We start from the raw sequence: 115,343 nt of genomic DNA, 5'->3' as shown, positions 1-115,343 counted from the left end.
CTGCTGCGTCGCGCGGACGCGCTGGCGGCGCGCTTGTTGACGAACGGATTGACGCCGGAGACGCGTGTCGGGGTGTGGTTGCCGCGCTCGACGAACGTGTTCGTCGCGATGGTCGCGGTGCTACGCGCAGGCGGTGCCTATGTTCCGCTTGACGTGGAACATCCCGCCGAGCGCGTGGCCGAGTTGTGCGCCGATGCGGGCATTGCGCTGGTGATCACGGACGGGGACGGGCTGACACGTGTGCCGCCGGGCGTGACAGCGCTGGACATTGCCGCGGCCGATTCACCCGCTACGACGGTAGCGCTGCCTGCACTGCATTCCGCGCAACTGGCCTATGTGATCTTCACGTCCGGCTCGACGGGGCGGCCGAAGGGCGTCGCCGTCTCGCACGGCCCGATTGCGATGCATTGCCGTGCCATCGCCGGGCTGTTCGGCATGACGCCGGGCTTCCGCGAACTGCATGTGGCGTCGCTCTCGTTCGACGGTGCGCATGAGCGCTGGCTGACGCTGCTGTCGCAGGGCGCGTGCGTGGTGCTGCGCGGCCCGCGTCAATGGACGCCGGAGGAAATCTGCGAGCAGATCGTGCACCGTCGCGTGACCAACGCCGGGCTGCCGACGGCGCTATTGCGTCACGTGGCGCAATGGGTGGAAGCGCACCCGGACGCCGTGCCGCCTGGACTTATCTACTCGTGCGGTGGCGAAGCGTTGTCCCGCGACACGCTGGCGCTCGTCATGCGCACGCTGCAACCGGCGCGGCTGCTCAACGGTTACGGGCCGACGGAGACGGTCGTGACGCCCGTGAACTGGACGGTCCATGCAGGCATGCAGAGCCCGACGCCGTACTCGCCTATCGGCTCGCTCGTGGGCGAGCGTCGCGCGTATGTGCTCGACAAGCGTCTGCAACCGGTGCCGGTCGGCGTGGCGGGTGAGCTGTATCTCGGCGGTGAGGGCGTGGCGCGCGGGTATCTGTCGCGTCCCGGCCAGAGCGCCGAGCGGTTCGTGCCCGACCCGTGGGGCGCGCCGGGCACGCGCATGTATCGCACCGGCGACCGTGTCCGTTGGCTGGACGACGGCACGCTGGAGTACCTCGGCCGTCGCGATCAGCAACTCAAGGTGCGCGGTTTTCGCATCGAACCGGGCGAAGTCGAAGCGCAATTACTGGCCGAGGGGGGCGTGCGCGAAGCTGTCGTCGGCACGGCGCAGGGACCGGCGGGGGTGCAACTCGTGGCGCACGTGAGCGCGACGCCGCCGGACGGCGTCGACGTGGCGAGCTTCGGCGAGCAGTTGCGACAAGCGCTCGCCGCGCGTCTGCCCGCGTATCTGGTGCCTGCACAGATTCTGGTGCTCGACGCGCTACCCAAGCTCGTCAACGGCAAGCTCGACCGCAAGCGTCTACCGGAGCCGGTGTGGCAGAGCGCGAGCGCGGAAGCGCCACGAGTGGGGGCCGAAGCGGATCTCGCAGCCATCTGGACGCAATTGCTCGGGGCGGCGCAAGTCGGCCGGGGCGACAACTTCTTCTCGCTCGGAGGCGACTCGATCATCGCGCTGCAACTGGTGAGCCGGGCGCGCGAGGCGGGCTGGCGCATCACGGTGCGCGACGTGTTCCGCCATCAGGCGCTCTCGGAACTGGCCGCTGTGGCAACGCCCGCGCAAACGATTGCAGGTGCCGTCGAGCAGACTGCCGCTGACGAAGCGCGCGAGATTCCCTTGCTGCCGATCCAGTCATGGTTCTTCGGCGAACCGATCCCTCAGCGCGACCATTGGAATCAGTGGGTGCAGGTGGAGGTACGCGACGCAGGACGTCCGCTCGATGGCGGCTCACTGCGCGAGGCGTTGCAGGCCGTCGCTGCGCATCACGAAGCCCTGCAAATGCGCTACGTCCAAAGCGGCAACGGCTGGCAACAACGGCGCGCTTCTTCCGACGCATCGCTCGTCGCACTGGATGTCGTGGACGCCGCCGATGAAGCGAAAGCGCTTGCCGCTGCCGAGCGTGCACAGCGCGGTCTGTCGCTGGCAAACGGTCCGTTGCTGCGCGCGGTGCTTGTCAACCTGACGGGGGGACGTCAGCGTCTGCTGCTCGTCTGCCATCACATTGCAGTGGATGGCGTGTCGTGGCGCGTGTTGCTGGGCGATTTGCAGCGAGCGCTAGCACAGCGTGAAGCGGGGCAACCCGTCGCGCTGGCGGACAACGGCACGTCGTACGGCGCTTGGGCGACCTACTGGCGTGATTGGGCGTCTTCGTCCGAGGCTGAGCAGGAAGCGAATTTCTGGACGAACGCACTGCAAGGCGCACACAACACGCTGCCCGTCGACGCCACGCCCGCAGAGGGCGACCGTCAGGCAGATGCAGCGGAAGTCACCGTGGCGCTCGACGTGTCCGCCACCCGCCGGTTGCTGGAGGCTGCGAACGATCGCGCGCGTATCCACGAACTGCTCGTTGCCGCACTGGCGCACGCCGTCGGCGAGTGGACCGGAGCAGGGCGCGTGGCCTTGTGCGTCGAAGGTCATGGCCGCGACGATGTGCCGGGCACAGAGGTCTTCGATCTGACCCGCACGCTTGGCTGGTTCACGTCGGTCTATCCGCTGGCAGTCGACGTCTCGGCATCGCCGCGCGACACGCTGTTCGCGCTCAAGCGGATGTGGCGGGCTGTGCCACGCGCCGGACTGGGATTCGGTGCGTTGCGGTATCACGGCAGCGCCGCAGTGCGCGAAGCGATGGCCGCGTTGCCGCAGGGACGCATCACGTTCAACTACCTCGGCCGCATAGACGCAGGCTTTGGCGAAGGGAGGTTCGCGCCGAGCGATGCGCCCGCAGGGGCTGCCCGCGACGCCTGCGCACCGCTGGGCAACTGGCTGTCCGTCGACGGGGCGATTGCCGACGGCTGTCTGCGTCTTTACTGGCGCTTCTCGCGTAAGCGCTTCCACGAGGCGACGATTGCCGCTGTGGCTGCGCGCATGCAAGCGGCGCTGGGCACGCTCGTCACGGCCAGTGCCGACGCACAGGTCACGAGCGCGGCCGACTTCCCGCTGGCGGACCTCACCGAAGCTGCGCTGGCTGCGTTGCCGGTGCCCGCCGCCGATATCGAGGACGCCTATCCGCTGTCCCCCATGCAGCAGGGGATGGTGTTTCATGCGCGTCTTGCGCCGGACAGCGCGTCGTATATCAACCAGCTTCAGATCCGTCTCGAAGGGTTACAGGCCGACGCCTTTGCCGCCGCATGGCAGGCCGCCGTCAAACGTCACGCGATCCTGCGCACGAGCTTCGTGTGGCGAGACGGCGCGGCGCCGCTGCAACTCGTACATCGCGAGGTGCCGCAAGCGCTGCGTCTGCTCGACTGGCGCGAACGTGTGGCCCAGCAGGGCGCGGGTGTGCTGACGGAATTGGCGCAGCAGGAACGCGCACAGGGTTTCGACCTTGCGGTCGCGCCGTTGCAGCGTGTGGCGCTCGTGCGTGTGGACGACGACGCGTGGCAACTGATCTGGACGCTGCATCACGTGTTGCTCGACGGCTGGAGCAGCGCACAATTGATTGGCGAGATCCTTCAGGCGTATCTGTCCGGAACGCCTGAGGTGACGGGCACTGCGCCGCGCTTTCGCGACTACATCGCGTGGCTTGAGGAACACGCGCCGCAGGACGGCGAATCGTTCTGGCGCGAGCGGCTGGCCGCCTTCGAATCGCCCACGCAATTGCACGAGACGGTGCTGCGCACGACGGCCCCGACGCAAGGCCACGGTGAGCGCACCTTCCGGGTCGATGCGACGAGCGCACAGGCCTGGCAGCGCGCCGCGCGCAGTCGCCGCCTGACCGTCAACACGCTGGTGCAAGGCGCGTGGACACTGCTGCTCCAGCGCTACACGGGCAAGCGCGACGTGTGCTTCGGCGTGACTGTCTCCGGTCGTCCGGCGGAGCTGCCGGGGGCCGAACGCATGATGGGGCTCTTCATCAACACGCTGCCCGTGGTGCAGGGGCCGTCGCCCTCCGAAGGACTCGACGACTGGCTACACCGTTTGCAGGAAGACAACCTGGCGCTGCGCGAAGCCGAGAGCACGCCGCTCTACGACATTCAGCGCTGGGTCGGCTGGCCGGGGCAGGCGTTGTTCGACTCGCTGATCGTCTTCGAGAACTATCCGGTGGATCGCGCGTTGCGGGCACAAGGCGCGCAGGCGCTGCGCTTCGGCGACATCGTGAACGTGGAGACCACGCACTACCCGCTCACGATCGGCATCGCGTCGGGCGAGACCATCGACGTGCGCATGAGCTACGACCGTCAGCATTTCGACGACGGAGCGGTGGAGCGTTTGTGGACGCAATTGCACGACCTGCTGGGGCAGTTGTGCGCGCCGCAGACGTCGAATGTGCTGCATGCTGTACGGGTTGCGGACGTCGTGATGCACGACACCGACGCCGCATGGCCGACGCAGCGCGGACCACGTCGGACATTCGATGTCACGACGACCGTCGACCGGACGATTGCCGCTTTCGCGACCTCGCAACCGAATGCCATCGCCGTCACCGATGGCGAGCACTCGCTCACCTATGCGGAACTCGACGCGCAGGCGAACCGTGTGGCGCACGCGCTGCTGCGCCGGGGTGTGGCGGCTGAGGACCGTGTCGGTATTGCGTTGACGCGTCGCGTCGAACTGATCGTCGCGATTCTCGGCGTGCTCAAGGCGGGCGCGGCCTACGTGCCGCTCGACCCCGCATATCCGGACGAACGCCTCGGCTACGTGGTGCAGGACGCCGACATCAAGGTCGTGGTGACGGACGCCGCGCTCGGCGCACCTGTGTGGCTACCGAAGGGCAGCGTGAGCATCGATGCACTGTCGCGCGACGCGACGCTGCCGACCACTTCGCCCGAAGTGCGTATTCACGTCGACGAACTGGCGTACGTGATTTACACGTCCGGCTCGACGGGCAGGCCGAAGGGGGTGCAGGTCGCGCATCGTCAGTTGATGCGTCTGCTGCACTCGACGCAGGACTGGTTCGGTTTCGGTCCGGATGACGTCTGGACGATGTTCCACTCGTATGCGTTCGACGTGTCGGTGTGGGAGATCTTCGGCGCGTTGTCGCATGGCGGACGACTGGTCGTCGTGCCGTACTACACGAGCCGCGAACCGCAGGCCCTGTGGACGATGATCGAGCAGCAACGCGTGACGGTGCTGTGTCAGACACCGTCCGCGTTCTATCAGGTGCTCGCGGCTCTGCCGCCGGACGCTTCACAGACCACGCTGCGCCACATCGTGCTGGCGGGCGAAGCGCTTACACCGCGCCGACTCGCGCCGTGGTGGTCGCACTTCGGCACGCAAACCCGCGTCATCAACATGTACGGGCCAACGGAGACGACCGTCTATGTGAGCTATGGCGTCGTGACACCGGAGGCGGCCGAGGCGGGCGTCGGTCAGTCGCCGATTGGCGAGGCGCTGCCGGATATCGGCTGGCGCGTGCTCGACGCGTCGCTTGCGGAAGTGCCGATGGGGGTGCCGGGCGATCTGTACGTCGGTGGCGACGGGTTGGCGCGCGGCTATCTGGGACGTGCGGCGTTGAGCGCCGAGCGCTTCGTCCCCGATCCGTGGGGGCCTGCCGGTGCACGCATGTATCAGACGGGCGACCGCGTGCGACGTCTGCCGGACGGCACGCTCGATTACCTCGGGCGCGGCGATCAGCAGGTCAAGCTGCGGGGCTTCCGCATCGAGCCGGGCGAGATCGAGGCGCAGTTGCTGGCGCACGCGGAGGTCAGCGATGCCACCGTGCTGGTGCGAGGCGAGGGCGCCGACGAACAACTGGTGGCGTACGTCGTCGCCAGTGCCGAGGACGAGGGGCTTTGGGAACGCCTGCGCGAGCATCTCGCCACGCGCGTGCCGGTGTTCATGCTGCCGGGCCAGTGGCTGCGTCTGGACGCGTTGCCGCTCACCCCGAACGGCAAGCTCGATCGTCGTGCTCTGCCTGTACCGCAAGCGGCTGCCGCGCGGTTTGTTCCGCCGGAGGATGGAGTGGAATCGGACGTCGCGCAGGTCTGGCAGGCAGTACTCGGCGTCGAGCGCGTGGGGCGTCACGACAACTTCTTCGCACTGGGCGGCCACTCGCTGCTGGCCACGCAGATGGTGGCGCGCTTGCAAGCGTCGTCGGCGCGTCCGGTGGCGTTGCGTCAGTTGTTCGAGACGCCGGTGCTGTCGGACTTCTGCGCCGCGTGGGCGGCTGCCGCGCCAGCAGCGCTCGATGCGCAGACGCGCAACGCACTGGACGATCTGCTCGGCGATCTGGAGGCCGATGCGGCTTGATGTGCTACGGCCTCGCGTCGCGCATGATCGCTTGCCGAGTCATGCGCAACGCGAGGCCATCTCCATTCGATTTCTGGTGGTTCGATAGAAGGATTTCGCGATGTCTCTCGCCAATTCGGCCAACGTGGCCCATGTTCCCAAGGCTGACGACTCGGCATTGATGCGACGTTTCCTCGCCTTGCCGGGCGACAAGCGTCGCGTGTTTCAGTCGCGCGCCCGTGAGCAGGGCGTCGATCTGGCCAGTCTGCCGATCCCCGGTGGGCTGCGTGACGGGGCCGATGCGCCGCTGTCGTATGCTCAGCAACGCCTGTGGGTCGTCGAGCAACTGCATCCGGGCACGGGCGCGTACAACATTCCGGCCGCTGTGCGGCTGAAAGGGACGCTGAACGTTGTAGCGCTGTCGCAGGCGTTCGCGGGCATCGTCGCGCGGCATGAAGCGCTGCGCACCAGCTTTCACGAAGGGCCGAACGGGGCCGTGCAACGTGTACATGACGATGTGCCGTTCTCCATCGACTACGAAGACTGGCAAAGCGATGACACGACCGTTGCCGATCGAGACGCGCGCGTGCAAGCATGCGCGCGTGACGAAGCAGTCCGTCCTTTCGCGCTGGACGCTGCGCCGTTGATGCGGGCACGACTGATTCGTGTAGCGGCCGATGAACACGTATTGCTGCTCACGCTGCATCACATCGTGGCGGACGCATGGTCGATGACGCGTCTGGTCGAGGAATGCACGCGTGGCTACGCCCAATTCGTCGGGACCGGCGGAGCGGGGACTCACGTCGCGCCGCTGCCTGTGTTGCCGGTGCAGTACGCCGACTACGCCATCTGGCAACGTGGCTGGCTCGAAGCCGGTGAACTGGAGCGTCAACTAGCCTACTGGCGTGCGCAGCTTGGCGAAGACCATCCCATATTGCCGTTACCGACGGACCGTCCACGTCCGGCAGCGCCGAGCGGACGCGGCACGACATATGTCATGGAAGCCGACGCACCGCTCACCGCACGGCTGCGTGAGTTGGCGCGTACTCACGACACCACGCTCTACACCGTGTTGCTGGCGGCGTATGGCGTGTGGCTGGGACGCATTGCCGGTGTTCGCAGCGTCTGCGTTGGCGTGCCGGTCGCGGGGCGCGCGAAGCTGGAAACGGAGCCGCTGATCGGCTTCTTCGTCAACACGCAGGTGATGCGTGTGCCGCTCGATCCGACAACATCGTTCGGCGGTCTTGTCGCGACGATGCGCGCGCGGGCCATCGAAGCGCAAGCGCATGCCGACGTGCCGTTCGACAAGCTTGTCGAAGCGTTGCAACCGGCACGCGATGCGTCCGTCAACGCGCTGTTTCAGGCGAAGTTCAATCACGAGATTGCACGCGACGCCGTGCCGGAGATGGCCGGTCTTCGGATCGAGCCGGTGGTCGTTGCCGGACAAAGCTCGCACTTCGATCTCTCGCTCGATACGCTGGAGCGCGGCGACACGTTGCAGATCGCGCTGACGTACGCCACGGACCTGTTCGACGCCACGACCGTCGAGCCGTTAGCGCGTGCGTTCCACCGTCTGCTAACGCAACTGACGCAAGCCCCGGGCGACCCGCTCGCCGATATCGCGCTGAGCACCGACGTGCCCGTCACGACCGACGGCGAGCGGCGCCTGTGGGACACGCGCGACTGGATGGAGACATGGGCGTCGCGCGTCGCTCAGCAGGGCGATGTGCTGGCCGTCGAAGGCGGGGACGGTGCGTGGTCGCGTCGCACGCTCGACGCGCATGCCAATCGCGTGGCGCACGCGCTCGCGACGCAGGGCGTCGGTGCGGAGGATCGCATTGCATTGCTGATGCCGCGCAGCGTCGGTTGGGTCGCCGCGATGCTCGGTGTGTGGAAGCTAGGGGCGGCCTACGTGCCGCTGGACCCGACGCAGCCGTCCGCACGTCTCGCACAACTGATCGCAGCGAGCGGTGCAAAGGCACTGATCGTGGCGCCGGATGTCGCATCGGTCCCTCAGGTCGACGGCTGCCAGACGCTGGCCATCGTCGATGTGCTGGCGGGAGACGAGGTGCGTTTCGTCAGTCGCAGCGTGCATCCGGCGCAGGCGGCTTACGTCATCTACACGTCGGGGTCCACCGGACAGCCGAAGGGTGTCGTTGTGAGCCGGGGTGCGTTGCATAACTATGTACAGGGCGTGACCTCCAGACTGCACGATCTCCCGGAAGACGCCGGGATGGCGATGGTCTCGACCGTCGCGGCCGACCTCGGGCACACGGTGCTGTTCGGCGCGCTCGCGATGGGACGCCCGCTGCATCTCATGCCGCAGGAAGATGCTTTCGACGCGGGACGCTTCGCCGAGTGGATGCGTGCACGCCGCATCGGGGCGACGAAGATCGTGCCGAGCCATCTGAAGGGGCTGATGCTGGCCGCAGGACCGGACGTGCTTCCGAACGACTGGCTGATCGTGGGCGGGGAAGCGGCGGATTCCGAGTTGCTGACGTTGCTTCACACCCATCGTCCGTCGCTACGTGTGCTCAATCACTACGGACCGACCGAAACGACCGTGGGCGTGCTCACTCACCGTGCGGCATCCAATGATGCGCTGTTGCCTGTCGGCCTGCCGTTGCCGAACGTGAGTGCCTACGTACTCGACGACGATCTCAACGCGGTGCCGCCGGGCGTAAGCGGCGAGTTATATATCGGCGGTGTCGCGCTCGCACGTGGCTATCTCGGCGAGCCAGGCAAGACAGCCGAGCGCTTCGTGCCGGATCCGTGGCGTCCGGGCGCCCGGATGTATCGCACGGGCGATCGGGTGAAGCGACGTGCAGACGGTGAAATCGTCTATCTCGGACGCGCCGACGATCAGGTGAAGATTCGCGGCTATCGCGTGGAGCCGGGCGAGGTGGCCCATGCGCTGCGCGCGCTGGACGGTGTGCAGGACGCCATCGTCCTCGTGGAGCGCGACGCGCGCGGGCAATCGCAATTGCTCGGCGGCTACACGGGGGAGCTGACCGAGACCGACGCGAAGGCAGCGCTCACCTCGGCGTTGCCGTCGGCCTGGGTGCCGTCGCGGATCGTGCGTCTGACGGCACTACCGCTTACGGCGAACGGCAAGGTGGATCGTCGCGCGTTGCTGGCGGCGATGTCGACCGACACGTCCGACGGGGACGCGAAGGCGCAGGCGGCGCCGTCAGGCGAGATCGGCGCGCTCGAAGCACGCATCGCGGAAGTCTGGAAGGCGGTCCTCAAGACGGAGCAGGTGGGCCGCGACGCGAACTTCTTCGAGATCGGTGGCGATTCGATTCTGGCGTTGCAGGTGATTGCGCGGCTCAAACGCGGGACGCCGCCGCTCAAGGTCAGCCTGCGCGAACTGATGCAGCACGGCACGGTGGCACGCCTTGCCGCCGCACTTGCCCCTTCGCAGGCGGCGCCATCGGCCGGTGGCGACCTGCTGGTGCGGTTGAACGCCAGCAAGTCATCGGCGCCTGCGCTGTTTTGCGTTCACCCGGCGGTGGGCACTGTCTTCGACTACCGTCCGCTTGCGCAGGCACTGGCCGACGAACGTCCGGTGATCGGCATTCAGTCGCGCATGTTGATCGATCCGGCGTGGTCGGATAGGTCGCTTGACGAAATGGCAGGGCGATATGTCGACGCCGTGCGCATCGCTCAGCCGAACGGGCCGTATCACTTGCTCGGCTGGTCGCTCGGTGGGCCGATTGCGATGGCGATGGCCGAGCGTCTGCGTGCCAGCGGCCAGACGGTGGCGTTCCTCGGACTGGCGGATACGTTCGTACCGGCGCAGCAGGACGATGCGCCACCCGTCGCATCGTCGCGCGACTGGACGGGCGATCTGCTTGACTATCTCGTCACGATTCTGCCGCAGGTCGGCGCGGGGAAACTACGCGCGTCGCTCGCACCGCACGCCGGGAAGCCGTTGGATGAGGGCGTATTGGCGGCTGCTGTCGATGCCGCGTTGACGATGCACGGGCAGGGCGGTGCGCCGGTGACCGCTGAGGGTGATTACGCGTCGCTCGGTCGCGATGAACTCGCGCACATGTTCCGGGTGACGGCGCACTTGCGTGCCTTGGCGGACGTTCATCGTCTGCGTCCGTCCGTGGTGCCCGTGCATGCATGGTGGGTCGAGCGGCGTGCGACGGACGACCGTGAGCGGTTGTCGCGCGCGATGGGCGCAGCGCCGGTGTACGAGGGCACGGTCGCGTCGAGTCACATGCAACTGCCTCGCACGAAGGCGTGGATCGACGATGTCGCACGGGCTGTTCGAGACGTGAGCGAAGTGAGCACTACCGGGGTGAGCGTCGCCGCGTGACATTGCGGCGACCGAGGTTGCGTTCGAAACAAAAAAGCGAGGCCAGTTCATTGGCCTCGCTTTTTTTACGACCTTTCAGACGTCCAATGACTTACCAGCTGTACTTGGCCGTGCCGAGAATCGTGCGACGTGCACCATAGGCGCACTGTGAGGTCGTCACACACACGACGTAGGTCTTGTCGAAGATATTGCTGCCGTCGAGCTGGAAGCGCCAGTGCTTGTCCAACTGGTAGTGCAGGCCCAGGTCGACCAGCGTGCGCGACGGCGCTTGTCCGGCTGTATTGGTCGCGTCGATGAAGGTCGGTCCGACGTAACGAATGCCGCCGTTAAAGCCGAAGCCCTTGAGCACACCGGCGTGGAACGTGTAGTCGGCCCACAGGGCGGCGGCCGTGCGCGGTTGCTGCGGCGGTACTTTGCCCAGCAGCGTCGGGTCGGTCGTCTTCGAGTTGGTGATGTTCGTGTTCGTGTACGAGCCGATCACCTTCAGGTTGTCGGTGACTTCGCCGACCGCTTCGAGTTCGAAGCCCTTCGAGTGCTGCTCGCCCGTCGTGATCGAGAACGCCGTGTTGGCCGGATCGGGCGTGAGCACGTTCGTCATGCGGATGTCGAACAACGACAGCGTGACGAAGCTGTTGTAGCCCTTCGGCTGGTACTTCACACCGACTTCATACTGCTTGCCCTTCGACGGGTTGAACTGGTTGCCAAAGCGGTCCACACCGACGTTCGGCTGGAACGATTCGGAGTAGCTGAAGTACGGTGCCAGCCCCATGTCGAACAGATACGTCAGGCCAGCACGATAGGTCGCCTGCTGGTCTGCCTGATTCGACGAGCGGTTCGTCAGCCGGTTGTAGACGTTCTGTGCCACCCAGTCCTGACGTACGCCCAGCGTGAGCAACCACTTCTCGTACTTGATCTGGTCCTGGAAGTAGAGGCCGCCTTGCGTGAAGCGAGAATCGGAATCCGCTGCCTGACGCGTCAGACCGAACACGGCCGCGCCGTAGTTGGGGGAGAAGATGTCGAGCTGGTTCGCCGCGCTCGCCACACCCTGACGCATGCTGCGATGCTCGTTGTAGTAGTAATAGTCGAAGCCGAAAAGCGCCACGTGCGAGAGCGGACCCGTGGTGAATTTCGTCTGCAACTGGTTATCGATGGTGAGCACATCCGTCTGACGATAGTCGGCAAACGGCAACCGGTTGATCAGTCGCGTGCTGCCCGGCGCGAAGCCCAGACCGTAAGCGTTCGTGTCGACTTTGTAGTCGAAGTACGAATAGCGTGCAGCCTGCTTGAACGACACCTGATCGTTGAAGCGGTGTTCGAGCTGATAACCGGCGAACACCTGCTCGCGCTTGATGTTGTCGTAGTTCGGGTCGCCCACGAAGCGGCCGACCGGAATCTGACCGTTCGGGTTCGGGAGCACCGTGCCGGACGCGGGCAGGAACTGGCCGAAGCCGAGCTTATCGCGCTGGTAGCTGGCCTCGAACGTGATCGTGGTCTTGTCCGTGGCCTTCCACGTGAGCGACGGCGCGATGTAGATGCGGTCGTTCGGGGTGTAGTCGACCTGCGTGTTGCTGTCGCGGAACAGGCCGACGAGGCGGTAGAGCACGCGGCCGTCGGCGTCGAGCGGGCCGCTGAAGTCGAAGGCCGCCTGCTTGTTCTTGAACGAACCGGCCGAGAGCTGAATTTCGTGAAGCGGGGTCTCCAGCGGCTTCTTCGTCACCATGTTGATCAGGCCGCCGGGCGTGTTCTGCCCGTAAAGCACCGACGACGGTCCGCGCAGGATTTCGATGCGCTCGAGGCCGTACGGATCGAGCTGGAATTCTGTCGCCGATTGCAGACGCGTGCCGTCCATGAACAGGCCCAGCGTGGACGCCGAGAAGCCCCGAATGTTGATCCAGTCGAAGCGCGTCTCGAAGCCTGCGTTGTCCGGCAGCACACCGGCGCTATATCGCATGGCCTGACTGACCGACTGCGCGCCCAGATCCTGAATCATCTCCTTCGGAATGACCGACACCGACTGCGGATTCTCGATGAGCGGGGTATCCGTCTTGGTACCCGTGGTACTGCGCTTGGCGACGATGCCATCGACCGGCCCTGCGCCGTTCTCCGGGGCGCGCTCGGCGCTGACCTGCGTGGGCGAGAGCGCGACGTCGCCCTGCTGGACGGTGGTCTGCGCCCACGCACCGTGGGAGAGGGCCAGCGGCGCGAAGGCAAGGCTTGCGGCCAGCGCGATGTGACGGTGGATTGGGTGGATCGGGCGATGGATCGATTGCAGGCGACTGGCCCCCCGGCCACGTGCGCTCCCGTAGTGCTTCATCTAAGACTCCTAGGTTTTTATCGAAGACTGAGGCGACGTGCGCACTCGAATCCCCGGGCGACGGCACCTATCGAGTAGTGGACGAACCAACTGGTCGGATATTTAGGGGGGCATCATCGGCCTCTCGTATAGGCGGCCTCATTGCGACAGATGCAGCACGCTGACGGTGGCCGCCGCAACGTCGGCCTCGGTGAACGGTGCGGCCTGCCAGCGCTTGTCGGCCCACGCTTGCAGGGCAGTCGCGTTGCGCGGATCGTCGCGGTCGTCCGAGGGGCCGGAGGCGTCGAGGGTGGCGGCGGCGACGCGTCGCGCCGGATCGTCCGGGAACGAGACGACCTGGAGATACGTATCGCCGCGCGGTGCCGTGTCCATGCCGTAGCGGTCGGTGCCCATGCGGGCGTCGGCGCACATGATCGAGAAGTAGCCCGCGATGTCGCAGCCGCCCGACAGGCCGATGCGACGTCCGCCGCGCGTGGCGAAGAGCGCTTCGTCGCGTCGGCTGCCGAGCGCCAGTCCCATACGTTGCATCTCCAGCACGGCCGCGCCCAGCACTTGCGCGAGCGACGCGCTGTCTGCGGAGAGTCCGGCGGGCGACGCGACAGGGTGCGCTGCATCGAACGGTTCGGCAAACGCCCGGCGGCCGGTGGCGTCGACGCCTGCGAGCCGGATCCAGACGGCATCCCACAAGTTCGCGCCCCGGGCACTGCGCTCGCCCGTGCCGTCCCACGCGTCCAGCACGCGACAGGCGGGCGCGAGATCGACGGTCTGCGGCGACTTCAGCGGTTTGCCGTCGATGGGGTCTTGGGTGATAAGCACGTCGAAGCGTTTGTCTTTAAGTTCGACCGCTGACGGGCAAACCCGCGCGAGGAGCGACTTGCGAGTGAGGTCGGCGGACAGGGGGGCGGCGCGCAGCACGGACTCACGTACGGCCTGCGTCGTGACCGGACCTGCGGCGCGCAAGGCGGCGATGCGTTGCAGGCCCGCGCGGCTGCGCAGCGAAAGCGGCGCGTTGCTTTGGCCGAGCACACTGCTGAGACGGGCGAGGGGCGCATGCGGCGCGGCCAGCCACGCGCTGTCGTTCATGTTGGCGACGACCGTGTCGCTCATGATGTCCGGCATCTCCCGGCGGCCCAGCGTGCCGGGCAACGGGCTGTCTGGCGCGGTTTGCCATGCACAGGCGCTGCGGCTGCCGTCGAGGACGGGCAGGCCCGGCGCGGCCTTCGCGAAGGCCAGTCCTGCGGGCTTTGCTGTGCAAGCGGCCGACAACGTGTCCGGCACGCCTGGCACCGGGCCGATGTCGCCGAACCACACGCGCGGGTCGCGTCGACCAATGGCCACGGTGTTGACCCACGGATTGGCCGCATCGGTGCGCATGCCGGACGCGAACGCATCGAGCGAGTCGGCCTGTGCCATGCGCAGGTAGTGGTCGAGCAAGCCGAAGTTGTTCGCGTTGGCATCGCGCAGGACCAGTGCCTGACGCGTCGTCCAGCCGAGCGCCGGGGACATGGCCGAGAGATTGACGACCGGCCCGTCCGCCGTGCGATACAGCGTTCGTGAGACGGTCGACGTCTTGCCCTGCGCATCGCGCACGGGGACAGTCACGGACACGCGCTGCATGGCTTCGGTTCGGCCGTCGATCCGGTAGCGGGTCGGGTCGGACGGATCGAGCGTGAGGGCCATGAGGCCGAAGCGTCGCGCACTCGAGACCGTATGCGTCCACGCGACGTTCTGCGTGAAGCCGATCATGACGAACGGCGCGCCGAGCATGCCGACGCCGGAGACGTCGAGCTGGCCGGGGATCGTGAGGTGCGCAGGGTACAGCCGGTCGGGGCCCTCCCAGTACCAGTGCGGGCTGCCGTACAGGATCGGCTGACCGTCGGCGCTCAGCGACGCCCCGAAGGCAAACGCGTTGCTGCCGACGCCCGCATCGTTGATCGATGCCAACGACGTCGGGGGCACTCCGGCGGGCAACGATGTTGCGATCGTGCGCACCGGGCGTGATCGTCCATTGATCGCCGCACTGGCCGAAGGCGGCCGGGCCGTCGCGATGGCGGTGATCTGCGTGGCGGCGCTCGCGGCGAGGGTGGCGGCGTAGAGACGGCGGTAGACGTCGTCCTCCGTCACGGTGCCTAGCTGGCGCATCCAGTCGGCGTTACGGCACGCGGTGTGCTGCGCGGCGTCTGTGCCCGCTCGCACGTCTTGCAGATAGCGCGTCACACCAGCTGCGAAGCCCTGCGCCAGCTCACGTCCGCGCGGCGACTGGGCGGCGCGATACCGGTCGAGGGTGGCGGCATCGAACGTCAGACGAAAGAAGACGTCCGCATCGAGGTTGTTCGGCTGGCCGAAAGTGGCGCGCCGGGCAACCCGACCGTCCGCTCCGAAGGCCAGCGAGCGCTCGCCACGAAAGGTCACGATGCTCTCGGCGAGTGTGCAGAGATTGTCCTGCGCCTGCGCGTAACCGAAGCCATAACCGAGGCCGCCCCAGTTGTCCGCGCGAACATGGGCGGTGCCGTCGGTCGTGCGACGCACATCGGCGTTGTAATGAGCGGAAATGGACGGGGCGTGGGATTCCGGTTTTTTTGTCGTTTCGGCGGCCTGATGCGTCGGGGGCGTGGGTGACGTGCATGCTGCAAGGCACAGGGCGACGGTGGCCAGTCCGGTACGCAGGGCGCTGGGCGATATCGGTGGGGAAGGCAGATCAGTTAAGGCGGGACGGGCAGGGCGGGCAAGAATCAGGCGCGACGGCTGGGGCGATCGGGACATGGGTAAATATGCCGGTTGGTGATACGTCTTTTGAGCGACGAACCACCACTTCCGGAGTTTAGGCGGCGCGCGCTCACGCCGACCGTCGAGACGACTGGTGCCCGATACCCGTACTTCCACCGGTCCAGCAGCCGCCAGACCGGCATTGAACATGACCGAATCTCTGACGCCTGCCGCAGGCGCGTCGTTGCGCGCGGAAGGCCTTAATGTTGCTGTGGGGGCCCGCAACGTCCTCACTCAGGTCGACGTGACCTTCGCCGCAGGCCGTGTGAGCGCGCTGTGCGGCCCAAACGGCTGCGGCAAGAGCACACTGCTGCGCACGCTGGGCGGCCTGCTCAAACCTGTGTCGGGCCGCGTATGGCTCGACGACACGCCACTTGACTCGCTGCGTGCGCGCGAGCGCGCGCGTCGCATCGCGCTGCTCGCTCAGACCCCCGGTATGCCGTTCGGCATGACCGTCGCCGAACTCGTCGCTTGCGGCCGCTACAGCCACACCGGCATGGGCGGACGCCTCGGGGAGCGCGACAACCTCGCCATCGAGCGCGCCCTGCATCTCATGGAACTGGAAACGCTGTGCACGCGCGACGTCACGGCATTGTCCGGCGGCGAGCGTCAGCGCGCGTTCATCGCGATGGCGCTGGCGCAGGAAGGCAACGTGCTGTTGCTCGACGAGCCGACGACGTATCTCGACGTGCGCCACCAGATCGACATCCTTGCGCGTATTCGCGAACTCAATCGCGAGACGGGGATGACGGTCGTGTGGGTGCTGCACGACCTGAATCAGGCCGCCGCCTTCTCGGACGCCATGCTGCTCATGCGTGACGGCAAGCTGGTCTTTTCGGGCACGCCCGACGAGACGATGGACCCGGACCGTCTGATGGCAGTGTTCGCCACGCCGATGCAACGCATCGACTTTCAGGGCTTGCCGATGTGCTTGCCGGTGCTGGGCGGGCAGGGGGGACGTAGTGACGTTCGCGAGCGGGCGGAGATCGGTGGTCCGAGTGTCCCGAATGGATTGAATGGCGGTCGACATGGCGGCTGAGCGTACGGTGGGGACCTTGCCCCTCGCGCGACGCCTCACGGTGCCCGCGCACGCCGCGCCGCGTCAGTACGCGCGCCGCACACGTGCGTTATTGGGCGGATGGCTGGCCCTTGCGCTCGCCATCGTCGTCCACGCGCTGGCGAACGACGCGTGGCCGGGGGCGGGCACGGTCGCACAGGCGATGCAAGGCGGGCCGAGCGGCATGAATAGCGACGCCACGCTCGGCTGGTTGCTGTTTGTGGACGCATGGATGCCGCAGATTCGTGCGGGCCTTGCCGCCGGGGCATGCCTTGGACTGGCCGGTGCGTTGCTCCAGACCATCACGCAGAATCCGCTCGCATCCGGCGAATTGCTCGGGGTGTCGGCGGGCGCGCAGATGGGGTTGATCGTCGCGTTGCTCGTGCCCGGCCTCGCCGTCCTGCCGATGATGCTGGCGGGCGGTGTGCTGGCGGCGCTGTTCACGTTCGCGCTCGCGGGCGGCACGCGCACGACACCGCTGCGTCTCACATTGGCCGGGGCGGCAAATGCGCTCGCGCTCTCGGCGTTATGCATGGTCGCGCTGACGCTCTACACCCGTGCGGCCGTGGGCGTCGTGCAGTGGAGCACGGGGTCGTTGCAGCAGTTCGGCAAACGCGGGGCGGAAGAAGCGATGTGGTTGCTGCTCCCGGCGGGCGTGGCCCTGCTGGCGTTGCTGCATCCGCTCGGACTGGCGCGGTTTGGCGAAGCGCAGGCGTCGGCGTTGGGGCAGCGAGTCGGCGCGGTGCGTGTCGGGACGATTTTGCTCGCTGCCGTGCTGTCCGCGATTGCCATTGCGCTGGCAGGGCCGGTCGGCTTCGTCGGGCTGGCCGCACCGAATCTGGTGCGTCTGATGGGGGTTCACCGGCCCGCATGGCTGATTCCGCTCTCGGCGTTGTGGGGCGGCGCAATGCTCATCTTCACCGATGCCATTGCGCGCGCGCTGGTGACGTTCGGTGCGCTGCCGGTCGGCGTGATGAGCGCCGTCATCGGTGCGCCCGTGCTGTTGCTGTTGCTTCGCTACGGCCTGCCCGCGAGCACTGCGGAAATGACCGCCCCGATGGCGGCTGGTCATCGTGCGTCGAACCGGCGACCGATGGCCGTGATCGCGGTGCTGGTGGTCGTCGCGCTGATCGCCGTTACCGGACTGACGCTGACGATGGGTGTGCTGTCGTGGCCGTCGGCATGGCAGTGGCGCGATGTGTTCGATCCGCACACGGCGGCAGGCATGCTGGTGGACCTTCGTCTGCCGCGCAGTCTGATCGCGATGGGCGCTGGCGCATTGCTGGCGGGCAGCGGCGTGTTACTTCAGGGGGCTTGCCGGAATCCGCTGGCCGGGCCGGAACTGCTGGGCGTGAATCAGGCGGCAGGGCTGGCGGTGCTTGCGCTGCTACTGGTGTCACCCGATGCGGCCGCACGCTGGTCGATGCCCGCTGCGTGGGCGGCCAGCGCCGGGGTGCTGGCGATTGTGCTCGGCGTGAACGCGCGCTGGGGCCTGGCGCCGATGCGGGTGATCCTGACAGGCATGGCGCTGGCCGGTCTGCTCGCGGCGCTGGCGAACCTGCTGGTGCTGCAATTCCACGTGCATGCCACGCAGGCGCTGGTATGGCTCGTCGGCAGCAGTTACGGGCAATCGTGGCACGGCGTTCGGGCGTTGCTGCCCTGGCTGGCAATCTGTCTGCCGCTCGCGGTGTACGCCGGGCGATGGCTCGACCTGCTGAGTCTCGGTGACGAGACGGCCGAGGCGCTGGGCGTGCCGGTCGTGCGTGCCCGTCTCGGATTGCTGGTGCTCGCGAGCGCGATGGCTGCGGCGGCGGTGGCGACTGTCGGTCCGGTGGCTTACGTCGGATTGATCGTCCCGAATGCGCTGAGATCGCTGCCGCTGACCGGCACCCGCGACCGTATCGTCACGGCCGCGCTGGCGGGGGCGTTGCTGCTCGGCGTGGCCGACTTGTTCGGCCGGACGTTGTTCGCCCCGCTCGATTTGCCGCTGGGCATCGTCACCGCTGCCGTCGGCACGCCGCTCTTCCTATGGCTGCTCTCCCGTACTTTCCTGAGGTCGCATGCGCATGCTGGTTAAATCCTTTGGGGGCGTGCCTGTGCGAATCTCACGTCGTCGCTGCCTGAAATACCTTGCCGCTGGCGCGGCGGCGATCACGGGCGTGGCGGCGCTCGACGCACACGCGCAGAACTATCGCGGCCTGTTCAATCGCGCGTCGCCCGTCTTGCCGACGAACGCCCGCCGGGTCGTCTCGCTGGAGTTTCTGTTCACCGAGTCGCTGTTGGCGCTCGACGTCACGCCGGTCGGGGTGGCCGATCCCCGTGGCTACACGCAGTGGGTTAAATATCGCGCAGACCGGCTGGGCGCGGACAGCTCCGTGGGCACGCGCGAGCAACCGAATCTCGAAGCGATTGCGGCGTTGCGTCCCGATCTGATCATCGCGTACGCCTATCGGCATGAGCGGTTGTTCGACGCATTGGCGCGTGTCGCACCGACCGTCGTCTTTAACGTCCAGCCCGCCGAGGGCGAGGGCGACGCGCTCGACCGCATGCTGGCCATTTTCCGATCCCTTGGCGCCATGACGGGGCGCGCCGATGCGGCGGCGCAAATCATCGCCGCTAGCCAGGCGCGCATTGCCGAGGCGCGCACGAGTGCGCTGCGCGACGGTTTTCGCGATGCGCCGATTGCGCTGCTCAACGCCAACGCGGGCGGCGGCAATTTCTGGGCTTACGACAACAAGGACATGATCGGCGCGCTGATCGGGCATCTGGGTGCGCGCAACGCGCTCGGGTGGCTCGACGAGCGTCAGTCGATGGTCAATCTGTCGCTGGGCGATCTGGCGCGGCATCCCGAATGGTCGCTGATCGTCGTCGACAACGGCGCCGCACCTGCGTATCAACTGCCGGTCTGGCGGGCGTTGCCTGCCGTGCGCGACGGACGTGTTGCGTTTCTGCCGCCGTCGTGGGGGTTTGGCGGACCGGTGTCGCTCGATCGGATTACCGGTCTCGTGGGCACGGCGTTCGCATCGATGGCGCCTGCCATGCGCGCGAGGGCTGCGTCTGGCGTATGAATGGCGTCTGAATTCTGACGGATGCCGTGGCGGCGTCCGGCTTGGCTGAGAGGAGATCGAATCGTGTCAATTGCAATGACTGCCCCTGTTGAATCGTCCGCTGCGCATGACGGGCGTTCTGCACCTCATGATCCCTACGGCGTCACGCTGGCCGACGGCCATCGGTATCACGCGAGCGGGCCGGACGATGGCGTCGCCCGCGCCGGTCAGGACCTCACGCTCTGGTGCGATGCGCGTGCCGTTGCCGTGTTTCAGGTCAGCGAAGCGGATGACGCGATAACGCTGCGGGCGAGCACGCAGCACGACGCCCATCTGCCCGTTCAGGCGCTGCTGCCCGTGCTGGCGGCAGTGTTCTGTCGTCACAAGGCGTGCAAGCGGGCCAGTGTGGTGTGGCCGGGGACGGGTGTCGACCCCGAGCTGGCGGCGTGGCTAGTCGCCGCGGTTCGTGACGGCGTGGGCGAGCAGTTCTCCCAAGCGGATGGTGCGAGTGCGTTGCAGGTCTCGCGTCAGACGTTCTGGCAGCACCCGGCGCAGTGGCTCCAGGGGCCGTCATCGGCCGGGATGGCCCAGCAGTATCGTGTGTCGGACGGCAAGCGCCATCCGTTGCGCGCACCGAAGCCGGTGGGTGAGGTGTACCGGCGTCATATCGCGCGACTCGGCACGAGCTTCAGCCTGCGCGCCATCGATCAGCCGGGTGACGTCGAACGCTTTCATGAGTGGATGAACCTCGACAGCGTGGCGCACTTCTGGGAGCAGACGGGCACGCTGGAGGAGCATGCGCAATATCTGGCGAAGATGCAGGCCGATCCCCATACCGTCACATTGTTCGCATGTTTCGACGACGAGCCGTTTGCTTACTTCGAGGTGTATTGGGCGAAGGAAGATCGCATCGCGACGTTTTGCGAGGCGGCCGACTACGACCGAGGTTTCCACTTGCTGGTGGGCTCGACGCGTTTTCGCTCACCCGGGCGCACCGAGGCGTGGCTGCGGTCTATCGTCCATTACATCTTCCTCGACGATCCGCGTACGCAGCGCATCGTCGGCGAGCCGCGCATCGATCACGACCGCTGGATCGCCTATATGCAGGGGCAGGGCGCAGCCCGCCTGCGTGAGTTCGATTTCCCGCACAAGCGCGCCGTGCTGATCGCCTTCGAGCGTCAGACGGTGTTCGAGCAATACGCGCCGTGGTGAGGTCGGAACGGACAGGTCCGTGTGGGTGTCTGCCGATCAACGACCTTGATTACTCCGATATCTGCGTGCCAAAACCCGCCTGATTGTCGAATCCGGTCACGACACTGTCGATTGACGCATCATCGCTGGCGGTGAAGCGGAAGTTTCCGTAACTCTTGGCGCGTGTTCTTGCCCATCATGTCGAGTCGCCCCGCCCCGGGGCGACTTCGCTAAAGGAGGCTCGACATGAACGCGACACGTGTGGACTATCAACGCTGGATTTCACTCAGACGGCGGGTGCCCGCGAACGAATATCCCGTGCATCCGCTCCCGGACCGGTTGCCGCGACGCGGGTATGTCGTCTGGTTTTACTTCAGAAACGAATTTTTCGGATCGCAGTTCGACAAGAAAGCGAAGGCTTATGTGTGCGACCACGTCCGCAACCCGTGGGAAGCGGCGTTCCTTGAGACGAAAGCCGAAGCGCTCGATATCGCCCGGCGCATGGTGTGCCCGTGTCTGGTACTGTACTGCGCCGGACCGTCCGCTGCGGTCACCGCCGTGGCCTGAGCGCACGGACCGGAATGTCCGACGGGTGCCGCGCGACGTCAGCCCGACGTGCCCCGCGCAAGACGCTCTGCCAGGGCGGCCTTCACTTCCGGCCATTCGTCGTCGATGATGCTGAACCGGACGGAATTGCGCTTGCGTCCGTCGGGCATGATCCGTTCGTGTCGGACGATGCCCTCTTGCTTTGCGCCGATACGCAGGATCGCGGCGCGCGACTTTTCGTTGAGTTCGTCCGTCGTGAATTGCACGCGCACACAATGCATCGTCTCGAAGGCATAAGTGAGCAATAAGGACTTCGCTTCGGTGTTGATGCTGGAGCGCTGCGCCGAAGCGCTGACCCACGTGTGTCCGATTTCCAGCTTTCGATTCGCTCGGTCCACCTTCCAGAAACGGGTGTGGCCGACCACGTTGCCCGTCGCCGTCGAAACGATGACGAAAGGGATGACGGTGCCATCAATGCGTCCCTTCAATGCCCGGTCGATGTAGGCATCGACGGTATCGGCGCTCGGTACAACGGTCACTTTCAGATTCCACAGCTCGCCGTCGGCCGCCGCAGCAACCAGCGCCTGTGCGTGATGACGTTCCAGCGGATGGAGTTCGACACTGTTGCCGAGCAGCGTGGGACGCAGTGCGTCGGCAGGCGTTGCATGGATAGACATGGGAAGGGCGCGGTCGTGACGGAAGAAAACCTGCAAAACGACGATTCTGCGCCCACTCCGGCGCCCCGGCAAGGCGTCGAACATGGGGCTTTACATGCCGAACTCGCGCAACCCTTCCAGATCGAGAATAGTCAGCACGCCGTAATCGACTTTGACCAAACCCGCCTGCTCCAGCACCTTCAACGCAAGGTTGACGCGCTGGCGCGAAACGCCCGCAAGGTAACTCAGTTCCTCTTGTGAGATCTGCACGGTGTTGTCGTCGGACGGATACAGGTTCGGATTGAACATCGACGACAGCGAACGGGCGACGCGGGCATCGGTATCGAGCAGACGCTCGTGCTCGACGGCCGCAATGAATTGCCCCAGCCGTTCGTTGAGTTGCAGCGTCAGAAAGCGATTGAACGGAATGCTCGTGTCGAGAAGCCAGTCGAAGGTGGCGATGGGCATATGCGCGAGCACCGAGTCGCGCAGCGCCATGACGTCATATTTCCGGATCTCGTGCTTGAGCACCGACCCTTCCCCGAACCACGCGCCGGCTGGCACGCCCGTGAACGTCACTGTTTTGCCGCTGGCCGACGCTGTCGTGATCTTCACCAACCCCTCGATCACCCCGAACCATGCGTGCGTCGGGTCGCCCTTGCGGCAAACATAGCCCCCGTTTTCGACCGGACGCACCTGAATCTCCGCCACCACGCGTGCGCGCTGATCGGGCGTCAGTCCTTGCGCCCAGGCGCTGCGCTGCAACAAGGTTTCGAGCGACATATAGGGACTTTCCCTTGATTGTCATCCTGGTGACAAATCCGCCGTGAGCCATGAGGTATCTTCGCCTTGCCTGGCAGCGGCGAGACAAGCATTCCTGGCGGTCTGAACACGACGCCGAAGCACAAGTATAGAAGCTGACGCTTGCCCGGCATATCGGTAGTCGCCGTAGTCGTTTCACCGAAGTCGCTGCAGACGCTGTATGGCATTCCAAAGCAAAAATAGCGCCGCTTAGAGGCGCTGCGAGCAGTAAGGAGCGTGTCACGAGCACGCACGCCGACCGAGCCACGCCACTCCCCCTCGACAAATGTCGAAACGTGGCGAGACACAGGAGACTGGCATGCAGGAGCGGACTACCTTCCCGCGATTGTTGTTGGCCCATGCCGCGACACGGGGCGCCCGCACGGCGTATCGGGAAAAAGATCTGGGGATCTGGCAAAGCTGGAGCTGGCAGGAGGCTGCGCATGAAGTGCGCATGCTCGCCTGCGCACTCGCCGCTGCCGGGTTCAAGCGTGGCGACAATCTGGCTATCGTCGGCAATAACCGGGTGCGCCTGTACTGGGCGATGACAGCCGCGCAAGCCCTCGGGGGCGTAGCCGTGCCGCTGTATCAGGACGCCGTTGCTGCCGAAATGGCGCACGTGCTCGAAGACGCCGAGATCGATTTCGTCGTCGCCGAAAATCAGGAGCAGGTCGACAAGCTGCTGGAGCTGCGCGAACACGTACCGCACCTGTCGCACATCATCTACGAAGACCCACGAGGCTTGCGCAACTACGATGCCGCCGGGCTGCAATCGTATGCTTCGGCGCTGGAGCAGGGGCGTACTTTCAACGCGAAGCATCCGCGCTACTTCGACGATGCCGTCGCTGCCGCTAGCCCCGACGACACCGCCACCATCCTCTACACCTCCGGCACCACGGGCAAGCCGAAGGGCGTCTGCCACTCGCACGCCGGGTTGATCGGTGCGGCGTATCACGGCAGCACGTTCGACCGGCTTGGCCCGGGGGACGAAGTGCTGTCCTATCTGCCGATGGCCTGGGTTGGCGACCACCTGTTTTCCTATGCGCAGGCGCTCGTGGCTGGCTTCACGGTCAATTGCCCCGAATCGCCCGACACGATCTCCACCGACATGCGCGAGATCGGCCCGACCTACTACTTCGCGCCGCCTCGTGTGTACGAGAACGTGCTCACGCAAGTCATGATCCGCATGGAGGACGCGAACCGTCTGAAGCGCAAGATGTTCGCGCACTTCATGGACGTGGCGAACCGCTGTGGGGCGGCCGTGCTGGATCGTCGCCCGGTCTCTTGGCTGGACCGTCTGCAATACGCGGTCGGGAACCTCTGCGTATACGGCCCGCTGCGCAACACGCTCGGTATGAGTCGCATCCGAACGGCTTACACCGCCGGTGAGGCCATCGGCCCGGATCTCTTCCGCTTTTACCGCGCGATCGGCATCAACCTCAAACAGTTCTACGGTCAGACGGAGACGTGCGCGTACGTCTGCCTGCAACCGGATCGTCAGGTGCGATTCGACAGTGTCGGCCCGGTCGCGCCCGGCATGGAAATCAAGATTGGCGATAACGGCGAAGTGCTCGTGCGCGGTGTGGGCTTGCTCAAGGAGTACTACAAGCGGCCTGATGCCACACGCGAAGCGCTCGATGAGGGCGGCTATTTCCGCACCGGCGACGCGGGCATCATCGATGCCGACGGCCATCTGCGCATCATCGACCGCGCCAAGGACGTCGGCAAGCTCGCCTGCGGGTCGCTGTTCGCGCCGAAGTACATCGAGAACAAGCTCAAGTTCTTCTCGTATATCAAGGAGGCGGTGGCCTTCGGCGACGGACGCGACGGCGTCTGCGCGTTCATCAATATCGATATGGAAGCCGTGGGCAACTGGGCCGAGCGCAAGCACCTCGCCTACGCCGGTTACATCGATCTCGCCAGCAATCCGCTGGTCGCCGAACTGATCCTCGGTTGCATCGAGCAAGTCAATGCCGATCTCGCGAAGGAGTCGGCGTTTGCCGCCGCACAGATTCAGCGCTTCGTGATTCTCCACAAGGAGCTGGACCCGGACGACGACGAACTGACGCGCACGCGCAAGGTGCGCCGCGCGTTCATCGCCCAGAAATACGACGTGCTGATCGACGCCTTCTACACCGGCAAGTCGACGCAGTTCATCGAAACGCGCGTGAAGTTCGAAGACGGACGCGAGGGCAGTGTCAGCGCCACGCTCACGATTCATCCGGCGCGTGTGGTCGGGGTGCGTGCGCCCGTCGACGACCCTGCGCCTGCGAAGTTGCGCTGCGCGGCCTGATTGACCTGACCGACCTGGCACCCGACAAACCCAACGCTACCCCCGTCCCGGCATTGCCGCAGGAGAAGGTATGAGTGAGCACCGCAAGACTGGCGAAGTATTGCTCGATTTGCAGCACATCAGCTTGTCGTTCGGCGGCGTCAAGGCGTTGACGGATATCTCGTTCAACGTGATGGCGCACGAGATTCGCGCCATCATCGGCCCGAACGGCGCAGGCAAGAGTTCGATGCTCAACGTCATCAATGGCGTCTATCACCCGCAGCAGGGCACGATCGTCTTTCGCGGCGAAGTGCGTCAGCGCATGCATCCGACGTCTGCCGCACGGCAGGGCGTGGCACGTACGTTCCAGAACATCGCACTGTTCAAGGGCATGTCCGTGCTCGACAACATCATGACGGGACGCAACACCCGCATGCGCGCCGGACTGCTGGCCAGCGCCCTCTGGTGGGGCAAAGCGCGTCAGGAAGAGATGGTCAATCGCGCCAAGGTCGAAGAGATCATCGACTTTCTCGAAATTCAGCACATCCGCAAGACTCCGGTTGGACGTCTGCCGTACGGCCTGCAAAAGCGTGTCGAGCTGGCGCGCGCGCTGGCTGCCGAGCCTGAACTGCTGTTGCTCGACGAGCCCATGGCGGGCATGAACCTCGAAGAGAAGCGCGACATGTGCCGCTTCATTCTCGAAGTGAACGAGGAGTTCGGCACGACCATCGTGCTGATCGAGCACGACATGGGCGTGGTGATGGACATCTCCGATCGTGTCGTGGTGCTGGACTACGGCAAGAAGATCGGCGACGGCACCCCTGCCGAGGTTCGCGCCGATCCTGAGGTGATCCGCGCCTATCTCGGCGCAGCACAAGGCATGCCTGCGGCAGCGTGATCGTCAGTAAGGCTATCGGAAGCCTCGAGCACCGAACATCGAATGGCAGTTGACTGAGCGTTGGCACACTGGAGACATCGATGCAGTTCTTCTTCGAAATCCTGATCGGCGGGCTGCTCTCGGGCGTGATGTATTCGCTCGTGGCGCTGGGCTTCGTCCTGATCTTCAAGGCGTCCGGCGTGTTCAATTTCGCGCAGGGCGCGATGGTGTACTTCGCGGCCTTGTCGGTCGTCGGTCTCATGGAGCGCGGCTTGCCGCTGTGGGCGGCGGCCATCGGCGCGTTCGTAGTCATGGTGCTGATGAGCATGGCGACGGAGCGCTTCGTGTTGCGCAAGCTGGTGAACCAGTCGCCGATCACGCTCTTCATGGCGACTATTGGTCTGTCGTTTTTCCTCGAAGGTCTGGCGCCGCTCCTGTGGGGCAACGAAGTGCGTCCGTTGTCGCTGGGCATCGTGGACGAACCCATCGCCTCGATCATGGATTCGACGGGCGTGCTGGTGAGCAGCTTCGACCTCGCGGCCGCCGGGATCGCGGCGGTGCTGGTCGCGCTGCTGGCCCTGTTCTTCAAGGCGACGAGCATCGGCCGGGCGCTGCGGGCGGTCGCCGACGACCATCAGGCGGCGCTCTCGCTGGGTATTCCGTTGCAGCGCATCTGGGTGGTCGTGTGGAGCGTGTCGGGCTTCGTCGCGCTGGTGGCGGGCATGCTGTGGGGCTCGCGCAACGGTGTGCAGTTCGCGCTCACGATGACGGCGCTCAAGGCGCTGCCCGTGCTGATTCTCGGCGGCTTCACGTCGATCCCCGGCGCGATTGTGGGCGGGCTGATTATCGGTGCGGCGGAGAAGCTCGCAGAGATCTACGTGCCGCAACTGCTGCAAAGCCAGTTCGGCGGTAATTTCGGTGGTATCGAGGGGTGGTTCCCGTACGTCTTCGCACTGCTGTTCCTGCTGGTACGCCCGGAAGGGTTGTTCGGCGAACGGCACATCGACCGGGTTTGACCCGGCGGCTGACCGCACCAGTCATTCGAATCATTCGAATCGGAAAGCACGCGCAAGCATTCATCGCAGAGGCCACACATGTTCTATCGCGAAGCTGGGCAGTTCAAGACGTCCTACGTTGCCGACAGCCAGATTTTCCCGATCCGGCAGGACCGGATTGCCGTTTGCAGCCTGCTGGTCGTGGCGTTCGGCATTCTGCCGTGGATCGCCACCGAGTACTGGCTGACGGCTATCCTCGTCCCATTTCTCGTGTTCTCGCTCGCTGCGCTGGGGCTGAACCTGCTGACGGGCTACGCAGGGCAACTGTCGCTCGGCACGGCGGCGTTCATGGCCGTGGGCGCTTATGCGTCCTACAACTTCCAGTTGCGCATCGAAGGCATGCCGATTCTGGCGTCGTTCGCGCTGGGTGGCGTGTGTGCGGCGCTCGTGGGCATTGCGTTCGGTCTGCCGTCGCTGCGCATCAAGGGCTTCTATCTCGCGGTGGCCACGCTCGCCGCGCAGTTCTTCGTGCTCTGGGTGCTCACCAAATTCCCCTGGCTCTCGAACAACAGTTCGTCGGGCGTGATCACGGCGCAGAAGATCTCGGTGTTCGGTGTGGATGTGGATACGCCGGTGCGCAAGTACCTGTTCGTGCTGGGCGTCGTCACGGTGATGGCGCTCATCGCGAAGAATCTGGTTCGCTCGCATATCGGCCGCGCGTGGATGGCCGTGCGTGACATGGACGTCGCCGCCGAGGTCATCGGCATTCCGCTCATGCGGGTCAAGCTGCTCGCCTTCGCGGTAAGTTCGTTCTACTGCGGCGTGGCAGGCGCGCTCTATGCCTACTGCTACCTCGGCTCCGTGGAGCCGGACGGCTTCTCGCTCGACCTGTCGTTCCGCATCCTGTTCATGATCATCATCGGCGGCGTGGGCAGCATTCTCGGCAGCTTCCTGGGTGCTGCGTTCATCTTGTTGCTGCCGATCTTTCTCGACAGCACGTTGCCAACGATTGCGACCTTCCTGCATTTGCCGTTCACCAACGCCACCGTCTCGCATATCCAGTTGATGGTGTTCGGCGGTCTCATCATCTTTTTCCTGATTGCCGAACCGCATGGGCTGGCGCGGCTCTGGCAGATTGCCAAGGAGAAGCTGCGCATCTGGCCCTTCCCGCATTGAGGTTTGCCACACCGACGGCAATTGTTACCTGTTGCCGGTGAATGTTCGGACACACACAAAACCACAGATGGAGACACAGCATGAACACGAAACAGTTGACGACATCGTTGGGCTCGCTGGCTTTGGCGCTGGCGCTCGGCACGGGGGCGGTGGGGACGTCGTTCGCACAGTCGAACGATCAGTTCATCGCGTTGGCTGACTATCGCGTTGGCCCGTACGGCGCCAACGGGCAGTCGTTCTACGGCGGGTTCATCGACTATCTGCAATACGTGAACCTGAAGAACGGCGGCGTGAACGGCGTGAAGCTCACGTGGGAAGAGTGCGAGACCGAGTACAACAACGCCAAGGGCGTGGAGTGTTACGAGCGTCTCAAGGGCAAGAACCCGGTGACGAAGGGCACGGCATATCACGTCATGGCGACCGGCATTTCTTACGCGCTGATCGACAAGACGGCGACCGATCAGGTGCCGCTCGTCATGATGGGCTACGGGCGCACCGACGCGGTCGACGGCACCGTGTTCCCGTGGGCGTTCCCGCTGGTGACGACCTACCAGATGCAGGCGTCCGCCATCATCAAGTTCCTCGCCGACAAGAACGGCGGTTCGCTTAACGGCAAGAAGATCGTCTTCCTGTATCACGACTCGGCCTATGGCAAAGAGCCGATTGTCGCGATGCAAGCCGAGTCCAAGATCAATAAGTTCAACCTGATCGAGATTCCAGTCGCACACCCGGGTAATGAACAGGGTGCACAGTGGCTGCGCATTCGTCAGGAGAACCCGGATTACGTCGTGTTCTGGGGCTGGGGTGTGATGAACCAGACGGCGCTCAAGGCCGCGCAGAAGGTCGGTTATCCGCGCGAGAAGATCGTCGGCAGCTGGTGGGCCGGTTCGGAAGAAGACACGATTCCCGCAGGTCCGGCCGCCAAGGGCTACATGAGCGCGACGTGGAACGTGGCGGGCAAGCAGGTGCCGCTGATCGCCGACATCGAAAAGGTGGTCTACGGCGCGGGCAAGGGGAATATGCAAGACCCGTCGAAGGTCGGCTCGGTGTTGTACAACCGAGGCGTCTCAGCAGCGGTGGCCACGGTCGAGGCGCTGAACACCGCGCAGAACAAGTTCGGCAAGGGGAAGGTCTCGACGCCTGCGCAGGTGCGCTGGGCGCTGGAGAACCTGAACATCGACGCGGCGCGCCTCAAGGCGCTGGGTGCGACGGGCCTGCTGCCCGACATCAAGACAAGCTGCGAGGACCACGAAGGCTCGGGCAAGGTCCGTATCCAGCAATGGGACGGCACCAAGTGGGTGATGGTGTCCGACTGGATCGAAGGCAATCGCCGGCTGATTCACCCGTTGTTCGAAGCGTCGGCCAAGCAGTACGCCAAAGAGAAGGGCATTACGCCTGCTTGCTACAAGGGCTGATGAAGGGCTGAGGATCCGCTGCCGGTCATAGGCACCGGCAGCACCGATTTCGGAGTGATGCATGGAAGCGAGTTTGCGCGTCAACAACATCGAAGTCATTTACGACCACGTCATTCTGGTGCTCAAAGGCGTGTCGCTGATCGTGCCCGAGGGCAAGATCGTGGCGCTGCTCGGGGCCAATGGCGCGGGCAAGAGCACGACACTCAAGGCCATCTCGAATCTGCTGCACGCGGAGCGCGGCGAAGTGACGAAGGGCACCATCGACTATCGCGGCGAGCGGGTCGAGCAACTGACGCCCAACGGACTGGTCAAGCGCGGTGTGATTCAGGTGATGGAGGGACGCCACTGCTTCGGGCATCTGACCATCGAAGAGAATCTGCTGACGGGCGGCTATGTGCGGCATGCGTCGCGCAGCGCGCAGCAGCACGCGTTGGAGCGCATTTACGCGTACTTCCCGCGTCTGAAGACGCGACGCAAGTCGCAGGCGGGTTACACCTCCGGTGGTGAGCAGCAGATGTGCGCCATCGGGCGCGCCATGATGGCCCAGCCGTCGATGATTCTCCTCGACGAGCCGTCGATGGGGCTCGCGCCGCAGATCGTCGAGGAGATATTCACGATCGTGCGCGACCTGAATCAGCGCGAGAACGTCAGTTTCCTGCTCGCGGAGCAGAACACGATGGCCGCGCTGCGATATGCGGACTACGGCTACATCCTCGAGAACGGACGTGTCGTGATGGATGGTGACGCGACGTCGCTGCGCGATAACGAGGACGTCAAGGAGTTCTATCTGGGCATCGCCAAAGACGGGGCGAGCAGCGCGGGGAGCTTCCGCAACGTCAAGAGCTACCGGCGGCGTAAGCGCTGGATTGCCTGAGCGCCTGCCCGTTCGGACGAGTGGCGCACTCGCGCTGCTTCGTCAATCCGCTTCGTTAATCCTCATCGTTGATCCGTTGATATGAACGACTACTTCGACACGCTGGAAATCCGTGCGCCGGAGGTTCGCGAGAAGGCGTTGCTGGCGGCGCTCCCGGCGCAGGTCTCGCATGCCCGCACGCATGCCGCCTACTTTTCCGAGGCGCTGAGCGATATCGACGCTGGCGAGATCGACTCGCGCGATGCGCTGGCCGGGTTGCCCGTCACGCGTAAATCGGATCTGGCGGCGTTTCAGGTGCGTCACCCGCCGCTGGGCGGTCTGAACGCCACGCCGGTGAGCGGCCTCGCGCACGTCTACCAGTCGCCTGGCCCGATCTATGAGCCGGACGGGCGCGGCAGTGACTGGTGGCGCTTTGCACGGGCGATGTACGCGGCAGGGTTGCGCCCGGGTGATCTGGTCTATAACACGTATTCGTATCACTTCACGCCCGCTGGCATGATGATCGAGACGGGGGCGGCACGGCTGGGGTGTTGCGTGTTCCCCGCCGGTGTAGGGCAGACGGAACTGCAACTGGAAGCCATCCGGCACCTGAAGCCGGGTGCGTATGCAGGCACGCCGTCGTTCCTGAAGATTCTGATCGAGAAGGGCGAAGCGGCCGGAGCGGACCTCAGTTGCATTCGTCGTGCCACGCTCTCGGGCGAAGCGTTGCCGCCCTCGTTGCGCGAGTGGTTCAACGGCCGGGGGATCACGGCGCGCCAGTTGTACGGCACGGCGGATCTAGGGCTGATTGCCTTCGAGAGCGACGCACAGGCCGGGCTGATCGTCGACGAGAACGTGCTGGTGGAACTGGTCGAGCCGGGCGGCACGAAGCCGGTGCCCGATGGGGAAATCGGCGAAGTCGTGGTGACGAACTTCAACCCGGATTACCCGCTGATTCGCTTCGCGACCGGTGACCTGTCGGCGGTGGAGGCGGGCATCAGTCCGTGCGGGCGCACGAACATGCGCCTCAAAGGCTGGCTCGGGCGCGCAGATCAGACGGTGAAGGTGCGCGGTATGTTTGTGCATCCTGGGCAAATCGGCGAGATCGGGAAACGCTATCCGGAGCTGGTGCGGTTGCGTCTGCGCGTGGAAGGGCGGGTGGGGGACGACCGCATGCGCCTGCTGTGCGAGACGAACGATACGCCGCCGGATGGACTGGCGGCACGTCTGCAAGAGACGTTGCGCGATGTGACGCGACTGCGCGGTGAGGTGGATTTCGTCGCCGTCGGGTCGCTGCCGACCGATGGCAAGTTGGTGGAGGATGCGCGGGCCTACGACTGACGCCGCGTACTCCCGGAAGGCTCGAAAGCGCGCGTGATATCGACGATATCCGCGCGCTTTCCTATTTCCGCCTAACGTATCACGAGAGGGCAGTGGACGACGGCGCGCTGACCGCGTCCGATGCCTGCGTTACCCGGCGGTGCTTCGTCCCGGCGAGCAGAATGCCGAGCGCCGCGAGCATGGCCGGTATCGCCAGAATCGTGAACAGCCCGGCGTTGCTCCAGCCCGCTGCCAGCAGGAGCGCCCCGCCGAAGGATCCCGCGACGGCACCAATGCGGCCGATACCCAGCGCCCAGGCCACGCCCGTCGCCCGATTCGATGTCGGGTAATACGCCGACGCAATCACGTTTGCGCACACCTGCGAGCCGCTCACGCAGAATCCTGTGATGAAGATGCCCACTGCGAGCCAGACCGCGCTCTGCGTCAGCGCCAGCGACGCCAGCGAGGCCGCCCCGAGCAGATAGGCCACCGCAACCACCTTGTACGGATGGAAGCGATCGATCAGCACCCCCAGCACGATCGCGCCCAGCACACCGCCCCCTTGCAACAGCCCGGCAAACATCGACGCCTGTTTGAGCGTCAGCCCGCTACGTTCCGCGAGAATCGGCAGCCAGTTGATGAGCAGGTACAGGAGCAACAGGCTCATGAAGAACGCCAGCCAGAGCAGTAACGTGCCGCGCCGGTAGTCGCGGTGAAACAGTTGCACGACGGGCGAGGACGGCAGGCGGTCGTCAACGGCGCTGTATGTCTGACCGGCAACGACAAGGCCCGGCGCTACGCGTTTGAGCGTCGCGGCGATCTGCGCTTGCGTGCCGCCCCGGATCGCCAGAAAGCGCACCGACTCCGGCAGCGTGAACCAGAGCACCGGCACGAGCGCGAGCGGCAGCAGTCCGCCAATCGCGAGCAGCCCGCGCCAGCCTACGCCCGCCACGAGATAGGCCGTGACCACGCCACCCAGCGCCGAGCCGAGCGAGAATCCGCAGAACATCAGCGTGAGCAGCGTGCCGCGACGTCGTTCGGGACTAAATTCGGATGTCAGCGTGATCGCGTTGGGCATCGCACCGCCCAGCCCCAGACCGGTGAGGAATCGCAGCGCGATGAGCCAGGCAACGTTCGGCGCGAGCGCTGCGCCGACGCTCGCCGCACCGAACCACGCCACGGACAGGATCAGCACCCGGCGGCGACCGATCCGGTCGGCCATCGGCCCGCTGCAAAACGCGCCGACCATCAGCCCAAGCAGGCCCGCGCTGAAGAGCGGGCCGAGCGACACCATTGATAACTGCCATTCGCTGCGGATATGCGGCGCGATGAAGCCGATGATGGCGATGTCGAACCCGTCCAGCGCCACGATCAGGAAACACATCGCGCTGATCAGTATCTGGAAGCGCGACACCGGGGCCGCGTTGATGAAGTCCCGCACATCGACTGACGTGTGCCGGGTGTCGTGCTTGTCCATGAAGTGTCTCCTGTCCTCGGGTGGCGTTTTTGCCTTGTTATGGATGTTTTGGAACGATGGCCTGATGCGTCGTCAGGCGGCGTGCGCCGGGGTGGTCAGGGCCTCCACCTGCGCGACGAACTCGGGATCGCGCGCCCGCAGATCCTCGTGCGTTACCCGTCCCGTGCGCAGCATGTAGTCGTAGGCGAAGCGCACAGGGTCGAGGTGCATACGGGTGTCGACGGATTCGTACCAGTCGAGACTCCGGCGGGCGGCATCTTGAAAACGGTCCGAAGCACTGCGACGGCTCTGCTCGAAGGCTGCGAAGGCGGCGGGCACATCGCTGCGGTTCGCGCTCAACGCCTCGAACAGTGCAATGGCGTCCTGCATGGCCATACGGGTGCCGGAGCCGAGCGAGAAGTGGACGCTGCGCAGCGCGTCACCCAGCAACACCACGTTGCCGTGCGACCAGCGCGCGTTGCTCACTACACGCGCCTGGAACCAGTTCGAGCGGTTCGTCAGCAGCGAATGGCCTTGCAGGTCATCGGCGAAGATCTGTTCGCAGAACGCGCGGCTTTCGTCTTCGGTGGCCGTGTCCAGTCCGCAGCGTTGCCACGTGTCGGGATCGACTTCGACGAGGAACGTCGACCGGTCGGGGCTGTACTGATAGGCGTGCGCCATGAACACGCCGTGCGGCGTCTGGCGGAAGATGAGCGACACGGGATGGAACGTGCGCGACGTGCCGTACCACGCGAACTTGTTGCGGCGCTCGTCGAAGCTCGGGCCGAAGTGTTCGGCCATGCGCGTGCGCACTTCGCTGTTCACGCCGTCGGCCGCAACGATCACGTCGGCGTCGGGCAACTGTGCCGGATCGGTGACGTGGCTCTCGTAGCGCACTTCCACACCGGCGTCGGCGCAGGCTTGTTGCAACACGCGCAGCATGTCGATGCGCGACGTGCGGGAGAAATGGTTGTTGGACAGACGCACGGGCACGCCCTGATGCACGATTTCCATGTGATCACAACGCGTGTGATGCGCCGTGAACTTGCGGAAGAAGGCTTCGTCCGCGTCCTTCAGGAAGGCGAGGGCGATGTCGGAGAACACGACGCCCCAGCCGTAGGTGGCGTTCGCAGCGTTGCGTTCGTGCACGACGATCTCGTCTTCCGGATGACGTTGTTTCATCAACAATGAGAAGTACAGGCCCGCAGGCCCGCCACCGATGACGGCGATTTTCATGATTGGCTCCTGGATTGGGGGGGGAGATCAGGCGACGCGCGCGGACAACGCCTCGCGCCCGGCGGCGAGCAACGCTCCGGCATCCGGAACCACGGGCGCGAGGCCGAGGTGGTCGAGCATCTGCCGCACCGTGCTGACGGCCGTGGACGTCACGGGAAGGCCGATCATGTCCTGCGCCAGTTGAATGGCGGGCAGAGAAGGCATCTGCACACAGGCAGACAGCACGACGGCGTCGGCATTGGCCGTGTTCAGGCGCTTGACGTCGTCGAGCAACTGCATCGGGTCGCGACGGCCGACTTCAAGGTTGTCGGGGATCTCGAACGACAGCGCATCGATGACTTCAATGCCTTCGTGCTCGATGTACTCGACAACCGCTTGCGTGAGCGGCTTCATGTAGGGCGCCATCAGCGAGATCCTGCGAGCGCCTAACGTCTTCAGACCGGCGACGAGCGCACCTGCCGAGGTCATGATGGCGGCGTCGCAATGGTTCTCGCGGGCCACGCGTCGCAGGTCTTCCTCGACCTGACGGTGGTAGCCCGGTCCCATTGCCATAATGGCGACGAGGCAAGCTGTGCTCATCACATCGACGCGTGCGTCGGCGAGTTCGGCGGCGCAGCGCAGGCCTTGAAGGTTCATCGCGGCGAGCTCTTCCTTCACCACGCGATGCATGCGCATGCGGCTCGAATGGAACGTGAAGCGCTCGGGCAGGATCTGTTCGCGGGCGCGCAGCATCGCGGGAATCTCCGTCTCCATCGTGGTGTTGGAGCTGGGCACGATCTGGCCGATGCGGAAGGGTGTTTGCAGGGTTTGCGTCATGGTGTCGGTTCTCCGGCGAAAGCTGGGGCTGCGGCGGGCGTGGAAGGCGCGGCGCAGCGGGTTCGGTATTGGTCGAGTGCTGCGCGCAGCACGGCGGGCATCTCGATGGACTCGCGCACGCCACGCTGAATGCAGATCGGCGTGAGGCGGGCGACGAAGGCGATGTCGCCGTCTTCCTTGCGCGCCGTCATCGTCAGCGTGAAAGTTCGTGTGCGGATGTCGGTGACTTCGACGCTCACGTCGAAGACATCGTCCGGCCAGAGCGAACGGCGAAAGTCGAAGTCGAGCGCGCGAGTGGGCGTGCCGAAGCCGTGATGGTTCTTGACGGCTTGGGGCGTGCCGTCGAACAGCGAGCCGTAGAACAGCTCGGCGATGGAGATGACGTACTCCGAAAACGTCACGGTGTAGACCACGCCCGCCGGGTCGCAATCGCCCCATTTCACACGGCGACGGACGACGAACGGGTGCTCGCTCACCACATGTTCGGTGCTGATCATGCGTCCTCCCTGGCAGGCTGGGCAGACGTGGCGAGGGCGGTCTCAGACGCGACGCGTCCGGCAATCGTCGAGCGCAACGACGCTTTGTCGACCTTGCCCACGCGCGTCACCGGAAACTCGTCGATGATCTCGATGCGCTCCGGGCACTTGAACTTCGCCAGCCCGTGGCTCACGAGAAACGCACCCAGTTCGCCGACGGACGGCGCAGGCTGGCCGGGGCGCAGGATCAGATAGACACAGCCGCGCTCGCCGTAGAGCGGGTCGGGCATGGCGACGAGTTTGGCGTCGGCCACAGCGGGGTGATGACTCACGAACGCCTCGACTTCCTCGCATCCGATCTTCTCGCCGCCGCGATTGATGTTGTCGCGCAGGCGTCCTTCGAAGGCGAAGCAGCGCACACCGTCGATCACCTTTGCCGTCACCATGTCGCCGGTGCGCACGAAGCCGTCTGGCGTGAGCGTCTGCGCTGTGGCCTCCGGGGCGTTGAAGTAACCACGCAGGCTCGACGGGCCACGGAAGCAGAGTTCGCCCGGCGTGCCGTCGTCGACCGGCGTATCGGTGCCGGGCGTCAGCACGCGGATCTCGTCGTCTTCGCAGCCGGACAGCCCCTGCGTGTGATGGCGAAGGTCCGGCGCGAGCTGCGCCCCTGCGCCCATCAGCAGCCCCTCGGTCGTGCCGTAGAGGTTGAAGCACGGCACGCCGAGATGCGCTTCGAGCGAGTCGGCGCGGCTCATCGTGCCGAAGAGTTGGAGCGACGTCAGATCGTGTTTGGCGATGTCCTTGTACGCGATCATCTGCGGTGCGACCGGCCCGATGGACAGACCGTGCGTGACGCGATGCGTTTCGATCAGCGTGAGCATGCGGGCGATGTCGACGCGGGGCATCAGCACCGTCGTCATGCCGCTGGCGACCGTCGACGCGAGGACATACAGCTGTCCGGCGTTGTGCAGCAACGGCAGCGACCAGATCATGCGGCTGTGCTCAGTCATACCGATGTGACGCATCCACGCCAGCGAATGACCGATGTATTCCGCATGAAAGCGCGGGATGATCTTCGGCACGCCGGTGGTGCCGCCGGATAACTGGAAGCTCAGTACGTCTTCACTGCCGATGCGGATGTCGGCCAGCACGGCGCGCGCACGCTCAAGTGGCATGAGGTCAATCAACTGATCGATGGCGCAGATACCGGCAACGGCGTCGTGCTCGACACGGCCGCGCGCGACCAGCAGATGCTCGATCGATGCGTGCCGGTCCATCATCTGACGGGCGAAGCCGACGAGGTCGAACGCCGAGAAATCGGCTTGCACGAAGTAGGCGCGGGCGTCCGATTGCGACGCCAATTGGCCGATCTCCACTTCCCGGTACTGCGGCACCGCGCACACGGGCACGACGCCCGCCTTGTAAGCGCCCATCAGCGCCACGACCGTGTCGACGTTCGTACCCATCTGGAAGATGGCGCGGTCACCGGGGCGCAGCCCCAGTTCGATAAGCGCTGCACCGAGCCGTTCGCTGCGCTCGTCGAGCGTGGCGAAGCTCAGCGTGGCTTCGTCGCTGAGGTAGGCCGCGCGCTCGGGCACACGCGCGGCGGTCGCGCGCAGCGCATCGCCCAGGGTGATGTCGTACCAGGCGTTCGACGCGAAGTAGCGTTGCGCCAGATCCGGCGCACAGTACGTCACGCCGTCGATAGGGTGAAAAATACCGCTCATGGTGTCTCCTGCACGTACTTTGGCGACTTTATCGAGGACGCCTGTGTTCAGTCAGTGGTTCGGTGGTTCAGTGGCTGTGGCGAGGGGCGATCCGCACGATGTCGCGTTCATAGCGTTCGATCTGGCCGTCGAGTCCGCCAGTAAAGAGGCCGTACCAGACGGCAGGCTTCAGACCCAGCGCGCGACGCCCGAACGTGATCGGCACGTCGCTGGAGATCACGGTGTAGTCGCCGGTGTTCTCTACGCGGCACTCGGGCATCGCGCGGGCGGCTTCGGTCAGCGACGCAAACTCGGGCACGTTCAGCACAAAGATCTGCAACGGTTGTGAAGTCATGATTAACGCTCCTGACGCAGTTGTTGGCCCAGACGCTGCGCCTTGCGCTGCCAGACGGCGTCGATCTGGGTGAACGGTGCGCCCCCGGCGAGGGCTTCGTCTTCGATTTGCATGGCCGCTTCGAGGGTGGCGGCAGCGTCGCGTGCATCGATGTCGGCGAGCGTGCGCAGCTTGCGGGTGATCTCGATGAAGTAGCCGTTCGGATCGCGGAAGTAGATCGACTCGATGACCTCGTGCGCCGTCTCGGCCGACACGGTCACGCCGCGTGCTTCCAGACGGGCTTTCCACGCATGCAGTTCGTCCTGCGTGTCGACGAGCCACGCGGTGTGGGTGGCGTCGAACACGTGATCTTCGGGCAGCGGTGCGCGTCCCGGACGGTCGGCGAGCGAGGCAGGGACTTCACCGCCGAGGTAATAGAAGAACGCGATGGTGCTGCCGTTGCCGCTATCGAAGAAGAAATGCAGGAAGTCGGGGTGCGTTGCCGGTCCCCAGCCCCGGGCGGAGATCGTGTGGATGAGCGGCAGGCCGAGCACGTCACGGTAAAACTCGACGGTCTCGCGCAAGCGCCAGGTCGGGCGCGCCGTGTGATCGACGCCATGCAGACGCAGCGCAAGATCGGCAGCGGCGGCGGCGGGGATGTCATTCAGTTTCATTGGAACTCCGGGAATTCAGTCGGTCAGTCAGGCAAATGGGGGACGTCACTGCGGAAACGTTTCGCGCAACCAGTCCTGCAACAGGCGTCCGGCGATATAGCGTCCGGCTTCTTCACCGTCGGCTAACGCGCGGCCGTGGTGGTCGCCGCGCACGCGTCGATGCGACTTCCGTGTTGCGCCGAGGCTCGCGTAGATGTCTTCGATGACGCTCGGGAAGCACGCCTGATCGCCGGTGTATTCGATGAGCAGGGTGGGCTGCACGATGGCGGCGGCCGTCTTCGAAAGAAGTGCGTTCGAGGACAGCCCGGACCATGTCGAAAGCCACGCTTCTGGCGAACACACGCGGCCGAAGCCGACCGAGCCGTAGTTGGATGTGAACGGATCGCTACCCCACAGGGAGCCGTAGCGACGGTCGGATGGGTCAAGCGTCAGGTCGAAACAGCGCAGGTCGGCGTCGGTGCGCCAGATCGTCATCAGCGGCGTGTGGGCGGCCATACGGCGCAGGCGGGCGTCGGTGCTAGCTGCGCCGGTGTCGCGCTTGAGACGTTCGCGCGCCCCCTGACGCGCAGCGATCAGGTCGCGTGCGGTGGCGTCGAGGCGTGCTACGCGCGCATGTTGTGCGGCGCGATAGCGCGTGACGAAGTCCACGTCATAGCGCGACCGGGCTGTTTCGCCCGGCTGTCGGTGCACATAGCCATTGGCGGTGTCGAACGGATCGAGCGACGGATCGACGGACAGGGCGTCGTGTTCGTTTGTGACCGAGGGGTCGATGCAGGTTTGCAGCAGCGCGCCCTGACCCGGATGCGGTGCCACAAAGACGACGCCATGCACGGGCGGCATGTCGAGCGACGCGAGCTTGGTCGGGCGGCCGCCGGGCGTACGTTCGATGCGCTGCGCCGGATCGAGATTCGACTGCTGGACGTAGAGCGCATAAAGGCCGCTACCGCCCGAGTTGCCGAGCATGACTATGCGCTTGAAGCCCGCGTCCCGCAGAAACTGCATACCGGCGGCGACGTCGTATAGCGCGAATTCGTGCTCGAGCCGCATGTCGTTGCCGACCGAACGCGGGGCCTGCGTCCACGCCGCGAAGCCCGCGCCCACGATGTCCGGAATCAGGTAGTGGCAGGCCATGAACTCACGCGGATGCATGATGCACACCACGGTATCCGTCGATCCCGGCACGTACAACGACCCGCTGGTGGCCGCGCCGTCGGCCGTGCGCAGGACAACGTTGCGCGTGGTGGTGCCCAGCGGCAGATCCCGCGGATTCCAGTCGGTGTTCAGGAACCCCGCCGTCGCGCTCTGACCGTCACGGCGTTCCGCTTGCTGATGACTCATCTCTCAACCTCCGTTTTTTTACATCCTAGTTCAATTTTTTACGAATAGGTAAACAATTTCGCTAAAATTTGACGAATGCGTAAAAACCCTGATCGGCAGGTGCCTTGGGGTTTTCTGGGGGGAGGAATTTGGTTATCGTTGGGTTTTCTGACACTTGCGTCAAAAATTTGGCGGGTGTCGATGCATCGGTAGGGAACGAGGGAGAGGCGATGAGCAAAGCGCAGACCAAGAGCGACGCGTTGCGGGAGAACATTCTGGAAGTCGCGACGCGGCTGTTCATCGAACGGGGATTCGACGGGACGAGCATTAACGATATTGCCGACGTGGTGGGCGTGACGCGTCCTGCGCTGTACTACTACTTCAAGAGCAAGGAAGCGATTCTGGAAGTGCTGACGGCGGTTGTCACGCGGGCGGCGGGGGAGTTGGCGTCGGAGGCGGTGCCGGACGATCTGCGACAACCGTCGGCAATGCTGCGGCATCTGGTGCTGCGTCACGCGCATCTGATCCTGACGCATCCGCTGCAATTTCGCGTGGTCGAACGCAACGAGGACAATCTGCCGCCGGAGCAACGCCAGTTGGCAGAGCAGTCACGGCGTGCGGTGCTGGAGCAGTTCCGTCACGCGATCGAGTTGGGCATCGAGCGTGGGCAGTTTCGGGTGATGGATGCAAAGGTCGCCGCGTTCTCGATCATCGGCATGTGCAACTGGACCGCCTGGTGGTTCACGCCGTCCGGCTCACGTAATGCCGAGGAGATTGCGGCGCAGATCGCCGACATGGCGCTTCGTTCGGTCGAACAGGATTCGACGCGGCAGCTCGGCGAACAGGGCGCTGCGGGCGTACTGAAATTACTGCGGGACGATCTGGATTTGCTTGAGCGGCATATCAAGCGGTAACGGTGTTTTGGGCGGGCTGACGCGCGTTATGCCGTCGTACCTTGCGCGAGTGAGCGCAACAACGTCGGCACTTTGTCCTTGCTGGTGGTTTGCACGCGGGCGATCAGCGCGTGATCCACGCGTTTGAGCCCGTAGGTGCGTGAGATGTCGTCGTGCATGCGGCGCCAGAGGTGGGTCGTCATCTCGGCGTCGACCATCGCCCGGTGGGCACGACCGGTCTTCGGAAGCTGGAGAAGATCGGCGAGGCTGGAGAGGCGGTGATTCTGGGCGTGCGGGTAGAGGCGTCTGGCGGTCAGCATCGTGCAGGCGAAGACGTGATCCGAGCGCTCGCCCAGCATGGCGAGTTCAGCTTGCCAGAAGCGTTTGTCAAACCCGGCATTGTGCGCGACGACCGGGCAGTTGCCGACGAACTGCGCTGCCTCGCGCATAACCTGCGAGACGGGCGGTGCGCTCGCAATCATGTCGTTCGTAATGCCCGTGAGCGCGGCGACGTCCGACGGAATACGCCGTCCGGCATTCATCAAACTCTGATAGCGATCGACAATTTCCCCGTCACGCAACAGGATGACGGCGATTTCCGTCGCCCGGTCGCCCTGTGTCGGCGACAGACCGGTGGTTTCGAAGTCGAGGATCGCTACTGTTTGCATGCCGTTTCTCAAAAGAATGTCGCTCAAATGGACGTCGTCGACCCGTGATTTTACAGACGTCAGGTGTAAAAAAAGCGCCACCAGCATTTCGCTGGCGGCGCCTTTTCAAACTACGGTGCAGACGTCGCGCCGTAGTCCGGCAGGTGCTTAGACCTGCACCGTGTCGGCGACTTCCTTGAAGTCTTCGATCTGATCGAAGTTCATGTACTTGTAGATCTTGTCGCCGTTGGATGCGAGCACGCCCATGTCGGCCATGTACTCTTCCTTGGTCGGGATCTTGCCCAGACGCGAGCAGATCGCAGCCAGTTCCGCCGAGCCGAGGTACACGTTCGTGTTCTTGCCCAGACGGTTCGGGAAGTTACGGGTCGACGTCGACATCACCGTAGCGCCTTCGCGCACTTGTGCCTGGTTACCCATGCACAGCGAGCAGCCCGGCATTTCGGTACGGGCACCGGCCGTGCCGAACACGCCGTAGTGACCTTCTTCCGTCAGTTGCTTCTGGTCCATCTTGGTCGGCGGGGCGACCCACAGCTTGACCGGAATGTCGCGCTTGCCTTCGAGCAGCTTCGATGCGGCGCGGAAGTGACCGATGTTGGTCATGCACGAACCGATGAACACTTCGTCGATGGTCGCACCGGCAACGTCCGACAGCGTCTTCACGTCGTCCGGATCGTTCGGGCAGGCGACGATCGGCTCATGGATGTCGGCCAGATCGATTTCGATGACGGCAGCGTATTCGGCGTCGGCATCCGGCGAAAGCAGTTGCGGGTCGGCCAGCCACTGCTCCATGGCCGTGATACGGCGTTGCAGGCTGCGCGGATCCTGATAACCCTGCGCAATCATCCACTTGAGCAGCGTGACGTTGCTGTTCAGGTATTCGATGATCGGTTCCTTGTTCAGGTGCACCGTGCAACCGGCGGCCGAGCGCTCGGCGGAGGCATCCGACAGCTCGAACGCTTGCTCGACCTTCAGTTCGGGCAGGCCTTCGATTTCGAGGATGCGGCCCGAGAAGATGTTCTTCTTGCCTTGCTTGGCGACCGTCAGCATGCCTTGCTTGATGGCGTACAGCGGGATCGCGTTGACGAGGTCACGCAGCGTGACACCCGGTTGCATCTTGCCCTTGAAGCGGACCAGCACCGATTCCGGCATGTCCAACGGCATCGTGCCGGTGGCTGCGGCGAAGGCGACCAGACCCGAGCCTGCCGGGAAGCTGATGCCGATCGGGAAGCGGGTGTGCGAGTCGCCGCCGGTGCCGACGGTGTCGGGCAGCAGCATGCGGTTGAGCCACGAGTGGATCACGCCATCGCCCGGACGCAGTGCGATACCGCCACGGTTGCTGATGAAGTTCGGCAGCGTCTGGTGCGTCTTCACGTCCACCGGCTTCGGATAAGCGGCAGTGTGGCAGAACGATTGCATGACGAGGTCGGCCGAGAAGCCGAGGCAAGCCAGATCCTTCAGTTCGTCGCGGGTCATCGGCCCCGTCGTGTCTTGCGAGCCGACCGAGGTCATCTTCGGTTCGCAGTACGTGCCCGGACGCACGCCCTGACCTTCCGGCAGACCGCAGGCGCGACCCACCATCTTCTGTGCCAGCGAGAAGCCCTTACCGCTGTCCGACGGCTGTTGAGCCAGACGGAACAGCGTCGACGGAGCGAGACCCAGCGCTTCGCGCGCCTTGGCGGTCAGGCCACGGCCGATGATCAGGGGAATGCGGCCGCCGGCGCGCACTTCGTCGAACAGCACGTCGGACTTGACCTGGAATTCGGCGATGACAGCACCGTTCTTCAGTGCGCGGCCTTCGTACGGACGCAGTTCGACCACGTCACCCATTTCCATCTGCGACACGTCGAGTTCGATCGGCAGTGCGCCGGCGTCTTCCATCGTGTTGTAGAAAATCGGGGCAATCTTGCTACCGAGGCACACGCCGCCGAAGCGCTTGTTCGGGATGAAGGGGATGTCTTCGCCCGTGAACCACAGCACCGAGTTGGTGGCCGACTTGCGCGAGGAACCCGTGCCGACGACGTCGCCCACATAAGCGACGAGGTGGCCCTTTTCCTTGAGCGACTCGATGAATTTGATCGGACCGCGCTTGCCGTCTTCTTCCGGGGTGATGCCGGGGCGGGCATTCTTGAGCATCGCCAGGGCGTGCATCGGAATGTCGGGGCGGGTGGTAGCGTCCGGGGCCGGCGAGAGATCGTCGGTGTTGGTTTCGCCCGTGACCTTGAATACGGTGATGGTCAGGCTTTGCGGGACTTCCGGGCGGCTCGTGAACCATTCGGCGTCGGCCCAGCTTTGCAGGACGGCGCGTGCGTTGGCGTTGCCCTTGTCGGCGAGTTCCTTGACGTCATGGAACTGGTCGAACATCAGCAGGGTTTTCTTGAGCGCGTCCGCTGCGACGGTGCCGACTTCGGCGTCCGACAGCAGCTCGATGAGCGGGGCGATGTTGTAGCCGCCGAGCATCGTGCCGAGGAGTTCGGTGGCGCGGGCGCGGGAGATCAGCGCGCAGGCCGTTTCGCCCTTGGCGACAGCCGCGAGGAAACCGGCCTTCACGCGGGCGGCTTCGTCAACACCGGCGGGCACGCGGTTCGTGATCAGATCGACCAGCGTCTGCTCTTCGCCTGCGGGCGGGTTGGTCAGCAGTTCAACCAGTTCGGCGGTCTGCTGAGCGGTCAGCGGCAGGGGAGGAATACCCAACGCGGCGCGGGCGGCCACGTGTTCACGATAGTTTTCAAGCATGAGGAGACCTGCTGATGTTGCGTTTCGGGGGAGGTTTTGAGGCCTCCAGGGCTTGTTCCAGTACGGCTTTTGCCCGTGATTTTAGTCCCTATGCAACGTAAGGTCAAATGTCTTATGTCTTATATAAGACTTGATGTAGCAGCCGGTGCGGAACGGCGACCCGGATCAGGCGAAGTACTGGCCGGGCGTGCGTCCGAGGGATTTGCGGAACATTTCGATGAAGCCCGTCGTGCTCTCGTAGCCCAGCTCGTTGGCGACTGCGGAGACGGTCCGGCCTTCGGCCAGCCGGTACAGCGCTTCTTGCAGGCGGACGTGGCGTCGCCATTCGTCGAACGTCTGGTTGAGTTCGCGGGTGAACAGGCGTGACAGGGTGCGCGAACTGGCGCCGACGTGATCGCCCCATTCCTGGAGTGTCCGGTTGTCGGACGGCTCGCGCAGGAATTCGGTGCAAAGGCGGGCGAGACGTCGCTCACGCGGGATTTCGAGCGACAGCGGAATTTCGTCGCTGAATTCGAGTTCGTCGCGGATGATCTCGAAGAATTTGTCCACATGACGCTTGCGAAGCAGCGGCTCGTCGGTGGATGCCGCGCGCAGGATCAGTTCGCGCATCAGGTTGGAGACGACAAGCGGCTCGCATGTCTTGGGCAAGTCGGCGACGACGTGCGGCGAGATCAGCAGGTTGTGCATGCCGAACGACGCCCGTAGCCGTACGGCGTGCAACGTCATCGGTGGAATCCAGACGGCGCGCTGCGGCGGCACGACCCAGGTGCCGCGTGGCGTGTCGACGCACATGATGCCTTCGCCGCCAAACAGCACCTGACCATAGGGGTGGACATGGGGCTCGACGCCGCCCCCAGCGGGGAACTCGAAGGCCAGACCGACCATAGGGGCGGGTGAAATTCGCGACTCGAAGAACTCGACGTCCTGTGCGGTGATGATCCGGGTCTGCATGACGGCCCCCGAGGCGTTAAGGGACGTTAGGGAAAGAAATGCTCGTTTCATTCTTTCCTTAACATCCGTCGTCGGACATGGGGGTTAACGTGGGTGGAGTTGGGATGGGACGGGAGAGGGCGGGGGGATGGCGCCGGAAGACAACGCTGCCCTCCGGCGCAACGGCTCATTCGAGCGCTTGACCGCGTGTCTCCGGCATCCGGACTACCGCGAGGACCGTCAGCAGATTGAGTGCGATCAGATAGGCGGCGAACCACCCCAGATGGCCGTGATCGGCCATCCAGTTCTGAAGGTAGGGCGCGGTGCCGCCGAAGATTGCGACCGTTAGCGAGTACGGAATGGCCACGCCGGTGGCGCGGATACGCGTGGGGAACAGTTCGGCGTAGACCGCCGGGGCGATGGCCGTCCAGGCGGCAAGGACCACCAGCCCGGCGCAGATCGCCAGCGTGAGGCGCGCGAAGGAGCCGTCGATGAGCAGCAGCAGCGGCACGATGACGAGCGCCGAGCCGCCAGCCCCCATCAGCAAGTTCGGCTTGCGGCCGATGCGGTCGGACAGTGCGCCCCAGAACGGTTGCACGGCCATGTACACAAGGCAGCCGATGCACAGTGCCCATAGCCCCTGACGGGCATCGACGCCCTTGAAGTGCGTGGCGAACGTGATGGCCCCCGACATCCAGGTATTGAACGTCAGCGTCGGTCCGGCGGTGAGCGCGATGATTCGCAGTACCGATGCGCGATGCTCCCAGATCGCGTGCGCCATCGGTTGCACGGGCGCACCGGCACGCGCTTCGTTTTGCTCCTGTTCGAAAGCGGACGTTTCCTTGAGTCTGCCGCGCAGGAACAGCGCATACACCCCGAGGGCCGCACCGAGGAAGAAGGGGATGCGCCAGCCGTAGCGGGTCATCTCGTCCGTGGAAAAGACCTGCGTGAGCACCAGTCCCACGGCGGTGGCGAGCAGCGAGCCGCCCGTAATGGCAATGAACATGCTGCTCGACCAGAGGCCCCGGCGGTGTACGGGAGCGCTTTCCACGAGGAACGTGAACGATGCGCCGATCTCGCCGCCGAGCCCGAAGCCCTGGAGCAGGCGTCCGAAGACGAGCAACGCCGGTGCCATCAATCCGATGGAGGCGTACGTCGGCGATACGGCGATGACGAGGCACCCTGCGGCGGTGACGGCCATCGAAGCCACCATCGCAAAGCGACGTCCCCGGCGGTCGGACAGCCAGCCGAAATAGACACCGCCGATGGGACGCAGCAGGAAGCCGACGGCGAAGACGGCGAGCGTGGACAGGAAGGCGGCGGTCGGGTCTTCGGCGTGGAAGAACTGGGTCGAGAAATAGCGGGAAAAGAGTACGAACGACGCGAAGTCGTACCACTCAAGCGCGTTACCGATACCCGCGCCCAAGATGACCGACTTGGCGGGTGAGCCGCGCTCGTTGCGGGCGACGGCTTGCAGGGTCGCATCCATGGTGTGTCTCCTGATGGCTGATTGTCGTTGTGGTTGGTCTTGTTTGTCCTGATGCCCTGACCACATTAGCGCCGCTCGCCTGCCGCGCACACCGCGCGCGGGACAACACATATCGCAAAACGGACAGAATTTTCGAGCGGCCCGCGTGCTCCACAGCCGATGGTCCTCGTCTGCCCATCTCTCCTTTGTTCCTTTCCCGGTCGTCCCCCTCACTTTGGCCGCTTTGCTGGATGGCGTGTCCCGATCGCCGCATTCGCGCAGAGGAGGGCTGTCCACAATGGTCACGTTCCATTCAGCAGTTTCAACAATCCATGACCGGCCCGAGGAGGGCGCTACTGCGATGAGGGTGATCGATTGCGATGTCGTAGTCGTGGGCGGCGGCGGTGCAGGCACTTACGCCGCGCTGCGTCTGCACGACCTGGGATTGAAGCCGATGTTGATCTCGAAGGGTCTGGTCGGCAAGAGCGGTGCGTCGATCATGGCCGGGGCGGTGATCGTCGGCTCGAAGATGCTCGGCGGCAACGCGCAGAACGCCGCCAGTTCGCTCGAATTCTTCGCGAAGTACTACAGCCACTTTCTGGTCGATCAGTCGTATCTGGCGGCCGCGGGGCACTGGATCGAGAACACCTTCTATCCGGAGATGGAGTCGCTCGGTTTGCTGTTTTCGCGGGAGGCCGACGGGCAGATCGCCATGAGCCACTCGCCGGTGCGCTGGGCGGTCGCGCCCATGCAGGGACAGACCGGCATCTTGCTGATGGATATCCGACGCAAGCAGTTACAGGCACGCGGCATTCCGATGCATGAGGAATGCGTCGTGACGGCGTTGCTGCGCAATGAGAACGGCGAAGTTTGCGGGCTGACTGCGCTCGACTACGTGCGCGGCGAGATGTTTGCGGTGCATGCCAAGGCTGTCGTGATGGCGACCGGGCACGCCGACCGGATGGTGCGTCGCTCAACGGGAACGCGGGAGCAGACCGGTGACGGCATTGCGCTGGCACTGCGCGCGGGGGCCGAGATGACCAATCTGGAGATGCAGTTCTGGCACATCAGCGACTTTGCACATCCACCGACCTGGCAGCGTCTGCACATCTATCCGAATCCGCTGGTCGGCACCGACCAGAGTTCGCGTGTGTACAACGCGCAAGGTGAGTGCTTCTTCGAGCAGTCGCGCGACGCGCCTGCTGCGCTTGCGCCTTACACGCTTCAGGTCAAGCGACTCACGCAGCAGGTGCTCGCGGGCAAGGCGCATTTCAGTGGCGGCTATTACACGTCTTACAGCCATGTCGATGCGGAAGTGTTGCGGCGTTACCAGTACGCCGGTTCGGCGTTCGAGAAGCTGGGGCTAGACATCACGCGCGACAGGGTCGAAGCGCGCACCACGATGCATTACCGGCAAGGCGGTATCGAGTCGGATCCTCATTCGATGCGCACCAGTGTCGACGGATTGTGGGTCGCAGGGGGCGTGGGCGCGCATGTCACGGGGAGTCTGGCCGTCGCGATTTACGACGGCGGGCTGGTGGCCGAGTCGATTGCTGGCAGCTTGCCGGACCGACATCGTCACGACGGCATGACCGAGCAGCAGATTCGGGCGGAAGAAGCGCGGGTGGAGGGGGTGAGGCACCGAGCCGCCGACAGCGCGGCTGGTCAGCAGACGCTTGCCCCCATGCACGTCAAGACCGGTATCTGGGACGTGATGGACGAGGCGTACGGACTGATCAAGAGCGGCAACACCATGCGCACCGGTCTGGCAAGGCTTGCGGCGATGCGCGAGCGCGAGCTGCCGCGCATGACGCCGCCGAGCGCCTCGCGTCGGTTCAACACCGCGTGGCTCGATGCGCTCGACGCCCACAACCTGATCGACGTGTGTGAAGTCACGCTGCAAAGCGCGTTGAAGCGAGAGGAGAGCCGGGGAAGTTTCTACCGCACGGACTTTCCGTACGTCGATAACACGGCATGGCAGTGCAAGAACATCGTCGCGCGCGACGGCAGCGCTTACCGGTTCCGGCGGGAGCGATATCCCGAGGGGGCCATCGCGCCGGGATTCGAGCGGCAGGAGTATTTCAGCGTGCCGTGGTGAGCCACGGAAGGCGAGACGGCAGGCGTGGGGACACGGACCGGGTTGAATCAGTCGACTTTGCAGGGAGAGGGGACACATGCATTCGGACGTCAGGCAATTTCGAGGTGACAGCGATAACGACAGTGAACTGACGACGGTGACGCTGCACATTTCGCGTTTCGATCCGGAGACGGACGCTGCGCCCTATGTGGAGACCTACGCGGTGCCGGCGGTGCCGCACATGCGGATCATCGATGCGCTGAACTACGTCCAGGAAGCGCTCGGGGTGGACATCGGGTATCGATGGTATTGCGGCACGAAGAAGTGCGGTACTTGCGCCGTGCGGATGAACGGCCGGGAGGTGCTGGCGTGCTGGGAGGCGGCGCAAGCGGAGATGCACATCGAGCCGCTGCGTCATCTGCCACTCATTCGCGACCTGGCGGTCGATCGGGCACCGGTCGAGGCGAAGCTGGTGTCGTTACAGACGTGGCTCCAGCGGACGCGTCCGTATGGCGGGTTTCCCGAGCCGGTCGACGCCGCAAATGCCGCGACACTCCGGGCGACGATGGACTGCCTGAGTTGTCTCGCGTGCTATTCGGCGTGTCCGGTGCTCGATTTTCCCGACGACATCGCGTTCGCGGGGCCTGCGCCGTTGGTGCATCTGGCCCGTGTTGCGCTGGATGCCCGGGACGACGCCCCTCGTCTGCAAGCCATTCTGGACGAGGCGCATGTTCACCATTGCGTCTCTTGCTACCAATGCGAAGCGGTCTGTCCTGCGCATATTCCGATTGTGAGTGCTGCTATCGAACCGCTCAAGCAGTTGGCGTATGCGCGTGCACCGGAGGCGTCGCCGCATGCGCGCACGTTCATGGACATCGTCGTCAGACGTGGCCGCATCGAGCCGATGTTGCTGGTGCTTGGGACGCGGGGCTGGCGAGCGGCGCTGCAACGTCCCGGACGGACCTTGAAGCTGATGCTGCGCGGCAAGGTGCGGCCACTGGCGGCGCTGTTGCGCCGACCTGTCGAGGGCATTGCGGCGATCCGGCGCATTTTCTTTCGTTGAGTTCTTTTCTGATGAGGCATAGCCATGCGAATCGCGTTTTATCCCGGGTGCAGCGCCCGTACGACTTGTGGTGAGTTATTGACGGCTACGCAGGCGGTGGCTGAACGGCTGGGCATCGAGCTGGAGACGCTCACGTCTGCGACCTGCACCGGGAGCCGAGAGATTCGTGCGGCCGACGCGGAGCGCTTCGTTGCGCTGAACGTGCGGATCATCGCACTGGCGGAGGCGCGCGGCCTCGATCTGATGACAATCTGCAATACGTGCACGCTGAACCTGCTCGAAGCTAAGCAGCGCGTAGACAGCGATCCAGCCTTGCGCGAGCGGGTCGACCGAAAGCTGGCAGAGGAGGGGCTGGTCTACCGGGGGACGGCGCGTGTCACACACTTCCTCTGGTATCTGCTTGAGGAGGTGGGGGAGACGCGGCTGCGCGCGTTGGTGAAAACGCCGTTGTCGTCACACAAGATTGCTGCGTTCTACGGATGCCATATCGTTCGGCCCCCTTCGGTGTACGGCGACACGGATGCACGGGATGTCCAGTCGATTGAAACACTGGCGCAGATTCTGGGATGCACGACCGTCGACTACTCCGGCAGGACAGCATGCTGTGGCTTTCATTGTTCGGCCCAGAGCGACGTGATTCCCGTCAAGCTGAGCGGGCGGCATGTGGCATCCGCTAAATCGGCCGGGGCGGACGCCATCGTCACCCCGTGTCCCCTATGTCATACGGTGCTCGACACCTATCAGGACGACATGGCGCGCGACCTCGATACGCCGCTGGATCTGCCCGTCCTCCACTTGCCACAGCTTGTCGGCCTCGCGCTGGGTATCGATGCGGCGGCGCTCGGGATCGACAGGCATGTGGTGCGGGTGGAGGAGGTTCGGTGGGTGCAGAAGTGGGTGTAGGGGCGGCATCCCGGGGCTTGCTCCGTCGTCTCAGAAAATTCATGTGCAAAGTTTCCATCATTCGACTATATTCGAATCATGGAAACGAACAACGTACTTAGCGCCCTTGCTGCGCTCGCCCATTCTGTCCGTCTGACGGTCTTTCGCTTGCTGGTTCAAGCAGGCCCTGAGGGCTTGCCTGCTGGCCGGATCGCGGAGTTGATGGACATGCCCGCCTCGTCCTTGTCGTTTCACCTCAAGGAGCTTCATCGCGCTGACTTGCTGACAAGTCGTCAGGAAGGCAGGTCGATCATCTACATGGCGCATTTCGAGACCATGAATGCATTGCTCGGTTATCTCACGGAAAACTGTTGCGGCGGTGTGTCGTGCACGCCCGAATTCATCTGCAAGCCGGTCTCCGGGTCTGGATCGTGACGCAGGCTCACGTCCGCGTGGGTGAGGACGGTGTGACTGAGCGCCTTCTGAAGGAAATACGATGAGCTTTATGCAAAAAGCTGCCCGGATACCGCAATCCGGCGCTATCGGTGTGTTCGAACGGTATCTGACTTTGTGGGTTGCCCTGTGCATCGTCGCGGGAATTCTGCTGGGGCAGTGGCTGCCGGGCGTTTTTCGCACTATCGGTGCGATGGAGGTGGCTCAGGTCAACTTGCCTGTCGGATTGCTGATCTGGGTCATGATCATCCCGATGTTGATCAAGATCGATTTCGGTGCGATGGGGCAGGTTGCCGGTCATTGGCGAGGCATTGGCGTCACGTTGTTCGTGAACTGGTTCGTCAAGCCGTTCTCGATGGCGTTGCTAGGTTGGGTTTTCGTGCGTCATGCGTTTGCTGACTGGCTGCCGGCGGATCAACTGGACAGCTATGTCGCGGGTTTGATTCTGCTGGCGGCGGCACCTTGCACGGCGATGGTTTTCGTCTGGTCGCAACTCTGCAAAGGGGACCCGTATTTCACCCTTTCGCAAGTCGCACTTAATGACGCCATCATGGTGGTGGCTTTCGCGCCGGTTGTCGCACTGTTGCTCGGCCTGTCTTCGATTTCGGTGCCGTGGGATACGCTCATTACATCGGTCGGGCTGTACATCATCGTGCCGGTCTTGATTGCACAAGGTATCCGCAAAGCGCTGCTGGCTCGCGGGGATGCCACGTACAAGCGAGTTGTCAGCGCGTTGGGGCCGTACTCGATTACCGCGTTACTTGTCACGCTGGTTCTGCTTTTCGGCTTCCAAGGCAACGCCATCGTAGAACAGCCGATGATCATCCTACTGCTGGCAATTCCGATCCTCATTCAGGTGGTGTTCAACTCCGGCCTGGCCTATCTGCTCAATCGCAAGTTGGGTGTCGCACACTGCGTGGCAGGCCCGTCGGCGCTCATTGGTGCGAGCAACTTCTTTGAGCTGGCGGTTGCCACGGCGATCAGCCTGTTCGGTTTCAAATCGGGGGCCGCGCTCGCTACCGTCGTCGGTGTGCTGATCGAAGTGCCCGTCATGCTTCTGGTCGTGAGCGTCGTCAATCGATCGCAACGCTGGTACGAATCGAAATAAGGAAATGTCATGTCCGTCACCATCTATCACAACCCCGCCTGCGGTACGTCGCGCAATACGCTGGCGATGATTCGTAACGCTGGCATTGAGCCAGCCGTTATCGAGTACCTAAGTTCGCCGCCGGATCGTCAAACGTTGCAAAGCATGATTCGCGACGCAGGGCTCTCAGTGCGCGAGGCTATCCGGGAAAAGGGCACGCCCTACGCCGAATTAGGTCTTGATGATCTGTCGCTGTCCGACGACGCATTGCTGGACGCAATGCTTGCAAACCCGATCCTTATCAATCGTCCGTTCGTGGTGACGGAGTTGGGTGTTCGCCTTTGTCGCCCTTCGGAACTTGTGCTGGATATTCTGACGTCGCCGCAAAAGGGCGCTTTCACGAAAGAGGATGGCGAGGCTGTGATCGATGCCGCGGGGCGGCGGATCAAATGAGGGCCGATCTTCCGAATGTGCGCGATTCGGTACTTGAGGTGCCGGATATCCAAAGACTCGAACCGAGCAGTGTCAGCAAACACCCGCCGCGCATTCTCTTGCTCTACGGTTCGTTGCGCGCGACGTCATATAGCCGTCTGCTGGTTCAGGAGGCCGAGCGGATTCTTCAACGCTTTGGCGCGCAAACGCACATTTTCGATCCGGCGGGGTTGCCTTTGGCCGACAGCGTTGCGGCGGATCACCCCAAGGTGGTCGAGCTGCGAAAACTCTCTGAATGGTCGGAGGGGCAGGTGTGGTGCAGCCCGGAGCGTCACGGGACATTGACGGCGGTCTTCAAGAATCAGATTGACTGGTTGCCTCTGGAACTCGGCGGCATCCGTCCGACGCAAGGTCGCACGCTTGCAGTGATGCAGGTCAGCGGCGGATCGCAGTCATTTAACTCGGTGAATGCGCTGCGCGTGCTGGGGCGGTGGATGCGCATGGTGACGATTCCGAATCAATCGTCGGTCGCGAAGGCCTATCAGGAGTTCGACGCCGAGGGGCGCATGAAGCCGTCCTCATACTATGACCGCGTTGTCGATGTCATGGAGGAGCTGTACAAGTTCACGTTATTGGTCAGGGACCGGACGGATTACCTCACGGACAGGTATAGCGAGCGCAAGGAGGCCGCACCGGCTGTCGCGACGACACTGGCCGCTGCGGCGATGACGCATGAACGGGACGCTCCCAACTTGTAACGGGAGAAACAGCGAAATTCTGGCGGAGGCGGTGAGATTCGAACTCACGGAAGGGTTACCCCTTCGCCGGTTTTCAAGTCTTGCTGGGAAATCGTTGTGAAACCGTGGGTTAGGTGAGGTTTTGCTTCGAGACGGACGGGGAGTGATCGGCCGGAAACCCGCGTGTTTACTGGAGGCGGGGAAAGCGTTGCGGAGCGGGAATTGCGGGGGCTCGGTTGCAGGACGTCAGGAAACTTCCTGATTTTTTGTCGCCACAAAAAATAATTGCCGATCGTGAATTTTTGTGGGTACAATAAATGCCCATGGATATCAGTTTCGACCCGGGAAAAAGTGAACGGAATGAGCAGGAACGGGGTTTGCCGTTCACGATGGCCCAAGATTTCGAATGGGACAGCGCGGTGATCGATGAGGATGTTCGAGTCGACTATGGCGAGCGCCGCTACCGAGCTTTTGGGTATATCGGTGAACGGTTGTTTGCATTGGTCTTCACGCCTCGCGCAGAAAAAATACATGTCATTAGCTTGCGCAAGGCGAATTCGCGAGAGGTGAAACGTTATGCCGAAACTTAAGCCGGGAACCATCCTCCCCACGCCGGTTGAGGACGCCAAGATCAAGAAGCAGATTCGTCAGGATTCGCAAAATCCCGAGTGGACCAAAAAGGGCTTTGCCAAAGCGCGTCCCGCAAGCGAGGTATTACCGGGGATTGTTGGCAAAGAGGCCGCGGAGCAATTGCTCAAGTCACGTGGCCGCCCCAAGGCCGACATCACGAAAGAACGAATCAACATTCGGCTGTCGCCGGAAGTTGTCGATTATTTCAAAGCCTCTGGGCGCGGCTGGCAAACGCGAATTGATGCAGCACTAAGGCAGTTCATCTCGGAGCATCCGCATTTGGTATGAGATGAGCCGTGGGCTTAGCGCGTCGCGAGTGCAGTAAGTGACTGACACCACTGCGTGGTCTTCAGCGCGCATCCATATTGACTTCGCCTGGGTGTCAACGAAAACATCGGGATATTCCTGTGCGAATCACGTCACGCAACTTCAAGAAGCTCGTGTGCGATTGTTCTCATACTGGACGCGTTGCTTGCCGAACCCTAGCTTGCCGGTAATGCGACGGCACCCCGTGTTGATAATGACGTTCGCAGGCAATTGGCTGGTACGTTCGGCGTTGTAGGCCGCGACTGATTTGCTGGGTAATGTCATAACGCCCAATCTCGCAAGCGCCTGAGGGGCTAGGACCTCAAGCGGGCGTACTGGGATGGGATTTCCAGACAGGCTGCACAGCTTGTCCGAACGCCTCCTCGCGCTCTGCATGGTCGCAGCAAATCAAGAAAACACCGAATCCATTCCTCCAGAATTCGCGAACGCGTATTTCGAGCAAGTGGGCGACCTTGCAGACGAAGTTCTCAATGTGGCTCAGCGTTTGGATGACGATCTGAGCTTCGAGGACATCCGTACGCTCCTGGCTATTCAGCCCTCTTCGGGCGTTCCGCAGCTTGAACGGCATGCGCCAGTGGGGGCGAGGTGTGCCCGGTGGTCTCATCCGTGCGTCCTGTTACCAGCCAAAACGCGAACTGAGGCCACACTTGGCCTATCGCCTCGATCATCTCGGACGTTGGACGTTGAAGACCTCGGGAGACGTTCTGCCATCGCTTCGACGGAATTCCCGTGAAGTCCTCCATATCGCGCCAAGATCGTTCCGCGTTCGAAACATGCTTGATGAGCTGGCAAATACGCTCACGCATATCGGAATTTCCCTCGGTACATTTCAAGCATGGAAACGTTCCATTTCGATGAGACAAACGTGTACGTGCTAGTGGCCCGACCGGTCGTCGCTGATCGTGAAAACCAAGAAATTCTGGCGGAGGCGGTGAGATTCGAACTCACGGAAGGGTTACCCCTTCGCCGGTTTTCAAGACCGGTCCATTAAACCACTCTGGCACGCCTCCGGGGCGTTGCGCACGATGCGAGATCGTGGCCTGGGATGTCGTCCTGGGACGACTTGAGATGCGTGCGGTCCGGTGGAATCGGCGTCGGAGTCGTTTGCGCTCCAACGCAGGCCAGTACCGCACGGCAGCGCGCATTATACCTGCTCATCCCGTCATGTGAAGCCTTCCCGCAACCAAAATCGCCTCACACCCCGCCAATTTCCTAGGATTACCCCCCGTCCCCCTTGTCTTGTCACCGCCCGGCATGCATCATGCTTGAAGACGTGCGGTGTACGCCCCCGGCGTTACCGTGCGAGGCCAGACATGACCCGGAGACACCGCATGGATGCCGACACCTCCCGTGCCCCCGCCCAAGAGACGTCAAATGACGCCAGTGGCGAGCGCGTAACCCACGCACCAAACAAGAACGCGACCAACACGGCTGCCGCGCCCTTCACCTGGCAGATCCCCACGCTCTACAACATCGGCGTCGACGTCTGCGACAAATGGGCCGACGGCTCCAACCGTCTCGCGCTCATCCACGAAAGCGCAGACGGTGCGCACGTACGTCTCACGTTCGACGTCCTAAAACAACTCTCCAATCAACTCGCCAACGAATGGCGCGCCAACGGCGTCAAGGCCGGTGACCGCATCGGCATCTTCCTGCCGCAGTCGCCCGCCACACTCGTCGCCCATGTCGCCGCGTACAAACTCGGTGCAATCGCCGTCCCGCTGTTCACCCTGTTCGGCCCCGAAGCACTCGCCTATCGCCTGCAAAACTCCGGCGCGGCAGTGCTCGTCACCGACCTCGCGAGCATCGGCAAGATCGACGACATCCGCGCCGAGCTACCCGACCTGCGACTCGTGTACGTCGTCCATGACGACCTGCCCGAAGCGCACCATCACGTCGCCGACGACGAAGATTGGGGCGTCGCCGAAGACGGCCTGCTCGCACTGTGGCCAGCGATCGCCTCACGCGATACGCACTTCGAGCCTGTCCAGACGCGTGCCGACGCACCGGCCGTGATCATCTACACCTCCGGCACCACGGGCAAACCCAAGGGTGCGCTGCATGCGCATCGGGTGCTGCTCGGGCATTTGCCGGGCGTGGAGACGTCCCACAACGGATTCCCGCAGGAGGGCGATCTGATCTGGACGCCCGCCGACTGGGCCTGGATCGGCGGGCTTCTCGACGTGCTGCTGCCCGCGCTTCATCACGGCGTACCGGTCCTGTCACGACGCTTCGAAAAGTTCGATCCGGTGGCCGCCTTCGATCTGATGGCACGTCACGGCGTGCGCAATACCTTCTTGCCGCCCACCGCGCTCAAGATGCTGCGCACCGTGGCATCGCCGCGCGACCACTGGCCGCTCCAACTGCGCTCGGTCGCCAGCGGCGGCGAGTCCCTTGGCCCCGAACTGCTGGCATGGGGACGGGAGCACCTCGGCGTCGATATCAATGAGTTCTATGGGCAGACGGAGTGCAACATGGTCGTCTCGTCGTGCGCCGCCGAATTCCCGGCGCTGCCCGGCGCTATCGGACGCGCCGTACGCGGGCACGACGTCACCATCGTCGATGACGAAGGCACGCCGTTACCCACGGGCTCCGTGGGCAACATCGCCATCGCACGGCCCAACCCGGTCATGTTCCTCGGCTACTGGCATAACCCGGACGCCACCATGGACAAATACCGTGGCGACTTCCTGCTCACGGGCGATTCGGGATTCGTCGACGAGAACGGGTACATCACGTTCACCGGCCGGTCGGACGACGTCATTACCAGCGCCGGCTACCGCATCGGGCCGGGACCGATCGAGGACTGCCTGATCCGGCATCCGTCGGTGCAATTCGCTGCCGTGGTCGGTGAACCCGACGACCTGCGTACCGAGATCGTGAAGGCATTCGTCGTGCTACGCGAAGGGCATGAGCCCTCGGACGCGCTGGCGAAGGAAATTCAGGACTTCGTCAAGCACCGCCTTGCTGCGCATGAATACCCGCGCAAGGTGGTTTTCCTGCCGGAGCTGCCGATGACCGTGACCGGTAAGATCATCCGCAAGGCGCTAAGGGAGATGGGGGCGGCGCTGGGGTAGGGGCGATGGCAAAAGAGAACGGCGGGACATCCGATGATGTCCCGCCGTTCTCTTTCGTGCTGCCGTTGGTCGATTACTTCTTCTCGCCTTCCAGAAACATCCCTTGCAGGTCGTTCAGGAAGCGTTGACCCAACTCGGTCGGCGCGATGCGTTGCGGGTCGTCGACCAGCAAGCCCTTCTCGACCCCGGCGGCGAGCGCCTTGGCGATCTTCGCCATCGGCAATCCCGTGCGGTCGGCAAACAGCTCGCTCTTCACGCCATCGGTCAAACGCAGCGCATTGAGCATGAATTCGAACGGCAAATCGCGCGCATCGACCTCACGTTCCTCCTGAACCGCGTTCCCGGCGGCCGCTGCCTCCATAAACCGCTGCGGATGCTTATGACGCACCTGACGCAACACACGATGCGGGAACGAAATCTTGCTGTGCGCACCCGCGCCGATGCCAAGGTAGTCGCCGAACTCCCAATAATTCAGATTGTGCTTGGCGCGTCGGTGCGATTGGGCGTACGCCGACACCTCGTAGCGTCCGTAGCCCGCGGCCGCAGTGCGCTCGGCAATCCAGTCCTGCATGTCGGCCGACGTGTCGTCGTCCGGCACCGTCGGCGGATATTTATGGAACTGCGTGTTGGGTTCGAGCGTGAGGTGATACAGCGACAGATGCGGCGGGGCGAACGAGATCGCCGTCTCCACATCCTGCTGACATTGCGCGAGCGTCTGGTTCGGCAGCGCAAACATCAGATCGAGGTTGAAGTTGTCGAAATTCGCTTGCGCGATCTCGATGGCGTGACGGGCTTCGTCGCCGTCGTGAATACGGCCGAGCGCCTTCAAATGCTCACTGTTGAAGCTCTGGATGCCGATGGACAGCCGGTTGATCCCGCTCGCACGGAAGCTGCGGAATTTGTCCGCTTCGAACGTGCCGGGGTTGGCTTCCATCGTGATTTCGGCATCGGCGTCGAGCGGCAGCAGGGCGCGCAGATCCGAGAGCAGACGATCCAGACCTGCTGCAGACAGCAGACTCGGTGTGCCGCCGCCGATAAAGACCGTATGCACCGGACGTCCCCACACGAGCGGCAACGCCTGTTCGAGATCCTGACGCAATGCATCCAGATAGGCCTGCTCGGGAAACGCCTGCGCGCCGCCTTCGCCGCGCCACTCGTGCGAGTTGAAATCGCAGTAGGGGCACTTGCGAACACACCACGGGAAATGCACGTACAGCGACATTGGCGGCAAGGCCGGCAAACTGATCTTGCCGGGCCGCAGAAAGTTCTGCACGGGCAACGTGGATTCACTCATACGACTTACGCCTCCCGCCCCAGCTTTTCCAGCAGCACGCGCAATGCGCGAGCGCGGTGGCTATGGGCGTTTTTCACGGCGGGATCGAGTTCGGCAGCCGTCTGATTCAACGAACGGATGAGGAAGTGCGGATCGTAGCCGAAGCCATGCGCGCCACGTGCGTCGTCCACGATCTCACCGTCCCAGCGCCCCTCGGCGATGATCGGCTGCGGGTCTTCTGCGTGACGCACGAGCACGAGCGCCGCGAAGTAATACGCATCGCGATACCCCGGCGTGTCGGCATGCGGGGCCAGTTGCTCGATCAGATGGCGGTTGTTCGCGGCATCCGACTTCTCACGGCCAGCGCGTGCAGCGTAACGCGCGGAATACACGCCAGGGGCACCGCCGAGGATCGGTACGCACAGGCCGGAATCGTCGGCGAGCGCGGGCAGGCCGGTCGCGGCAGCCGCGTGACGCGCCTTCGCTAAAGCGTTCTCGACGAAGGTGACGTGCGGCTCTTCAGCCTCGGACACGCCGAGCATGCCCTGCGGCACCAGCTCGATGCCGAGCGGCGCGAACAACGACGCGAACTCGCGCAGCTTGCCCGGGTTGTTCGACGCCAGCACGATCTTCTGCATGGCCATCGTCAGACTCCCAACGCGCGCTTCTGCGCGTCGATCAACTGACGGATGCCGGCGTCGGCCAGATCGAGCAACACATTGCTTTGCGCGCGCGTGAACGGTGCGCCTTCGGCCGTGCCTTGAATTTCGACGAAACCGCCTTCGCTCGTCATGATGACGTTCATGTCGGTGTCGCAGGCCGAGTCTTCGACGTAGTTCAGGTCGAGCACGGGCTGTCCCTGGTACAGCCCGACGGAGACGGCCGCCACGTGCGCGCGGATGGGCGACGATTCGAGCTTGCCGTCGGCGATGAGCTTCGAGACGGCGTCATGTGCGGCGACGAATGCGCCGGTGATCGAGGCGCAGCGCGTGCCGCCGTCGGCCTGAATGACGTCGCAGTCGATCTGAATGGTGCGCGGGCCGAACTTCTCAAGGTCGAACACGGCGCGCAGCGAACGGCCGATCAGACGCTGAATTTCCTGCGTGCGTCCGCTTTGCTTGCCGCGTGCGGCTTCGCGGTCGCCACGGGTGTGCGTGGCGCGCGGCAGCATGCCGTACTCGGCGGTGAGCCAGCCCTGGCCCGAATCGCGCAGGAAACCCGGCACTTTCTCTTCGACGCTGGCCGTGCAGATGACCTTGGTCTCGCCGCACTCGATCAGCACGGAGCCTTCGGCGTAGCGGGTGTATTGGCGGGTGATGCGCACGGGGCGCAATGCGTCTTGCGCACGGCCGTCCGGGCGGGTGATTTGCGTCATGGATGAATGTCCTGCGAGGTGAGTTTATGCGGCAATACCCGAATGGTATCGCTAAACGCCAAAAGCTTGGCGGCGCGCACCGGTGTCGTGCGCGGATTCAGGAGCCTTGGGCCGGAAAATGCGATAATCCCGTTTCATCCATTGCATGCGAAACCAGTTGCTGCATCGCCACGCTGAAAAAGTGTCACGGCGCTGTGGTAACGGTCACCCTGATGAAAGACAACAATATCTACAGTATGACCGGCTACGCCAGCGTCACGCGCGACATTGCGCATGCCGATGGAGCCGCAGGCGCGAGCGTGTCGGTCGAATTGCGCACGGTCAATTCGCGCTTCCTCGACCTGGCATTCCGCATGCCCGAAGAAGCGCGTGCGTGCGAGCCGTCGTTGCGTGAATCGCTCACGGCCAAGCTCTCACGCGGCAAGGTCGATATCCGCATCAACGTGCAACGTCCCGAGAGCGGCACCAGCGGTGCGCTCAATCAAGAGGCCGTTAAACAACTCGCCGATCTCGAACAGCAAGTCCTCGTTCATTTCCCCGATGCCGAACGCATGCGCACCGGTGAAATTCTGCGCTGGCCGGGCGTACTTGGCGAAGAGTCGGTAACGGCTGAAGCGCTGCGCGATGCCGTGATCGATGCTGGCCGTGCCGCCATCGGCGACCTCGTCGACGTGCGCCGTCGTGAAGGCGCGCAGCTCAAGGCGAGCCTGATCGAGCGCATCGAGAAGATGGAGACGATTCTCACGGGCCTGCAACCGCTCGTACCGGATCTGATCGCACGACATCAGCAGAAGATCGTCGATCGTCTGCAAGAAGCGCTGGGTGTGGTCGTGCCGGAAGGCTCGACAGCACCGAGCAAGGAAGAAATCGCAGAACGTATTCGTCAGGAAGTGACGATCTATGGTGTGCGCATCGACGTAGCGGAAGAACTCACGCGACTCGACGCTCACCTGAAGGAAACCCGCCACATCCTCGATAAGGGAGGATTGGTCGGCAAACGGCTCGACTTCATGATGCAGGAGCTCAATCGCGAAGCGAATACGCTCGGCTCGAAGGCTGCCTCGAAGGAACTCGCCGATGCGTCGATGGAGCTCAAGCTCTACATCGAGCAGATGCGCGAGCAAGTGCAGAATCTGGAGTAAGTCGCATGTCCCCGCAATCACACGCCCCGCAACCCGCCTTGCATGCCGAGTATCCCGGCAATCTGTTCATGGTGGTCGCCCCCTCGGGCGCGGGCAAGTCCACGCTTGTCAACGCGCTGCTCGCGCAGGATAGCGACGTTCGTCTGTCGATTTCCTGCACGACGCGAGCCCCGCGTGCCAATGAAGAAGAAGGCGTGCACTACGACTTCATCTCGGTCGATCAGTTTCTCGAACGCCGCAAGCGTGGCGAGTTTCTGGAAAGCGCCGAGGTGCACGGCAACTATTACGGCACGTCGCGCGTGTGGATCGAAGAGCAAATGCGCGAAGGCCGTGACGTGCTGCTGGAAATCGACTGGCAGGGTGCGCAGCAGGTGCGCAAGCGCTTTTCGAACGCGGTCGGCATCTTCATTCTGCCGCCGTCTATCGAAGCCCTGGAAGAGCGCCTGAAGAAGCGCGGGACAGACGAGCCGAAGGTCATCGCGCGCCGCTTGCTGGCGGCCGGTGGTGAGATCGCCCACGCGCCGGAAGCGGACTTCATCATCATCAATGACGAATTCCAGCGCGCGCTGGATCAATTGCAATCGGTGTTCACTGCGGTGCGTCTGCGATTCGCTTCGCAGTATGCGCGGCACAAGACGCTGTTCACCGATCTGGATATCCACGCGCCGAACGATCACGAGTAACACCGTCGCATTCGCTGGCAGCGCTCGTGTTTTGCGCGGGCGCGCGCCGGCTGCGATAGAATACGCCTTATATTGAGAAGGAACCTCCTTATGGCCCGAATTACCGTTGAAGATTGCCTGAAACAAATTCCGAATCGCTTCGAGCTCGCACTCGCCGCGACCTACCGCGCCCGCCAACTGGCGCAAGGTCATACGCCGAAGCTCGAGAACAACAAGGACAAGCCGACCGTCGTCGCGCTGCGCGAAATCGCAGCCGGTCAGGTGGGCATCGAGATGCTCAAGAAAGTGCCGCTCTGATCGGGAGACTGCACTGATGCGATGTGACGTTCCGGGCCGCTCGACGAAGCAGGTACATGTATGAGTCATGCGAAATCACCGGCCACGTCCATCGCTGCGGATGAACCCAAAGCGGGGGAGCCCAAGCCCGAGCGCAAGAAGAAAAAGGGCGAGAGCGCCACGCGACAGTACATCGACGCGCTGCTGGAGCAGTCCTATCGGCACCTCTTCGGTCCGACGGCAACGCCCGAGCAGCCGCGCAAGCACGAGGTCGTCTCGATCGCCCGTCTCAAGGGCATGCTTGGGGAGTACCTCAAGGAAAGCGACCTCGCGCAAATCAAAGAAGCCTTCCAGTTCAGCGATGAGGCCCACCTGGGTCAATATCGCCAGAGCGGACAGCCTTACATCACCCATCCCGTTGCTGTAGCCGAGATCTGTGCCGAGTGGAAACTCGACGCGCAGTCGATCATGGCTGCGCTATTGCACGACGTGATGGAAGACCAGGGCGTGACCAAGGCCGAACTCGCTGAGCGATTCGGGCCCAAAGTCGCGGAACTGGTCGACGGCTTGTCGAAACTCGACAAGATGGAGTTCAGCAGCCGGGAAGAAGCGCAAGCCGAAAGCTTCCGCAAGATGCTGCTGGCAATGGCGCGCGACGTTCGCGTCATTCTGGTCAAGCTCGCCGACCGGCTGCACAACATGCGCACGCTGGGCGTGACGTCGACGGAAAAGCAGCGCCGCGTGGCGCGCGAAACGCTCGACATCTATGCGCCGATTGCGCACCGCCTCGGCCTGAACAACACCTATCGCGAACTTCAGGACCTGAGCTTCGCGAATTACCATCCGCGTCGTTACGCTGTGCTCGACAAGGCCGTGAAGGCCGCGCGCGGCAACCGACGCGAGGTGGTCGGCAAGATTCTCGATGCCGTCGAGAAAGCGCTGAAAGACGGCGAAGTCAGTGCCGACGTCTTCGGCCGCGAGAAGACGCTCTTCAGCATCTATACGAAGATGCAGGAAAAGCAGCTGTCGTTCTCGCAAGTGCTGGACGTCTACGGCTTCCGTGTCGTCGTCGAGTCGAACTCGCAGTGTTATCTCGCGCTCGGCGTGCTGCACGCGCTCTACAAGCCCGTACCGGGCAAGTTCAAGGATTACATCGCGATTCCGAAGGTCAACGGCTATCAGTCGTTGCACACGACGCTCGTCGGCCCCTTCGGCACGCCTATCGAATTCCAGATTCGCACGCGCCGCATGCATGAGATTGCGGAAGCGGGCGTGGCCGCGCACTGGCTGTACAAGAACGGCGGCGCGGACATGAACGACGTGCAGAAGCATGCACACCAGTGGCTCCAGTCGCTGCTCGATATTCAGAGCGAGACGGGCGACTCCACCGAATTCCTCGAACACGTCAAGATCGACCTGTTCCCCGACGCCGTCTACGTCTTCACGCCCAAGGCGCGCATCATGGCGCTGCCGCGCGGTGCGACGGCGCTCGACTTCGCCTATTCGGTCCACAGCGATCTGGGCAACCAGTGCGTGGCCGTCAAGATCAACAACGAGTTGCTGCCGCTTCGCACCGAGCTGAAGAACGGCGACATCGTGGAAGTCATCACCGCGCCGTATTCGAAGCCGAACCCCGTGTGGCTCGGCTTCGTGCGTACCGGCAAGGCGCGCTCGGCCATTCGTCATTACCTGAAGACGATGCGCTTCGCCGAGTCTGTGCAGCTTGGCGAGCGTCTGGTCGAGCAGGCGCTCAAGGGTTACGGCCTGACGATGAGCGAGATCTCGCCGGAGATCTGGGACAAGCTCGCGCAGTGGACGGGCAACAAGGATCGTCAGGACATCTTTGCCGACATCGGTCTGGGACGTCGTGTCGCAGCCGTCATGGCCAAGCGCCTCGCGGTGCTGCTGTCGGGCAAGGAAGGCGAGAACGACGACAGCCCGGACGATCCCGATTCACCGCGTACGGGCGACGAGAACGTCGGGCCGCCGGTGCTCATCACGGGCACGGAAGGCATGTCGGTGCAGTTCTCGGCGTGCTGCCGTCCGATTCCGGGCGACGCCATCATGGGCTACATCGGCATCGGGCTGGGCATGGCGATTCACACCACGGACTGCCCGGTCGCGCGCCGTATCCATCGCAAGGACCCGACCCGCTGGATCGATGTGGCGTGGGCGCCGCAACCGGGGCGTCTGTTCGACGTCGGCATCAAGGTGCTGGTGCACCACAATCGTGGCGTATTCTCGCGTGTGGCGGCCGATATCACGGCATCCGACGCGAACATCGTGCACATCGGGATGGACGAAGTGGTGCCGGACGAATCCGCCACGCTACGCTTCCTCATCCAGGTGAGCGACCGCGTGCATCTGGCTAACGTGATGCGCCGCATCCGTGTGAATCCGGACGTCATGCGCGTGGCGCGCGAGCGTCCGAGCGAGCGGCATCAGGACGATGGTCACGCCAATCACGCCATGCGCATTTCGCGCGAACGCGGCAACTACTGATTCTCGCGGTATCGATGAAATGAAAACGCCTCCCTCGGGAGGCGTTTTGCATAGTGTCGAGCGACGCGCGGTGCGCTTACTCGGACGGCGGGTAGCGAACGTCGAGAATCTCGATCTGATCGAGCCCGGCCGGTGTGCGCAATGGTACGGTGTCGCCGATCTTCGATTTGGTAATGGCACGGGCGATGGGCGAGATCCAACTGACGTGCCCACGGTCGAGATCTACTTCGTCGATGCCGACGATCATGATCGTATGCTCGTCTCCCTTGCCGTCTGCATAGGTGACTTCCGCACCGAAAAACACCTGATCGACGTTCTCCTGACGACGCGTGTCCACCACTTCCGCGTTATCCAGACGTTTCGTCAGAAAGCGAATACGCCGGTCGATCTCACGCAGACGTCGTTTGCCGTAGATGTAATCGCCGTTCTCCGAACGGTCGCCGTTGGACGCCGCCCACGACACGATCTTCACCACTTCAGGGCGCTGATTATCGATGAGATCCAGCATCTCATCCTTCAGACGACGGTAGCCTGTGGGCGTAATGTAGTTCTTGGTGCCCGCAGGAATCTCCGGCGCGCCTGCGTCGAGATCGTCATCGTCGTCGCCGTTATCTTCCTTGACGAAGGCCTTGTTCATAAGTCGATGCCCGCGACGCGCACGAGCCAAAAGCGTTACACAATCCCTGCATTATAGGAGCGATGTCGCAAGAACATGTGCGCCACCCCATTTTCGTGGCGATGGCCATCATGCTCAGGTGTCATGGAGCGCGCCCGCAATGTCCTCTACAATCGGGCGTCAGCACCCCACATGAACGCCACACTTCACACGCAAGTGTCGAACGCAGGAGAACCGCGCCATGACCGATTCCACGACTCCCTTCCTCGCCGTGCTCAAGCCGCATCTGAGCGATATCGGCGCATTTACCGTGCAGCGCAGTCTGCCGAGCCTGCCGTTCAAGACCGTCGGGCCGTTCATCTTCTTCGACCACATGGGGCCTGCAACGCTGCCGCCCGGTGTGGGGCTGGACGTGCGTCCGCACCCGCACATCGGGCTGGCGACCGTCACCTATCTGTTCGACGGCGAAATCTGGCACCGCGACAGTCTCGGCAGCGACCAGCGCATCACGCCGGGTGCCGTGAACTGGATGACGGCGGGACGCGGCATCGTGCATTCGGAGCGTTCGCCGGACGACGTGCGCGAGCGTGGCGGTGACGTCCACGGCATTCAGACGTGGGTCGCGTTGCCGCAGGCCGACGAGGAGACCGCGCCGTCGTTTGCGCATCACGAAGCGGCGTCGCTGCCGGACATCTTCCTGCCAGGCGTGCACATGCGTCTGATCCTCGGTGAAGCCTTCGGCGAGAAAGCCCCGGTGAAAGTGTTCTCGCCTATCTTCTATCTCGCGGTCGAAATGGAACCGTGCGCAGCGTTCGTGCTGCCGCCGGAGTATGCCGAGCGCGCCGTCTACACGGTGCAGGGCGAGGTGACGGTGAACGACGAGGCCTTGCCCGAGCATCGGATGGGCGTGCTCGCTCCGGGCGGGGACGTGCGCATCGTGGCGGGTGATCGACCTGCACGACTGATGCTGCTGGGTGGTGCACCGCTCGACGGCGAGCGCTTCATCTTCTGGAACTTCGTGTCGTCGAGCCGTGAGCGTATCGAGCAGGCGAAGGCCGCCTGGACAGCGCAGGAAATGGGCAAGGTGCCCGGTGAGACGGAATGGATTCCGTTGCCGGAGCGCAAGCCATCGGCGAGCTGAGTTTCGTCGCAGTAAGCACGAAAAACGCCTGTTGACGGCCTGCCGCAACAGGCGTTTTTCATTGGCGTGCCCTGAGACGTCAAGCGCTCAGCACGATCACGGAACAGCGTCGTTCTTCCAGCAAACGATGGGAGACGGCACCGAAGTTGAGACGGTCGCCGAAACGCGGTTGCACGCCGAGCACGAGCAGGTTGTGTTTGCCGTGGTGGATCTGATGCAGGATGGCGTCGTCGACCTTGCCGCCTGCAAGCAGACGCGTGCGGAGCTTCACGCCGTTGCGCTTGGCCAGCGAGTGCAGGTTCTCCAGCATGGCGGCTTCGGCAGCGTCTGGACGTAGTACGCGTGGACGCCAGCGGCGGTGCAGCATGCCCGGAGCCACACGCGCCGAGACATGCAACGCGGTGACCGACGCCTTCGCCGCGCGCGCGAGTGTGATCGCCAGTTCGGCCGCATGCCGCGAATAGTCGGTGCCCGAGACTGGCACGAGGATGTTGAGCGGTGCGTCAGGCTGGCGCGCGTGGTCGCCATGCGCGAGCACGATGGCGATGGCACCGTCGAACGCCTTGGTCAGCGGCAGCACGCCTGTGGGCAGGGGGAGCGGGGGGACGTCCGAGTCCGACTCTTTGCCCGGCGCGTCGAATCCGGCGATGACGAAACCGTAGCCCTTGGCGATTTCGTCGGAGATGCGGACCGCTTCGTCGCTGCTTTCCGGCTGCGCTGCCTCCTGTTCGCGTGCGGTGTCGGACGGATCGTCAGCGACGAATTCGCCTTCCTCCTTCGCCTCGCTCACGCGCTTGTCGTCATGTGCTTCGCCGACAGGTTCATGCTTCGGGGCGGCTTTGGAGGACGTTTCGTCGGTCGGAGTTTCGGCGTCGCCTTCCTTGACAGGACCGTGCGGCAGTTCCGGCGTTTTCTGCGGCGCTTTGCCCGTGCGCTCGCGCAGCACCAGGCGCGCGGCCTCACGCTCCTTCTCGCCCGGCTTGACGGGCTTGTCGTCTTCCACGCCCGGCGTACCCGGGGCGCGACTCACCGAATGCGTGGCGGCGGCAAGGGCGATCTCATAGGCGTCGAGCCCAGCGCATTCGCCCGCGTCGACGGCGGCGCTGTCATCGCCCGAAGCAGGCGCGGGGGCGAGCACCGTCGTCAGTGTGCCGCGCACACCGGCCGTCAGCCCGGCGATCCACGCGGCGAAGCGTCCGTTGGCGCTGCCGTCGACCGCCGTCAGAATGCGCTCGACGTTCGGCAGGAAGTCCTTCTCCTCGGCGGCTTCCTTTTCAAGGCGAGCCTTCTCTTCTGCAGACAGCGGAATGCGCACGAGCGCCCGGCGCAGCACCGGCGGCATGATGAGCGTGGTGATGAGCGCCATGATGACGATCATGGTGAACAGGTCCTTGCTCAATACACCCAGCGACAACCCGATGCTCGCGACGATGATCTCGGTCGAGCCGCGCGCGTTCATGCCGGTGGCCAGCGCAAGCGCTTCCGCTGAGGACATGCCACCCAGACGTCCGCCGATAAAGCATCCCGTGAACTTGCCGATGCTCGCGATCAGGATCAGTCCGGCCACCAACCCAAGCATTCGCCAGTCGAGCAGAATCGTCAGGTCTACCGACAGGCCCGCCACGCCGAAGAACACGGGCGCAAAGAGGGCGACGATCAGCCCACGCAACTGCGCTTCGATCTGTTCGCTGAGAATGGGCGACTGCCCGATCATGACCCCTGCCATGAATGCCCCCAGCGCTGTGTGCACGCCGAGTTTGTCGGTCGCGAGCGCCAGCACGAACGTGATGACGAGAATCGCGCTGAGCACCGGCATCTCCACGGTGAAGCGGTCGTTCGTCCAGCGAATGGCCACGGCCACGGCGCGCTTGCCGACGGTAAAGCACAGCACGATGAACAGCAGCGTGCCGCCGAGGCTGAACGTCAGATGGCCGAGATCGACCGAACCGCTGGCGCCCAGGCCTGCGATGGCGGCGATGATGATCCAGCCGGTGGTGTCGTCGAGAATGGCCGCGGCGAGGATGATCTGACCGATGTTGCGTCGCAGATAGTCGACTTCGCGAATGACCATCGCCACGACCTTGACGGACGAAATCGACAGCGCCGTGCCGAGAAATAGCGATGTGACGAGCCGCGCTTCCGGATGCGGCAGCAGATTGTCGGGCAGATGCCACCCGAGCGCGAAACCGCAGGCGAATGGAATCAGCATGCCGCCCGCCGACGCGAAGATGGCCATACGCTTCATGCGTCGCACGAGCCCCAGATCCGTCTCCAGCCCCGTGGACAGCAAGAGCAGCAGCACGCCCAGCTCGGAGACGGCGTCGAGCATCTTTTTTTGCGCTTCGTTGTCGGGAAAGACGGCGTTTTGCCAGGCGGGCATCAGCGCGCCGAAGATGGACGGGCCGAGCAGCACCCCTGCGAGCAACTGGCCCATGACGGCCGGCTGACGCAGCCGTTGCATGACCTCGCCGAGCAGTCGGCCGACGAGTACCAGCAAGAGAAGTTGAGTAAAGAAGATTGCCGTGCCGTGGCCTGCGTGCATGTGCCTCCCTGCCCGTCGTTGGACTTTGCGATTACCATGCTTCAAGCTGGCGGCTGTTTTCTATGAGTAACGGCCGCTATTTACGCAATTTACCACGCTCGATAGAACCCATGATCGATACCAATCTCGCCAGTTTCGACACCGACGTACTGGCCGTCTCGCATCAGGTCCCCGTGCTGGCCGACTTCTGGGCCCCGTGGTGCGGCCCCTGCAACACGCTTGGGCCGATGCTCGAAAAGCTGGAGGCCGAAGCGCAGGGGCGCATCCGCCTCGTCAAGATCAATGCCGATGAAAACGCGCAACTGTGCGCGGAGTATGGCGTGCGCAGTCTGCCGACCGTCGTCGCGTTCGTCGATGGCGAGCCGGTCGATCAGTTCGTGGGCGCGTTGCCGGAAGGGCAGTTGCGCGCCTTCATCGACCGCATCGTGCCGAATCCGGCGGACATGGCGCGCAACGTGGCGCGCAAGGCGCTCGCAGAAGGTCAGCCGACGGTGGCGCGCGATGCGCTTCAGGCCGCACTGGCGCTCGACCCGGCGCATGACGAAGTCCGTCTCGATCTGGTGGATGTTTTGCTCGGCATGGGTGACATCGATGCAGCACGTACTGAGCTGACATTGCTCTCGCCGCGCACCGCCGCGAGTGGCGACGCCCGTATTGCAGCCCTCAACACGCGTATTGCTGCCGCCGAGCAGGCCAGCCAACTGCCACCGGCCTCGGAATTGATCGCGCGCGTGGACGCCGAACCGGCCAATCTTCAGGCGCGTCTGGATCTGGCCAATCGTTATCTCGCGGATCGGGCTTACGAACCGGCATTGCAGACGTTGCTCGATATCGTGCAGCGTGACCGCTCGTTTGGCGACGACGCCGGACGCAAGTCGATGCTTGCGATCTTCGAAGCACTCGCCGAGACCGATCCGGCGACGGTGGCAACGTGGCGTCGCAAGCTGAGCGCGGCGCTGAACTGAGCGACGTCCCGACGTCCCATAGCTCTCTAAACTCTTCGACGCATATGACATCTCCCACATCTCCCGCGCTCATTACGTTCGCCCCCGATCAGGCGGGCGAAGCCATCTTCGATCATCCCGCCGAGGCGCGCCGTGTGAGCGGCAATCCGCAGCGCATGACGCGCCCGTTCTACACCGACGCACTGGGTGAGTTCGATTGTGGCGAATGGACTTGCGAACCCGGCGCGTGGCGCATCGCCTTCGGTGCGCATCGTCAGGAATACTTCTCGGTGATTGAGGGACGTATCCGCATCAGCGATCTCGATGGCAACGCGTCGGAGTTCGGGCCGGGCGACGCCTGCGTGATTCCGGCCGGGTTCGAAGGCGTGTTCGAAGTCATCGAACCGGTGCGCAAGCACTTCGTGATGTTCGAGCGCAAGGCGGCCGCATGACACGTCTGATCTTTTTCTGCGGCCACGCCGGGGCAGGGAAGACCACGCTGGCCAAGCGTCTGATACGTCCGCTGATTGCGCGCAGTGGTGAGGCTTTTTGTCTGCTCGACAAGGACACGCTGTATGGGGCGTACAGCGCGTCGGTGATGGGCGCGCTGACCGGCAACCCCAACGACCGCGACAGCCCGCTCTATTTGCAGACGTTACGCGAGCCGGAGTACGCAGGGCTGCTGGAGACGGCGCGCGAGAACCTGCGTCTGGGCGTGAACGTGCTGGTGGTCGGTCCGCTCTCGCGTGAGTTGCGCGAAGGCCTGCTGTTCGACCGGGCGTGGCTGGACGTCGACGACGACGTGGGCGTTCACGTGGTCTGGGTGGATCTCGACGAAGCACACGCGCGCGAGCGCATCGAGAGCCGGGGCAATCCGAACGACGCCTACAAGCTGGCGCATTGGGACGAGTATCGCGTGCGTCGCTTCTTGCCCCCTGCGGCGGCATTTCCGGGGCTCGTGCGCTTCGATAACACCGCACCGACGCCGGACGACGACGAGCAACTGTTGCAGACGTTGCTGGCGCATACGCGCTAAGGCCACCGTAGAAGGGAAAATCGCAGCGAAGGGAATAATCCGAAAGGGCTGGTGTCGCCGCTCGTTTCGCCGGTGGCCATCGCTAAGGTGTGGGCATTTTCCCTCTTGGCGTTGCGTCGACCATGTCCCTTCTATCCGCTCTATCCCTTCTGTCCCTTCTGTCCCTTCTGTCCCGCATCTCTGCGTGTGTTCGCCGCCGGTCTGGCCGCTTCATTGGCCGCTTCATTGGCATCTTCACGGCCACCATGCTCGCGTCACCCAATGCGACGCTCGCCGCCGAGCCGCCCATGGCGGGCATGCCGCGCCTGAGTACGGTGGCTGCGTCCGCGCAAGCGCCTGCATTCCCTCCCGACACCTCGTTCGCGCCGACGCCAGCCATCGCCGATACGCCGACAACGGCGCGTATTCGCGAGCGCGGACGCATTCTGCTCGGCTATCGGCAAACCGCCGTGCCGTTCTCCTATGTCGACGCTGACGATCAGCCGATGGGACTGGCGTGGGCGCTGTGCCAACGGGTCGTGACCGCGCTGCAACAGGAAATGGCGATGCCGGAACTGCGCGTCACGCCGGTGCGGGTGATCGAACAGATGCGCGCGCCGATGGTGAAGGGGGATGCCATCGATATCGACTGCGCGCCATCGACGGTCACGGCATCGCGTGGGCAGCAGGTGGCCTTCAGCTTGCCTTATTACGCGGCGAACGTCCGGTTGATGGTCAGGAAGGGCACGGGCGTCGCGTCGATCGACGATTTGCGGGGCCTGCGCCTGGCGGTGGTGCAGGGAACGACTGCGGAGCGCCTTGTGAGGGCGCAGCACGCCCGCGCAGGATTTCAGCTTCTGATGGCGCGCGACTACGATGAGGCGTTTCGCATGCTGAAGGAGCGCCGCGCGCAGGCGTTGGCGCTGGACGATGTGCTCCTGGAAGGCTTGCGCGCCACCAGCAAGACACCGGATGCGTACCGGATCGTCGGGGCACCCCTCACCACGCAGCCCGAGTATTACGCGCTGGTACTGCCCAAGGACGACCCTGAGTTCAAGGCGCGTGTCGACGCGGCCCTGACGGCGATTTTTCGGAGTGGTGAAATGGCGCAACTCCAGCGGCAATGGTTTCAGGCCGTCATACCGCCGTACGGGCATCGTCTGGCGGTCGAACCGTCGCCGCAAACCCTGACCCTTTGGGAGACTGGCGGGCATCCCGGCAAGGATCAGGAGGCGTCTGCGGCATCCCCGACATCCCCGACATCCCCGACATCCCCGACATCCCCGGCATCAGGCAGTTGATCGTCCGTGCATAAGCTAATGACAAAGGTTTCTTTGCGCTGCGTGATGCAAATCTGTAACTTCCTATCATGCTGTTAATTCGATAGGAATTTGCTGTGAACGGTTTCAAGAAGGTCGACTGGAAAATCGCTGCCGGACGCGTCGCGCTCGGTCTGTCCGTGTGGTTCGCCGCTCAGGCGGGTATTTCGACGGCGACGGCCGCGCCCGCCAGGACCGAGGCGGTTGTCGCGTTGCCGAAGGTCAACGGTGATCTCACCGGCACGCTCAAGAAGATCCGCGATACCGGCGTCATCACGCTGGGGTATCGCGAAGCGGCCATTCCGTTCTCGTACGTGAACGACAAGGGCAGGCCGGTCGGCTACACGATGGACCTCTGCTACGCAGTGGTAGACGCCGTCAAGACCGCCCTCAATCTGCCGAATCTGCGCGTGCGTGAAATGTCCATCACGCCGCAGAACCGTATTCCGCTGGTGAAGAACGGCACGGTCGATCTCGATTGCGCCCCGAACACCATTACGCCGGAGCGCGCCGAGCAGGTCGGTTTCAGCAATCCGTACTACGTCTCCGAAGTGCGCCTTCTGGTCAACAAGAAGGACAACATTCACGGGCTGGACGACCTGAAGGGGCAGAACCTCGTGGCGTCGGCCGGTTCGACCGGTGAGCGTCTGGCGCGCATGCAGGCGGAGAAGATCGGCTACCGCGTGATTCCGGCGCGCGATCACGGTGAATCGATGGTGACGCTCGAAACCGGTCGCGCCAAGGCGTTTGCACTGGACGACGTGTTGCTTGCGGGCTTCCGCGCGAATGCTCGGGACCCGGAGTCGTTCGCCATCGTCGGCGCACCGCTGGAGACGGAACTCAACGCCCTGATGCTGCCGCGCGACGATCCGCAGTTCAAGCGCTTCGTGGATACGACGCTGGCGCATGTGTACAGCTCGGGCGACATCCGCCGTATTCAACGCAAGTGGTTCCAGCAGCCGATTCCGCCGCGCAACGTCAACCTGAACCTCGAACCGAGCAAGGAAGTCGTGGAAGTCTGGCGTAAAGGCTCGCAGGTGACCGAGTGATGTGCGTCTGACGAACGTCTGATACGCGCGCGGCGAGAAACGCCGCCGCGCCTTAGCCAGCAAGGCCCCGAAGCCCGCCGATAGCGATATCGGCGGGCTTCGTCGTTTACACAATTCGGGCCTGTGTTTTACACGTTGTTTACACCCCCTTTACCCCTTTTGTCCCCGTCTTTACGCGCCCCTACGTATCGTTCAGGGCACGGCTGGCATGCGCATGCGAGGGCGCGTCGCGCCCGTGGCGTGCCAGCCGCCACACGATAGGGAGTTGTCATGGACTGGTTATATCTCGGCGTGATCGCGGTGTTCGTTGCCACGACCGTCGGCTTTGTCGCGTTTTGCGCGTCGGTAGGGGGGCAGCAATGACAGCTATGTACTGGCTGAGCGGCGGACTCACGCTCGCGCTGCTCGCTTATCTCGTCTACGCGCTGTTCAAGCCGGAGGACCTAGCATGACACTCAATGCCTGGATCCAGCTCGGCGTTTTCCTCGTCGTGCTACTGGTGCTGGCGCGCCCGCTCGGTCGTTTCATGGCCGACGTGCTTGCCGGTGAATCCCGCGTGAACCGCTGGTTCGCGCCTGTCGAACGCGGTCTTTATCGTCTGTGCGGGATTCGTCCCGAACAGGAGATGCACTGGCGCACCTACGCGTTCGCGCTGATCGGCTTCAACGCCGTGGGCGCGTTCGCCGTCTACGCGCTGCAACGCTGGCAAGTCTGGCTGCCGCTGAACCCGCAAGCGTTCGGTAACGTCACGTCGGACTCGTCGATGAATACGGCCGTCAGCTTCGTGGCGAATACGAACTGGCAGGGCTACGCGGGTGAATCGACGATGAGCTATCTGACGCAGATGCTCGGTCTGGCCGTGCAGAACTTCCTGTCGGCCGCCACCGGTATCGCAGTCGTGGTCGCGCTCATTCGCGGCTTCGCCCGTCACACGGCGCAGACGATCGGCAACTTCTGGGTCGACATGACCCGCATCACGCTCTACGTTCTCGTGCCGCTGTCGGTGGTGCTCGCCGCTGCGTTCATGAGTCAGGGCGTGATTCAGAACTTCGATGCCTATAAGGACGTGACCACGCTGCAAGTCACGCACTACGACAATCCGGTCCTCGGCCCGGACGGTCAGCCGAAGATCGACGCCGCCGGCAAGCCGGTCACGACGCCCGCGCAGACGCAAACGCAAACGCTCGCCATGGGCCCGGTCGCTTCGCAGGAAGCGATCAAGATGCTCGGCACGAACGGTGGCGGCTTCTTCAACGCGAACTCGGCGCATCCGTACGAGAACCCGACGCCGCTGTCGAACTTCCTGCAAATCCTGGCGATCTTCCTGATCCCGGCGGCGCTGTGCCACACGTTCGGACGCATGGTCGGAGACCGTCGTCAGGGCATCGCGATTCTGGCGGCCATGACGATTGCATTCTCGATTGCGGCAGTGGCGACCGTGTCCGCAGAACAGGCGGGCAATCCGATCCTCACCACGCTCGGCGTCGACCAGCAGGTCAGCGCTACGCAGTCGGGCGGCAACATGGAAGGCAAGGAAACGCGCTTCGGCATCGTCTCGTCGGGCATCTTCGCGACGGTCACGACAGCGGCGTCGTGCGGTGCAGTCAACGCGATGCACGACTCGCTCACACCGCTTGGCGGCATGGTGCCGATGTTGCTGATGCAGTTAGGCGAAGTGATCTTCGGCGGCGTCGGTTCGGGCCTGTACGGCATGCTCGTCTTCGCCATGCTCGCGGTGTTCGTGGCGGGGCTGATGATCGGCCGCACGCCGGAATACCTGGGCAAGAAGATCGAAGCGTACGAGATGAAGATGGTCGCAGTGGCCGTGCTCATGACGCCGCTGCTGGTGCTGCTCGGGACTGCGCTCGCAGTGCTGGTCGCGGCCGGACAGGCGGGTGTACTGAACCCTGCGACACACGGCTTCTCGGAAATTCTCTACGCCTACAGCTCGGCCGCGAACAACAACGGCAGCGCATTTGCGGGTCTGTCGGCAAACACGCCGTTCTACAACACAACGCTGGGTATCGCGATGTGGTTCGGCCGCTTCTGGGTGATCGTGCCGGTGCTGGCGATTGCCGGTGCGCTGGCGCGCAAGAAGCGTATTGCCGCGACGTCGGGCACGTTGCCTACGCATGGTCCGCTGTTTGTCGTGCTGCTGCTCGGCACGGTGCTGTTGGTGGGCGCGCTCACCTACGTACCGGCGCTTGCACTCGGTCCGGTCGCCGAACATCTGGCGATGATCGGTGCGCATTGAACAATGAAATGAGGCATTCGAGGCTCTCATGAATCAACCCTCAAGTAATACCGCCACCCGGCAGATGGGCGAAGGGCATACATCGGCGACCAAGTCGATGTTTGACCCCGCCATCGTCAAACCGGCCATCGTGGACTCGTTCCGCAAGTTGCACCCGATCACGCAGGCCAAGAACCCGGTGATGTTCGTGGTGTACGTCGGCAGTCTGCTCACGACCGTGCTGTTCGGCATGGCCGTGGCAGGCCATGCCGAGGCGAGCGCGCCCTTCATCCTCGCGATCACGCTGTGGCTGTGGTTCACTGTGCTCTTCGCGAACTTTGCCGAAGCACTGGCCGAAGGCCGTAGTAAGGCGCAGGCTGCTTCGCTGCGTCAGGCCAAGAAGAACGTGCCCGCCAAGCAGTTGCGCTCGGCACGTCGTGACGCAGAGTGTCTGGTGATCGACAGTGCCAGCCTGCGTCGTGGCGACTTTGTGCTGGTCGAAGCGGGCGATGTCATTCCGGCCGACGGCGAAGTCGTGGAAGGGGTGGCGTTCGTCGACGAATCGGCCATCACGGGCGAATCCGCGCCGGTGATCCGCGAGTCGGGCGGCGACTTCTCGGCCGTGACCGGTGGCACGCGTGTGCTCTCGGACTGGGTCATCATGAAGGTGACCGTCAATCCGGGCGAAGCGTTTCTCGATCGCATGATCGCGATGGTGGAAGGCGCAAAGCGTCAGAAGACGCCGAACGAAATCGCCCTGACGATTCTGCTCGTTGCGCTCACGCTGGTGCTGCTGCTCGCCACGGCCACGCTGCTGCCGTACTCGATCTACAGCGTGTTCGTCACGCATGCCGGGAATCCGGTCACGATCACGGTGCTCGTCGCGCTGCTGGTGTGTCTGATTCCGACGACCATCGGCGGCCTGCTCTCGGCCATCGGCGTGGCAGGCATGAGCCGCATGATGCAGGCGAACGTGATCGCGACGTCGGGCCGCGCGGTGGAAGCCGCAGGCGACGTGGACGTGCTGCTGCTCGACAAGACCGGCACGATCACGCTGGGCAATCGTCAAGCGTCGCAGTTCGTGCCCGCGCCGGGCGTGGACGAGCGTACGCTGGCCGACGCCGCGCAACTCGCGTCGCTGGCCGACGAAACGCCGGAAGGCCGCAGTATCGCGGTGCTCGCCAAGCAACGCTTCAATTTGCGCGAGCGTGAAATGAGCGGTCTGAATGCACTGTTCATTCCGTTCACGGCACAAACGCGCATGAGCGGTGTGGATCTGACCGACAAGCAGATTCGCAAGGGCGCAGCCGATGCCGTCAAGCGTTATGTGGAATCGGCCGGTGGCGTGTGGCCGGTGGCGCTCGCGACGGCGGTCGACGAGATCGCGCGCCGTGGCAGCACGCCGCTGGTGGTGGCCGAGCAGGACGCGAACGGCGCGCGTGCGCTGGGCGTGATCGAGTTGAAGGACGTGGTCAAGGGCGGCATCAAGGAACGATTCGCCGAACTGCGTCAGATGGGGATCACCACGCTGATGGTCACGGGCGACAACCGTCTGACGGCCGCCGCGATTGCCGCAGAAGCGGGGGTGGACGACTTCCTCGCAGAAGCCACGCCTGAGGAAAAGCTCGCGACGATTCGCAAGTATCAGGCCGAAGGCAAGCTCGTGGCGATGACGGGCGACGGCACCAACGACGCCCCGGCGCTCGCGCAGGCCGACGTCGCCGTCGCGATGAACTCGGGCACGCAAGCCGCGAAGGAAGCGGGCAACATGGTCGACCTCGATTCGAACCCGACCAAGTTGATCGAGATCGTCGAGATCGGCAAGCAGATGCTGATGACGCGCGGCAGCCTCACCACGTTCTCGATTGCGAACGATGTGGCGAAGTACTTCGCCATCATTCCGGCCGCATTCGCCACCACGTATCCGCAGCTCGATGCGTTGAACGTCATGCGTCTGGCAAGCCCGTCATCGGCCATTTTGTCGGCGGTGATCTTCAACGCGCTGATCATCGTGGTGCTGATTCCGCTCGCATTGAAGGGCGTGAAGTATCGCCCGCTCGGGGCCGCGACGCTGCTGCGTCGCAACCTCTTCGTCTACGGTCTGGGCGGGATTCTGGTGCCGTTTGTCGGTATCAAGGTCATCGACATGATCATCGCCGCGATGGGCTGGGCCTGATCGCGACGGCTTCCGGGCGCGGCGGCAGCAGTTGCCGTGCGCCCGGGGCCACATTGCTGAAACTCTAAGGAACAGACGTCATGAAAACCCTCTTGCGCCCGATGTTGAGCCTGTTTGTGGTGCTCTCGGTCATCACGGGGCTGGTGTATCCGCTGGTCGTGACCGGCATCGGCCGCGCGGCGTTCTCGCGCGAAGCGGCCGGTAGCCTGATTTATAAGGACGGAAAGGCCGTCGGGTCGTCGCTGATCGGTCAGAACTTCGACGAACCGAAGTACTTCTGGGGCCGTCTGTCGGCCACCTCGCCGAATCCGAACAACGCCACGGCGTCGGGCGGCACGAACTTCGGTCCCCTCAACCCGGCGCTCACGGATGCCGTGAAGGCGCGCATCGCCGCGCTGCGCGACGCCGACCCGAGCGCGCAACTGCCCGTGCCTGCCGATCTGGTGACGGCGTCGGGCAGCGGGCTTGACCCGGAAATCAGCCCGGCGGCGGCCGACTATCAGGTCACGCGCGTGGCCAAGGCCCGCGGGCTGACGCCGGATGTGGTGCGCGATGTGATCGCACGTAACACGCAAGGCCGTCAGTGGGGAATTTTCGGAGAACCCCGGGTGAATGTTCTGAAGCTCAACCTGGCATTGGACGGGTTGGCACGCGGCGCTGTCTGAAAGGCGCAGCCGCAGGCGGGCGCATGAGCCGGAATCTCTGGTTTTGCCTGTCGGCCTGCGGTAGATTGGCGGCACGCCCTGCGCGTGCCGCGTTTTTTTGCTTCATCGGGCAACCGGTGAGGATTTGCCGCCCGACGGTGCTGCCGGGCAGCGTGGCTCGCGCTTTCAAAGTGGACTGACCCGATGGCTGGCATGGAACGCCCCGATCCCGACGAATTGCTTGGCAAGCTGCAACGCGACGAAGCGCGCGAGCGGCGCGGTCGTCTGAAGATATTCTTCGGCGCTTCCGCCGGTGTGGGCAAAACGTTTGCGATGCTGCAAGCTGCCCGCAAGCTTAGCGATGAGGGCACCGATGTGGTCGTCGGTGTGCTGGAAACGCATGGCCGGGAAGAGACCGCGCGTCTGCTCGAAGGGCTGGAAGTCCTGCCGCAGAAGACGGTCGAGTATCGCGGCCGTATGCTGCGCGAATTCGATCTCGATGGCATGCTCGCGCGCAAACCGGCCGTAGCACTCGTCGACGAACTCGCGCATGCGAACGTGGCGGGCGAGCGGCACCTCAAGCGCTGGCAAGACGTGCACGAACTGCTCGATGCGGGCATCGACGTCTACACCACGCTCAACGTGCAGCACCTCGAAAGGCTGAACGACGTGGTCGGCCAGATTACCGGCATCCGCGTTTGGGAGACGATTCCCGACCGTGTGTTCGATCTGGCGGACGAAGTGAAGCTGGTCGATCTGCCGCCCGACGAACTGCTCGAACGCATGCGCGAGGGCAAGGTGTACATGGCCGCGCAGGCGGAGCGCGCCGTGCGTAACTTCTTCCGCAAAGGCAACCTCATCGCGCTGCGCGAGCTGGCGCTGCGTCGCACGGCCGACCGTGTAGACGCGCAGATGCGTGAGTACCGTGCGGACCAATCGATCAGTCAGGTCTGGCAGGCGCGCGAGCGCTTGCTCGTGGCGATTGGGCCGGGGCCGGAAGGCGTGGCGCTGGTGCGCGCGGCCGCGCGACTCGCGGCGAGTCTGCGCGCCGACTGGCTGGCGGTACATGTGGAAACACCGGCGATTCTGCGTCAGGCGACGGCCCGTCGCGAGAGCGTCTATGCCACGCTCAAACTGGCGCACGAACTGGGCGCAGAAACGCTCACGCTGGACGGCGCGGAAGCCGCGACGACGCTGCTGGCCTATGCGCAGATGCGCAACGTCTCGAAGCTGGTGGTCGGGGCGAGCGGTGCGCGGCGCTGGTGGACGGCGCGTACTCCGCTGCATGAGGCATTGCTGCGTCGCGCACGGGGTGTCGACGTGGTGCTGATCGGGCCGGCCGCGGGTGACCGGTCGGCCGAGAACCGGGTGGTGCGCGGCGACTGGCGCGACTGGTTCGAGACGGCTCCGGAACTGGGGCTCGTCGGTGGTCCGTGGCGGGCGTATGCGTGGGCCGTCGGCATTTGCGGCGCGGTCTCGCTGGCGGCGGCCGAGCTGACGTCGTTCCTCGATCTCGCCAACATCGCCATGCTGTATCTGCTCGGGGTGATCATTGCGGCGATGCGGCTGGGGCGTGGGCCGGGGGTGCTGGCATCGTTCCTCTCGGTGGTGGCGTTCGATTTCTTTTTCGTGCCGCCGAAGATGTCGCTGTCGGTCTCCGACACGCAGTACTTGTTGACGTTTGCCGTCATGCTGACCGTCGCGCTGGTCATCAGCCATCTGACGACGAGCTTGCGATTTCAGGCGCGTCTCGCCACCTGGCGGGAGCGGCGCACCGGTGCGGTGTATGCGATGGCGCGCGAACTGGCGGCGGCGCTCACGACGCCGCAGATCGTCGAGATCGGCTCGCGTCACGTGCGCGAAGTGTTTCAGGCGCGCGTGGCGTTGTTGCTGCCGGACAGCCAGAGCAGTGTGCGTCAGCCGGTGGAGAATGCCCGGGAAGAGACCATGCCTGCGCATATCGATACGGACGTCGCACAGTGGGTGTACGACCGTCAGCAGGCGGCGGGGCGGGGGACGAATACGCTGCCCGGATCTAACGCCTACTATCTGCCGCTACGCGCGCCGATGCGCACGCGCGGGGTGCTGGTCGTTGCCCCCGAGTCGGGCGGCGGTGCAATAGGCACGCCGGAACAGCAGCGTCTGCTCGATACGTTTGCCGCACAAATAGCATTGGCGCTGGAGCGTGTGCACTACGTCGAAATCGCACAGGACGCGCTGGTGACGATGGAGTCGGAGCGCCTGCGCAATTCGTTGCTCTCCGCGATCTCGCACGACTTGCGCACGCCGCTCACGTCCATCGTCGGCTTTGCAAGCATGCTCAGCCGCAACGCGCAGACGCCCGGTCCGCTGCGTATCGATCTCGTCGATGCCATCCATGAAGAAGCGCAGCGCATGACGGGGCTCGTGACCAATCTGCTCGACATGGCGAAGTTGGAAGGCGGTGGCGTTCAGCTCAATCGTCAGTGGCAGATGCTGGAGGAAGTGGTGGGCACGTCGCTGCGTGCTTGCCGCCGTGTGCTCGCAGATCACGAAGTGACGACGCGCTTGCCTGCCGATCTGCCGTTACTGCGTTTCGATGCTGTGCTGCTGGAGCGTCTCTTTGCCAACCTGCTCGAGAACGCCGCAAAGTATTCGCCTGCGGGCTCACACATCGAAATCGCGGCACGTGTGGTCGGCGAGGAAGTTGAAGTGAGCGTGAGCGACGACGGTCCCGGTTTGCAGGCGGGCATGGAAGGCCGTATCTTCGAAAAATTCATGCGCGGCGAGAAGGAGTCGGCCAAGCCCGGCATCGGCCTGGGGCTGGCGATCTGTCGCGCGATTGTGGAAGCGCACGGCGGTAAAATTCACGCCACCAACGTCCCTGACGGGCATGGTGCGCGCTTCATATTCACCTTGCCGGTGGAAACGCCGCCTGTGGCGCCCGACGTCGCGCAAGGGATCGATGACGGCGTCGCCGAGTCTGGCGATTCGGCGTTATGCGTCGACCCGACCGGCGATGTGGAACCCGCGTCTGGCGCACCTGATGCGCCTGACGCAAACGTAACGAAACAACATGAGTGAACCGACCATCAACATCGTGGTGATTGAGGACGAGCGCCAGATCCGGCGGTTTCTGCGCACGTCGCTCGAAGCCGAGGGCATGGTCGTGCACGAGGCGGAAGCCGGACGGCAGGGCATGGTCGAGGCGGCCACGCGCAAGCCCGACTTGCTGATCGTCGATCTGGGGTTGCCGGATATCGATGGCGTGGAAGTCATTCGCGAAGTCCGCAGTTGGACCGACATGCCGATCATCGTGCTGTCGGCGCGCAACGAGGAAGCCGAGAAAGTCGTCGCACTCGATGTCGGGGCCGACGATTATCTGACGAAGCCGTTCGGGGTGTCGGAACTGCTCGCGCGCATTCGGGCGCAATTGCGACGACATCATCGCGGCGGCAATTCCGAGACGCTCGACGAAGCGTTCTCTTTCGGCGACATCAACATCGACCTTGTGCGCCGCAAGGTGACGCGCGCGGGCGAACCGGTGCACCTGACCCCCATCGAGTATCGGCTGCTGGTCACGCTCGTGCGCCATGCGGGGCGGGTGCTCACGCATCGTCAGTTACTCAAGGAGGTGTGGGGACCGTCGCATGTCGAGAGCAATCACTATCTGCGCATCTACATGGGGCACCTGCGGCAGAAGCTGGAAGCCGACCCCGCGCAGCCGCAACACATCCTGACCGAGACGGGTGTGGGCTACCGGCTCGAGGTGGACGCGAACGGCTGAGGCCGTCGGCCGACGTCGGTCGGCGTGGTTTGCTAAAATCGCCCCTGTTCCGTCCGGGGTGTCAGGCGCTCAGCCGCAATTCGATTGACCTTCGATGGAATCCATTGCCGGGACGACCCGGCAAGCGGTTCTCTTTTCTCCGGGGACGACCCCGATCTTTCATCGAAGTCAGTCATGGCCTGGATTCTTCTGGTTTGTGCCGGTTTTCTTGAAGTGGCGTGGGCCGTCGGGCTCAAGTACACGCAAGGTTTCTCGCGTCTCGTCCCCTCCGTATTCACCATTGTGTCGATGGTCGGCAGCGTCTGGCTGCTGGCTCTCGCCGTGCGCACGCTGCCGCTCGGCACCGCCTACGCCATCTGGACGGGCATCGGCGCGGTCGGCGCGTTCGTCCTCGGGATCGTGCTGTTCGGCGAATCGGCGTCCGCTGCCCGTATCGCAAGCGTCACGCTCATTCTTGCCGGGCTGGTCGGACTGAAGCTGACGGCGGCGTGATCGCCTTTCAAGTCACCGGTGGTGCGTTGCCGCAACGCGCGGCATAATGGCGCGGTAACGGTCCAGTTACTCATCGGTCACATGTAGGGTGGATGTCGGGCAGATGCCGGGTGGTTGAACGGCTTTAAGTGGTAAGGGGTAAGGGTTCGATATCCGGCGAGTGGTCGGTGGGCTGTTACCGCGTCGGCAGTGCGCGACGCGTGATCGTGCGACGCCGTCATGTCGGCGGCAGCGAGGTCACCATGCTTGAATCGATTGCGCTCGGCGCAGGGCTGTCCTGGGGCAGCGGCCTGCGGTTGTACCTGACGGTGTTCTGCGCGGGTCTGGCAGCGCGTTTCGGGTGGTTGCACCTGCCGCCCACGCTCGCCGTACTGGCGTCGACCTGGGTGATTGCCACGGCGGGTGTGTTGGCCGCCATCGAGTTCTTCGCGGACAAGATCCCCTTTGTCGACAGCGCGTGGGACGCCGTGCACACCTTCATCCGGATTCCGGCGGGGATCGTGCTTGGCGCGGCGGCGCTGGGTCAGACCGATCCGGCCGTGACCGTGCTGGCCGGACTGGCGGGCGGTGCGCTGGCAGGCACGGCGCATCTGGCCAAGGCGGGCAGCCGTGCGCTGATCAACACGTCGCCGGAACCTTTCTCGAATGTCGCGGCCTCAGCCGGCGAAGATGTCTCCACGGTGGGCGGACTGGCGCTGGCGTTCTTCCTTCCCGCCGTTTTTCTCCTGATGTTGTTGCTGTTCGTCGTGTTGGCTTGGTGGTGGTTGCCGCGCGTCTGGCGCGGTTGGCGCTCGTTACTGGCGCGGGTCAAAGGATTGAGGAACGATGGGGTTCACTGAAGTTGCCCGCCAGGCCTGGCGGATGTTCCTGCGCGATTGGCGCGCAGGCGAGTTGCATCTGCTTCTCGTGGCATTGTTGCTGGCGGTCGGCGCACTCTCCAGCGTAGGTTTTCTCTCTGATCGGATGCAGGGCGGGCTTGAGCGCGACGCGCGTCAGATGCTCGCCGCCGATCTTGTCGTTCGCAGCGACGCTCCTCTGGCACCCGAATTCACCCGTCAGGCACAGGCCGACGGGTTGTCGACGGCCGTGATCGCCAATTTCCCGAGTATGGCCAGTGCGACGGGGGAGAGTGGACAGACGGCCGCGAGCCGTCTCTCGTCGCTCAAAGCGGTGAGCGACGGTTATCCGTTGCGTGGCCGCGTGCGCGTGGCCCCCGACGCCGGGGCCAATACACCGGACGCACCCGCCGACGGCATTCCCGCGCCCGGCACGGTCTGGGTCGACGCCGCGCTGCTCGATGCCCTGCACGTCAAACCCGGCGAGTCGATTCGCGTGGGCAATCGCACGCTGCGCATCGCCGCCGTCATTACCCGCGAGATGGATCGGGGCTACGGCTTCGGCTCGCTCGCACCGCGCGTGATGATGCGCTTCGACGAATTGCCGTCGACCGGCCTCGTGCAGTTCGGCAGCCGCATTACTTATCGTCTGCTGGTGGCGGGCGCCGACACGCAGGTCGGTAAGTTCACCGCATGGGCGCGTCCGGCGGCGGAGCAGGCGCGTGGCGTTCACCTCGAATCGCTGGAAGACGGGCAACCGCAGGTGCGGCAGACGCTCGATCGCGCCGAGCGTTTCCTCTCGCTCGTGGCACTGCTCGCCGCTGTGCTCGCGGCGGTGGCCGTGGGCATCGCGTCGCGCCGGTACAGCGAGCGCCATCTCGACGCGTGCGCCGTCATGCGATGTCTCGGTCTGCCGCGCCGGGCCTTGCGCGGCATGGTGACACTTGAATTCATCGGTCTCGGTCTGATTGGCGGTGTGCTCGGCGTGGCGCTCGGTTACGCGGCGCACTGGGCGCTGCTGGCGCAACTCGGCGACGTGATTCCGGCGGGGTTGCCTGCGCCGACGTGGCGACCCGCTGCGTTCGGTCTCGCAAGCGCGCTGGTGATGCTGCTGGGATTTGCGTTGCCGCCGCTGCTGCCGCTCTCGGAAGTGGCCCCGCTGCACGTGTTGCGTCGCGACGTAGTCGGTGGGGCGCGCCGTCAGGGATGGCTTGCGTACGGTGCAAGCGCGCTGGCGTTCGGTGCGCTGCTGCTGTTCGCGGCGCGTGATCTGCGTCTGGGTGCGATGGTGGCCGGTGGGTTTGTCGTCGGCGCGATTGTTTTCGGCGTGCTGGCCTGGTTGGCGATTCGCGGTCTTGCGGCTTGGGCGCGCAGTACGGGGGCCGCCGGTGGCGCGGTGGGAGGCATCGGCTGGCGGTATGCGGTGGCCGGGTTGCGTCGTCGAGGTCTCGGCAGCGCCTTGCAGGTGGTGGCGTTGGGGCTGGGATTAATGGCGTTGCTGCTGTTGGCGGTGACACGCAACGATCTGGTTGCGGGTTGGCAGCACTCGAGCCCGCCGGATGCGCCGAACCGTTTCGTCATCGACATTCAGCCGGGGCAGGACGCGCCGGTGCTCACACAACTTCACGCGGCCGGTCTGCCCGATGTGCAGCTCTCGCCGATGATCCGCGCGCGACTGACGGCCATCAACGACAAGCCGGTGACGGGCGAAAGCTACACCGAGGAGCGCGCGCGTCGCCTTGCCGAGCGCGAATTCAATCTGTCTTACACGTCGGCGTTGCCCGACGGGAACCGTGTGACGGCGGGCCAGTGGTACGGCGAGACCGATAAGCCGCAGATCTCGATGGAAGAGGGCATCGCGAAGACGCTCGGCCTGAAGCTCGGCGACACGCTGCGATTCGAAGTGACGGGGCAGACCATCGACGCGCCGATTACGAGCCTGCGCAAGCTCGACTGGGGATCGATGCGCGTGAATTTCTTTGTGGTGATGCCGCCCGCCGCGCTGCGCGATTTTCCGATGACGTGGATTACCTCGTTCCATCTGGAGCCGAATCAGCAGAGCGTGGCGGACGCACTGGTGCGTCAGTTCCCCAATGTCACCGTGATCGATACGGGCGCATTGCTCGCACAGATTCAGCAGATTCTGTCGCAGGTGATCGACGCCGTGCAGGCGCTCTTCTTCTTCACGCTCGCCGCCGGGGTGCTGGTGCTGTATGCCGCGCTTGCCGGTACGCGCGACGAACGCATGCGCGAGAGCGGTATTTTGCGGGCGCTGGGGGCATCGTCGCGACAGTTGCGGGATGTCCATCTGGCGGAGCTGGTGACGGTCGGTGCACTGGCCGGGCTGCTCGCCGCGCTGGGGGCGGGTGCGCTTGGCTGGGCATTGGCGCGCTACGTCTTCGAGTTCGCGCTGACGTTCAATCCGTGGCTGCCGGTGCTCGGGATCGGCGCGGGTGTCCTGTGCGCGCTGATTGGCGGCTGGAGTGGTTTGCGCGCGGTGTTGCGTCAGTCGGCCGTGCGCACATTGCGCGACGTGTGATGGTTCGCTGTCGGGCGCGGCAATGTGCCGCGCTCATCGTTCTGATCACGCGCTGTCCTTTTCGAGACGCCGTTCGTGGCACACGCGTTGGGCCTCGGGCACAATATTGCCCATGACGACCGAAAACTCCTCTGAAAACACCCGTCAGGCTGCTGCGGCAGATGACGACGCGCAAGACACGTCGGCACAGCCGACGGCCTTTTCCCTGCTCGGCGGCGAGGCGCGCGTGCGCGAACTCGTCGACCGTTTTTACGACCTGATGGACCTTGAACCCGAGTTTGCGGGTATTCGCGCGATGCATCCGGCGTCGCTCGACGGCTCACGCGACAAGCTCTTCTGGTTCCTGTGCGGCTGGCTGGGCGGGCCGAACCATTACATCGAACGCTTCGGCCACCCGATGCTGCGCGCGCGCCACCTGCCGTTCCCGATTGCATCGAGTGAGCGCGACCAGTGGCTGCGCTGCATGGCGCTCGCCATGCAGGACATCCATGTGGAAGGCACGTTGCAGGAACGCCTGATGCAGGCGTTCTACGGCACGGCCGACTGGATGCGGAATAAGGCGGGTTGAGGTTGGTTGAGGTTGGTTGAGGTTGGTTGAGGTTGGTTAAGGTTGGTTAAGCCATGTCGGCATCCCGAAGCCTGAACTTCCCCACGGTCCCGAACGCTTCTTCGTAGTTCATGCTGCGCTCGACCACATCCATGTTGCGTTTTGCTTCTCTCGCGTTCATCCAGTCGATGACCGCTGTCGTCGCAACGTCCCCGAAGGCGCGGTAAGCCGTGGCGACCAGACCGATGCAGCTTTGCAGCGAGTCGAGTTCCTGTGCGCGGGTCTGCGGTGAAGCGGACGGCGCGGGCAAGTCCAGCGAGTTCGGCGTGACGGTGTCCTCGTGTTCGTGCTGCGCGTGGTGCTGGCCTGCGATCTGGCCCGCCTGATTGAAGAACAGGATCATCGACGTGCCCAGCAACGCCGTCTGATATTTCCCGCCGTAGGTCTCGATATGCTTCGAGCCGAGGAGCTTTCCGGCAGAGGCGAACCATGCCGTATTCATGATCTGCGACGTGGTCGACGCGGGATTACAGTACTTGCCGACCGCCACCGCCAGATCCATCACGCTCGACAACGATGCGACTGCGGCAGTACCCAACGTAATCTTGTGCGCGCTCGATAGCGAGCTGCTCACATACGTTTCCTTCACCGTATTCAGACTGGCGGCGCCCAGCGCACTGATGCTCAGCGCGACATTACCGACGTGGTGCATCAACGCCGTAAAGCGACCGACCGCAGGCGGCGACGGCGCCATCTCACTCAATGAACTCGAAATTTCGGAAAGGCGTTTAAGGGCGTTTGCCGCGTCGTTTCGCACCGCAGCGTTGTCCGCGTCGGGCAAAGGCATGCCACCGGTGTAGGTGTTCGAAGCGTTGGCAGGCGTGAGGTAGGTGTTCGAATGTGTGCTTGGCATTGACTTCAGGGGCTTGCGCGTCGTTGAAAGAGTTGCGAATCAGAGGGCGCCCAGCAGGCGCGTCAAACGCGCGCGCAGGTCGGTGTTGTCGTGGGTGCAGCGGGCCATGTCCAGCGCGTCGGTGGCCATCTCGCGCGCGGTTTTTGGGTCGCCCGTGCGTTGCATGCAGATCGCAGCGAAGTAGAGCGGTTCCGGATTGCCGTATTCACGGGAGATCGCCACCATGAGCGGCGCAATCGCCTGTTCGAAATCGCCGAGCTGGCAAAGCACGTACCCGAAGGCCTTGTACGCGGCGGTGTGATCGGGAAGCGCGCGGCAAATCGAGGCGAACGCGCGTGCGGCGCCTTCCAGATCGTTCGAGGCGTACAGGGCATACGCATGCGCGAGCGCTTGCGCATCCACAGCGCCATTGATGCGGGAGACGGGGGCCGAGGAGGACAAGGCGTGAGCCCGATGATGAGCGGCCGCATCAGGAGAGGGGGCCCGTGGACGGGCAAGAGGGGGTCTCGTCATGGCGTCGTTCCTTTCAAATGCGATCGCGTCATTGCGATCGTCCGTAATATGCGGCGAGCGAAAGCAGTGGGCTGTTGCGCCGGGACAATCGATGTCGAGAAGTCGCAAACGCGGCGTCGGGTTGGGGCGCAACCTATGAGGTCACGTTGCTCATGGACCAAAGTGGGCCGCGTTGGGAGAAGCACGAGGAACTGCCTGATGGCGCTGGAAGTCGCAGGACTGCTGTCGCAGGGTACGACCGTACCGGCGTCGGCGCATCGGATTGTGTCTTGCCAGCGGGGCGGGAGTCGCGCGAACATGTCCCGTTCCCACAGGAGGCCGCATGACAACCGAAGCGCTGTTCCGACAAGACGCCTATCTGCGCCAATGCGAGGCGCGCATCACGCATATCGACGAGACGGGCATCATGCTCGATCGCACCGTCTTCTATCCGCTCGGTGGCGGGCAAGCCGGTGACGCTGGCGCATTCGTGCTTGCCGACGGTACGCGCCTGACCATCGCCGACACCCGCAAATCGAAGCACGAAGGCGCGACGCCCGACGATGCCGTGCACGTACCTGCCGAAGGGCAGGGCCACCTACTGGCCGGACTGTCGGTCGGCGATGTCGTTCAGGCGGAAATCGACTGGGAGCGACGCTTCCGTCATATGCGGTTTCATACCGCGTCGCACCTGATGTGCGCCGTGCTGCCGCACCCGGTCGACGGATGCAGCATCACCACGGAGTACGCGCGGCTCGACTTTGTGACGAACGAACCGATCGAGCGCGAGACAGTGGAGGCCGGGTTGGCGGCGCTTGTGGCGGCGGCACGTCCGGTCGCGATCGACAGCATCAGCGACGAAGAGATGGCGGAGCGCCCGGAACTCGTGCGGACGATGAGCGTGAAGCCGCCGGTCGGGTTGGGCCGCGTGCGACTCGTGCGCATCGAAGGCATCGACTTGCAGCCTTGCGGCGGCACGCACGTCGGCAACACTGCGGAGATCGGCGCATTGCGCGTGTCAAAGATCGAGAAGAAGACGTCGCGCACCCGCCGGGTGGTGTTGGCATTCGCCTGAGTCTGGCATCATCGGGCGATCTCACAACGTTCACCTCAGGATTCTCGATGGCGACTCCGGCAGCAGACATTCTTTCGCAAACCCAACCGTTGCAACCGTGGCAGGCGGTGCTCGACTTCTGGTTCGGCACGCCTGACGCCGAGGTCTATGGGATGGCACGTCCCGAGTGGTTCCGTAAATCGGATGCCTTCGACGAGGAGATTCGCACACGCTTCGGTGAGATCCACGCGCAGGCGGTTGCCGGGGCGTTGAGCGACTGGGCGCAAACGCCGCTCGGCGCTTGTGCACTGATCGTGGTGCTCGATCAGTTCTCGCGCAACTTGTTCCGGCATCGCGGCGAAGCGTTCGCGGGTGACGCGCAGGCGCTGGCGGTGGCGCGTCGTCTCGTGGAGGCGGGTGACGATCAGCGGCTGCCGACCGCACAGCATCGCGTGTTCGTCTATCTGCCGTTCGAACACGACGAGTCGCTTGAGAGCCAGCACATGTCGCTGGCGCTGTACGAGCAACTGGCGCAAACGTCGGGCCTCGTCGATAACCTCGATTACGCGCGCAGGCACGCCGTCATCATCGAGCGATTCGGTCGATATCCGCACCGTAATGCAGCGTTGGGACGCGACTCGACGCCGGAGGAAATCGCTTTCCTCAAGGAGCCGGGCTCGTCGTTCTGATCTGCTGAGGTGGGAAGGGCAGTCAGCCGCGCGGCGGGTTTCTCACCGCTGCTGTGGCTGCTGAGGTTGGCGAAGCCACCGACGTTGCCGGTTGACGTTGCTGGTGCCACCGGATCGAGAAGAAGCCGATGACGTACGCCAGCGCGCCGCCTGCGACGGCAAAGGCGGCCAGACCTGTACCGAGATGCAACGTCGCGGTGCCGAAGTCGAAATTCAGCAATTGCGTCCAGAAGCTCTCACCGGCCTGCGTGGCCGCCGCGACAGTCGCTTCGATCTCGGCCTTGGGGGACCAGTCGAGCATCCAGCGGCCGACATGATGCGCCCCGAAATAGACGAACGGCACCGTGAGCGGATTGGTAATCAGCGTGCCCATCGTCGCCAGAAAGAGATTCCCGCGCAGCAGGGCTGCCACGAGAATCGCCACCGGCATTTGCGCCACCGGAAGCAGAAACCCGAAAAAGACACCGCACGCCAGTCCGATGGCCACGCCACGCGGCGTGGCTTGCCACAGACTACGGCGCAACAGCAGGCCAGCATGTGGACGCAGCCAACGGGATCGCAGCAGCCGCATCGGGCGGAACATCTTTAACATCATGGGCAGGTTGCTCGTCGGATGGTGTTGACCCAGGCGGGCAGAAGGGCGGGCGCGCACGCAGAGGTCCGCATGCAACGGATGTCTGAGTGTCGGGGACGTCGAGAGTTCAATCGCGCCGTTTGGCGTGGGATGAGGCTGCTGGAGGGGCGGGGGACGGGGGAGGAGGAGGAGGTGCTGCGCGACGGTCGTGCCGCGCAGCGATGAAGCGAAAGGCAACGACGCGACTGCTTAGATCTGCGTGCGTTGATGCGCCCAGCGATCGACCTGCGACGGCTTGAAGTGACGCATCGTCTCCAACAACGATTCCGGCGATGCGGCGATCTGCAACTGATCGAGTTGCGGCGCCTTGAGGAACTGTTCGGTCACCATCGACTTGAGGAACACCAGCAGCGGATCGTAGTAGTTCTCGACGTTGAGCAAGCCAATCGGTTTCGCGTGGTAGCCGATTTGCAGCCAGGTGAAAACTTCGAATAGCTCTTCGCACGTACCGATGCCGCCGGGCATGGCGATGAAGGCGTCCGAGAGATCGGCCATCATCTGCTTGCGCTGATGCATGTTCTCGACGACGTGGAGTTCCGTCAGCCCGGTATGGCCGACTTCCTTCTCCATCAATGCCTTCGGAATGATGCCGATGACCTCGCCGCCATGCGCGAGCACGGCGTCGGCAATGATGCCCATCAGGCCGACCTTGCCACCGCCGTACACGAGACGGATACCCGCTTCGGCCATGCGACGGCCCAGATCACGGGCCGCGTCTGCGTACTCGGGGCGAGCGCCGGTCGCGGCCCCGCAGTAGATGCAAATGGATTTGACTTCCGACGACATGCCTTACTGCACTCCCTTGGACGATGATTCCCGAGCCATCTTGTCATACAGCTCGCGTGACTTTCCCTTGAGGTAGGGCGCCATCTGCGAAAGGATGTGATAGCTCGATTGATGCAGCCCTGCGCCGATTTCTGCGGGATCGTTGTACTTGCGCGGGTTCATCACGAATTGATAGGACAACCAGTACGTGGATAACACCACCATGTTGGTGGTCACGATCTCGATCTGCTCCGGCGTGATTTCCATTTCGCCATCGGCCACGAGCAGGTCGCACATCTCGCGTGCGAAGCGCTTCTTGTGGCCGACGATCTGCTTGAAGTGCGTCTCCAGCGTACGGTTACGCGCGAGCAGGTCGTTGAGGTCGCGATAGAGGAAACGGAAACGCCACAGAAATTCGGACATGTATTGCAGATACGTCCAGACTTCGTCGAGCGTGGGTTTGTGATCATCGGGCAGCCGCAGGCGACGTTCGATTTCCTGCTCGAACTGCGCAAAGATGCTGTTGATGATGTCGTCTTTGTTGCGGAAGTGATAGTACAGATTGCCGGGGCTGATTTTCATCTCCTCGGCAATCGTGGTGGTGGTGACGTTCGGTTCGCCGATTTCGTTGAAGAGTCGCAGGGACACTTCGAGAATTCGTTCGCGGGTTCGGCGTGGCGGCTTTGCTTCCATGTCTGTCGGCCCCGGTTAGCGGCAAGCTCGGCGAAGGAGGTTCTCCGCTTGCGTTTATGAGTTGAGTATTGGGTATACGGCGAACGATTATACCCGGCAGCCAGACGCTGCCAAGCCTGCAACCCGGGGCGACGAGCGATATCAGAAAAATGCCGTACGTACGAGCTCCACAATGACCGGGCCGGCGAGCGAGGCCCAGGTGAGAAGGCACAGGCCGAGCGCGACCAGCACGGCGGCACTGCCGAAATCCTTCGCACGCTTGGACAGTTCGTGTCGTTCGAGCGAAATACGGTCGATGGCGGCCTCGATGCTCGAATTGATCAGCTCGATGATGAGCACGAGCAGGATCGAGCCGATGAGCAGTACGCGCTCGACGGCCGTCACCGGCAGGAAAATCGCAGCGGGCAGGAGAATGGCGGCGAGCGCGAGTTCCTGACGGAAGGCGCTCTCCTCGAACACGGCAAACTTGAATCCGGACAGCGAGTACTTCAGGGCACGCCAGGCGCGCATGACGCCCCGGTTGCCCTTGTACGGATTCGGTTGTTTGTCGCGTGGCGGCGGGTGATCGATGAACAAGCGTCAGGTTCCTCGCCGCAACGGGCTCTGGAGGTGGATCAGACCGCGGGCGCGAGCGACGGCTCGGGCTTGCGCGGATGCAGATGCGAGGCGAATTCTTCAGAGGCCGCCTGCCACGAGAAGCGCTCGGCCCAGGCACGCGCGCTGGCTCGCGAGACCTTGAGGGCGTCCAGACACGCCTCGCGCAAATCCTCGCGCAGTGCGCCGCCGTCGCCCTCGGGGCAACCGGCGAACACATCGACCGGCCCGGTCACCGGGTAGGCCGCCACCGGCAGCCCGCACGCCATCGCTTCGAGCAACACCAGACCGAACGTATCGGTGCGGCTCGGGAAGACGAAGACGTCGGCCGACGCATAGACCTTCGCCAGTTCAGGCTGCGAGAGCATGCCGAGATAGTTCACATCGGGGTAGCGCGAGCGGAGTTCGGCCAGTTGCGGCCCTTCGCCCGCGACCCATTTCGAGCCAGGCAAATCCAGCTTCAGGAAGGCTTCGATGTTCTTCTCCACGGCAACGCGCCCCACGTAGAGGAAAATCGGATGTGCTGAATTTAGCACATGTGCTTCCTGCACACGGAAGATGTCGAGATCGACGCCGCGCGTCCACAACACCACGTTGTCGAAGCCATTCGCTTCGAGGTCACGTTTGACGACCGGTGTAGGGGCCATCACCGCACGCGAGGGTTTGTGAAACCAACGCAGGAAACGGTAGGTGGCAGAGAGCGGGAAGCCGAAGCGCGCCTGCACGTATTCCGGGAAGCGCGTGTGATAGGCGGTGGTGAACGGGAAGCCGTTACGCACCGCCCACTTGCGGGCCGCCATGCCCAGCGGGCCTTCGGTGGCGATGTGCAGGGCGTCCGGGGCGAAGTCTGCGATGCGGCGTCCGACGCGCCCGCCCGCGAAGAACGCGAGGCGGATTTCCGGATAGGTCGGGCACGGGATCGTGCGGAATTCCTGCGGCGTGAGCAGCTCGACACGATGGCCGGCCGCTTCCAGCTGAGCGCGCGTGTTCTTCAACGTGCGGACCACGCCGTTGATCTGCGGATCCCAGGCGTCGGTGACGATCATGATTTTCATCGGGCGCTCCTTCGCGCGTTTGGCGCGGGTGGAATGACACGCGCAATCGCGCGTGAAGTAACGCGCACGTCGGGCGGTGTTCGGCCGTCCATGCGCAGGTTGAGTTCGGGGTGTCTCGTGCTGTTGAGTCAGGCGCTGACCGGTGTAGCTTTCACGCGCTCGCGCGTGTTGCGCTTCTGTGTCCAGTAGATGATCTTCAGCTCGCCTTCGGTCGTCTCGACGAGTGCGGACAGGCTTTCGACCCAGTCGCCGTCGTTGCAATACAGCAGCCCGTCGATCTCGCGGATTTCCGGCTTGTGGATGTGCCCGCACACCACGCCGTCACAACCGCGGCGGCGCGCTTCGTCGGCCATCACGTTCTCGAACGCGGAAATGAAATTCACGGCGTTCTTCACTTGGTGCTTCAGGTACTGCGAGAGCGACCAATACGGGAAGCCGAAGCGCGTGCGCACGCGGTTGAACCAACGGTTGAGCAGCAGTGTGAGCGTATAAAGCGAGTCGCCCAAATAAGCGAGCCATTTGGCGTGCTGAATCACGCCGTCGAACAGATCGCCGTGGGTGATCCACAGGCGCTTGCCCGAGAGCGTGGTGTGAAACGCTTCGTCGCGCACGGCGATGTCGCCGAACGCCAGCCCGCAGAACTGTCGTGCCGCTTCGTCGTGATTGCCCGGCACGTAGATCACCTGCGTGCCCTTGCGTGCACGCCGCAGCATTTTCTGCACGACGTCGTTGTGCGCCTGAGGCCAGTGCCAGCCTTTGCGTAAATGCCAGCCGTCGATGATGTCGCCGACCAGATAGAGGTAATCCGACTCGTGATGCCGCAGGAAGTCGAGCAGATATTCCGCCTGGCAGCCTTGCGTGCCGAGGTGGATGTCCGAGAGCCAGATGGTGCGGTAGCGGGTGATGCCTTCGGGCGGCGGGTCGAGCGGATCGGGAGTGTCCGGCGGCAGGTCGATGATGGAGGGCGGTGTGGCGGGAGGACTGGCGGGCGGGGAGGCGGGGCGGCCCGGCGGGGTGTCTGCGAAGTGACCGGCGCGAGCCGAAGGCGTTGGGATCGGCAGATCGAAAGTGGGTGTCGTCGTCATAGCGGCTCGCACGTCGCGTTGAACATGCGAGCATTCCGCCATGCCTTCGTGAACGCACGATGACAGTCATGCGTGTGTCGCGAAAGTGTCTTTTAGCGTCGTGCCGATGCGACAGCCTGCAGCGCATGCATCCATCGCGAGATGCCGGGCGGCATCGTCGCGCCCGCGTCAGTTGCCGTGCCGCAACCCTTGCGCCACGCGCTCAAGTGTCTCCAGCACCAGTGCCCGCGAGCGCGGATGCGTGCCCAGAGAGACGTGCCCCAGACCGTCCAGCGCAATGTTGTGCGCGCCCGGCAAAACCGACGTGCGCACCGGATACACGACGTTGTCGTGCGCCGTGTAAATCGACGTGATTCGCGCGCGTTCGGCATCCTTTTCGCTGTTTGCCAGCGCCACCAGCCACTCGCTGCCGATGCTCATCTGACGGACGTTATGTCCGATGCCATGACGCGCATGCAGCGTGCCGAAGTGCGGCGAACCCAGGGTGATGGTGTGCGCGACAGGCAGCGTCGGATAGCGGCGCAGGCCGGCGCGTGCGGCGATCCCGCCCATGCTGTGGCCGATGATGACCACAGGCAGCCGCGTGCGCTCTGCAAGGTGCCGCGCGGCGTTGGCGATGGTTTCGGCGTAGTCGTCGATGTCGCCGAAGATCGGGGCGAGATTGACGGCGTCGCAATGATAACCAGCGTCCGCCAGATGACGGGAGAAACGCAGCCAGAAGGCGCGATTGCAGCCGTAACCATGCAGCAGGAGGACCGCCACGGGGCGTGCCGGTCCGCTGGGCGCGGGCAGTGGGGCGGCGCTGAACCACGGTTGGTACAGGTCGAGCAGGAGGATCGACGCTGCGCACTCATAGACCCAGACGGCGATGTTCGTGCCTGCGGTGGTGCGACGCTCAGGGCTCGGGTCGCCGTGCGCCGCCATGACGAAGCCAGCCGCGAGGCCGAGTGCGTGGGAGAAGGGAAGCCAGAGGAGTGTCCAGAGCACGGTCGTCCACGGGCTGTGCCACGCTGACCACGTCGCGATGGCGACAACGATCGACAGGGCGATTTCGATCGCGCCGTAAATCAGATGTGGACGGGAGGGCCGCAGCACCGGGGCGGCGGCCAGCGGCGGCGTGCTCATCGTCCCCTCATTTGCCCAAAACGCTGACGAGCCGCGTACCGGCGAGCCGGTCGTGAACGAACTGATGATCGGGCATCACGCGCATGGCGAGCGCCCAGATCACGAGCCAGCCGCCGAGCAGCGCCACGCTGTTCCAACCGGTGAGTCCCAACGCCCAGTCGAGTGCCATGGCTGGCAGCACCCAAAGCCACGCCAGGACATAGCGCAGGACCGCCCGCACCGGGCGTACCGGCAAACCGTGCGCGTCGACCAGACGGATCTTCCAGGTCTTCATGGCAAGCGTCTGACCGCCGTGCGTCCAGAACCAGACGAAGTACGCGCCGAGCACGAGGAACAGCCAGGTTTGCATGGCGTGGCGGTACATCAGTCCGCTGCGTTGCTGCGTCAGCGCGCTGAAGAGGTAGCCCGCGAGGAAGAGCACGCCGAAGAGCAGCAGCGACTCGTAGACCATCGAGAGCAGACGGCGACGCAGCGTCGGCACGGCATAGCTTTGCGGCCCGGCGGAGTCAGGTGCGTCAGGTGTGTCGGCAGCAGGGGACGAATGAGACGAACGAGGCGGCTTGGCAGCCTGAGTCGTAGCGGAGTCGGTCATCGCGGCGTGGTCTGAGGTCTTGTTGTCGAAGGCGCGGGGCGGCCCGGTTGGCATCCGGCAGCATGCGTTCGTTACGTATTCGCTGAGAAGGCGTCGCCCATTATGCGGAAGATTGGGCGGATGGGCCAGCCAGCCGGGGTGGCCTCACACGGGCGCCAAATGCAAACGGCCGCCCGAAGGCGGCCGTCGACTGTCATGTCGGCTGACGGTTGGCGTCAGTTGTGGTGATACAGATCCGAATTGAAGGTGTCCGCGTTCTTGTCGCTGTTGGCCGGGGCGGCGCTGGCTGCACCGTTGCTGGCGGCTGACGGATTGGACGCGGCGGGTGACGACGAGCCGGATGCCGGTGCCGGAAGGGCGGCCGACGGGGTCGACGCGACCGGTGCGGGTACGGGCAACGCACCGTTCTTCGAGGCGGCAGCACCATCCTTGCGATGCACGGCAGCGTACGGATTCTTCACGCCGGAACGGCCTGTGGGCGGTGCGCTGACCACGTTGGGACGGTTGGATTGCTTCTTGTCGTCCGCCGCCAGACGCTTTTTCTGCTCTTCCGTGAGCTGCTGGTACTGCTGCCAGACCTGCGCTTTGCGCTCCGGCGGCAAGGTCTTGGCGTTCTGATAGCTTTCGCGGGCCAGTTGGCGCTGCTCAGGCGTCAGGCGCACCCAGTCGGCCATACGGTCGTGCAGACGCTTGCGGCCTTCGGGCGACAACGTCTGAAAACGCTTGGCGATCTCGACCCACTTCTCGCGCTGACGTTCGCTCATCCGGTTCCAGTCCTGGGCGAGCGGGGCGAGGGCTTCCTGCTGTGCGGCATTGAGCTTCGCCCACGCACCACCCGGCGAGGGCAGGGCAGCCAGCGGCGCGCTGGTTGCAGCGGGCTGGCTGGCGGTGAGCATACCGACGGGGCCGGAGGCCGCCGCCGCGCCGTTGCCGGATGCGGTGGTGCCGTCGATCACCGGCGGCGCATCGGACACCGGTTCGGGGGCTTGCGAGCGGCGCAGCGCTGCCGTGCCGGCAAGAGCGGCGACGACTAGCGCGGCGACCAGAAAAAGTACGTTGCGTCGCGTCACTGGCTGGTCTTGGATGGGGGGACTACTGGGCACGCTTCACGTAAGCGTTGAAACCATGATCGGCATAGGCCGATAGCGGCAGTTCGTCGCTCAATACGGCAGCGTCGATATCCGCCAGATCCTGAATATGCTGCTGATGTTCCCAGTACGCTATGCCTGCCAGACCGATCACCAGTGCGGCGAGCGGCCAGAGCAGACCCAGACGGCCCAGTTTGTCGAACGCGCGACGCGGCCCGCCGATATCCGGCGATTGCATGCCGCCTACACCCGCGAGCACCAGCGCCGGTTGCACAACGGCCACCGGTTCGGGCTTCTTGCGGGCGAGCGCCTCCTGGCGCGCGGCGGCCAGCCGGGCCGCGATGTTCGGCGACGGTGCCTCGGACGCTTCGTCCAATGCCAGTCGCACGCGATGTGCGAAGCGAATTTCCCTCGTTTCCAGATCGTGACTCATAACCTGATCCCTTTTGCCTTCAACGCCTGTGCCAACGCGTGAGTGGCACGCGAGCAGTGCGTCTTGACGCTGCCTTCCGAGCACCCCATCGTGGCGGCGGTCTCGGCAACGTCCATGTCTTCCCAGTAACGCATGAGGAAGGCTTCTCGTTGACGTGTCGGTAGTTTCTGTATTTCCGCTTCGATGAGCGTGAGAATTTCGGCACGCGAAACCGAGTCTTCGCTGCTCTCGGTTTGCACAGACCCATCCTCGCCCAGTAAGGTTTCCAGCGGGTCGAAGTCGTCGCGTTCGTCGTCGCCGGGGCCGGCGAGGTTGGAGAACAGCGTGACCCACGTGTTGCGCACCTTCTGGCGGCGGAAATAGTCGTGAATGGTGTTCTGGAGGATGCGCGTGAACAGCAGCGGCAGGTCGGACGGCGGCTTGTCGCCGTACTTCTCGGCCAAACGGATCATCGCATCCTGAACGATATCGAGGGCGGCCTCGTCGTCGCGTACGGCATAGACGGCCTGCTTGAAAGCGCGCCGTTCGATGCCCGCGAGAAAATCCGCCAGTTCCTTGTCAGATGCCATCCGGTGGGGTACACGCAGCGTCGGCCGCTGCGCCTGTGAAATGCCGTGTAAGCGTAAAGATTACGTAAAGATCGCGTAGTCGGTGCGGATGCTACCAAAAACGCGCCTGCCTGTAACCGCTTTTGCTTCCGGTTGTGTCACGTTGTGTCGAGTTAGGTCGGTCGGATCGGTGCCGGCTTCCTATCATGTCAAGATTGTGCACCAGCGTGGGGATGCGCGCCGCATGATGTGGGAATTTTGCGAACTGTACTTCGCAGTCATGCTGCAAATGCATAAACTTGCTTGACCATTTTGCTGCAAACCGGTAACGTTGCCAGTTCGCAATATCTGTGATTGTCTCAATATCGGCACACCCATCAGGTGGGTCCATCATTCAGACGCGCAGCTTGAGCCCGGACCACAAGTTCGAGGGGAGAGCACCCAATCAAAATTTTTGCCGAAACTTTGAAAGGTCGACGATGAACATGCCAAGCGCGGAATTCTCCGAGGCGGAAGCTACACGCCACCAAAATACTTCTGAAGACATGATTGGCGCCGAGATCCTCGTGCGCTCGCTTCAAGAAGAGGGGGTCGAACATCTGTGGGGTTATCCCGGCGGTTCGGTTCTCTACATCTACGACGAACTCTACAAGCAGGACAAGATCCAGCACATTCTGGTGCGCCATGAGCAGGCAGCCGTGCATGCGGCCGACGCTTATTCGCGTTCCACCGACAAAGTCGGCGTGTGTCTCGTGACGTCTGGCCCGGGTGTGACTAATGCGGTCACCGGGATTGCCACGGCGTACATGGATTCGATCCCGCTCGTCATCATCACCGGGCAGGTGCCCACGGCCGCCATCGGTCAGGACGCCTTCCAGGAGTGCGACACGGTCGGTATTACCCGTCCCTGCGTCAAGCACAACTTCCTTGTGAAGGATGTGCGCGACCTCGCCGCCACCATCAAGAAAGCCTTCTATATCGCCAAGACGGGCCGTCCGGGTCCGGTACTGGTCGACATTCCGAAGGACGTTTCCAAGGCTCGCTGCCGCTTCGAATATCCGAAGACGGTGTCGCTGCGCTCGTACAACCCGGTGACGAAGGGCCATTCGGGCCAGATCCGCAAGGCCATGAGCCTGCTGCTCTCGGCCAAGCGTCCCTATATCTACACTGGCGGCGGCATCATTCTGGCCGATGCGTCGAAGGAACTGAACCAGTTCTGCGACCTGCTCGGCTATCCGGTGACCAACACGCTCATGGGCCTGGGCGGGTATCGCGCGAGCGATCCCAAGTTCCTCGGCATGCTTGGCATGCACGGCACGTACGAAGCCAACATGGCCATGCAGCACTGCGACGTGCTCATCGCCATCGGTGCGCGCTTCGATGACCGTGTGATCGGCAACCCGGAACACTTCTCGTCGACCGCCCGCAAGATCATTCACATCGATATCGACCCGTCGTCGATTTCCAAGCGTGTGAAGGTCGACATTCCGATCGTCGGCGACGTGAAGGAAGTGCTGCGCGAGATGATCGAGAATCTGCAGACCGCCGAGCACGGCCCGGATACCGGGGCGCTTGCCGACTGGTGGAAGCAGATCGAGGAATGGCGTTCGCGCGATTGCCTCGCCTTCGATCGCAAGAGCGAGATCATCAAGCCGCAACACGTGGTCGAGACCTACTGGAAGCTCACCGACGGTGAAGCGTTCGTGTGCTCGGACGTCGGTCAGCATCAGATGTGGGCCGCTCAGTACTATCGCTTCAACAAGCCGCGCCGCTGGATTAACTCGGGCGGTCTGGGGACGATGGGCTTCGGCTTGCCGGCGGCGATGGGCGTGAAGATGGCGCATCCGGACGCAGAAGTCGCCTGTATCACCGGCGAAGGCTCGATCCAGATGTGCATTCAGGAACTCTCGACGTGCTTGCAATACCGCACGCCGGTCAAGATTCTGTCGCTCAACAACCGCTATCTGGGCATGGTTCGTCAGTGGCAGCAGATCGAATACAGCAAGCGTTACTCCAGTTCGTACATGGACGCGCTGCCGGACTTCGTGAAGCTCGCCGAGGCGTACGGTCATGTGGGGATGCGTATCGAGAAGTCGTCGGACGTCGAGCCGGCACTGCGCGAGGCGCTGGCCCTGAAGGACCGCACGGTATTCATGGATTTCCAAACGGATCCCACCGAAAACGTCTGGCCGATGGTTCAGGCGGGCAAGGGCATCAGCGAGATGCTGCTCGGTTCGGAAGATCTGTAAGACGAAGCGGCACGTACGCGCTGACAGTCGTGGCCGGCCTTGCCGGAGCGCGGGCGCGACGTCCCCAACAAGGACAATCCGGGATACACCATGAGGCACATTATTTCTGTTTTGCTCGAAAACGAGCCGGGCGCGCTGTCGCGCGTGGTCGGACTGTTTTCGGCACGTGGCTACAATATCGAGACCCTCACCGTTGCGCCGACCGAAGATCGGTCGCTCTCACGCATGACGGTGGTCACGACCGGCTCCGATGACGTCATCGAGCAGATCACGAAACACCTGAACCGGCTCATCGAAGTGGTGAAGGTGGTCGATCTGACCGAGGGCGCGCATATCGAGCGCGAACTCATGCTGATCAAGGTTCGCGCGGTAGGCAAAGAGCGGGAAGAGATGAAGCGGATGTCGGATATTTTCCGCGGCCGCATCATTGACGTTACGGAAAAGACCTATACGATTGAGCTCACCGGAAATTCGTCGAAGCTTGACGCATTTATCGAAGGGCTCGACCAGACGGCGATTCTCGAGACGGTTCGTACCGGTGGCTCGGGCATCGGGCGCGGTGAGCGCATCCTGAAGGTCTGACCGGCAACGGCAACGCGGTAAGCGGATTTCGATCCATTCTGATTTCAGTTTATTTTTGGTAATACGGGACACTCCAAATGAAAGTTTTCTACGACAAAGACGCCGACCTCTCCCTCATCAAGGGCAAGCAAGTCACGATCATCGGTTACGGCTCGCAAGGCCACGCCCACGCACAGAACCTGAAGGACAGCGGCGTGAACGTGACGGTCGGTCTGCGCAAAGACGGCGCTTCGTGGAACAAGGCAGTCAACGCTGGCCTGAACACCAAGGAAGTGGCAGAAGCCGTGAAGTCGGCTGACATCGTCATGATGCTGCTGCCGGATGAGCAAATCGCCGACGTGTACAAGAACGAAGTGCACGCCAACATCAAGGAAGGCGCTGCGCTCGCCTTCGCGCACGGCTTCAACGTGCACTACGGCTGCGTGATCCCGCGCGCCGACCTCGACGTCATCATGATCGCCCCGAAGGCCCCGGGCCACACGGTGCGCTCGACGTACTCGCAAGGTGGCGGCGTGCCGCACCTGATCGCCGTGGCGCAAGACAAGTCGGGCGCCGCTCGCGACATCGCACTGTCGTACGCTGCCGCTAACGGCGGTGGCCGTGCCGGCATCATCGAAACGAACTTCCGCGAAGAAACGGAAACCGACCTGTTCGGCGAGCAAGCCGTGCTGTGCGGCGGTACCGTCGAGCTGATCAAGGCCGGTTTCGAAACGCTGGTCGAAGCCGGTTACGCGCCGGAAATGGCCTACTTCGAGTGCCTGCACGAACTGAAGCTGATCGTCGACCTGATCTATGAAGGCGGTATCGCCAACATGAACTACTCGATCTCGAACAACGCCGAATACGGCGAGTACGTCACCGGCCCGCGCGTCGTGACGGAAGAGACGAAGAAGGCCATGAAGCAGTGCCTGACCGACATCCAGACCGGCGAGTACGCCAAGTCGTTCATCCTGGAAAACAAGGCCGGTGCCCCGACCCTGATCTCGCGTCGTCGTATCACGGCCGAGCACCAGATCGAGCAAGTGGGCGGCAAGCTGCGCGCAATGATGCCGTGGATCGCCAAGAACAAGCTGGTCGACCAGTCGAAGAACTAAGTTCTCTGAACTGACGTCGCTGACCGCCTGTTTTGCCGTAGCTGTCGCTGCGGTAAAACAGGCGGTTTTTTTATGACATCCGCGTGTCGTTTGGGGAAAAAGTGTCGCCGTGCCGCGCGCATTGCTACAATGCCGCCACGCCACGGTTTGGTCCAAAGCAGGCCGACCCGCTCACTCAACCGTTTTACCAAGGACGCGAGTTCAATCGCATGAATTATCCTCACCCGATCATCGCCCGCGAGGGCTGGCCCTTCCTGGGCATCGCCGTCGCCGTCGCGCTCGTCGTGCATTTTATGGCTGGCGTGTTTTGGGCCGCGCCGTTCTGGGTGATCGCCCTGTTCGTTCTGCAGTTCTTCCGCGACCCCCCGCGCGAAGTGCCGCAGCAGGCCAATGCCGTGCTCTCCCCGGCAGACGGTCGCATCGTGGCCATCGAAACCACGCAAGACCCGTACGCAGGCCGCGAAGCGCTGAAAATCAGCGTCTTCATGAACGTCTTCAATGTTCACTCGAATCGTGCCCCGGTTGACGGCACCGTGACCAAGGTGGAATATTTCCCGGGACGTTTTTTCAACGCCGATCTCGACAAGGCGTCGCTTGAGAACGAGCGCAATGCGCTGGTGATCGACGTGGGCGGCCAGATCGTGACGAGTGTGCAGGTCGCGGGTCTGATCGCGCGCCGTATCCTGTGCTACGTGAAGGCGGGCGACCGTCTGACGCGCGGTCAGCGTTATGGCTTCATTCGCTTCGGTTCGCGTGTCGACGTCTATCTGCCGCTGGGTTCGCGCCCGCGCGTGGCGATCGGCGACAAGGTGTCCGCCACCTCGACGATCCTCGCCGAGCTGTAAGCCACTCGTAACCGCATCAGGTCAGTGGTGGCGGCGCGACCTCCGGGCCGCACGCCGCCGTGGCCGCCGCGTCGTCAAGCTTTGCCACGGGGTGCCGAGGTTTGGCGATGCGGTCTGCAACTGCTTTCGCGTTTCACGTTCCAATAGCGGTGATCCGTCGCGGGTTCGCCCGCAGTCTTGGGGGCTGTCCATCGACCCTAGCATCGAAAAGGAGTTATAGATGCCGGAAAACCATCGCGGCCGCTTGCGCAACAATGTCAGGCATCTCTCGCCGTTCGGCCGTCACAAGAATCCATCAGAGCCATCGATGAACGAAGACCACGATCAGGGTGTGGAGGACGATGTGCCGGTGCGTCCGCGCAATCGCGGCATCTATCTGCTGCCGAACGCTTTTACGACCGCAGCACTTTTCTGCGGTTTCTTCGCCATCGTGCAGGCGATGAACGATCGCTTCGAGCAGGCGGCCATTGCCATCTTTTTCGCGATGGTGCTCGACGGCATGGACGGGCGCGTAGCCCGCATGACCAATACGCAGAGCGCCTTCGGTGAGCAGTACGATTCGCTTTCCGATATGACCTCGTTCGGCGTTGCGCCGGCGCTGGTGATGTACGAGTGGATCCTGCACGAGATCGGCAAGTGGGGCTGGCTGGCGGCGTTCGTCTATGTGGCGGGGGCGGCGTTACGTCTGGCCCGCTTTAACGCCAACATCGGCGTGGTCGACAAGCGCTTCTTCCAGGGGCTCGCCAGTCCGGCGGCAGCGGCGCTGATCGCCGGGTTCGTCTGGATCACGATCGACAATAAGTTGCCTGTGAACGTGTTCTGGATGCCGTGGGTCGCATTCTTCCTCACGATCTACGCGGGGATGTCGATGGTGTCGAACGCACCGTTCTACAGCGGCAAGGCGCTCGATGTGCGCCAGCGCGTCTCGTTCGGCGTGGTGTTGCTGTTCATGGTCGGCTTCATTCTGGTGTCGTCCGATCCGCCGCTGGCGCTGTTCGGCATGTTCTGCGTATACAGCGTGTCGGGCTATGTGCTGTGGGCGTTCCGCTTCGTCAAAGGTCGCCGTCAGCGGATTTTCGGCGAAGTCGACGAATAACCGAGTAGGAAACCAGGGGCGTCTCGGTACGCCCCTTGTCATATCTACCTGTCAGTGTTGTCAGGTATGACATCGTTGGGATGCGCTAATCTTGACGTTGGTAGGCGAAGTACCCTTGTGGCACGGGCCGTTTTCCGCTGATCTGGCAGGGCCCGTCGCTGTTTTCCATAGTTCGAAGTAACGAAGGAGAAATCATGGGCATACTCGATTTCGTGAAGGACGCCGGTGAGGCGCTTTTCGGTAAGGCACACGCGGCAGACGCACCTCCGCCCGCCCCGGGGCCCGATGCCGATGCGGCTAACCGCACCGCCGGTGAAGCCATCGAAAACTACATCAAATCGCAAGGGTTGGATGCGACTGGCCTCGACGTCGAGTTCGACGGCGCAACCCGAACCGTCAAGGTCTACGGCGTCGCGGCCGATCAGGCGACCAAGGAGAAGATCCTCCTGTGCTGCGGCAACGTGAAGGGGGTTGCTGCGGTGGACGACCAGATGTCGGTTTCGACGGCGTCGGCCGAAGCCAAGTACTACACAGTGAAGTCGGGCGACACGTTGTCGGCCATCTCCAAGTCGGCTTATGGCGATGCCAACAAGTACAACGGCATCTTCGAAGCGAACAAGCCGATGCTTTCCAGCCCGGACAAGATTTATCCGGGGCAGGTGCTGCGGATTCCGCCGCTCTGATCGGGCGTTCGTCCCGTGATTGCCAGCCCGGCCTTGTGCCGGGCTGTTTCGTTTCTGGAGGCGGCAAGCGCGCCGTCCGATGGCCGCGAATGCCCGTGTGTACGGGGCTTTACGCCTGCCGCCCGCGTTGCGGAATCACCCGTTTGCGACTATATTGGCGCTCATGATTTCAGGCGCCTGACCGGCTCCGGGCCTTCCTCACGCACCGCTTGGCGTCGCTTCTGGCGTCGCACACGGCGTCACTTGCGGTGCCACTGATGCCATGCTGTTTCTCCGCCTTCGGGCCGGCCATGCCTGCACGCGCCGCGCACTGATATCAAAAAATACCGAACCCTACGAAATCCCCACAGGAGCAAATCATGGCCGACAAGCTGATCATTTTCGATACGACCTTGCGCGACGGTGAACAGTCGCCGGGCGCGTCGATGACCCGCGACGAGAAGATCCGCATCGCCCGTCAACTGGAGCGACTGCGCGTGGACGTCATCGAAGCCGGTTTCGCGGCCAGCTCGAACGGCGATTTCGAGGCGATTCGAGCGATCGCCGGCATCGTGAAGGACAGCACGGTCTGCTCGCTCGCACGCGCTAACGACCGCGATATCGCACGGGCCGCCGAAGCGCTCAAGGGGGCGAATTCGTCACGTATTCACACGTTCATCGCCACGTCGCCGCTGCACATGGAGAAGAAGCTGCGCATGAGCCCGGACCAGGTGTTCGAGCAGGCGAAGCTTGCCGTGCGTTACGCGCGTCAGTTCACCGACAACATCGAGTTCTCGCCGGAAGACGGCAGCCGCTCGGATCTGGACTTCCTTTGCCGCGTGCTCGAAGCCGTGATCAACGAAGGGGCAACGACCATCAACGTGGCAGACACCGTCGGCTACGGCGTACCGGAACTCTACGGCCAGCTCGTGCGTACGTTGCGTGAGCGCGTGCCGAACTCGGACAAGGCGGTCTGGTCGGTGCACTGCCACAACGACCTGGGCATGGCCGTGGCGAACTCGCTGGCTGGCGTGCAACTGGGCGGCGCGCGTCAGATCGAGTGCACGATCAACGGCTTGGGCGAGCGTGCAGGCAATACATCGCTCGAAGAAGTCGTGATGGCGCTCAAGACCCGCAAGGATTATTTCGGACTGGAACTCGGCATCGATACGACGCAGATCGTGCCGGCCTCGAAGCTCGTTTCGCAGATCACCGGCTTCAACGTGCAGCCGAACAAGGCCGTCGTGGGCGCCAATGCGTTCGCGCACGCGTCGGGCATCCACCAGGATGGTGTGCTCAAGGCGCGCGATACGTACGAAATCATGCGCGCGGAAGACGTGGGCTGGACGGCGAACAAGATCGTGCTGGGAAAGCTCTCGGGCCGTAACGCGTTTAAGCAGCGTCTGCAAGAACTGGGCATCGAGATGGAGTCGGAGCAGGACGTGAATGCGGCGTTCGCCCGCTTCAAGGAACTCGCCGATCAGAAGTCGGAAATCTTCGACGAGGACATTCTCGCGATCGTCTCGAACGAAGCGCAGGCCGAAGGCAACGAGCACTTCTACCTCGTGTCGATGGCGCAGCACTCCAAGACCGGTGAGCGTCCGAGCGCGCGTGTAGTGTTCACCGCGCAGGGTAAGGAGCTCGTGGGCGAGTCCGACGGCAACGGGCCGGTCGACGCCGTGCTCAATGCCATCGAATCGCAGGTGAAGAGCGGTGCGGAGCAACTGCTGTACTCGGTCAACGCCATCACGACCGGCACGCAGTCGCAAGGGGAAGTCACGGTGCGTCTGTCGAAGGCGGGCCGTATCGTGAACGGGGTCGGTACGGACCCGGACATCGTTGCGGCATCGGCCAAGGCCTATCTGTCGGCGCTCAACAAGTTGTACTCGAAGGCTGAGAAGCTGAATCCGCAACTCACACCGTAATCGCCGGTAGACTCGGTCGATCCGGTCGATCGATCCATCGGCCGAGGGCGTTTGCTTCGCCGCCGACGCTGAAAATGCTCGCACCCTGCACGTCAGGGGCGGGCATTTTTGCTATCTGAGCGCCGAATGATACTGGCTGTAGACGTTCTGCTCGCGGCCCTGCGCGAATGTGCGTGCCGCGACCAGCAGGGCGACACCCAGCAGCGTCAGATCCTTGATCAGAAAACCGAAGGTGCCGCCGCGGATGTCCGGTGTCGTCGCAAGGAACGAGACGGTCACGATCAGGGTGAGCGCCACGCCCAGACTGCCTGCCAGACGCACACGCAGGTTACCCGCGTGCGCCATGGCCAGCGCCGAGGCGAGTTCGAAGCAGCCGACGAGGTTGGACACCGTCTGTGCGCTCAGACCCAGGTAGAGCCAACCCAGCAGCGGATGTTGGCTGACCAGCGGGAAAATGGCGGCCGCTTCGCGTTCGGTGAACTTATGGATGCCGTAGCCGATGAAGATGCCGACGACGCTGTAAAGCGCGAAGTGGTATGCGAGACGCTCCAGCCGAGCCGCAGCAGGGCATTTCATCTGAGAGTAATGCATGGGGGGCGACTCCGAAATTAGTCCCGTCTTCCGGGGAGTCCGCAGAGGTATCCTCCGCTCGCCGCCGACTCGGCGGCGAGTGACTTCTGATCGATGACTTACTGACCGCGATAGATGCGCTCGTGCAGCGATGCGTCACCATAGGCTGCGCGCTTCATTCCGGACTTCATACCCGATTTCATGCCCGAGGCCGGTGCTGGCATGGCGTCGCCAGTGGCAACGCCAGTTGCGGTTTGCGTGGGTGCCGGTTCGCGCTTTGCCAGTTCCGCCTTTGCTGCCAGAAGGTTGGCAGGATATCGGGTATGGTCGGTGCCGCCGTGATAGCCGACCCCTTGCAGTGCCTTGAGTTCGGCGACGACGTGTTCGCGCGTCAGCCCGCTCTGCGGGGCGGCAAGGGCGACGGTCGAAACGCTGAGGATGGCAAGCGCGGCAGCCGAGAGAATGGACGTCTTCATGGTAGCTATCTCCAAACGATAAGCGTGGGTGGAAAAGTTCAATCGCGCAGCACATTGGCTGTCGATCGCACCGTTTAGTCGTCGGGGGACGCCGGATATGACAGGGTGACGAAAAAATTTCTACTGATCGTCAATTATCAAGCGACGTTGCAGCGACATCGGCATAACCGGCAACGCGGCGCGATATGGCGCGCAGCGTAGCGATTTGCGCTGCGTACGCGCGGCACCCCGCGCACATCAGCAGATGCGCATGCACATGAGCGCTCTCAAGCGCGGTCAACGGCCGGTCGAGCTTGTCGGAGAGCGAACGTGTGACATTGGCGCAGTTACCCAAGGGCATCGTTGGCTTCCAGTCCTTTGGCCGAAAGGCAAGTGCGCAAGCGAGTGCGCGCGCGGTATAGCAATACGCTGCAATGATTGGCATCGAGGTCAAGTTCCCGGCAGATTTCGGCGATGTCCATGTCGAGTAATTCGCGCATGGAAAACACGCGACCCGTGGATTCGGGCAGGGTGTTCAGGCACCCGTCGAACAATGCCCAGAACTGTTGCTGGGCGACGAGTGTCTCGGGGCGAGGCCAGGCGCGTGGGCGCGCATGATCGTTCCAATGGCCGCGCTCGTCGAAAAGCTCGCGATCGAACACGGAGTTCTCATCGGCGTCGCCTTCGAGAGACGAGGCGTTGATCATGCGGCGTCGCGCTCGCATGGTATCGATCAGCTTGTTGCGCAGAATCGCGAAAACCCACGTCTTGTGTTGGGAGCGCCCGGAGAATTCGCTCGATGGCGAGCAAGCCGCCGTCAGCGCTTCCTGAACAGCATCTTCTGCCAGATGTTCGTCGCACAATTGCAACCTGGCAAAGCGCAGCAGGTCGCGACGCAGTTCCGCGAGATACGCGTGGTCCAGATACGAATTCGCGGAAATAGGGCGCCCTCCTGACTTAGAACAGATTGTTATCCCGTTTCTCGTGCAGCGGATCCGGGCTGATTTGGGTGGTCTTGACGATGCCGTCGGCGTCGAAATAGAAGTTCATCATCGAGAACCACACGTCGTCCTGCTTGAAGCGATATGTCCAGACTTCGCGCTTCATCAGCGGGAAAGCCGAAGTCTCGACAGGCTCGCCAAAGTGATGCAGCACATCCGTCTTGGTCCATTTGTCGATTTCGACCTTGTTGAACTCCTGCGTCGACAGCACCTGCGCGACATGCAGCAGCCGACCCTGAGCATCGAAGTCGGCGGCAATCGTTTCCTCGCCGAACGGCTTCGTCGGATAGAGCCAGCGTGTGACGCCGGGCGCGAGCGGATAGACCTCTTTGGGCTTGCCCAATTGCGCCTGCACTTCCGCCTGCGACGCCGAGGCGGGCAATTGTTGCCACGACGGCGTGATACAGGCCGTTAACGACAACGCGAGCACGCCAGCAGCGGCCCAGCGGATGGCTCGAGTCGACGCAGTATCGGTGTCGATAATCACGGGGAAACGATACGTCATGGTTGGCCTCATGGGGGTGGGGATTTGCCCAAAATATGGGCGATGGTGGCTAGCTGGTAGCATACCGCCACCGTTCCCCATCGTGGGGTGCCTTGGCTTGCCCGGGCGGGTGGCGGCAGTTATGATTCGCGCCGGGACAGTTCTAGAGGCCTCGATGAAATCTCATGTATTGCTGGCGCGTGTTTGCGCGGTGCTTTGCACTTTGGGCCTGCTGGCCGCCACCGGCGTGGCCGATGCTGCGCCGCCGATTCGGCTCGCCCTCGTCGAGGGGATGAGCGGGCCTTTCGGCAATGCGGGGGCGATGGTCGAGCGAAATCTGCGTTTCGCGATCGATCGCGTGAACGCGCGTGGCGGTGTGAAGTTGCGCGACGGCGCACATCCGCTTGAACTGACAGTGTTCGACAGCAAGGGCGCAGTTGAAGACAGTCTCGTGCAACTCAAGGCGGCAGGGGATCTCGGTATCCCGTTTGTCCTGCAAGGCAACAGTTCGGCGGTGGCGTCGGCACTGATCGACGCCATCAACAAGCGCAATGCGCGTGAGCCGGGCCAGCGTATGCTGTTCTTCAACTACTCCGCCGTCGATACGGCACTGACCAACGAGCAGTGCAGCTTCTGGCATTTCGCGTTCGACGCCAACGCCGCGATGCGCATGCAGGCGCTTACCGAAGCCATCAAGCAAGACGACAGCATTCAGAAGGTCTATCTGCTCAATCAGGATTACAGCTTCGGACGTCAGGTCGCCACACTGGCTCGCCAGATGATCGGCGCCAAGCGTCCCGACGTACAGATCGTGGGCGAACAGTTCAGCCCAGTGGGTCGTGTGAAGGACTTCACGCCGTATCTGGCGCGTATCCGCGCGGCCGGCGCCGATACCGTGGTCACGGGCAGTTGGGGTAACGATCTGACGCTGCTCGTCAAGGCTGCGCGAGAGCAGGGCATGGAGCTCAAGTTCTACACGTTCTACGGCAACGCGCTCGGTGCCCCGGCGGCGCTGGGCGATGCCGGTGTCGGACGCGTGTATGCGGTGGCCGAGTGGCATCCGAATGTCGGGGGTGAGGCGTCGGACGCGTACTACAAGGCGTTCCGCGCGCGCTATCCGGAGGCGCGCGACGATTACCCACTGCTGCGCATGAGCGTGATGGTCGACATGATTGCCGCAGCGCTAGAACAAGCGGGGACCACGGATGTGACGACCGTCGCGCGCGCGCTCGAAAACCGTCGCGTGCGTGAGGCACCGGCCGATGCATGGATGCGGGCGAACGACCATCAGATGATCGAGCCGCTGTATGTCTCTGTGATGCGTCGCGCGGGCGAGCCGGGCGTGAAGTTCGATAATGAGGGCTCGGGCTACGGGTTCCGGACCGTGATGGAGTTGCCGATGAACAAGGTGGCGCTGCCGAGCACGTGCCGGATGGCGCGTCAGCGCTGACCGACGGTTGGCCCTGAGGGCGACCGGAAGGTCGATTGGTCGTGATTTTTCGGATAATTTGACGAATTTCTCCAGATTATTCGTCCGAAATTGGCGTTTTGATCGGTTCGATGGGGCTTGCAGGCCCGTCTGTTGCGGCAAAGCGCGGAAAAAAGTGGCGTCGTGATGCCGGTTCCCGTATAATCGCGCACTTGCAGTTTTGTTTATGTACGGCAACGTACATGTTTTTGTAAGTTCACGGCACGGCCATTCTTCCGTGACCGCGTGTATATCCAAAGGAAAGAAAATGTCGAACGCAGATATCAAGAAGTCGGACGTCGTGGCGCAATTCGCCCGCGCCGCCAATGACACCGGCTCCCCCGAAGTTCAGGTTGCGCTGCTGACCACGCGCATCAACGAACTGACCCCGCACTTCAAGGCACACATGAAGGATCACCACAGCCGCCGCGGTCTGCTGCGCATGGTGAGCCGTCGTCGTAAGCTGCTCGACTACCTCAAGGGCAAGGATGCAGACCGCTACCGCGCCCTGATCGAGAAGCTGGGCCTGCGTAAGTAAGCGATTACGATTACGACGAGATGCCTGTATCAGCGTGCTGATGCAGGCATTTTGTTTTTGGGCGGTACCCGATCGATGCGCTGAGAGCGCCTTTCGGGACGATCAGCCCGGCGGTTGCGCCGGGTTCCCGGTCTCCGTTACCGATTTACGGGGCCTCGTCGGCAAGCAGGGCTTGTGTCATTCCAGGGTCGTCTCAGAGGCGCGCTGGCGGATTTTCGCAGCGGGCTACGCTGGAATGGCATAACACTCCCCCCTGTAAGGCGTCGGGATCACCCCGGCAGCGATATCGCGCCGCTGCTGCATTCGCGCGATTCGATATAGGAGTGCAAATGTTCAATAAAGTCGTCAAGTCTTTCCAATGGGGACAAAACACGGTTCGCATGGAAACCGGTGAGATCGCTCGCCAGGCATCCGGTGCTGTGCTCGTCGACATGGACGATACCGTCGTGCTCGCCACGGTCGTGGGCGCGAAGAAGGCCAAGGCTGGCCAGGATTTCTTCCCGCTGACGGTTGACTACCTTGAAAAGACTTACGCCGCCGGCAAGATCCCGGGTGGCTTCTTCAAGCGTGAAGGCCGTCCGTCGGAAAACGAAACGCTGACGTCGCGCCTGATCGACCGTCCGATCCGCCCGCTGTTCCCGGAAGGCTTCTACAACGAAGTCCAGGTGGTGGTGCAGGTCGTCTCGCTGAACCCGGAAGTGCCGGCGGACATCCCGGCCCTGATCGGTGCTTCGGCCGCGCTGGCCATCTCGGGTCTGCCGTTCAACGGCCCGGTCGGTGCCGCACGCGTTGCCTACGTCGACAGCCAGTACGTGCTCAACCCGTCGCGTGAGCAGATCGCCAAGTCGAAGCTCGACCTGGTCGTCGCCGGTACGGAACAAGCTGTGCTGATGGTGGAATCGGAAGCACAAGAGCTGCCGGAAGACGTGATGCTGGGCGCAGTCGTGTTCGGTCACGAGCAAATGCAAACGGCCATCAACGCGATTCACGAACTCGTGCGCGACGGTGGCAAGGCCGAGTGGGAATGGGCCCCGGCTGCCAAGAACGACGCACTGATCTCGCAAGTGGGCGAGCTGGCCGAAGGCCAACTGCGCGCGGCTTACCAGACGCGTGAAAAGCAGGCGCGTACGCAACAACTGCGCGCTGTGAGCACCGACGTGATCGCCAAGCTGGGCGAAGCTGCGGCTGCCAAGGGCGAAGCGGCACCGGACGACATCGAAGTCGGCAACATCCTGTTCGATCTGGAAGCCAAGATCGTCCGTAGCCAGATCCTGGCTGGTGAGCCGCGTATCGACGGCCGCGACACGCGCACCGTGCGTCCGATCTCGATCCGCACTGGCGTGCTGCCGCGTGCCCACGGTTCGGCGCTGTTCACGCGTGGCGAAACGCAGGCACTCGTGGTGGCCACGCTGGGCACCAAGAGCGATGAGCAGATCATCGACGCGCTGCAAGGCGAGTACCGCGATCGCTTCATGCTGCACTACAACTTCCCGCCGTTCTCGACGGGCGAAACGGGTCGCGTGGGTTCGCCCAAGCGTCGCGAAATCGGTCACGGCCGTCTGGCCAAGCGCGCGCTGGTCGCGTGCCTGCCGGGTGCCGACGATTTCGGTTACACCGTGCGTGTCGTGTCGGAAATCACCGAGTCGAACGGTTCGTCGTCGATGGCATCGGTCTGCGGCGGTAGCCTCGCCATGATGGACGCCGGTGTGCCGATGACCTCGCCGGTCGCCGGTATCGCCATGGGCCTGATCCTCGAAGGCAACAAGTTTGCCGTGCTGACCGACATCCTCGGCGACGAAGATCACCTGGGTGACATGGACTTCAAGGTGGCTGGTACGTCGAATGGCGTGACCGCACTGCAGATGGACATCAAGATCCAGGGCATCACGAAGGAAATCATGCAGGTCGCGCTGGCGCAAGCCAAGGAAGGCCGTCTGCATATCCTCGGCAAGATGACGGAAGCCCAGTCGGGCGTGCGTACGGAGCTGTCGGAATTCGCACCGCGCATGGTCACCATCAAGATCAATCCGGAAAAGATCCGTGACGTGATCGGTAAGGGTGGTTCGGTGATCCGCGCGCTGACGGAAGAGACCGGCACGAGCATCGACATCTCGGACGACGGCGTGGTGACCATCGCCAGCCCGAGCGCCGAAGGCATTGCCGAAGCGAAGCGTCGTATCGAGCTGATCACGGTGGAAGTCGAGGTCGGCCAGGTCTACGACGGTACCGTGCTCAAGCTGCTCGAGTTTGGCGCCATCGTCTCGGTGCTGCCGGGTAAGGACGGTCTGCTGCACATCTCGGAAATTGCCAACGAGCGCATCAAGGACATCAACGAGTACGTCAAGGAAGGTCAGGCCGTGCGCGTGAAGGTGATCCAGCAAGACGACAAGGGTCGTCTGCGTCTGTCGCACAAGGCACTGACCGAAGAAGAGAAGCAAGGCGGTGCACTGCTGGTCAAGCGCGAAGGCGACGCCCAGTAAATCGGGCCTTGGCATGAAGCCGGGCGGCGCGCTTGCGTGCCGCGACGACATGCCATGACCGCGATAAAGAAGACGGCGACTCTTGTGAGTCGCCGTTTTTTTATCTTTCGCACGGATTCGCAAAATAATGCGGAAAAAATGCGAGGAGGGTATTTACAGGAAATGGGTTTGTCATTAGAATCTCATTTCTCTGTTCGGGGGGTATAGCTCAGCTGGGAGAGCGCTTGCATGGCATGCAAGAGGTCAGCGGTTCGATCCCGCTTACCTCCACCACGGATTCAGAAGCTTGATTTTCAGGCTGCGTCGAAAGAGCAAGATTCTTGCAAAAACGATGCAAAAAACTTGAAAATAAAGCTTCACAAGCGAAGAAATGTTGTTTAGAATAGCGTTCTTCGCGAAATGCAGTAAGCAGTAGCGAAACAGACAAAGTTTTGACGATTTTGTCCCCTTCGTCTAGAGGCCTAGGACATCACCCTTTCACGGTGAGTACAGGGGTTCGAATCCCCTAGGGGACGCCAGAATTGGTGCCGGTAGCGAGTCGGTATCAGTTTAAAAATGCCAGGCAGTTTGTGGCGTAAAGCCCGCTGAAAGTTAGGCGGGTTTTTTTGTCGGTTTTGGAGCGGTAGTTCAGTTGGTTAGAATACCGGCCTGTCACGCCGGGGGTCGCGGGTTCGAGCCCCGTCCGCTCCGCCAAAACCTACGAAGTTCGGTGATATGCGCATGAAAATGCAGCAATGCCGGACAACTAGCAGGAAAGCAAAGTGAGTGACATCGCAATGCTGTAGCAAGTTTGGAGCGGTAGTTCAGTTGGTTAGAATACCGGCCTGTCACGCCGGGGGTCGCGGGTTCGAGCCCCGTCCGCTCCGCCAAACGAAGAAAGCCCAGGCTTAACCGCCTGGGCTTTTTTTATGCCCGAAATCACTCGGCCATCGAGCATCACACAGGTATCGCAGGGTCTCGCAATGAGGCATTCCGAAGGTTTCGATACCGATTTTTCCTCTTCTGATTCCCCCTTTAATAGCCTTGCGGATTTTTCGCGTCGTTTTTTGAAATTTCGCAGTTCGTGCGCATTGCGACCGGGCGGTGACAGAGCGTCGGGATTTTGAGCTTCCGACGCTCCGAATGATGCACTGACAGACGCGAGAAATGCCGATGAATCAGCGCATCAGGCAAGGGCGTTTCGGATCGAATTTCCAGTCCGGCACAAGATATTGCATGGCAACGCTGTCGTCGCGCGCACCGAGGCCGTGTTCGAGGTACAGCGCGTGGGCGGCCTCGACGGCGTCCATGTCCAGCGTCACCCCCAGACCTGGAACGGTCGGCACCTGCACGTTGCCGCCGATGATTTGCAGCGGGTTGCGCGTCAGGTATTGACCGTCCTGCCAGATCCAGTGGGTATCGATGGCAGTGATCTTGCCGGGCGCGGCCGCCGCCACGTGGGTGAACATCGCAAGCGACACATCGAAGTGGTTATTCGAGTGCGAGCCCCACGTCAGTCCCCACTCGTGGCACATCTGCGCGACGCGCACCGAGCCCTGCATCGTCCAGAAATGCGGATCGGCGAGCGGAATGTCCACGGACTGCAACTGAATCGCGTGGCCCATCTGACGCCAATCCGTCGCGATCATGTTGGTGGCCGTCGGCAACCCTGTCGCGCGGCGGAATTCCGCCATCACTTCGC

Annotated in this window: 97 protein-coding genes and 5 tRNA genes (2 of these 102 cut by a window edge); 61 read left to right on the top strand and 41 right to left on the bottom strand. The window is 63.5% G+C overall.

Going from position 1 to position 115,343, the window contains the following annotated elements:
* Together panJ and NTU39_RS16975 are read left to right on the top strand one after the other, a co-directional pair.
* Positions 1-6,279, top strand: the 3' portion of a protein-coding gene (gene panJ / locus NTU39_RS16980; protein ID WP_444511748.1) for a pandorabactin non-ribosomal peptide synthetase PanJ. Its footprint begins 1,680 nt before the window's first position; the window shows 6,279 of its 7,959 coding nt (coding positions 1,681-7,959); its start codon lies off the left edge, out of view; it ends in the stop codon at positions 6,277-6,279.
* Positions 6,280-6,379: 100 nt separating this feature from the next.
* Positions 6,380-10,585, top strand: coding sequence for a non-ribosomal peptide synthetase (locus tag NTU39_RS16975; protein WP_257958110.1), 4,206 nt, complete (start codon positions 6,380-6,382; stop codon positions 10,583-10,585).
* 91 nt (positions 10,586-10,676) lie between these two features.
* Here NTU39_RS16975 and panL read toward each other — a convergent pair whose 3' ends face one another.
* Both panL and NTU39_RS16965 read right to left on the bottom strand, forming a co-directional pair.
* Positions 10,677-12,899: a TonB-dependent pandorabactin receptor PanL gene (gene panL, locus NTU39_RS16970; protein WP_150663232.1), complete on the bottom strand. Its 2,223-nt coding sequence runs from the start codon at positions 12,897-12,899 to the stop codon at positions 10,677-10,679.
* A 138-nt stretch (positions 12,900-13,037) separates the two neighbouring features.
* Positions 13,038-15,662 carry a penicillin acylase family protein gene (locus tag NTU39_RS16965; RefSeq protein WP_444511747.1) on the bottom strand — a complete coding sequence of 875 codons (2,625 nt, stop codon included), beginning with the start codon at positions 15,660-15,662 and terminating at the stop codon, positions 13,038-13,040.
* Positions 15,663-15,813: 151 nt separating this feature from the next.
* Between NTU39_RS16965 and NTU39_RS16960 the strand changes: the two genes are divergently transcribed.
* From NTU39_RS16960 to NTU39_RS16940, 5 genes are all read left to right on the top strand, one after another.
* Positions 15,814-16,704, top strand: a complete 891-nt coding sequence (locus tag NTU39_RS16960) for an ABC transporter ATP-binding protein (protein ID WP_150663230.1) — start codon at positions 15,814-15,816, stop codon at positions 16,702-16,704.
* On the top strand, positions 16,694-18,799 hold the full coding sequence (panO, locus tag NTU39_RS16955) for a pandorabactin ABC transporter permease subunit PanO (protein WP_444511834.1): 2,106 nt from the start codon (positions 16,694-16,696) through the stop codon (positions 18,797-18,799). Before NTU39_RS16960 ends, panO begins: the two co-directional genes overlap by 11 nt.
* Positions 18,789-19,790, top strand: coding sequence for an ABC transporter substrate-binding protein (locus NTU39_RS16950; protein ID WP_444511746.1), 1,002 nt, complete (start codon positions 18,789-18,791; stop codon positions 19,788-19,790). Before panO ends, NTU39_RS16950 begins: the two co-directional genes overlap by 11 nt.
* Before the next feature lie 75 nt (positions 19,791-19,865).
* Entirely contained in the window at positions 19,866-20,981 is a 1,116-nt protein-coding gene (panQ, locus tag NTU39_RS16945) for a pandorabactin biosynthesis N-acetyltransferase PanQ (RefSeq protein ID WP_257958106.1), read from the top strand.
* Between the two features lie 225 nt (positions 20,982-21,206).
* Positions 21,207-21,527 carry a hypothetical protein gene (locus tag NTU39_RS16940; protein WP_150663226.1) on the top strand — a complete coding sequence of 107 codons (321 nt, stop codon included), beginning with the start codon at positions 21,207-21,209 and terminating at the stop codon, positions 21,525-21,527.
* 38 nt (positions 21,528-21,565) lie between these two features.
* Here the strand turns inward: NTU39_RS16940 and panU are convergent, their stop codons facing one another.
* Together panU and panV are read right to left on the bottom strand one after the other, a co-directional pair.
* Complete coding sequence (gene panU, locus NTU39_RS16935; protein ID WP_150663225.1) at positions 21,566-22,183, bottom strand: pandorabactin biosynthesis N-acetyltransferase PanU; 618 nt, start codon at positions 22,181-22,183, stop codon at positions 21,566-21,568.
* A 90-nt stretch (positions 22,184-22,273) separates the two neighbouring features.
* Complete coding sequence (panV, locus tag NTU39_RS16930) at positions 22,274-22,945, bottom strand: pandorabactin biosynthesis transcriptional regulator PanV (protein WP_150663224.1); 672 nt, start codon at positions 22,943-22,945, stop codon at positions 22,274-22,276.
* A gap of 337 nt (positions 22,946-23,282) precedes the next feature.
* Here panV and NTU39_RS16925 point away from each other — a divergent pair, with 337 nt between their 5' ends.
* The 7 genes from NTU39_RS16925 (at position 23,283) to NTU39_RS16895 (ending at position 31,892) form a co-directional block, all read left to right on the top strand.
* A complete protein-coding gene (locus tag NTU39_RS16925; RefSeq protein ID WP_257958105.1) occupies positions 23,283-25,256 on the top strand; it encodes an AMP-dependent synthetase/ligase in 1,974 nt (657 codons plus the stop codon).
* A gap of 70 nt (positions 25,257-25,326) precedes the next feature.
* The gene (locus NTU39_RS16920; protein ID WP_257958104.1) at positions 25,327-26,133 is read left to right on the top strand and encodes an ABC transporter ATP-binding protein; all 807 of its coding nucleotides are present in this window, start codon (positions 25,327-25,329) and stop codon (positions 26,131-26,133) included.
* 80 nt (positions 26,134-26,213) lie between these two features.
* The gene (locus NTU39_RS16915) at positions 26,214-27,128 is read left to right on the top strand and encodes a branched-chain amino acid ABC transporter permease (RefSeq protein WP_039397508.1); all 915 of its coding nucleotides are present in this window, start codon (positions 26,214-26,216) and stop codon (positions 27,126-27,128) included.
* A 78-nt stretch (positions 27,129-27,206) separates the two neighbouring features.
* Positions 27,207-28,283 carry a branched-chain amino acid ABC transporter permease gene (locus tag NTU39_RS16910; protein ID WP_150663222.1) on the top strand — a complete coding sequence of 359 codons (1,077 nt, stop codon included), beginning with the start codon at positions 27,207-27,209 and terminating at the stop codon, positions 28,281-28,283.
* An 80-nt stretch (positions 28,284-28,363) separates the two neighbouring features.
* Positions 28,364-29,698, top strand: a complete 1,335-nt coding sequence (locus tag NTU39_RS16905; protein ID WP_174984340.1) for an ABC transporter substrate-binding protein — start codon at positions 28,364-28,366, stop codon at positions 29,696-29,698.
* Positions 29,699-29,759: 61 nt separating this feature from the next.
* Positions 29,760-30,572 carry an ABC transporter ATP-binding protein gene (locus tag NTU39_RS16900; RefSeq protein ID WP_039397512.1) on the top strand — a complete coding sequence of 271 codons (813 nt, stop codon included), beginning with the start codon at positions 29,760-29,762 and terminating at the stop codon, positions 30,570-30,572.
* A gap of 81 nt (positions 30,573-30,653) precedes the next feature.
* Positions 30,654-31,892: a phenylacetate--CoA ligase family protein gene (locus NTU39_RS16895; protein ID WP_233326189.1), complete on the top strand. Its 1,239-nt coding sequence runs from the start codon at positions 30,654-30,656 to the stop codon at positions 31,890-31,892.
* A 79-nt stretch (positions 31,893-31,971) separates the two neighbouring features.
* Here NTU39_RS16895 and NTU39_RS16890 read toward each other — a convergent pair whose 3' ends face one another.
* The 8 genes from NTU39_RS16890 to NTU39_RS16860 form a co-directional block, all read right to left on the bottom strand.
* Positions 31,972-33,348 carry an MFS transporter gene (locus tag NTU39_RS16890; protein ID WP_257958103.1) on the bottom strand — a complete coding sequence of 459 codons (1,377 nt, stop codon included), beginning with the start codon at positions 33,346-33,348 and terminating at the stop codon, positions 31,972-31,974.
* Positions 33,349-33,420: 72 nt separating this feature from the next.
* The gene (locus NTU39_RS16885) at positions 33,421-34,563 is read right to left on the bottom strand and encodes an FAD-dependent monooxygenase (RefSeq protein WP_150663219.1); all 1,143 of its coding nucleotides are present in this window, start codon (positions 34,561-34,563) and stop codon (positions 33,421-33,423) included.
* A gap of 27 nt (positions 34,564-34,590) precedes the next feature.
* Positions 34,591-35,379 (bottom strand): maleate cis-trans isomerase family protein, encoded by a 789-nt coding sequence (locus tag NTU39_RS16880; protein WP_150663218.1) that lies wholly within the window; start codon positions 35,377-35,379, stop codon positions 34,591-34,593.
* Positions 35,376-35,876: an acyl-CoA thioesterase gene (locus NTU39_RS16875; RefSeq protein ID WP_150663217.1), complete on the bottom strand. Its 501-nt coding sequence runs from the start codon at positions 35,874-35,876 to the stop codon at positions 35,376-35,378. The genes NTU39_RS16880 and NTU39_RS16875 overlap by 4 nt, the downstream gene beginning before the upstream one ends.
* The gene (locus tag NTU39_RS16870) at positions 35,873-37,582 is read right to left on the bottom strand and encodes an AMP-binding protein (protein ID WP_257958102.1); all 1,710 of its coding nucleotides are present in this window, start codon (positions 37,580-37,582) and stop codon (positions 35,873-35,875) included. The genes NTU39_RS16875 and NTU39_RS16870 overlap by 4 nt, the downstream gene beginning before the upstream one ends.
* A 67-nt stretch (positions 37,583-37,649) precedes the next feature.
* A complete protein-coding gene (locus NTU39_RS26935; RefSeq protein WP_308340568.1) occupies positions 37,650-37,916 on the bottom strand; it encodes a hypothetical protein in 267 nt (88 codons plus the stop codon).
* Between the two features lie 2 nt (positions 37,917-37,918).
* The gene (locus NTU39_RS16865; protein ID WP_308340567.1) at positions 37,919-38,569 is read right to left on the bottom strand and encodes a VOC family protein; all 651 of its coding nucleotides are present in this window, start codon (positions 38,567-38,569) and stop codon (positions 37,919-37,921) included.
* Positions 38,570-38,614: 45 nt separating this feature from the next.
* On the bottom strand, positions 38,615-39,907 hold the full coding sequence (locus tag NTU39_RS16860) for an alpha/beta fold hydrolase (RefSeq protein ID WP_150663215.1): 1,293 nt from the start codon (positions 39,905-39,907) through the stop codon (positions 38,615-38,617).
* 209 nt (positions 39,908-40,116) lie between these two features.
* Between NTU39_RS16860 and NTU39_RS16855 the strand changes: the two genes are divergently transcribed.
* On the top strand, positions 40,117-40,800 hold the full coding sequence (locus NTU39_RS16855; RefSeq protein WP_257958100.1) for a TetR/AcrR family transcriptional regulator: 684 nt from the start codon (positions 40,117-40,119) through the stop codon (positions 40,798-40,800).
* Between the two features lie 26 nt (positions 40,801-40,826).
* On the opposite strand, the gene NTU39_RS16850 is transcribed toward NTU39_RS16855, so the two are convergent.
* From NTU39_RS16850 to NTU39_RS16835, 4 genes are all read right to left on the bottom strand, one after another.
* A complete protein-coding gene (locus tag NTU39_RS16850; RefSeq protein WP_150663213.1) occupies positions 40,827-41,447 on the bottom strand; it encodes a 3'-5' exonuclease in 621 nt (206 codons plus the stop codon).
* A gap of 147 nt (positions 41,448-41,594) precedes the next feature.
* Positions 41,595-44,180: a bifunctional aconitate hydratase 2/2-methylisocitrate dehydratase gene (gene acnB, locus NTU39_RS16845; protein ID WP_150663212.1), complete on the bottom strand. Its 2,586-nt coding sequence runs from the start codon at positions 44,178-44,180 to the stop codon at positions 41,595-41,597.
* A gap of 165 nt (positions 44,181-44,345) precedes the next feature.
* Complete coding sequence (locus NTU39_RS16840; protein WP_174984338.1) at positions 44,346-45,131, bottom strand: AraC family transcriptional regulator; 786 nt, start codon at positions 45,129-45,131, stop codon at positions 44,346-44,348.
* A gap of 166 nt (positions 45,132-45,297) precedes the next feature.
* Positions 45,298-46,599, bottom strand: a complete 1,302-nt coding sequence (locus NTU39_RS16835; RefSeq protein WP_150663210.1) for an MFS transporter — start codon at positions 46,597-46,599, stop codon at positions 45,298-45,300.
* 340 nt (positions 46,600-46,939) lie between these two features.
* Here NTU39_RS16835 and NTU39_RS16830 point away from each other — a divergent pair, with 340 nt between their 5' ends.
* The 9 genes from NTU39_RS16830 to NTU39_RS16790 all read left to right on the top strand — a co-directional run bounded on the left by NTU39_RS16830 (position 46,940) and on the right by NTU39_RS16790 (position 54,227).
* Positions 46,940-48,676, top strand: a complete 1,737-nt coding sequence (locus NTU39_RS16830) for an FAD-binding protein (RefSeq protein WP_174984335.1) — start codon at positions 46,940-46,942, stop codon at positions 48,674-48,676.
* Positions 48,677-48,752: 76 nt separating this feature from the next.
* Positions 48,753-49,718 (top strand): succinate dehydrogenase/fumarate reductase iron-sulfur subunit, encoded by a 966-nt coding sequence (locus NTU39_RS16825; RefSeq protein WP_150663208.1) that lies wholly within the window; start codon positions 48,753-48,755, stop codon positions 49,716-49,718.
* A 24-nt stretch (positions 49,719-49,742) separates the two neighbouring features.
* Positions 49,743-50,621, top strand: coding sequence for a CoB--CoM heterodisulfide reductase iron-sulfur subunit B family protein (locus NTU39_RS16820; RefSeq protein WP_150663207.1), 879 nt, complete (start codon positions 49,743-49,745; stop codon positions 50,619-50,621).
* A 78-nt stretch (positions 50,622-50,699) separates the two neighbouring features.
* Positions 50,700-51,035: an ArsR/SmtB family transcription factor gene (locus tag NTU39_RS16815; protein ID WP_150663206.1), complete on the top strand. Its 336-nt coding sequence runs from the start codon at positions 50,700-50,702 to the stop codon at positions 51,033-51,035.
* A 61-nt stretch (positions 51,036-51,096) separates the two neighbouring features.
* Positions 51,097-52,161, top strand: coding sequence for an ACR3 family arsenite efflux transporter (arsB, locus tag NTU39_RS16810; protein WP_150663205.1), 1,065 nt, complete (start codon positions 51,097-51,099; stop codon positions 52,159-52,161).
* A gap of 9 nt (positions 52,162-52,170) precedes the next feature.
* Entirely contained in the window at positions 52,171-52,593 is a 423-nt protein-coding gene (gene arsC / locus NTU39_RS16805; protein WP_150663204.1) for an arsenate reductase (glutaredoxin), read from the top strand.
* Positions 52,590-53,330, top strand: coding sequence for an arsenical resistance protein ArsH (arsH, locus tag NTU39_RS16800; RefSeq protein WP_150663203.1), 741 nt, complete (start codon positions 52,590-52,592; stop codon positions 53,328-53,330). The genes arsC and arsH overlap by 4 nt, the downstream gene beginning before the upstream one ends.
* 302 nt (positions 53,331-53,632) lie before the next feature.
* Positions 53,633-53,899: a BrnT family toxin gene (locus tag NTU39_RS16795; protein WP_150663202.1), complete on the top strand. Its 267-nt coding sequence runs from the start codon at positions 53,633-53,635 to the stop codon at positions 53,897-53,899.
* Entirely contained in the window at positions 53,886-54,227 is a 342-nt protein-coding gene (locus NTU39_RS16790) for a BrnA antitoxin family protein (RefSeq protein WP_174984332.1), read from the top strand. The genes NTU39_RS16795 and NTU39_RS16790 overlap by 14 nt, the downstream gene beginning before the upstream one ends.
* A 959-nt stretch (positions 54,228-55,186) precedes the next feature.
* On the opposite strand, the gene NTU39_RS16785 is transcribed toward NTU39_RS16790, so the two are convergent.
* Positions 55,187-55,276: transfer RNA gene (locus NTU39_RS16785), tRNA-Ser, on the bottom strand.
* A gap of 321 nt (positions 55,277-55,597) precedes the next feature.
* On the opposite strand from NTU39_RS16785, the gene NTU39_RS16780 reads away from it, so the two are divergent.
* Entirely contained in the window at positions 55,598-57,343 is a 1,746-nt protein-coding gene (locus NTU39_RS16780) for an acyl-CoA synthetase (RefSeq protein WP_150663201.1), read from the top strand.
* A gap of 73 nt (positions 57,344-57,416) precedes the next feature.
* On the opposite strand, the gene hemW is transcribed toward NTU39_RS16780, so the two are convergent.
* Genes hemW through rph form a run of 3 tightly spaced genes read right to left on the bottom strand, consistent with a single transcriptional unit; the run spans position 57,417 to position 59,991 of the window.
* Entirely contained in the window at positions 57,417-58,637 is a 1,221-nt protein-coding gene (gene hemW / locus NTU39_RS16775; protein WP_150663200.1) for a radical SAM family heme chaperone HemW, read from the bottom strand.
* Positions 58,638-58,642: 5 nt separating this feature from the next.
* Complete coding sequence (gene rdgB, locus NTU39_RS16770; protein WP_257958098.1) at positions 58,643-59,260, bottom strand: RdgB/HAM1 family non-canonical purine NTP pyrophosphatase; 618 nt, start codon at positions 59,258-59,260, stop codon at positions 58,643-58,645.
* Positions 59,261-59,262: 2 nt separating this feature from the next.
* The gene (gene rph / locus NTU39_RS16765; protein ID WP_039397575.1) at positions 59,263-59,991 is read right to left on the bottom strand and encodes a ribonuclease PH; all 729 of its coding nucleotides are present in this window, start codon (positions 59,989-59,991) and stop codon (positions 59,263-59,265) included.
* Between the two features lie 212 nt (positions 59,992-60,203).
* On the opposite strand from rph, the gene NTU39_RS16760 reads away from it, so the two are divergent.
* From NTU39_RS16760 to NTU39_RS16745, 4 genes are all read left to right on the top strand, one after another.
* Positions 60,204-61,133: a YicC/YloC family endoribonuclease gene (locus NTU39_RS16760; protein WP_174984329.1), complete on the top strand. Its 930-nt coding sequence runs from the start codon at positions 60,204-60,206 to the stop codon at positions 61,131-61,133.
* A gap of 5 nt (positions 61,134-61,138) precedes the next feature.
* Positions 61,139-61,816: a guanylate kinase gene (gene gmk / locus NTU39_RS16755; protein ID WP_257958097.1), complete on the top strand. Its 678-nt coding sequence runs from the start codon at positions 61,139-61,141 to the stop codon at positions 61,814-61,816.
* 90 nt (positions 61,817-61,906) lie between these two features.
* Complete coding sequence (gene rpoZ, locus NTU39_RS16750; protein ID WP_039397582.1) at positions 61,907-62,113, top strand: DNA-directed RNA polymerase subunit omega; 207 nt, start codon at positions 61,907-61,909, stop codon at positions 62,111-62,113.
* A 60-nt stretch (positions 62,114-62,173) separates the two neighbouring features.
* Positions 62,174-64,594: a RelA/SpoT family protein gene (locus NTU39_RS16745; protein WP_257958096.1), complete on the top strand. Its 2,421-nt coding sequence runs from the start codon at positions 62,174-62,176 to the stop codon at positions 64,592-64,594.
* 76 nt (positions 64,595-64,670) lie between these two features.
* Here NTU39_RS16745 and greB read toward each other — a convergent pair whose 3' ends face one another.
* Positions 64,671-65,231: a transcription elongation factor GreB gene (gene greB, locus NTU39_RS16740; protein WP_150737301.1), complete on the bottom strand. Its 561-nt coding sequence runs from the start codon at positions 65,229-65,231 to the stop codon at positions 64,671-64,673.
* Positions 65,232-65,451: 220 nt separating this feature from the next.
* On the opposite strand from greB, the gene NTU39_RS16735 reads away from it, so the two are divergent.
* Positions 65,452-66,351, top strand: coding sequence for a pirin family protein (locus NTU39_RS16735; protein WP_257958094.1), 900 nt, complete (start codon positions 65,452-65,454; stop codon positions 66,349-66,351).
* A 79-nt stretch (positions 66,352-66,430) separates the two neighbouring features.
* Here NTU39_RS16735 and NTU39_RS16730 read toward each other — a convergent pair whose 3' ends face one another.
* Positions 66,431-68,893: a cation:proton antiporter domain-containing protein gene (locus tag NTU39_RS16730; RefSeq protein WP_257958093.1), complete on the bottom strand. Its 2,463-nt coding sequence runs from the start codon at positions 68,891-68,893 to the stop codon at positions 66,431-66,433.
* Positions 68,894-69,006: 113 nt separating this feature from the next.
* On the opposite strand from NTU39_RS16730, the gene trxA reads away from it, so the two are divergent.
* The 15 genes from trxA (at position 69,007) to NTU39_RS16655 (ending at position 86,474) form a co-directional block, all read left to right on the top strand.
* On the top strand, positions 69,007-69,858 hold the full coding sequence (gene trxA / locus NTU39_RS16725) for a thioredoxin (protein WP_150663514.1): 852 nt from the start codon (positions 69,007-69,009) through the stop codon (positions 69,856-69,858).
* Between the two features lie 44 nt (positions 69,859-69,902).
* Positions 69,903-70,289, top strand: a complete 387-nt coding sequence (locus NTU39_RS16720; protein ID WP_150663196.1) for a cupin domain-containing protein — start codon at positions 69,903-69,905, stop codon at positions 70,287-70,289.
* On the top strand, positions 70,286-70,873 hold the full coding sequence (locus NTU39_RS16715) for a P-loop nucleotide/nucleoside kinase family protein (protein WP_257958092.1): 588 nt from the start codon (positions 70,286-70,288) through the stop codon (positions 70,871-70,873). Before NTU39_RS16720 ends, NTU39_RS16715 begins: the two co-directional genes overlap by 4 nt.
* A 245-nt stretch (positions 70,874-71,118) precedes the next feature.
* The gene (locus NTU39_RS16710) at positions 71,119-72,153 is read left to right on the top strand and encodes an amino acid ABC transporter substrate-binding protein (RefSeq protein ID WP_174984323.1); all 1,035 of its coding nucleotides are present in this window, start codon (positions 71,119-71,121) and stop codon (positions 72,151-72,153) included.
* Positions 72,154-72,248: 95 nt separating this feature from the next.
* On the top strand, positions 72,249-73,220 hold the full coding sequence (locus NTU39_RS16705) for an amino acid ABC transporter substrate-binding protein (RefSeq protein ID WP_246184443.1): 972 nt from the start codon (positions 72,249-72,251) through the stop codon (positions 73,218-73,220).
* Between the two features lie 359 nt (positions 73,221-73,579).
* Entirely contained in the window at positions 73,580-73,672 is a 93-nt protein-coding gene (gene kdpF / locus NTU39_RS16700; protein WP_063389843.1) for a K(+)-transporting ATPase subunit F, read from the top strand.
* Positions 73,669-75,474: a potassium-transporting ATPase subunit KdpA gene (gene kdpA, locus NTU39_RS16695; protein WP_150663193.1), complete on the top strand. Its 1,806-nt coding sequence runs from the start codon at positions 73,669-73,671 to the stop codon at positions 75,472-75,474. Before kdpF ends, kdpA begins: the two co-directional genes overlap by 4 nt.
* 28 nt (positions 75,475-75,502) lie before the next feature.
* Positions 75,503-77,629: a potassium-transporting ATPase subunit KdpB gene (kdpB, locus tag NTU39_RS16690; RefSeq protein ID WP_373275317.1), complete on the top strand. Its 2,127-nt coding sequence runs from the start codon at positions 75,503-75,505 to the stop codon at positions 77,627-77,629.
* Positions 77,630-77,709: 80 nt separating this feature from the next.
* Positions 77,710-78,294: a potassium-transporting ATPase subunit KdpC gene (kdpC, locus tag NTU39_RS16685; RefSeq protein WP_150663192.1), complete on the top strand. Its 585-nt coding sequence runs from the start codon at positions 77,710-77,712 to the stop codon at positions 78,292-78,294.
* Between the two features lie 192 nt (positions 78,295-78,486).
* On the top strand, positions 78,487-81,336 hold the full coding sequence (locus NTU39_RS16680) for a DUF4118 domain-containing protein (protein ID WP_257960097.1): 2,850 nt from the start codon (positions 78,487-78,489) through the stop codon (positions 81,334-81,336).
* A complete protein-coding gene (gene kdpE, locus NTU39_RS16675) occupies positions 81,329-82,039 on the top strand; it encodes a two-component system response regulator KdpE (protein ID WP_150663191.1) in 711 nt (236 codons plus the stop codon). Before NTU39_RS16680 ends, kdpE begins: the two co-directional genes overlap by 8 nt.
* Before the next feature lie 174 nt (positions 82,040-82,213).
* Positions 82,214-82,531, top strand: a complete 318-nt coding sequence (gene sugE, locus NTU39_RS16670; RefSeq protein WP_039397603.1) for a quaternary ammonium compound efflux SMR transporter SugE — start codon at positions 82,214-82,216, stop codon at positions 82,529-82,531.
* Between the two features lie 242 nt (positions 82,532-82,773).
* Positions 82,774-83,370: a DUF4126 domain-containing protein gene (locus NTU39_RS16665; protein ID WP_039402874.1), complete on the top strand. Its 597-nt coding sequence runs from the start codon at positions 82,774-82,776 to the stop codon at positions 83,368-83,370.
* Positions 83,357-85,906: an ABC transporter permease gene (locus NTU39_RS16660; protein WP_246184442.1), complete on the top strand. Its 2,550-nt coding sequence runs from the start codon at positions 83,357-83,359 to the stop codon at positions 85,904-85,906. Before NTU39_RS16665 ends, NTU39_RS16660 begins: the two co-directional genes overlap by 14 nt.
* Before the next feature lie 112 nt (positions 85,907-86,018).
* Entirely contained in the window at positions 86,019-86,474 is a 456-nt protein-coding gene (locus NTU39_RS16655) for a group II truncated hemoglobin (protein ID WP_150663190.1), read from the top strand.
* 46 nt (positions 86,475-86,520) lie between these two features.
* Here NTU39_RS16655 and NTU39_RS16650 read toward each other — a convergent pair whose 3' ends face one another.
* Positions 86,521-87,366: a hypothetical protein gene (locus NTU39_RS16650; protein ID WP_257958090.1), complete on the bottom strand. Its 846-nt coding sequence runs from the start codon at positions 87,364-87,366 to the stop codon at positions 86,521-86,523.
* A gap of 39 nt (positions 87,367-87,405) precedes the next feature.
* Positions 87,406-87,768, bottom strand: coding sequence for a tetratricopeptide repeat protein (locus NTU39_RS16645; protein WP_257958089.1), 363 nt, complete (start codon positions 87,766-87,768; stop codon positions 87,406-87,408).
* A gap of 433 nt (positions 87,769-88,201) precedes the next feature.
* On the opposite strand from NTU39_RS16645, the gene NTU39_RS16640 reads away from it, so the two are divergent.
* Together NTU39_RS16640 and NTU39_RS16635 are read left to right on the top strand one after the other, a co-directional pair.
* Positions 88,202-88,933: an alanyl-tRNA editing protein gene (locus NTU39_RS16640; RefSeq protein WP_150663167.1), complete on the top strand. Its 732-nt coding sequence runs from the start codon at positions 88,202-88,204 to the stop codon at positions 88,931-88,933.
* A 47-nt stretch (positions 88,934-88,980) separates the two neighbouring features.
* The gene (locus NTU39_RS16635) at positions 88,981-89,601 is read left to right on the top strand and encodes a DUF924 family protein (protein WP_257958088.1); all 621 of its coding nucleotides are present in this window, start codon (positions 88,981-88,983) and stop codon (positions 89,599-89,601) included.
* Between the two features lie 22 nt (positions 89,602-89,623).
* Here the strand turns inward: NTU39_RS16635 and NTU39_RS16630 are convergent, their stop codons facing one another.
* The 11 genes from NTU39_RS16630 to NTU39_RS16580 form a co-directional block, all read right to left on the bottom strand.
* Positions 89,624-90,196, bottom strand: coding sequence for a DUF2062 domain-containing protein (locus NTU39_RS16630; RefSeq protein WP_150663165.1), 573 nt, complete (start codon positions 90,194-90,196; stop codon positions 89,624-89,626).
* A 228-nt stretch (positions 90,197-90,424) separates the two neighbouring features.
* Positions 90,425-91,021 carry an LOG family protein gene (locus NTU39_RS16625; RefSeq protein ID WP_150663164.1) on the bottom strand — a complete coding sequence of 199 codons (597 nt, stop codon included), beginning with the start codon at positions 91,019-91,021 and terminating at the stop codon, positions 90,425-90,427.
* Positions 91,022-91,024: 3 nt separating this feature from the next.
* Complete coding sequence (locus tag NTU39_RS16620) at positions 91,025-91,693, bottom strand: TetR/AcrR family transcriptional regulator (protein ID WP_150663163.1); 669 nt, start codon at positions 91,691-91,693, stop codon at positions 91,025-91,027.
* 141 nt (positions 91,694-91,834) lie between these two features.
* The gene (locus NTU39_RS16615; protein WP_047905104.1) at positions 91,835-92,269 is read right to left on the bottom strand and encodes a diacylglycerol kinase; all 435 of its coding nucleotides are present in this window, start codon (positions 92,267-92,269) and stop codon (positions 91,835-91,837) included.
* Between the two features lie 38 nt (positions 92,270-92,307).
* Complete coding sequence (locus tag NTU39_RS16610) at positions 92,308-93,342, bottom strand: glycosyltransferase family 4 protein (RefSeq protein ID WP_257958087.1); 1,035 nt, start codon at positions 93,340-93,342, stop codon at positions 92,308-92,310.
* A 128-nt stretch (positions 93,343-93,470) separates the two neighbouring features.
* Positions 93,471-94,427 (bottom strand): UDP-2,3-diacylglucosamine diphosphatase, encoded by a 957-nt coding sequence (locus NTU39_RS16605; protein ID WP_308340565.1) that lies wholly within the window; start codon positions 94,425-94,427, stop codon positions 93,471-93,473.
* Between the two features lie 168 nt (positions 94,428-94,595).
* Positions 94,596-95,552, bottom strand: a complete 957-nt coding sequence (locus NTU39_RS16600; RefSeq protein ID WP_257958086.1) for an esterase/lipase family protein — start codon at positions 95,550-95,552, stop codon at positions 94,596-94,598.
* Between the two features lie 7 nt (positions 95,553-95,559).
* The gene (locus NTU39_RS16595; RefSeq protein ID WP_150663159.1) at positions 95,560-96,144 is read right to left on the bottom strand and encodes an RDD family protein; all 585 of its coding nucleotides are present in this window, start codon (positions 96,142-96,144) and stop codon (positions 95,560-95,562) included.
* A gap of 215 nt (positions 96,145-96,359) precedes the next feature.
* Positions 96,360-97,214, bottom strand: a complete 855-nt coding sequence (locus NTU39_RS16590) for a DUF3106 domain-containing protein (RefSeq protein WP_257958085.1) — start codon at positions 97,212-97,214, stop codon at positions 96,360-96,362.
* Between the two features lie 22 nt (positions 97,215-97,236).
* Entirely contained in the window at positions 97,237-97,665 is a 429-nt protein-coding gene (locus NTU39_RS16585; RefSeq protein ID WP_039397623.1) for a DUF3619 family protein, read from the bottom strand.
* Complete coding sequence (locus tag NTU39_RS16580; RefSeq protein ID WP_046292342.1) at positions 97,662-98,234, bottom strand: RNA polymerase sigma factor; 573 nt, start codon at positions 98,232-98,234, stop codon at positions 97,662-97,664. The genes NTU39_RS16585 and NTU39_RS16580 overlap by 4 nt, the downstream gene beginning before the upstream one ends.
* Before the next feature lie 458 nt (positions 98,235-98,692).
* Between NTU39_RS16580 and NTU39_RS16575 the strand changes: the two genes are divergently transcribed.
* From NTU39_RS16575 to NTU39_RS16545, 7 genes are all read left to right on the top strand, one after another.
* Positions 98,693-100,462, top strand: coding sequence for an acetolactate synthase 3 catalytic subunit (locus tag NTU39_RS16575; protein WP_039397628.1), 1,770 nt, complete (start codon positions 98,693-98,695; stop codon positions 100,460-100,462).
* Positions 100,463-100,552: 90 nt separating this feature from the next.
* A complete protein-coding gene (gene ilvN, locus NTU39_RS16570; protein ID WP_039397629.1) occupies positions 100,553-101,044 on the top strand; it encodes an acetolactate synthase small subunit in 492 nt (163 codons plus the stop codon).
* A gap of 77 nt (positions 101,045-101,121) precedes the next feature.
* Complete coding sequence (gene ilvC, locus NTU39_RS16565; RefSeq protein WP_039397631.1) at positions 101,122-102,138, top strand: ketol-acid reductoisomerase; 1,017 nt, start codon at positions 101,122-101,124, stop codon at positions 102,136-102,138.
* A 209-nt stretch (positions 102,139-102,347) separates the two neighbouring features.
* Positions 102,348-102,983: a phosphatidylserine decarboxylase gene (locus tag NTU39_RS16560; RefSeq protein WP_039397633.1), complete on the top strand. Its 636-nt coding sequence runs from the start codon at positions 102,348-102,350 to the stop codon at positions 102,981-102,983.
* Positions 102,984-103,203: 220 nt separating this feature from the next.
* Positions 103,204-104,079: a CDP-alcohol phosphatidyltransferase family protein gene (locus tag NTU39_RS16555; protein WP_039397635.1), complete on the top strand. Its 876-nt coding sequence runs from the start codon at positions 103,204-103,206 to the stop codon at positions 104,077-104,079.
* A gap of 194 nt (positions 104,080-104,273) precedes the next feature.
* A complete protein-coding gene (lysM, locus tag NTU39_RS16550; protein ID WP_150663157.1) occupies positions 104,274-104,762 on the top strand; it encodes a peptidoglycan-binding protein LysM in 489 nt (162 codons plus the stop codon).
* A gap of 359 nt (positions 104,763-105,121) precedes the next feature.
* Positions 105,122-106,666, top strand: a complete 1,545-nt coding sequence (locus tag NTU39_RS16545; RefSeq protein WP_257958084.1) for a 2-isopropylmalate synthase — start codon at positions 105,122-105,124, stop codon at positions 106,664-106,666.
* A gap of 111 nt (positions 106,667-106,777) precedes the next feature.
* Here the strand turns inward: NTU39_RS16545 and NTU39_RS16540 are convergent, their stop codons facing one another.
* The 5 genes from NTU39_RS16540 to NTU39_RS16520 form a co-directional block, all read right to left on the bottom strand.
* Positions 106,778-107,257: a DUF417 family protein gene (locus NTU39_RS16540; protein ID WP_150663155.1), complete on the bottom strand. Its 480-nt coding sequence runs from the start codon at positions 107,255-107,257 to the stop codon at positions 106,778-106,780.
* A gap of 98 nt (positions 107,258-107,355) precedes the next feature.
* Complete coding sequence (locus tag NTU39_RS16535) at positions 107,356-107,712, bottom strand: DUF4148 domain-containing protein (protein ID WP_150663154.1); 357 nt, start codon at positions 107,710-107,712, stop codon at positions 107,356-107,358.
* A gap of 130 nt (positions 107,713-107,842) precedes the next feature.
* Positions 107,843-108,052, bottom strand: a complete 210-nt coding sequence (locus tag NTU39_RS16530; RefSeq protein WP_257958083.1) for a zf-HC2 domain-containing protein — start codon at positions 108,050-108,052, stop codon at positions 107,843-107,845.
* A complete protein-coding gene (locus NTU39_RS16525) occupies positions 108,039-108,632 on the bottom strand; it encodes a sigma-70 family RNA polymerase sigma factor (protein ID WP_257960096.1) in 594 nt (197 codons plus the stop codon). The genes NTU39_RS16530 and NTU39_RS16525 overlap by 14 nt, the downstream gene beginning before the upstream one ends.
* Positions 108,633-108,648: 16 nt before the next feature.
* Complete coding sequence (locus tag NTU39_RS16520; RefSeq protein WP_246184439.1) at positions 108,649-109,197, bottom strand: hypothetical protein; 549 nt, start codon at positions 109,195-109,197, stop codon at positions 108,649-108,651.
* A gap of 154 nt (positions 109,198-109,351) precedes the next feature.
* On the opposite strand from NTU39_RS16520, the gene NTU39_RS16515 reads away from it, so the two are divergent.
* The 7 genes from NTU39_RS16515 to NTU39_RS16485 all read left to right on the top strand — a co-directional run bounded on the left by NTU39_RS16515 (position 109,352) and on the right by NTU39_RS16485 (position 114,531).
* The gene (locus NTU39_RS16515) at positions 109,352-110,626 is read left to right on the top strand and encodes a branched-chain amino acid ABC transporter substrate-binding protein (RefSeq protein WP_257958082.1); all 1,275 of its coding nucleotides are present in this window, start codon (positions 109,352-109,354) and stop codon (positions 110,624-110,626) included.
* Between the two features lie 286 nt (positions 110,627-110,912).
* Positions 110,913-111,182 carry a 30S ribosomal protein S15 gene (gene rpsO / locus NTU39_RS16510; RefSeq protein WP_039397648.1) on the top strand — a complete coding sequence of 90 codons (270 nt, stop codon included), beginning with the start codon at positions 110,913-110,915 and terminating at the stop codon, positions 111,180-111,182.
* 323 nt (positions 111,183-111,505) lie between these two features.
* Positions 111,506-113,662, top strand: a complete 2,157-nt coding sequence (gene pnp, locus NTU39_RS16505; protein WP_150574667.1) for a polyribonucleotide nucleotidyltransferase — start codon at positions 111,506-111,508, stop codon at positions 113,660-113,662.
* Positions 113,663-113,859: 197 nt separating this feature from the next.
* Positions 113,860-113,935, top strand: a tRNA-Ala gene (locus tag NTU39_RS16500).
* A 169-nt stretch (positions 113,936-114,104) separates the two neighbouring features.
* Positions 114,105-114,180 (top strand) — tRNA-Glu (locus NTU39_RS16495).
* Between the two features lie 98 nt (positions 114,181-114,278).
* Positions 114,279-114,355 (top strand) — tRNA-Asp (locus NTU39_RS16490).
* A gap of 99 nt (positions 114,356-114,454) precedes the next feature.
* A tRNA-Asp gene (locus tag NTU39_RS16485) sits at positions 114,455-114,531 on the top strand.
* A 288-nt stretch (positions 114,532-114,819) separates the two neighbouring features.
* Here the strand turns inward: NTU39_RS16485 and gudD are convergent.
* On the bottom strand, positions 114,820-115,343 hold the 3' end of the coding sequence (gene gudD, locus NTU39_RS16480; RefSeq protein WP_257958081.1) for a glucarate dehydratase. 805 nt of this gene lie beyond the right edge of the window; 524 of the gene's 1,329 nt are visible here — the last part of the coding sequence; its start codon lies beyond the right edge, outside the window — the gene reads right to left on this strand; its stop codon occupies positions 114,820-114,822.

The organism is Pandoraea commovens, from assembly GCF_024704525.1.
Lineage (GTDB): Bacteria > Pseudomonadota > Gammaproteobacteria > Burkholderiales > Burkholderiaceae > Pandoraea > Pandoraea commovens.
Note: the sequence above shows the minus strand (reverse complement) of the source record. Positions and strands in the feature narration are given on the sequence as shown.

Bases quoted from the DNA above. Each gene is read 5' to 3' on its own strand.
- NTU39_RS16900 (WP_039397512.1), top strand. From the start codon at position 29,760: ATGGAAGCGAGTTTGCGCGTCAACAACATCGAAGTCATTTACGACCAC.
- NTU39_RS16830 (WP_174984335.1), top strand. From the start codon at position 46,940: ATGAGGGTGATCGATTGCGATGTCGTAGTCGTGGGCGGCGGCGGTGCA.
- kdpE (WP_150663191.1), top strand. From the start codon at position 81,329: ATGAGTGAACCGACCATCAACATCGTGGTGATTGAGGACGAGCGCCAG.
- NTU39_RS16915 (WP_039397508.1), top strand. From the start codon at position 26,214: ATGCAGTTCTTCTTCGAAATCCTGATCGGCGGGCTGCTCTCGGGCGTG.
- NTU39_RS16560 (WP_039397633.1), top strand. From the start codon at position 102,348: ATGAATTATCCTCACCCGATCATCGCCCGCGAGGGCTGGCCCTTCCTG.
- NTU39_RS16520 (WP_246184439.1), bottom strand. From the start codon at position 109,197: ATGACGTATCGTTTCCCCGTGATTATCGACACCGATACTGCGTCGACT.
- NTU39_RS16600 (WP_257958086.1), bottom strand. From the start codon at position 95,552: ATGAGCACGCCGCCGCTGGCCGCCGCCCCGGTGCTGCGGCCCTCCCGT.
- NTU39_RS16605 (WP_308340565.1), bottom strand. From the start codon at position 94,427: ATGACGACGACACCCACTTTCGATCTGCCGATCCCAACGCCTTCGGCT.
- kdpA (WP_150663193.1), top strand. From the start codon at position 73,669: ATGACACTCAATGCCTGGATCCAGCTCGGCGTTTTCCTCGTCGTGCTA.
- NTU39_RS16860 (WP_150663215.1), bottom strand. From the start codon at position 39,907: ATGAGTCATCAGCAAGCGGAACGCCGTGACGGTCAGAGCGCGACGGCG.
- NTU39_RS16965 (WP_444511747.1), bottom strand. From the start codon at position 15,662: ATGTCCCGATCGCCCCAGCCGTCGCGCCTGATTCTTGCCCGCCCTGCC.
- panO (WP_444511834.1), top strand. From the start codon at position 16,694: ATGGCGGCTGAGCGTACGGTGGGGACCTTGCCCCTCGCGCGACGCCTC.
- NTU39_RS16640 (WP_150663167.1), top strand. From the start codon at position 88,202: ATGACAACCGAAGCGCTGTTCCGACAAGACGCCTATCTGCGCCAATGC.
- NTU39_RS16710 (WP_174984323.1), top strand. From the start codon at position 71,119: ATGCTCGCGTCACCCAATGCGACGCTCGCCGCCGAGCCGCCCATGGCG.
- NTU39_RS16630 (WP_150663165.1), bottom strand. From the start codon at position 90,196: ATGATGTTAAAGATGTTCCGCCCGATGCGGCTGCTGCGATCCCGTTGG.
- gmk (WP_257958097.1), top strand. From the start codon at position 61,139: ATGTCCCCGCAATCACACGCCCCGCAACCCGCCTTGCATGCCGAGTAT.
- NTU39_RS16850 (WP_150663213.1), bottom strand. From the start codon at position 41,447: ATGCAAACAGTAGCGATCCTCGACTTCGAAACCACCGGTCTGTCGCCG.
- arsB (WP_150663205.1), top strand. From the start codon at position 51,097: ATGAGCTTTATGCAAAAAGCTGCCCGGATACCGCAATCCGGCGCTATC.
- kdpB (WP_373275317.1), top strand. From the start codon at position 75,503: ATGAATCAACCCTCAAGTAATACCGCCACCCGGCAGATGGGCGAAGGG.
- NTU39_RS16825 (WP_150663208.1), top strand. From the start codon at position 48,753: ATGCATTCGGACGTCAGGCAATTTCGAGGTGACAGCGATAACGACAGT.
- NTU39_RS16555 (WP_039397635.1), top strand. From the start codon at position 103,204: ATGCCGGAAAACCATCGCGGCCGCTTGCGCAACAATGTCAGGCATCTC.
- NTU39_RS16530 (WP_257958083.1), bottom strand. From the start codon at position 108,052: ATGCCCTTGGGTAACTGCGCCAATGTCACACGTTCGCTCTCCGACAAG.
- NTU39_RS16665 (WP_039402874.1), top strand. From the start codon at position 82,774: ATGCTTGAATCGATTGCGCTCGGCGCAGGGCTGTCCTGGGGCAGCGGC.
- NTU39_RS16855 (WP_257958100.1), top strand. From the start codon at position 40,117: ATGAGCAAAGCGCAGACCAAGAGCGACGCGTTGCGGGAGAACATTCTG.
- NTU39_RS16620 (WP_150663163.1), bottom strand. From the start codon at position 91,693: ATGGAAGCAAAGCCGCCACGCCGAACCCGCGAACGAATTCTCGAAGTG.
- hemW (WP_150663200.1), bottom strand. From the start codon at position 58,637: ATGAGTGAATCCACGTTGCCCGTGCAGAACTTTCTGCGGCCCGGCAAG.
- NTU39_RS16780 (WP_150663201.1), top strand. From the start codon at position 55,598: ATGGATGCCGACACCTCCCGTGCCCCCGCCCAAGAGACGTCAAATGAC.
- NTU39_RS16715 (WP_257958092.1), top strand. From the start codon at position 70,286: ATGACACGTCTGATCTTTTTCTGCGGCCACGCCGGGGCAGGGAAGACC.
- NTU39_RS16875 (WP_150663217.1), bottom strand. From the start codon at position 35,876: ATGATCAGCACCGAACATGTGGTGAGCGAGCACCCGTTCGTCGTCCGT.
- panL (WP_150663232.1), bottom strand. From the start codon at position 12,899: ATGAAGCACTACGGGAGCGCACGTGGCCGGGGGGCCAGTCGCCTGCAA.
- NTU39_RS16610 (WP_257958087.1), bottom strand. From the start codon at position 93,342: ATGAAAATCATGATCGTCACCGACGCCTGGGATCCGCAGATCAACGGC.
- NTU39_RS16585 (WP_039397623.1), bottom strand. From the start codon at position 97,665: ATGAGTCACGATCTGGAAACGAGGGAAATTCGCTTCGCACATCGCGTG.
- NTU39_RS16795 (WP_150663202.1), top strand. From the start codon at position 53,633: ATGGATATCAGTTTCGACCCGGGAAAAAGTGAACGGAATGAGCAGGAA.
- rdgB (WP_257958098.1), bottom strand. From the start codon at position 59,260: ATGGCCATGCAGAAGATCGTGCTGGCGTCGAACAACCCGGGCAAGCTG.
- NTU39_RS16680 (WP_257960097.1), top strand. From the start codon at position 78,487: ATGGAACGCCCCGATCCCGACGAATTGCTTGGCAAGCTGCAACGCGAC.
- NTU39_RS16660 (WP_246184442.1), top strand. From the start codon at position 83,357: ATGGGGTTCACTGAAGTTGCCCGCCAGGCCTGGCGGATGTTCCTGCGC.
- panV (WP_150663224.1), bottom strand. From the start codon at position 22,945: ATGTCGCTCGAAACCTTGTTGCAGCGCAGCGCCTGGGCGCAAGGACTG.
- ilvN (WP_039397629.1), top strand. From the start codon at position 100,553: ATGAGGCACATTATTTCTGTTTTGCTCGAAAACGAGCCGGGCGCGCTG.
- NTU39_RS16865 (WP_308340567.1), bottom strand. From the start codon at position 38,569: ATGAAACTGAATGACATCCCCGCCGCCGCCGCTGCCGATCTTGCGCTG.
- NTU39_RS16950 (WP_444511746.1), top strand. From the start codon at position 18,789: ATGCTGGTTAAATCCTTTGGGGGCGTGCCTGTGCGAATCTCACGTCGT.
- kdpF (WP_063389843.1), top strand. From the start codon at position 73,580: ATGACAGCTATGTACTGGCTGAGCGGCGGACTCACGCTCGCGCTGCTC.
- NTU39_RS16515 (WP_257958082.1), top strand. From the start codon at position 109,352: ATGAAATCTCATGTATTGCTGGCGCGTGTTTGCGCGGTGCTTTGCACT.
- NTU39_RS16905 (WP_174984340.1), top strand. From the start codon at position 28,364: ATGAACACGAAACAGTTGACGACATCGTTGGGCTCGCTGGCTTTGGCG.
- arsH (WP_150663203.1), top strand. From the start codon at position 52,590: ATGAGGGCCGATCTTCCGAATGTGCGCGATTCGGTACTTGAGGTGCCG.
- acnB (WP_150663212.1), bottom strand. From the start codon at position 44,180: ATGCTTGAAAACTATCGTGAACACGTGGCCGCCCGCGCCGCGTTGGGT.
- rpoZ (WP_039397582.1), top strand. From the start codon at position 61,907: ATGGCCCGAATTACCGTTGAAGATTGCCTGAAACAAATTCCGAATCGC.
- NTU39_RS16540 (WP_150663155.1), bottom strand. From the start codon at position 107,257: ATGCATTACTCTCAGATGAAATGCCCTGCTGCGGCTCGGCTGGAGCGT.
- NTU39_RS16835 (WP_150663210.1), bottom strand. From the start codon at position 46,599: ATGGATGCGACCCTGCAAGCCGTCGCCCGCAACGAGCGCGGCTCACCC.
- lysM (WP_150663157.1), top strand. From the start codon at position 104,274: ATGGGCATACTCGATTTCGTGAAGGACGCCGGTGAGGCGCTTTTCGGT.
- NTU39_RS16880 (WP_150663218.1), bottom strand. From the start codon at position 35,379: ATGACGCAAACCCTGCAAACACCCTTCCGCATCGGCCAGATCGTGCCC.
- NTU39_RS16760 (WP_174984329.1), top strand. From the start codon at position 60,204: ATGAAAGACAACAATATCTACAGTATGACCGGCTACGCCAGCGTCACG.
- NTU39_RS16625 (WP_150663164.1), bottom strand. From the start codon at position 91,021: ATGTCGTCGGAAGTCAAATCCATTTGCATCTACTGCGGGGCCGCGACC.
- NTU39_RS26935 (WP_308340568.1), bottom strand. From the start codon at position 37,916: ATGACTTCACAACCGTTGCAGATCTTTGTGCTGAACGTGCCCGAGTTT.
- NTU39_RS16730 (WP_257958093.1), bottom strand. From the start codon at position 68,893: ATGCACGCAGGCCACGGCACGGCAATCTTCTTTACTCAACTTCTCTTG.
- NTU39_RS16870 (WP_257958102.1), bottom strand. From the start codon at position 37,582: ATGAGCGGTATTTTTCACCCTATCGACGGCGTGACGTACTGTGCGCCG.
- NTU39_RS16735 (WP_257958094.1), top strand. From the start codon at position 65,452: ATGACCGATTCCACGACTCCCTTCCTCGCCGTGCTCAAGCCGCATCTG.
- NTU39_RS16975 (WP_257958110.1), top strand. From the start codon at position 6,380: ATGTCTCTCGCCAATTCGGCCAACGTGGCCCATGTTCCCAAGGCTGAC.
- rph (WP_039397575.1), bottom strand. From the start codon at position 59,991: ATGACGCAAATCACCCGCCCGGACGGCCGTGCGCAAGACGCATTGCGC.
- NTU39_RS16890 (WP_257958103.1), bottom strand. From the start codon at position 33,348: ATGGACAAGCACGACACCCGGCACACGTCAGTCGATGTGCGGGACTTC.
- NTU39_RS16575 (WP_039397628.1), top strand. From the start codon at position 98,693: ATGAACATGCCAAGCGCGGAATTCTCCGAGGCGGAAGCTACACGCCAC.
- NTU39_RS16790 (WP_174984332.1), top strand. From the start codon at position 53,886: ATGCCGAAACTTAAGCCGGGAACCATCCTCCCCACGCCGGTTGAGGAC.
- NTU39_RS16940 (WP_150663226.1), top strand. From the start codon at position 21,207: ATGAACGCGACACGTGTGGACTATCAACGCTGGATTTCACTCAGACGG.
- kdpC (WP_150663192.1), top strand. From the start codon at position 77,710: ATGAAAACCCTCTTGCGCCCGATGTTGAGCCTGTTTGTGGTGCTCTCG.
- NTU39_RS16545 (WP_257958084.1), top strand. From the start codon at position 105,122: ATGGCCGACAAGCTGATCATTTTCGATACGACCTTGCGCGACGGTGAA.
- NTU39_RS16655 (WP_150663190.1), top strand. From the start codon at position 86,019: ATGACGACCGAAAACTCCTCTGAAAACACCCGTCAGGCTGCTGCGGCA.
- NTU39_RS16885 (WP_150663219.1), bottom strand. From the start codon at position 34,563: ATGAAAATCGCCGTCATCGGTGGCGGGCCTGCGGGCCTGTACTTCTCA.
- NTU39_RS16920 (WP_257958104.1), top strand. From the start codon at position 25,327: ATGAGTGAGCACCGCAAGACTGGCGAAGTATTGCTCGATTTGCAGCAC.
- sugE (WP_039397603.1), top strand. From the start codon at position 82,214: ATGGCCTGGATTCTTCTGGTTTGTGCCGGTTTTCTTGAAGTGGCGTGG.
- NTU39_RS16580 (WP_046292342.1), bottom strand. From the start codon at position 98,234: ATGGCATCTGACAAGGAACTGGCGGATTTTCTCGCGGGCATCGAACGG.
- greB (WP_150737301.1), bottom strand. From the start codon at position 65,231: ATGAACAAGGCCTTCGTCAAGGAAGATAACGGCGACGACGATGACGAT.
- NTU39_RS16635 (WP_257958088.1), top strand. From the start codon at position 88,981: ATGGCGACTCCGGCAGCAGACATTCTTTCGCAAACCCAACCGTTGCAA.
- NTU39_RS16650 (WP_257958090.1), bottom strand. From the start codon at position 87,366: ATGCCAAGCACACATTCGAACACCTACCTCACGCCTGCCAACGCTTCG.
- NTU39_RS16815 (WP_150663206.1), top strand. From the start codon at position 50,700: ATGGAAACGAACAACGTACTTAGCGCCCTTGCTGCGCTCGCCCATTCT.
- NTU39_RS16745 (WP_257958096.1), top strand. From the start codon at position 62,174: ATGAGTCATGCGAAATCACCGGCCACGTCCATCGCTGCGGATGAACCC.
- NTU39_RS16840 (WP_174984338.1), bottom strand. From the start codon at position 45,131: ATGCAGACCCGGATCATCACCGCACAGGACGTCGAGTTCTTCGAGTCG.
- ilvC (WP_039397631.1), top strand. From the start codon at position 101,122: ATGAAAGTTTTCTACGACAAAGACGCCGACCTCTCCCTCATCAAGGGC.
- panU (WP_150663225.1), bottom strand. From the start codon at position 22,183: ATGTCTATCCATGCAACGCCTGCCGACGCACTGCGTCCCACGCTGCTC.
- NTU39_RS16895 (WP_233326189.1), top strand. From the start codon at position 30,654: ATGAACGACTACTTCGACACGCTGGAAATCCGTGCGCCGGAGGTTCGC.
- NTU39_RS16595 (WP_150663159.1), bottom strand. From the start codon at position 96,144: ATGACCGACTCCGCTACGACTCAGGCTGCCAAGCCGCCTCGTTCGTCT.
- NTU39_RS16925 (WP_257958105.1), top strand. From the start codon at position 23,283: ATGCAGGAGCGGACTACCTTCCCGCGATTGTTGTTGGCCCATGCCGCG.
- NTU39_RS16720 (WP_150663196.1), top strand. From the start codon at position 69,903: ATGACATCTCCCACATCTCCCGCGCTCATTACGTTCGCCCCCGATCAG.
- NTU39_RS16910 (WP_150663222.1), top strand. From the start codon at position 27,207: ATGTTCTATCGCGAAGCTGGGCAGTTCAAGACGTCCTACGTTGCCGAC.
- rpsO (WP_039397648.1), top strand. From the start codon at position 110,913: ATGTCGAACGCAGATATCAAGAAGTCGGACGTCGTGGCGCAATTCGCC.
- NTU39_RS16960 (WP_150663230.1), top strand. From the start codon at position 15,814: ATGACCGAATCTCTGACGCCTGCCGCAGGCGCGTCGTTGCGCGCGGAA.
- panQ (WP_257958106.1), top strand. From the start codon at position 19,866: ATGACTGCCCCTGTTGAATCGTCCGCTGCGCATGACGGGCGTTCTGCA.
- arsC (WP_150663204.1), top strand. From the start codon at position 52,171: ATGTCCGTCACCATCTATCACAACCCCGCCTGCGGTACGTCGCGCAAT.
- NTU39_RS16820 (WP_150663207.1), top strand. From the start codon at position 49,743: ATGCGAATCGCGTTTTATCCCGGGTGCAGCGCCCGTACGACTTGTGGT.
- NTU39_RS16535 (WP_150663154.1), bottom strand. From the start codon at position 107,712: ATGAAGACGTCCATTCTCTCGGCTGCCGCGCTTGCCATCCTCAGCGTT.